General features: G+C 71.8%; 106 protein-coding genes and 6 pseudogenes (2 of these 112 only partly in view). 50 read left to right on the forward strand and 62 right to left on the reverse strand.

What is annotated here, in order from left to right:
- Together ACWCQS_RS13075 and ACWCQS_RS13080 are read left to right on the forward strand one after the other, a co-directional pair.
- Positions 1–143, forward strand: partial view of a DUF1876 domain-containing protein gene (locus ACWCQS_RS13075; protein ID WP_451004501.1) — the final stretch only. Its footprint begins 148 nt before the window's first position; 143 of the gene's 291 nt are visible here — the last part of the coding sequence; the start codon falls outside the window, past its left edge; its stop codon occupies positions 141–143.
- A 107-nt stretch (positions 144–250) separates the two neighbouring features.
- On the forward strand, positions 251–1,171 hold the full coding sequence (locus ACWCQS_RS13080) for a DUF1918 domain-containing protein (protein ID WP_451004502.1): 921 nt from the start codon (positions 251–253) through the stop codon (positions 1,169–1,171).
- Positions 1,172–1,242: 71 nt separating this feature from the next.
- Here ACWCQS_RS13080 and ACWCQS_RS13085 read toward each other — a convergent pair whose 3' ends face one another.
- A complete protein-coding gene (locus ACWCQS_RS13085) occupies positions 1,243–1,920 on the reverse strand; it encodes an ArsR/SmtB family transcription factor (protein ID WP_451004503.1) in 678 nt (225 codons plus the stop codon).
- 76 nt (positions 1,921–1,996) lie between these two features.
- Between ACWCQS_RS13085 and ACWCQS_RS13090 the strand changes: the two genes are divergently transcribed.
- Positions 1,997–3,367: a rhodanese-like domain-containing protein gene (locus tag ACWCQS_RS13090; protein WP_451004504.1), complete on the forward strand. Its 1,371-nt coding sequence runs from the start codon at positions 1,997–1,999 to the stop codon at positions 3,365–3,367.
- Positions 3,364–4,626, forward strand: coding sequence for an MFS transporter (locus ACWCQS_RS13095; RefSeq protein WP_451004505.1), 1,263 nt, complete (start codon positions 3,364–3,366; stop codon positions 4,624–4,626). Before ACWCQS_RS13090 ends, ACWCQS_RS13095 begins: the two co-directional genes overlap by 4 nt.
- Positions 4,627–4,650: 24 nt before the next feature.
- On the opposite strand, the gene ACWCQS_RS13100 is transcribed toward ACWCQS_RS13095, so the two are convergent.
- From ACWCQS_RS13100 to ACWCQS_RS13120, 5 genes are all read right to left on the reverse strand, one after another.
- The gene (locus ACWCQS_RS13100) at positions 4,651–6,048 is read right to left on the reverse strand and encodes an FAD-binding oxidoreductase (RefSeq protein WP_451004506.1); all 1,398 of its coding nucleotides are present in this window, start codon (positions 6,046–6,048) and stop codon (positions 4,651–4,653) included.
- A gap of 144 nt (positions 6,049–6,192) precedes the next feature.
- On the reverse strand, positions 6,193–8,940 hold the full coding sequence (locus ACWCQS_RS13105; protein WP_451004507.1) for an alkaline phosphatase family protein: 2,748 nt from the start codon (positions 8,938–8,940) through the stop codon (positions 6,193–6,195).
- Between the two features lie 6 nt (positions 8,941–8,946).
- Positions 8,947–10,311, reverse strand: a complete 1,365-nt coding sequence (locus ACWCQS_RS13110) for an ABC transporter permease (RefSeq protein ID WP_451004508.1) — start codon at positions 10,309–10,311, stop codon at positions 8,947–8,949.
- Positions 10,308–11,333, reverse strand: coding sequence for an ABC transporter ATP-binding protein (locus tag ACWCQS_RS13115; protein WP_451004509.1), 1,026 nt, complete (start codon positions 11,331–11,333; stop codon positions 10,308–10,310). The genes ACWCQS_RS13110 and ACWCQS_RS13115 overlap by 4 nt, the downstream gene beginning before the upstream one ends.
- A 176-nt stretch (positions 11,334–11,509) precedes the next feature.
- Positions 11,510–12,490 (reverse strand): asparaginase, encoded by a 981-nt coding sequence (locus ACWCQS_RS13120; RefSeq protein WP_451004510.1) that lies wholly within the window; start codon positions 12,488–12,490, stop codon positions 11,510–11,512.
- Positions 12,491–13,273: 783 nt separating this feature from the next.
- On the opposite strand from ACWCQS_RS13120, the pseudogene ACWCQS_RS13125 reads away from it, so the two are divergent.
- The 4 genes and pseudogenes from ACWCQS_RS13125 to ACWCQS_RS13140 all read left to right on the forward strand — a co-directional run bounded on the left by ACWCQS_RS13125 (position 13,274) and on the right by ACWCQS_RS13140 (position 15,907).
- Positions 13,274–13,893 (forward strand): annotated as a pseudogene (locus ACWCQS_RS13125) (DUF7019 family protein).
- A 3-nt stretch (positions 13,894–13,896) separates the two neighbouring features.
- Positions 13,897–14,163: a hypothetical protein gene (locus ACWCQS_RS13130; protein ID WP_451004511.1), complete on the forward strand. Its 267-nt coding sequence runs from the start codon at positions 13,897–13,899 to the stop codon at positions 14,161–14,163.
- A gap of 109 nt (positions 14,164–14,272) precedes the next feature.
- Positions 14,273–14,752, forward strand: coding sequence for an HIT family protein (locus ACWCQS_RS13135; RefSeq protein ID WP_451004512.1), 480 nt, complete (start codon positions 14,273–14,275; stop codon positions 14,750–14,752).
- Between the two features lie 246 nt (positions 14,753–14,998).
- Positions 14,999–15,907 (forward strand): hypothetical protein, encoded by a 909-nt coding sequence (locus tag ACWCQS_RS13140; protein ID WP_451004513.1) that lies wholly within the window; start codon positions 14,999–15,001, stop codon positions 15,905–15,907.
- Between the two features lie 48 nt (positions 15,908–15,955).
- Here ACWCQS_RS13140 and ACWCQS_RS13145 read toward each other — a convergent pair whose 3' ends face one another.
- Positions 15,956–16,519 carry a hypothetical protein gene (locus ACWCQS_RS13145; RefSeq protein WP_451004514.1) on the reverse strand — a complete coding sequence of 188 codons (564 nt, stop codon included), beginning with the start codon at positions 16,517–16,519 and terminating at the stop codon, positions 15,956–15,958.
- Between the two features lie 106 nt (positions 16,520–16,625).
- On the opposite strand from ACWCQS_RS13145, the gene ACWCQS_RS13150 reads away from it, so the two are divergent.
- Positions 16,626–17,279: a M15 family metallopeptidase gene (locus tag ACWCQS_RS13150; RefSeq protein WP_451004515.1), complete on the forward strand. Its 654-nt coding sequence runs from the start codon at positions 16,626–16,628 to the stop codon at positions 17,277–17,279.
- Positions 17,280–17,380: 101 nt separating this feature from the next.
- Positions 17,381–18,364, forward strand: coding sequence for an alpha/beta hydrolase (locus ACWCQS_RS13155; protein ID WP_451004726.1), 984 nt, complete (start codon positions 17,381–17,383; stop codon positions 18,362–18,364).
- Here the strand turns inward: ACWCQS_RS13155 and ACWCQS_RS13160 are convergent.
- The 5 genes and pseudogenes from ACWCQS_RS13160 to ACWCQS_RS13180 all read right to left on the reverse strand — a co-directional run bounded on the left by ACWCQS_RS13160 (position 18,348) and on the right by ACWCQS_RS13180 (position 23,372).
- Positions 18,348–18,799 (reverse strand): annotated as a pseudogene (locus ACWCQS_RS13160) (hypothetical protein). The gene ACWCQS_RS13155 and the pseudogene ACWCQS_RS13160 sit on opposite strands and share 17 nt — an antisense overlap.
- Before the next feature lie 74 nt (positions 18,800–18,873).
- On the reverse strand, positions 18,874–21,048 hold the full coding sequence (locus ACWCQS_RS13165) for an FUSC family protein (RefSeq protein WP_451004516.1): 2,175 nt from the start codon (positions 21,046–21,048) through the stop codon (positions 18,874–18,876).
- Positions 21,049–21,121: 73 nt separating this feature from the next.
- Positions 21,122–21,979 carry a 5-oxoprolinase subunit C family protein gene (locus ACWCQS_RS13170; protein ID WP_451004517.1) on the reverse strand — a complete coding sequence of 286 codons (858 nt, stop codon included), beginning with the start codon at positions 21,977–21,979 and terminating at the stop codon, positions 21,122–21,124.
- Positions 21,976–22,623 (reverse strand): 5-oxoprolinase subunit B family protein, encoded by a 648-nt coding sequence (locus ACWCQS_RS13175; protein ID WP_451004518.1) that lies wholly within the window; start codon positions 22,621–22,623, stop codon positions 21,976–21,978. The genes ACWCQS_RS13170 and ACWCQS_RS13175 overlap by 4 nt, the downstream gene beginning before the upstream one ends.
- Complete coding sequence (locus tag ACWCQS_RS13180; protein ID WP_451004519.1) at positions 22,620–23,372, reverse strand: LamB/YcsF family protein; 753 nt, start codon at positions 23,370–23,372, stop codon at positions 22,620–22,622. Before ACWCQS_RS13180 ends, ACWCQS_RS13175 begins: the two co-directional genes overlap by 4 nt.
- Positions 23,373–23,456: 84 nt before the next feature.
- On the opposite strand from ACWCQS_RS13180, the gene ACWCQS_RS13185 reads away from it, so the two are divergent.
- Positions 23,457–23,630 (forward strand): hypothetical protein, encoded by a 174-nt coding sequence (locus ACWCQS_RS13185; protein WP_451004520.1) that lies wholly within the window; start codon positions 23,457–23,459, stop codon positions 23,628–23,630.
- Here ACWCQS_RS13185 and ACWCQS_RS13190 read toward each other — a convergent pair.
- The 4 genes from ACWCQS_RS13190 to ACWCQS_RS13205 all read right to left on the reverse strand — a co-directional run bounded on the left by ACWCQS_RS13190 (position 23,627) and on the right by ACWCQS_RS13205 (position 26,978).
- Positions 23,627–24,175, reverse strand: a complete 549-nt coding sequence (locus ACWCQS_RS13190; RefSeq protein ID WP_451004521.1) for an HD domain-containing protein — start codon at positions 24,173–24,175, stop codon at positions 23,627–23,629. The two genes, ACWCQS_RS13185 and ACWCQS_RS13190, sit on opposite strands and share 4 nt — an antisense overlap.
- Positions 24,176–24,282: 107 nt before the next feature.
- Entirely contained in the window at positions 24,283–24,621 is a 339-nt protein-coding gene (locus tag ACWCQS_RS13195; protein ID WP_451004522.1) for a GNAT family N-acetyltransferase, read from the reverse strand.
- Between the two features lie 261 nt (positions 24,622–24,882).
- Positions 24,883–25,608 carry a hypothetical protein gene (locus ACWCQS_RS13200; RefSeq protein WP_451004523.1) on the reverse strand — a complete coding sequence of 242 codons (726 nt, stop codon included), beginning with the start codon at positions 25,606–25,608 and terminating at the stop codon, positions 24,883–24,885.
- Between the two features lie 389 nt (positions 25,609–25,997).
- A complete protein-coding gene (locus ACWCQS_RS13205; RefSeq protein ID WP_451004524.1) occupies positions 25,998–26,978 on the reverse strand; it encodes a pirin family protein in 981 nt (326 codons plus the stop codon).
- Positions 26,979–27,321: 343 nt separating this feature from the next.
- On the opposite strand from ACWCQS_RS13205, the gene ACWCQS_RS13210 reads away from it, so the two are divergent.
- Both ACWCQS_RS13210 and ACWCQS_RS13215 read left to right on the forward strand, forming a co-directional pair.
- A complete protein-coding gene (locus ACWCQS_RS13210; protein WP_451004525.1) occupies positions 27,322–28,566 on the forward strand; it encodes an MFS transporter in 1,245 nt (414 codons plus the stop codon).
- 60 nt (positions 28,567–28,626) lie between these two features.
- On the forward strand, positions 28,627–29,550 hold the full coding sequence (locus ACWCQS_RS13215; RefSeq protein ID WP_451004526.1) for a LysR family transcriptional regulator: 924 nt from the start codon (positions 28,627–28,629) through the stop codon (positions 29,548–29,550).
- Here ACWCQS_RS13215 and ACWCQS_RS13220 read toward each other — a convergent pair.
- Positions 29,543–30,538, reverse strand: coding sequence for an NADPH:quinone reductase (locus ACWCQS_RS13220; protein ID WP_451004527.1), 996 nt, complete (start codon positions 30,536–30,538; stop codon positions 29,543–29,545). The genes ACWCQS_RS13215 and ACWCQS_RS13220 overlap by 8 nt on opposite strands.
- Before the next feature lie 115 nt (positions 30,539–30,653).
- Entirely contained in the window at positions 30,654–31,844 is a 1,191-nt protein-coding gene (locus tag ACWCQS_RS13225) for an acyl-CoA dehydrogenase family protein (RefSeq protein ID WP_451004528.1), read from the reverse strand.
- Between the two features lie 247 nt (positions 31,845–32,091).
- Between ACWCQS_RS13225 and ACWCQS_RS13230 the strand changes: the two genes are divergently transcribed.
- A complete protein-coding gene (locus ACWCQS_RS13230) occupies positions 32,092–32,478 on the forward strand; it encodes a DUF2267 domain-containing protein (protein ID WP_451004529.1) in 387 nt (128 codons plus the stop codon).
- A 38-nt stretch (positions 32,479–32,516) separates the two neighbouring features.
- Here ACWCQS_RS13230 and ACWCQS_RS13235 read toward each other — a convergent pair whose 3' ends face one another.
- The gene (locus ACWCQS_RS13235) at positions 32,517–33,173 is read right to left on the reverse strand and encodes a dienelactone hydrolase family protein (protein WP_451004727.1); all 657 of its coding nucleotides are present in this window, start codon (positions 33,171–33,173) and stop codon (positions 32,517–32,519) included.
- Between the two features lie 733 nt (positions 33,174–33,906).
- Entirely contained in the window at positions 33,907–34,032 is a 126-nt protein-coding gene (locus tag ACWCQS_RS13240; protein ID WP_451004530.1) for a hypothetical protein, read from the reverse strand.
- Positions 34,033–34,127: 95 nt separating this feature from the next.
- Between ACWCQS_RS13240 and ACWCQS_RS13245 the strand changes: the two genes are divergently transcribed.
- The 3 genes from ACWCQS_RS13245 to ACWCQS_RS13255 all read left to right on the forward strand — a co-directional run bounded on the left by ACWCQS_RS13245 (position 34,128) and on the right by ACWCQS_RS13255 (position 38,027).
- Entirely contained in the window at positions 34,128–34,589 is a 462-nt protein-coding gene (locus tag ACWCQS_RS13245; RefSeq protein ID WP_451004531.1) for a MarR family winged helix-turn-helix transcriptional regulator, read from the forward strand.
- Between the two features lie 53 nt (positions 34,590–34,642).
- Positions 34,643–36,364, forward strand: a complete 1,722-nt coding sequence (locus tag ACWCQS_RS13250; RefSeq protein ID WP_451004532.1) for an MFS transporter — start codon at positions 34,643–34,645, stop codon at positions 36,362–36,364.
- Between the two features lie 481 nt (positions 36,365–36,845).
- On the forward strand, positions 36,846–38,027 hold the full coding sequence (locus tag ACWCQS_RS13255; protein ID WP_451004728.1) for a hypothetical protein: 1,182 nt from the start codon (positions 36,846–36,848) through the stop codon (positions 38,025–38,027).
- Here ACWCQS_RS13255 and ACWCQS_RS13260 read toward each other — a convergent pair.
- From ACWCQS_RS13260 to gap, 11 genes are all read right to left on the reverse strand, one after another.
- A complete protein-coding gene (locus tag ACWCQS_RS13260; protein ID WP_451004533.1) occupies positions 37,947–38,423 on the reverse strand; it encodes a hypothetical protein in 477 nt (158 codons plus the stop codon). The two genes, ACWCQS_RS13255 and ACWCQS_RS13260, sit on opposite strands and share 81 nt — an antisense overlap.
- Positions 38,424–38,477: 54 nt before the next feature.
- A complete protein-coding gene (gene ptlI, locus ACWCQS_RS13265; protein ID WP_451004534.1) occupies positions 38,478–39,872 on the reverse strand; it encodes a pentalenene oxygenase in 1,395 nt (464 codons plus the stop codon).
- A gap of 43 nt (positions 39,873–39,915) precedes the next feature.
- Positions 39,916–40,929, reverse strand: coding sequence for a pentalenene synthase (ptlA, locus tag ACWCQS_RS13270; RefSeq protein ID WP_451004535.1), 1,014 nt, complete (start codon positions 40,927–40,929; stop codon positions 39,916–39,918).
- A 125-nt stretch (positions 40,930–41,054) separates the two neighbouring features.
- Entirely contained in the window at positions 41,055–42,068 is a 1,014-nt protein-coding gene (locus ACWCQS_RS13275; RefSeq protein WP_451004536.1) for a polyprenyl synthetase family protein, read from the reverse strand.
- Entirely contained in the window at positions 42,065–42,964 is a 900-nt protein-coding gene (gene ptlD / locus ACWCQS_RS13280) for a neopentalenolactone/pentalenolactone F synthase (protein ID WP_451004537.1), read from the reverse strand. The genes ACWCQS_RS13275 and ptlD overlap by 4 nt, the downstream gene beginning before the upstream one ends.
- A 35-nt stretch (positions 42,965–42,999) precedes the next feature.
- A complete protein-coding gene (gene ptlE / locus ACWCQS_RS13285; RefSeq protein WP_451004729.1) occupies positions 43,000–44,775 on the reverse strand; it encodes a neopentalenolactone/pentalenolactone D synthase in 1,776 nt (591 codons plus the stop codon).
- The gene (ptlF, locus tag ACWCQS_RS13290) at positions 44,772–45,569 is read right to left on the reverse strand and encodes a 1-deoxy-11-beta-hydroxypentalenate dehydrogenase (protein WP_451004538.1); all 798 of its coding nucleotides are present in this window, start codon (positions 45,567–45,569) and stop codon (positions 44,772–44,774) included. The genes ptlE and ptlF overlap by 4 nt, the downstream gene beginning before the upstream one ends.
- Positions 45,570–45,696: 127 nt before the next feature.
- Positions 45,697–47,151 (reverse strand): MFS transporter, encoded by a 1,455-nt coding sequence (locus ACWCQS_RS13295; RefSeq protein ID WP_451004539.1) that lies wholly within the window; start codon positions 47,149–47,151, stop codon positions 45,697–45,699.
- Positions 47,152–47,209: 58 nt separating this feature from the next.
- A complete protein-coding gene (gene ptlH, locus ACWCQS_RS13300; RefSeq protein ID WP_451004540.1) occupies positions 47,210–48,061 on the reverse strand; it encodes a 1-deoxypentalenic acid 11-beta-hydroxylase in 852 nt (283 codons plus the stop codon).
- A 68-nt stretch (positions 48,062–48,129) separates the two neighbouring features.
- Positions 48,130–49,326: a pentalenolactone synthase gene (penM, locus tag ACWCQS_RS13305; protein ID WP_451004541.1), complete on the reverse strand. Its 1,197-nt coding sequence runs from the start codon at positions 49,324–49,326 to the stop codon at positions 48,130–48,132.
- 175 nt (positions 49,327–49,501) lie between these two features.
- Positions 49,502–50,506 carry a type I glyceraldehyde-3-phosphate dehydrogenase gene (gap, locus tag ACWCQS_RS13310; RefSeq protein WP_451004542.1) on the reverse strand — a complete coding sequence of 335 codons (1,005 nt, stop codon included), beginning with the start codon at positions 50,504–50,506 and terminating at the stop codon, positions 49,502–49,504.
- Positions 50,507–50,644: 138 nt separating this feature from the next.
- On the opposite strand from gap, the gene ACWCQS_RS13315 reads away from it, so the two are divergent.
- Positions 50,645–51,106 (forward strand): MarR family winged helix-turn-helix transcriptional regulator, encoded by a 462-nt coding sequence (locus tag ACWCQS_RS13315; protein ID WP_451004543.1) that lies wholly within the window; start codon positions 50,645–50,647, stop codon positions 51,104–51,106.
- 9 nt (positions 51,107–51,115) lie between these two features.
- On the opposite strand, the pseudogene ACWCQS_RS13320 reads toward ACWCQS_RS13315, so the two are convergent.
- The 5 genes and pseudogenes from ACWCQS_RS13320 to ACWCQS_RS13340 form a co-directional block, all read right to left on the reverse strand.
- Positions 51,116–51,345: pseudogene (locus ACWCQS_RS13320) on the reverse strand (PPOX class F420-dependent oxidoreductase); the annotation flags it as partial.
- Between the two features lie 5 nt (positions 51,346–51,350).
- Positions 51,351–51,653 (reverse strand): annotated as a pseudogene (locus tag ACWCQS_RS13325) (hydrolase); the annotation flags it as partial.
- Positions 51,654–51,817: 164 nt separating this feature from the next.
- Complete coding sequence (locus ACWCQS_RS13330) at positions 51,818–54,010, reverse strand: MMPL family transporter (protein WP_451004544.1); 2,193 nt, start codon at positions 54,008–54,010, stop codon at positions 51,818–51,820.
- Positions 54,011–54,273: 263 nt separating this feature from the next.
- Positions 54,274–54,927 carry a maleylpyruvate isomerase N-terminal domain-containing protein gene (locus ACWCQS_RS13335; RefSeq protein ID WP_451004545.1) on the reverse strand — a complete coding sequence of 218 codons (654 nt, stop codon included), beginning with the start codon at positions 54,925–54,927 and terminating at the stop codon, positions 54,274–54,276.
- 75 nt (positions 54,928–55,002) lie between these two features.
- The gene (locus ACWCQS_RS13340; RefSeq protein WP_451004546.1) at positions 55,003–55,368 is read right to left on the reverse strand and encodes a 5-carboxymethyl-2-hydroxymuconate Delta-isomerase; all 366 of its coding nucleotides are present in this window, start codon (positions 55,366–55,368) and stop codon (positions 55,003–55,005) included.
- Positions 55,369–55,631: 263 nt separating this feature from the next.
- Here ACWCQS_RS13340 and ACWCQS_RS13345 point away from each other — a divergent pair, with 263 nt between their 5' ends.
- The 4 genes from ACWCQS_RS13345 to ACWCQS_RS13360 all read left to right on the forward strand — a co-directional run bounded on the left by ACWCQS_RS13345 (position 55,632) and on the right by ACWCQS_RS13360 (position 59,031).
- Positions 55,632–56,066 (forward strand): septal ring lytic transglycosylase RlpA family protein, encoded by a 435-nt coding sequence (locus tag ACWCQS_RS13345; protein ID WP_451004547.1) that lies wholly within the window; start codon positions 55,632–55,634, stop codon positions 56,064–56,066.
- 94 nt (positions 56,067–56,160) lie between these two features.
- Complete coding sequence (locus tag ACWCQS_RS13350; protein ID WP_451004548.1) at positions 56,161–57,309, forward strand: glycoside hydrolase family 19 protein; 1,149 nt, start codon at positions 56,161–56,163, stop codon at positions 57,307–57,309.
- Between the two features lie 156 nt (positions 57,310–57,465).
- Positions 57,466–58,248 (forward strand): hypothetical protein, encoded by a 783-nt coding sequence (locus ACWCQS_RS13355; RefSeq protein WP_451004549.1) that lies wholly within the window; start codon positions 57,466–57,468, stop codon positions 58,246–58,248.
- Between the two features lie 225 nt (positions 58,249–58,473).
- The gene (locus ACWCQS_RS13360; protein WP_451004550.1) at positions 58,474–59,031 is read left to right on the forward strand and encodes a hypothetical protein; all 558 of its coding nucleotides are present in this window, start codon (positions 58,474–58,476) and stop codon (positions 59,029–59,031) included.
- Here ACWCQS_RS13360 and ACWCQS_RS13365 read toward each other — a convergent pair.
- Positions 58,944–59,795 carry a helix-turn-helix transcriptional regulator gene (locus ACWCQS_RS13365; RefSeq protein ID WP_451004551.1) on the reverse strand — a complete coding sequence of 284 codons (852 nt, stop codon included), beginning with the start codon at positions 59,793–59,795 and terminating at the stop codon, positions 58,944–58,946. The genes ACWCQS_RS13360 and ACWCQS_RS13365 overlap by 88 nt on opposite strands.
- 54 nt (positions 59,796–59,849) lie before the next feature.
- On the opposite strand from ACWCQS_RS13365, the gene ACWCQS_RS13370 reads away from it, so the two are divergent.
- Positions 59,850–60,671, forward strand: coding sequence for an SDR family NAD(P)-dependent oxidoreductase (locus tag ACWCQS_RS13370; RefSeq protein WP_451004552.1), 822 nt, complete (start codon positions 59,850–59,852; stop codon positions 60,669–60,671).
- Between the two features lie 13 nt (positions 60,672–60,684).
- Here ACWCQS_RS13370 and ACWCQS_RS13375 read toward each other — a convergent pair whose 3' ends face one another.
- Positions 60,685–61,557 (reverse strand): SGNH/GDSL hydrolase family protein, encoded by an 873-nt coding sequence (locus ACWCQS_RS13375; protein ID WP_451004553.1) that lies wholly within the window; start codon positions 61,555–61,557, stop codon positions 60,685–60,687.
- A gap of 361 nt (positions 61,558–61,918) precedes the next feature.
- Here ACWCQS_RS13375 and ACWCQS_RS13380 point away from each other — a divergent pair, with 361 nt between their 5' ends.
- Positions 61,919–62,914: an NAD-dependent epimerase/dehydratase family protein gene (locus ACWCQS_RS13380; protein WP_451004554.1), complete on the forward strand. Its 996-nt coding sequence runs from the start codon at positions 61,919–61,921 to the stop codon at positions 62,912–62,914.
- 656 nt (positions 62,915–63,570) lie between these two features.
- Here ACWCQS_RS13380 and ACWCQS_RS13385 read toward each other — a convergent pair.
- Together ACWCQS_RS13385 and ACWCQS_RS13390 are read right to left on the reverse strand one after the other, a co-directional pair.
- A complete protein-coding gene (locus tag ACWCQS_RS13385; RefSeq protein WP_451004555.1) occupies positions 63,571–64,680 on the reverse strand; it encodes a sensor histidine kinase in 1,110 nt (369 codons plus the stop codon).
- A gap of 2 nt (positions 64,681–64,682) precedes the next feature.
- Positions 64,683–65,426 (reverse strand): response regulator transcription factor, encoded by a 744-nt coding sequence (locus ACWCQS_RS13390; protein WP_451004556.1) that lies wholly within the window; start codon positions 65,424–65,426, stop codon positions 64,683–64,685.
- A gap of 111 nt (positions 65,427–65,537) precedes the next feature.
- Here ACWCQS_RS13390 and ACWCQS_RS13395 point away from each other — a divergent pair, with 111 nt between their 5' ends.
- Genes ACWCQS_RS13395 through ACWCQS_RS13405 form a run of 3 tightly spaced genes read left to right on the forward strand, consistent with a single transcriptional unit; the run spans position 65,538 to position 67,593 of the window.
- A complete protein-coding gene (locus tag ACWCQS_RS13395; RefSeq protein WP_451004557.1) occupies positions 65,538–66,230 on the forward strand; it encodes a glycosyltransferase family 2 protein in 693 nt (230 codons plus the stop codon).
- Positions 66,227–66,841 (forward strand): TIGR04282 family arsenosugar biosynthesis glycosyltransferase, encoded by a 615-nt coding sequence (locus tag ACWCQS_RS13400; RefSeq protein WP_451004558.1) that lies wholly within the window; start codon positions 66,227–66,229, stop codon positions 66,839–66,841. Before ACWCQS_RS13395 ends, ACWCQS_RS13400 begins: the two co-directional genes overlap by 4 nt.
- Entirely contained in the window at positions 66,841–67,593 is a 753-nt protein-coding gene (locus ACWCQS_RS13405) for a class I SAM-dependent methyltransferase (protein ID WP_451004559.1), read from the forward strand. Before ACWCQS_RS13400 ends, ACWCQS_RS13405 begins: the two co-directional genes overlap by 1 nt.
- A gap of 313 nt (positions 67,594–67,906) precedes the next feature.
- On the opposite strand, the gene ACWCQS_RS13410 is transcribed toward ACWCQS_RS13405, so the two are convergent.
- Positions 67,907–69,139 carry a molybdopterin-dependent oxidoreductase gene (locus ACWCQS_RS13410; protein WP_451004560.1) on the reverse strand — a complete coding sequence of 411 codons (1,233 nt, stop codon included), beginning with the start codon at positions 69,137–69,139 and terminating at the stop codon, positions 67,907–67,909.
- A 113-nt stretch (positions 69,140–69,252) separates the two neighbouring features.
- Between ACWCQS_RS13410 and ACWCQS_RS13415 the strand changes: the two genes are divergently transcribed.
- Both ACWCQS_RS13415 and ACWCQS_RS13420 read left to right on the forward strand, forming a co-directional pair.
- Positions 69,253–70,587, forward strand: a complete 1,335-nt coding sequence (locus tag ACWCQS_RS13415) for a hypothetical protein (protein WP_451004561.1) — start codon at positions 69,253–69,255, stop codon at positions 70,585–70,587.
- Positions 70,588–71,130: 543 nt separating this feature from the next.
- A pseudogene (locus tag ACWCQS_RS13420) lies at positions 71,131–71,413 on the forward strand (TolB family protein); the annotation flags it as partial.
- A 62-nt stretch (positions 71,414–71,475) separates the two neighbouring features.
- Here ACWCQS_RS13420 and ACWCQS_RS13425 read toward each other — a convergent pair.
- Positions 71,476–71,919, reverse strand: coding sequence for a DNA-binding protein (locus tag ACWCQS_RS13425; RefSeq protein ID WP_451004562.1), 444 nt, complete (start codon positions 71,917–71,919; stop codon positions 71,476–71,478).
- 79 nt (positions 71,920–71,998) lie between these two features.
- Positions 71,999–73,492, reverse strand: a complete 1,494-nt coding sequence (locus ACWCQS_RS13430; RefSeq protein ID WP_451004563.1) for a long-chain-fatty-acid--CoA ligase — start codon at positions 73,490–73,492, stop codon at positions 71,999–72,001.
- 160 nt (positions 73,493–73,652) lie between these two features.
- Here ACWCQS_RS13430 and ACWCQS_RS13435 point away from each other — a divergent pair, with 160 nt between their 5' ends.
- Complete coding sequence (locus ACWCQS_RS13435; RefSeq protein WP_451004564.1) at positions 73,653–74,819, forward strand: PucR family transcriptional regulator; 1,167 nt, start codon at positions 73,653–73,655, stop codon at positions 74,817–74,819.
- 310 nt (positions 74,820–75,129) lie between these two features.
- Here the strand turns inward: ACWCQS_RS13435 and ACWCQS_RS13440 are convergent, their stop codons facing one another.
- On the reverse strand, positions 75,130–75,873 hold the full coding sequence (locus ACWCQS_RS13440) for a class I SAM-dependent methyltransferase (RefSeq protein ID WP_451004565.1): 744 nt from the start codon (positions 75,871–75,873) through the stop codon (positions 75,130–75,132).
- Positions 75,874–76,079: 206 nt separating this feature from the next.
- On the reverse strand, positions 76,080–76,745 hold the full coding sequence (locus tag ACWCQS_RS13445) for a ScbR family autoregulator-binding transcription factor (RefSeq protein ID WP_451004566.1): 666 nt from the start codon (positions 76,743–76,745) through the stop codon (positions 76,080–76,082).
- Between the two features lie 160 nt (positions 76,746–76,905).
- Between ACWCQS_RS13445 and ACWCQS_RS13450 the strand changes: the two genes are divergently transcribed.
- From ACWCQS_RS13450 to ACWCQS_RS13465, 4 genes are all read left to right on the forward strand, one after another.
- Complete coding sequence (locus tag ACWCQS_RS13450; RefSeq protein WP_451004567.1) at positions 76,906–77,880, forward strand: TIGR01777 family oxidoreductase; 975 nt, start codon at positions 76,906–76,908, stop codon at positions 77,878–77,880.
- A 72-nt stretch (positions 77,881–77,952) separates the two neighbouring features.
- Positions 77,953–78,867, forward strand: a complete 915-nt coding sequence (locus ACWCQS_RS13455; protein ID WP_451004568.1) for a TIGR01777 family oxidoreductase — start codon at positions 77,953–77,955, stop codon at positions 78,865–78,867.
- Positions 78,868–79,017: 150 nt separating this feature from the next.
- Positions 79,018–79,887, forward strand: a complete 870-nt coding sequence (locus ACWCQS_RS13460; protein WP_451004569.1) for a class II glutamine amidotransferase — start codon at positions 79,018–79,020, stop codon at positions 79,885–79,887.
- An 80-nt stretch (positions 79,888–79,967) separates the two neighbouring features.
- Positions 79,968–80,201 carry a hypothetical protein gene (locus ACWCQS_RS13465; RefSeq protein ID WP_451004570.1) on the forward strand — a complete coding sequence of 78 codons (234 nt, stop codon included), beginning with the start codon at positions 79,968–79,970 and terminating at the stop codon, positions 80,199–80,201.
- Positions 80,202–80,220: 19 nt separating this feature from the next.
- Here the strand turns inward: ACWCQS_RS13465 and tatA are convergent, their stop codons facing one another.
- The 4 genes from tatA to ACWCQS_RS13485 all read right to left on the reverse strand — a co-directional run bounded on the left by tatA (position 80,221) and on the right by ACWCQS_RS13485 (position 84,089).
- The gene (tatA, locus tag ACWCQS_RS13470) at positions 80,221–80,427 is read right to left on the reverse strand and encodes a Sec-independent protein translocase subunit TatA (RefSeq protein WP_451004571.1); all 207 of its coding nucleotides are present in this window, start codon (positions 80,425–80,427) and stop codon (positions 80,221–80,223) included.
- A 71-nt stretch (positions 80,428–80,498) separates the two neighbouring features.
- Entirely contained in the window at positions 80,499–82,205 is a 1,707-nt protein-coding gene (locus ACWCQS_RS13475) for an LCP family protein (protein ID WP_451004572.1), read from the reverse strand.
- Positions 82,206–82,526: 321 nt separating this feature from the next.
- Positions 82,527–82,889 (reverse strand): ArsR/SmtB family transcription factor, encoded by a 363-nt coding sequence (locus tag ACWCQS_RS13480; protein WP_451004573.1) that lies wholly within the window; start codon positions 82,887–82,889, stop codon positions 82,527–82,529.
- 75 nt (positions 82,890–82,964) lie between these two features.
- Positions 82,965–84,089 (reverse strand): TerD family protein, encoded by a 1,125-nt coding sequence (locus ACWCQS_RS13485; protein WP_451004574.1) that lies wholly within the window; start codon positions 84,087–84,089, stop codon positions 82,965–82,967.
- A 255-nt stretch (positions 84,090–84,344) separates the two neighbouring features.
- Between ACWCQS_RS13485 and ACWCQS_RS13490 the strand changes: the two genes are divergently transcribed.
- Positions 84,345–84,611 carry a GlsB/YeaQ/YmgE family stress response membrane protein gene (locus ACWCQS_RS13490; protein WP_388629641.1) on the forward strand — a complete coding sequence of 89 codons (267 nt, stop codon included), beginning with the start codon at positions 84,345–84,347 and terminating at the stop codon, positions 84,609–84,611.
- 67 nt (positions 84,612–84,678) lie between these two features.
- Positions 84,679–85,065: a BlaI/MecI/CopY family transcriptional regulator gene (locus tag ACWCQS_RS13495; RefSeq protein ID WP_451004730.1), complete on the forward strand. Its 387-nt coding sequence runs from the start codon at positions 84,679–84,681 to the stop codon at positions 85,063–85,065.
- 129 nt (positions 85,066–85,194) lie between these two features.
- Here ACWCQS_RS13495 and ACWCQS_RS13500 read toward each other — a convergent pair whose 3' ends face one another.
- Both ACWCQS_RS13500 and ACWCQS_RS13505 read right to left on the reverse strand, forming a co-directional pair.
- A complete protein-coding gene (locus tag ACWCQS_RS13500) occupies positions 85,195–86,067 on the reverse strand; it encodes a trypsin-like serine protease (protein WP_451004575.1) in 873 nt (290 codons plus the stop codon).
- Positions 86,068–86,164: 97 nt separating this feature from the next.
- The gene (locus ACWCQS_RS13505) at positions 86,165–86,926 is read right to left on the reverse strand and encodes a helix-turn-helix domain-containing protein (RefSeq protein WP_451004576.1); all 762 of its coding nucleotides are present in this window, start codon (positions 86,924–86,926) and stop codon (positions 86,165–86,167) included.
- An 86-nt stretch (positions 86,927–87,012) separates the two neighbouring features.
- Between ACWCQS_RS13505 and ACWCQS_RS13510 the strand changes: the two genes are divergently transcribed.
- Positions 87,013–87,993: an LLM class flavin-dependent oxidoreductase gene (locus ACWCQS_RS13510; RefSeq protein ID WP_451004577.1), complete on the forward strand. Its 981-nt coding sequence runs from the start codon at positions 87,013–87,015 to the stop codon at positions 87,991–87,993.
- 179 nt (positions 87,994–88,172) lie between these two features.
- Positions 88,173–88,505 carry a hypothetical protein gene (locus ACWCQS_RS13515; protein ID WP_451004578.1) on the forward strand — a complete coding sequence of 111 codons (333 nt, stop codon included), beginning with the start codon at positions 88,173–88,175 and terminating at the stop codon, positions 88,503–88,505.
- A 562-nt stretch (positions 88,506–89,067) separates the two neighbouring features.
- On the opposite strand, the gene ACWCQS_RS13520 is transcribed toward ACWCQS_RS13515, so the two are convergent.
- A complete protein-coding gene (locus ACWCQS_RS13520) occupies positions 89,068–89,670 on the reverse strand; it encodes an Rv1733c family protein (protein ID WP_451004579.1) in 603 nt (200 codons plus the stop codon).
- A gap of 392 nt (positions 89,671–90,062) precedes the next feature.
- Here ACWCQS_RS13520 and ACWCQS_RS13525 point away from each other — a divergent pair, with 392 nt between their 5' ends.
- The gene (locus tag ACWCQS_RS13525; RefSeq protein WP_451004580.1) at positions 90,063–90,575 is read left to right on the forward strand and encodes a pyridoxamine 5'-phosphate oxidase family protein; all 513 of its coding nucleotides are present in this window, start codon (positions 90,063–90,065) and stop codon (positions 90,573–90,575) included.
- Here the strand turns inward: ACWCQS_RS13525 and ACWCQS_RS13530 are convergent.
- Positions 90,562–91,296 carry a TIGR03943 family putative permease subunit gene (locus ACWCQS_RS13530; protein WP_451004581.1) on the reverse strand — a complete coding sequence of 245 codons (735 nt, stop codon included), beginning with the start codon at positions 91,294–91,296 and terminating at the stop codon, positions 90,562–90,564. The genes ACWCQS_RS13525 and ACWCQS_RS13530 overlap by 14 nt on opposite strands.
- Positions 91,293–92,333 carry a permease gene (locus tag ACWCQS_RS13535; protein WP_451004582.1) on the reverse strand — a complete coding sequence of 347 codons (1,041 nt, stop codon included), beginning with the start codon at positions 92,331–92,333 and terminating at the stop codon, positions 91,293–91,295. Before ACWCQS_RS13535 ends, ACWCQS_RS13530 begins: the two co-directional genes overlap by 4 nt.
- 191 nt (positions 92,334–92,524) lie before the next feature.
- Between ACWCQS_RS13535 and ACWCQS_RS13540 the strand changes: the two genes are divergently transcribed.
- Entirely contained in the window at positions 92,525–93,352 is an 828-nt protein-coding gene (locus ACWCQS_RS13540) for a serine hydrolase (RefSeq protein ID WP_451004583.1), read from the forward strand.
- A 4-nt stretch (positions 93,353–93,356) separates the two neighbouring features.
- On the opposite strand, the gene ACWCQS_RS13545 is transcribed toward ACWCQS_RS13540, so the two are convergent.
- Entirely contained in the window at positions 93,357–94,295 is a 939-nt protein-coding gene (locus ACWCQS_RS13545; protein WP_451004584.1) for a nitrilase-related carbon-nitrogen hydrolase, read from the reverse strand.
- Between the two features lie 144 nt (positions 94,296–94,439).
- On the opposite strand from ACWCQS_RS13545, the gene ACWCQS_RS13550 reads away from it, so the two are divergent.
- Positions 94,440–94,670 carry a response regulator transcription factor gene (locus ACWCQS_RS13550; RefSeq protein WP_388629609.1) on the forward strand — a complete coding sequence of 77 codons (231 nt, stop codon included), beginning with the start codon at positions 94,440–94,442 and terminating at the stop codon, positions 94,668–94,670.
- Between the two features lie 31 nt (positions 94,671–94,701).
- On the opposite strand, the gene ACWCQS_RS13555 is transcribed toward ACWCQS_RS13550, so the two are convergent.
- Positions 94,702–96,507, reverse strand: coding sequence for an alkaline phosphatase family protein (locus ACWCQS_RS13555; protein ID WP_451004585.1), 1,806 nt, complete (start codon positions 96,505–96,507; stop codon positions 94,702–94,704).
- A gap of 246 nt (positions 96,508–96,753) precedes the next feature.
- Between ACWCQS_RS13555 and ACWCQS_RS13560 the strand changes: the two genes are divergently transcribed.
- Complete coding sequence (locus ACWCQS_RS13560; RefSeq protein ID WP_451004586.1) at positions 96,754–97,167, forward strand: SRPBCC family protein; 414 nt, start codon at positions 96,754–96,756, stop codon at positions 97,165–97,167.
- A 143-nt stretch (positions 97,168–97,310) separates the two neighbouring features.
- On the opposite strand, the pseudogene ACWCQS_RS13565 reads toward ACWCQS_RS13560, so the two are convergent.
- A pseudogene (locus tag ACWCQS_RS13565) lies at positions 97,311–98,190 on the reverse strand (sugar phosphate isomerase/epimerase family protein); the annotation flags it as partial.
- A gap of 196 nt (positions 98,191–98,386) precedes the next feature.
- Here ACWCQS_RS13565 and ACWCQS_RS13570 point away from each other — a divergent pair.
- The 8 genes from ACWCQS_RS13570 (at position 98,387) to hypA (ending at position 104,968) form a co-directional block, all read left to right on the forward strand.
- Positions 98,387–99,931: a hypothetical protein gene (locus ACWCQS_RS13570; protein WP_451004587.1), complete on the forward strand. Its 1,545-nt coding sequence runs from the start codon at positions 98,387–98,389 to the stop codon at positions 99,929–99,931.
- Between the two features lie 144 nt (positions 99,932–100,075).
- Entirely contained in the window at positions 100,076–101,164 is a 1,089-nt protein-coding gene (locus tag ACWCQS_RS13575; RefSeq protein ID WP_451004588.1) for an NADH-quinone oxidoreductase subunit B family protein, read from the forward strand.
- Positions 101,165–101,227: 63 nt separating this feature from the next.
- A complete protein-coding gene (locus tag ACWCQS_RS13580; protein ID WP_451004589.1) occupies positions 101,228–103,021 on the forward strand; it encodes a nickel-dependent hydrogenase large subunit in 1,794 nt (597 codons plus the stop codon).
- Complete coding sequence (locus ACWCQS_RS13585; RefSeq protein ID WP_451004590.1) at positions 103,014–103,574, forward strand: NifU family protein; 561 nt, start codon at positions 103,014–103,016, stop codon at positions 103,572–103,574. The genes ACWCQS_RS13580 and ACWCQS_RS13585 overlap by 8 nt, the downstream gene beginning before the upstream one ends.
- Positions 103,571–104,167 (forward strand): DUF5947 family protein, encoded by a 597-nt coding sequence (locus tag ACWCQS_RS13590; RefSeq protein WP_451004591.1) that lies wholly within the window; start codon positions 103,571–103,573, stop codon positions 104,165–104,167. The genes ACWCQS_RS13585 and ACWCQS_RS13590 overlap by 4 nt, the downstream gene beginning before the upstream one ends.
- A gap of 21 nt (positions 104,168–104,188) precedes the next feature.
- A complete protein-coding gene (locus tag ACWCQS_RS13595) occupies positions 104,189–104,395 on the forward strand; it encodes a hypothetical protein (RefSeq protein WP_388629586.1) in 207 nt (68 codons plus the stop codon).
- A 59-nt stretch (positions 104,396–104,454) separates the two neighbouring features.
- Positions 104,455–104,604, forward strand: a complete 150-nt coding sequence (locus ACWCQS_RS13600; protein ID WP_451004592.1) for a hypothetical protein — start codon at positions 104,455–104,457, stop codon at positions 104,602–104,604.
- A 7-nt stretch (positions 104,605–104,611) separates the two neighbouring features.
- A complete protein-coding gene (hypA, locus tag ACWCQS_RS13605; RefSeq protein WP_451004593.1) occupies positions 104,612–104,968 on the forward strand; it encodes a hydrogenase maturation nickel metallochaperone HypA in 357 nt (118 codons plus the stop codon).
- 41 nt (positions 104,969–105,009) lie between these two features.
- On the opposite strand, the gene hypE is transcribed toward hypA, so the two are convergent.
- The 5 genes in view from hypE to hypB are tightly spaced (at most 3 nt apart) and all read right to left on the reverse strand, a layout consistent with a single transcriptional unit that may run on beyond the window.
- A complete protein-coding gene (gene hypE, locus ACWCQS_RS13610) occupies positions 105,010–106,083 on the reverse strand; it encodes a hydrogenase expression/formation protein HypE (RefSeq protein ID WP_451004594.1) in 1,074 nt (357 codons plus the stop codon).
- On the reverse strand, positions 106,076–107,191 hold the full coding sequence (gene hypD, locus ACWCQS_RS13615; RefSeq protein ID WP_451004595.1) for a hydrogenase formation protein HypD: 1,116 nt from the start codon (positions 107,189–107,191) through the stop codon (positions 106,076–106,078). Before hypD ends, hypE begins: the two co-directional genes overlap by 8 nt.
- Positions 107,188–107,478, reverse strand: a complete 291-nt coding sequence (locus ACWCQS_RS13620) for a HypC/HybG/HupF family hydrogenase formation chaperone (protein WP_450986896.1) — start codon at positions 107,476–107,478, stop codon at positions 107,188–107,190. The genes hypD and ACWCQS_RS13620 overlap by 4 nt, the downstream gene beginning before the upstream one ends.
- A 3-nt stretch (positions 107,479–107,481) precedes the next feature.
- The gene (gene hypF / locus ACWCQS_RS13625; RefSeq protein WP_451004596.1) at positions 107,482–109,827 is read right to left on the reverse strand and encodes a carbamoyltransferase HypF; all 2,346 of its coding nucleotides are present in this window, start codon (positions 109,825–109,827) and stop codon (positions 107,482–107,484) included.
- Positions 109,824–110,293: the 3' portion of a hydrogenase nickel incorporation protein HypB gene (gene hypB / locus ACWCQS_RS13630; RefSeq protein ID WP_451004597.1), read on the reverse strand. 253 nt of this gene lie beyond the right edge of the window; only the last 470 of its 723 coding nucleotides appear in the window; the start codon falls outside the window, past its right edge — the gene reads right to left on this strand; the stop codon is at positions 109,824–109,826. Before hypB ends, hypF begins: the two co-directional genes overlap by 4 nt.

The following is a 110,293-nucleotide window of genomic DNA, read 5'->3' on the forward strand; positions in this document are numbered from 1 at the left end:
CGGAGATCGGCGACGAACTGGCGGCAGGCCGGGCCATGATCGACCTCGCCCATCAGCTGCTGAGCACCGCCGAACGGGACATGCGGGGAGTGCAGGCGCCCGGGCAGAGTGTCCGCCGCCGGCCCTCTGCACGGCCCGTGTGAGTACGTGGCAGCACATCCCCGCCGATCTCCCGCTCGCGCCCCGGTGCGGTGATGTGTCCCGCGTGGCAGGTTGGAAACAGCACGACTCTGTGGAGAGGGCAGCGATCATGCGAGCTCACCTCGGCGACCAGCTCATCGTGGAGAGTCCGGCGACCGGTGCCGGCAAGCGCGACGGCGAGATCGTCGGACTCCACCATGAGGACGGAACACCGCCCTACGACGTGCGCTGGTCGGACACCGACGAAGTGACCCTTGTGTTCCCCGGACCCGACGCACACGTCCGTCCTCTGCACCACGAGCACACCGTGGTCACCCACGAGCCACGACAGGACCCGGGTGACGTGGCCACCGTGTCCCCCGCCGCCTCACCGCGCTGGGCGGCCGACCCCGGCGACATCGGCCGACGCGTGGCCGCCGAACGCAGGAGGCAGGGCCTCAGCCGCGAGGAGACCGCCGGCCGCGCCCGGATGTCGCCCGACTATCTGGCGTACCTCGAGGAACGGCCCGCCGACCCGACCCTGGCGACACTCATCAGACTGGCCGACGCACTGGGCACCACGGTCGCCACCCTGCGCGGCGGAGGCATCGACCTCCCACCCGGCCAGGGCCACGCACTGCTCCGTCCCGAGCTGCGCGACCTCGCCCCGGAGGAATGCCGCACACTGCTCTCCACACACGGCGTGGGACGCGTCTCGGTGTCGACGCCCGACGGCCGCCCGGCAGTCGTCCCGGTCAACTACGACGTGGTCGACGACGCCATCGTCTTCCGGACCGTGCCTGATTCCGTGGCCGCGGCGGCCGCGGAACGGGAGGTCGCCTTCGAGGTCGATCACCTGGACGAGGCCCTGAGCCAGGGCTGGAGCGTCCTCGCCGTCGGCCCGGCGAGCGTCGTGACGGACCCGGACACCGTACGGCGGCTCACCCGGCAGGCCCACACCACGCCGTGGGCGGGTGGTCACCGCGAGATGTGGGTGTCGATCCGGCCGGTAACCCTCACGGGCCGACGGATCGGCCCGGCCGAGGGGTAGACGGGTTCATCGGCGGCTCGCGGTGGCGGAGGTGGGGGCAGGACGGCCAGGATGCGACGGCGGTGCCCCGCTCACATCGGCTCCACCGCGTCCACGGGCAGCTCGGCCAGCCGCCATTCGAGCATGCCGTCGTTGAGGCGGATGGCGCGTCGCCCGCGGTCGGTCAGGAGGCGGACCGCGTCGTAGGCGAGGACGCAGTACTCGCCACGGCAGTAGACGACGATCTCGGTGTCCTCGGTCAACTCGTGGATTCGGTCGGCCAGTTCGTGGACCGGGATGGAGATCGCGCCGGGGATGTGCCCGGCCCGGTACTCCTCCACCGGCCGCACATCGAGCACCGTCACGCCCCCTGCCGCGACGCGGTCCTGGAGTTCCTCGCGGCTGACCTCCACGGCGCCGTCGTCGCCGAGGTAGGCGTCGCGGGCGGCCGGCACGGCGGCCTGGTGGCTCTCGGCGACCTTGCGCAGCAGCGCGAACAGCCGGGCCACGTCGTCGCCGGCGAGCCGGTAGTGGATGCGCACGCCGTCCCGGCGGGTGGCGACGAATCCGGCCTGCTTGAGCGTCTGGAGATGCGCTGACGCGGTCGTCAGGTTCAGCCCAGCCGCCTTGGCGAGGGCGTCGACGGTCCGCTCGCCCTGGGCGAGCAGATCGAGCAGTTCCAGGCGTTTCCCGCTGGCCAGCGCCTTGCCGCTGGCCGCGAACGCGTCGTACAGCTCCGTCTTCGAGCCGGTTGCCGTGGTCTCCGCCATGCACATCCTCCATACATCCATGGAATATCGTAGATGATACGGGGCGACAGGAGTACCGGATGTTGAAGGGACGGCCATGGGGTTCGCAGAGGACCATCTGATTCCGCTGGTGGACGAAGGACTGGGCAACAGCGCCTACCTCGTCGACCTGGGTGAGGGCCGTGCCCTGGCCGTCGACGCGAGCCGCGATCTGCGCGCCCTGCACGCCGCCGCCGGCCGGCGCGGGCTGCGCGTCGCGTTCGCGGCCGACACCCATCTGCACGCCGACTTCCTCTCCGGTGCCGTGCAGCTCGGCCACGACCACGGCGCCACCGTGCTGGCCTCCGCCGCCGGCCGCCGGGCCTTCCCGCACCAGGGCCTCGCGGACGGCGACGAGGTCGACCTGGGCGGGCTGACACTGCTGGCCCTGGCCACCCCCGGGCACACCGACGAGCACCTGTCCTTCCTGCTGCTGGACGGCGGCCGCCCGCTCGGGGTGTTCACCGGCGGCTCGCTGATCGTGAACTCCGCCGCGCGCACCGACCTGCTCGGCGCCGAACGCACCGAGGAACTGGCCCGTGCGCAGTACCGCTCGCTGCGTCGGCTGACCCTGCTGCCCGACGAGACCGCGGTATGGCCCACCCACGGCGCCGGGTCGTTCTGCTCGGCCCCGCCCGGCGCCGAGCGCACCACCACCATCGGCGCGGAGAAGCAGGCCAACCCGCTGCTCGCCGCACCCGACGAGGACGCCTTCGTGTCCCGGCTGCTCGCGGGCCTCGGCAGCTACCCCGCCTACTTCGACCGGCTCGCCGAGCTCAACCGGCGCGGCCCCGCCGTCCTGACCGCCGCACCGACGCTGCCCGGCCTGGACCCCGAGCAGGTGCGCACGCTGCTCGCCGGCGGCGGCCATGTGGTCGACGTCCGTCCCGCAGCCCAGTACGCCGCCGCACACATACCGGGGTCGATCTCCATCCCGCTGCGCGCCCAGTTCGCCACCTGGCTGGGCTGGCTGCTGCCCGGCGAGGATCCCATCGCCTTCGTCACCGGGGAGGGCCAGGATCTGCCGGAGCTCGTCTGGCAGGCGTACAAGATCGGTTACGAGCGGCTCGCCGGGCGTCTCTCGGGAGGCATGACCGCCTGGCAGGCGGCCGGCCTCCCCACCTCGGCCACCGCGTTCGTCACCCCCGACCAGGCACCGGCCGCCCCGTACCTCGACGTCCGGCAGACCGCCGAGTACACCGCCGGACACGTCCCCGGCGCCGTCCACCTCGAACTCGGCGCCCTCGCCGCCCACACCGCGGAGGTCCCCGGGGGCGCGGTGGTGGCCTGCGGGCACGGGGAGCGCGCCATGACCGCCGCCAGTGTCCTGGAGCGCGCCGGGCACACCGACCTGACCGTGCTGAACGGCAGCCCTGGCGACTACGCCGCCGCCCACGGCCACCGGCTCACCGCGGGCGCCGCCCGGTGAGCGCGACCACCGAGTCCGCGGCCGGGCCTGTTCGGCTGGGACTTCGCGAGAACTGGCTGCAGTTCACGCTGCTCGTCATCGTGAACGTCTGCGTCGGCGGCCTCGTCGGGCTGGAACGCACGACCGTCCCGCTGATCGGCGCCCGCACCTTCGGCCTGACCAATGACCTGGCCGTCTTCTCCTTCATCATCGCCTTCGGCCTGACGAAGGCCCTGACCAACCTCGCCGCGGGCGCGCTGACCGCCCGCTTCCGACGCAAGCAGCTCCTGGTGACCGGCTGGCTCATCGGCATCCCCGTGCCGTTCGCCCTCGCCTGGGCGCCGTCCTGGGGCTGGATCGTCGCCGCGAACGTACTGCTCGGCCTCAACCAGGGCCTGACCTGGTCGATGACGGTCAACATGAAGATCGATCTGGTCGGACCCGCCCGGCGAGGACTGGCCACCGGCCTGAACGAGGCGGCCGGGTACACCGCCGTGGGCACCACCGCCCTGGTCACCGGCTATCTCGCCACGGCGTACGGCCTGCGCCCGGTGCCGGAACTCATCGGTGTGGTCTTCGTCGCCGCCGGGCTCGGCCTCGCCCTGATCGTGCGGGACACCGCCGCGCACGTCGCTCTCGAACTCTCCCGGCACACCAAGCCCCTGGCCTCCGGCGAGCGCACCGCCCTGGCCGCCACCTTCGCCCGGACCTCCTGGCACCAGCGATCCCTGCGCGGCGCCAGCCAGGCCGGCCTGGTCAACAACCTCAACGACGGCCTGACCTGGGGCGTCTTCCCCCTGCTCTTCACCGACCACGGTCTCGGTCTCGCCGCCGTCGGGCTCATCAAGGGCCTGTACCCCATCCTCTGGGGCCTCGGTCAGATCCCCACCGGCCACCTCTCCGACCGGATCGGCCGCAAACCGCTCATCGTCGCGGGCATGCTGACCCAGGCCGTCGGATTCGTCCTCGCCCTCGTCCTGTTGGACACCCCGCTCCTGGCGGGCGTCCTCTCCGCCGTCGCCCTCGGACTCGGCACCGCCATGGTCTACCCCGCCCTGATCGCCTCCGTCTCCGACCATGCGCACCCCGCCTGGCGGACGGGCGCGCTGGGCACCTACCGCTTCTGGCGCGACATCGGCTACGCCCTGGGCGCCCTCGTCGCGGGCGTCCTCGCCGACACTCTCGGTCTGAACGCCACCGTCGTCGCCGCCGCCGCGCTCACCGCCGGCTCCGGCCTGCTGGCCGCCCGCTGGATCAGCGAACACGACGGCGGCCGCTGACGCGGCTCACGGGGTGCGCGCGGGTCAGTCCGGCGCCGGGGGGATGTTCTGGTTGGCGCGGAACAGGTTGTCCGGGTCGTAGGCGCGCTTGACCGCGGCCAGGCGGTCGTAGTGGCCGCGGTAGGTGGTGCGGACCCGCTCCTGGCTCTCCCCGGGGCCGATGAAGTTGACGTAGGAACCGCCCATGGAGTGCGGGTGCAGATCGGTCCAGTAGTCGACGCACCACTGCCGGATCATCTCGGCGTTGGCGGGGTCCGGGTCGATGCCGGCGACGATGCCGGACCAGACGGCGTCCCGGTAGGCCCAGGCCGTGCCGTCCGCGTCGGGCTGGTGCGCTGTGCCGTCCACCGGGTACAGGTGCGTGGTCGACAGACCGGTCGGGATGTTCTGGCCGTACTTGTGGTGGACGTCGATCGCGGCGTCGGAGATGGTCTGGAAGAAGTCACCGCGCCAGTACCACTGCAGTCCCTCGGGAAGCAGCCCGTCGAACATGGTCTGCAAGGCGGGATAGGGCATCGGGGTGGCGAAGTGGAAGGCCGGCGGCGCCGGGTCGTTCACGACGGCGAACACCTCCGCCAGGCGCTCGTCGGAGAGGTCTCCCGTATAGCACCAGATCACAGCGCACATCTTCTGCCCGTGGATCGACTCGGGGAAGGGCGGCCCGGGCGGCACGACGAGCAGGGCGAAGAACCCGTAGAGCTCGTCGGGCGCGGCAGGCAGGAACTCCCGGTACCAGCGCAGCACTTCGGGCGTGCGGTCGACCGGCCACACCGTCACGGCGGCCCCGATCGTGGACGCCGGGTGCAGCCCGAAGGTGAACGACGTCACCACGCCGAAGTTGCCGCCGCCACCGCGCAGCGCCCAGAACAGGTCCGGGTGGCTGTCCGCCGACGCGGTGACATAGCTGCCGTCGGCGAGGACGACATCGGCCGACAACAGGCTGTCGATCGTCAGGCCGTACCTGCGGGTGAGATAACCGTGGCCGCCGCCCAGGGTGAGACCGCTGACGCCGGTGGTCGACACGATCCCGGCCGGCACGGCGCGCCCGACGGCGTGTGTCGCATGGTCCAGGTCACCGAGCAGGCTGCCTCCGCCCACCTGAGCGGTGTCCGTCTCCGGGTCCACCCTGACCCAGCGCATCGGCGTCAGGTCGAGGACGAGTCCGTCGTCGACCAGGCACAGACCCGGGCCGCTGTGGCCGCCGCCGCGCACGGCGAGCTCGACTCCGGTGTCCCGGGCGTAGAAGATCACCGACTGCACGTCCGCCACGTCCACGCACTGGGCGAAGGCGGCCGGCCTCCGGTCGATCATGGCGTTGTAGATGCTGCGGGCCGCGTCGTATCCGGGGTCCTGCGGTGTGATCAGGGATCCCCGCAGTGCCTCGCGCAGACCGCCGACAGTCGTTTCGTCGATGGTGTTCATGACGGAGTGCCTTCTGAGAGGTACGAGTCCTGCCCATTGCCAGGCTATGCCCGAATGGGATCTCCGCACCTCACGAGCGCCGGAACGCCGAGGACCCCCGGCAGGCGTGTGGCCGGCCAGGGGTCCGCGACGGGTCAGCCTGTATCAGCCGTCGGACTCCGACGACGGGATGTAGGCACCTGGCACGTCGTTCGGTGCGTAGATCTTCTTCTCACCGGGGTACGGCGTGCTCCAGTTGTGCGTCTGGTACCACGTGAAGTGGTTCATCTGGGCCGGGTTGGCGAAGTCGGCCGTCGCGTGGGAGCCGGTCAGGTGCTGCTTCGACTTCCAGCTGTCCCACTCGGCGGCGAGTTGCCGCATGCCCGCCGGGACCTCGGCCGCCGGGACGGCCGCCGCCTTCGGGTCCTGCGTCGCCGGGGTGTCGACGCCGCAGGAGGGCGGGGTCTTCAGGCCGTCGGTCAGCGAGGTCCGGTTGGGCAGCGCCTTGAACGGCGTGTAGTCCGGGCGCTGGGTGAACGCCCCGCGCATCGGGCTGGCCGCACTGTCCTTCTGGTTCATCGGGTGGATCCCGAGGATCTGCTCGATGGTGCGGACCATCGTGATCTGCGAGTAGTAGTGGTTGTCGACGGTGCCGTGCTGGGCCCAGGGGCTGATGATCTGGATCGGCGCACGGTGGCCGTCGACGTGGTCGAGACCGGCCTGGGAGTCGTCCTCGACGACGAAGATGGCCGAGTCCTTCCAGTACTTGCTGTGGGAGATCTCGTCGACCATCTTGCCGACCGCGAGGTCGTTGTCCGCCACCTCGGCCGCCGGGCTCGCCGGACCACCGGTGTGGTCGTTGGAGAGCCAGAACATGTTCAGGTTGGCCGGACCGTTCTTCTCGAAGTCCTGCTTCCAGATCTGGTACTTGTAGACGTCCGGGACGTCGAGGTCGAACATCGGGAAGCCGGGCACCGAGACGGAGTTGAGCGAGGGGATCGCCGAACCCGTCTGGATGGGGTACGCGGTGGGCCGGCCGGTCGCGTCCATGTTCTTGGCGTCGCAGTACAGGTTCTGCCAGGTCGCGCCGGACGGCTTGTTCTCGATCGACTGGAACTCGCCGAAGTCCCGCACGGTCTTCCCGGCCGCCTGCGCACCGGTCCAGATGAAGCCGGACTTCTGGTGGCCGAGCGCGTCGTTCTCGGTGTCGTAGCTGCGCTGGTACTCACCGGCCGAGGACTCGGTGTACTCCGGGTCGTCGGCCTGCATCAGCCAGTTGTGACCCTCGGCCGAGTTCGTGCCGACGTCGTACGTGTTGTCGTACAGGCCGAACTGCTTGGCCAGCGCGTGCTGGTTCGGCGTCACGTTCTCGCCGAACTGCGTCACCGACGGGTCGCCGTTGCCCTGCGGCATGTCACCGAAGACCTGGTCGTAGGTCCGGTTCTCCTTGACGATCAGGAACACGTGCTTGATCGTCGAGGGGTCGCCGAGCCGCTGCGGGACCGGCACCGGACGCGCCTTGCTCCCGCCCCTGGCCATCGAGACCGAGCCGGGGGTCCAGCCGTTCTGCTGGAAGACCTTGGCCGTCTCGGACCTGATGACGCTGTCGTCCGGCAGAGTGAACCGCTGCACGCTGGACGTCGTGTCGTGGGTGCCGTGCCCGGCGGGGTTGTTCGGGCGGCGGGCGTCGATACCACGGGTGTTGGAGACCAGCACCTGGTTGCCGACGGTCGTGATCTCCGCGGGGAAGTAGTCCGTCGGGAGCAGACCGATGTAACTCACCGGCTCCAGCGGGCTCTTGTACCGGTAGACGGCGACCGCGTTGGCTCGGCCGAGGGTCACCAGCAGCCGGCCGTCGTCGGTGAGCGTCACCGCGTTGGGCTCGTAGCCCACCGACGCCTCCGGCCACGGCCGGGTGTCGATGGTCTGCACGACCTTGTTCTTGTCGGTGTCGATGACCGACACGTTGTTGCTGGCCGTGTTGGTGACGAACAGCGCCTTGCCCTTGGCGTACAGGGCGGTCGGGTGCAGACCGACGTCGATGCTCGACGCGTCCGCGGCCGGGTTCGCCAGGTCGATGACGCTGACGGTGCCGGTGGTGGTGGCTCCGGTCTTCGGGTTGGCCGGCACCTGGGTGCCGTACGAGTTCATGGTGGTGTCGCCGGCCCTGGCCGGACGGCCGCCCTCGTTGCTGACGTAGAGCTTGCTGCCGACCTGGACCATGTCGCGCGGGGCGTTGCCCACGTTCCAGCTCTGCTTGATGGCGCCGGTCGCCGCGTCGATGGCGACCACCCGGTTCTGGCCGTTGACCGCGGAGTACACGGTGGAGCCGTCGGCGGAGAACACCGCCGCGCCGACCAGGGCGTGCTTGGATCCGTCCGCCGGGATCTTGATGGTGGTCGGGTTGTCGACGGTGCCGTCCGGGTTGACCGCGAACTTGGTGTAGCCGTCGGTCTGGCCCAGCCACAGCTGCTTGCCGTCGGGCGAGTACGTGGGGCCTTCCTGGCCCACGGAGTTGCTGCTGAGGCGCGGGGTCGACGTGGCGGCGGTGCCGACGACCTGCTGCACCTCCCAGTTCTTCACGTCGACGATGGCCAGCGCGCTGCCACCGTCGGTGACCGCGGCCGCTATGTGGGTGCCGTCCGGGCTGGGCGAGGACGACATGATCTTGCCGTTGTTGATGACGAGGCGTTCGCCGTACGGAGCGAGGTACTGGTCGCTGGAGACGACCTGGCCTCGGTCGGTCGTCTGGCCGACCTGGTCGGTGCCGAACTGGTGGGTCTGGGCGTATCCGACGCCGGCGGTGACGGCGAGGACGACCGCTGTGGCGCCCGCCGTGAGGGCGCTCCGGCGCCCGATTCGTCTACCGCGAAACTCCGTCTCCACAGGCCTGCGATGACGTGTTACCTGCATGGAGAGTCATCCTTTCGAGGTGCTGAGAAGTTCGACGTTGCCGTCGAACTGCCAAAGGGGGTTCGGTGCGTCGCCGGTCTGGGTCCGCACCAGGAAGTAGCCGTTCACTTCCTTCGGTCCGTCGCCGTCGGCGACGAACCGCCCGTCTGAGGTGACGTCGAGTTGGTAGACGGCCGTCCCGGTGGCCTCGACGCCAGGCAGGTGCCAGGACACGACGCAGCGCCAGTCGTTGCCGGGGCCCTCGGCGGCGACCCTGACGCTGCCCTTGTCACACGTCGCAGCGGCCTTCAGCTGCGCTTCGGTGACGTGCGGGCGGTTGAGTTGCTCGGTCTGCATGCGATAGAGGTGGGCGAACTCCGTGGCGAGGGAGCGCTGCACCTTGTCCTGCGAGATCCCGGAGCCCGTGGCCCCGGTCGCCGAGGCGACGACGGCGACGGTCGCGCCGGCCAGTGCGACGAGCGGCAGGAGACCGACGGTGACCGCGCGGCGCCCCGGGCCGTCGGCGGTGAGATTCGTGAAGTCCCGCCGCAGGAACAGCAGATACGCCAACGTTGTCGCCAGCAGGGCCCACACCAGGCTGACCACGATGCCGATCAGGAGCGGGCCGAGCTGTGCCGGGCTGGTGAACAGGCCGTTCCAGGCGATGAAGGCGTAGCCGGGCAGGGCGAGGCGTACGGCGACCGGGAGCGGCAGCATCTGCGCGACCTGCATCGCGAGCGCGACGACAGCGGGCAGCAGCAGGCCCATCGGGGACCGCCCCAGCGCGACGGACCCGAGGAGTCCGATCGCGGCGAGGGCCAGGGTCGGGGCGAGTACGCACACCCAGGCGAGGGCGACCTTGCCCGCGGCGTCCGACGGCGTCAACTGGTGGCCGTCGAGACCGACCAGCGGCCGGTTGCCGACGGTCACCAGACCGCCGGCCGCACTGGAGCAGGCCAGCCCGGCCACCAGCAGCAGGATGACGGTGAGGCTGGCCAGCGCCTTGGCCGCGAAGATGCGCCGGGGCGAGCGGACCGCCACGAGCAGGTGGCGCCAGGTGCCGAGCCGGTCCTCGGAGGCGAACACGTCACCGGCGACCACCGAGGTCAGCAGCGGCAGCGCCCAGGTGCCCGCGAAACCGAGCATCACCAGCGGTCCGGCCCACCCCGTGGCGAGCATCCAGCGGCCGAAGAGGGTGTCGGAGGGCAGTGTGCTCTGCTGGCTCACCGCCGCGACGAAGAGCGCCGGGGCGACCCAGCAGGCGAGCACCAGCAGGCGGATCCGCCATTGCGAGACGAGCTTGACCAGTTCGAAGCGGTAGCCGCGGGCCACCGAGACACGGCCGGCACCGGTGGACCGGTCGGGGGCGGGAGCGGTCACGGTGGCGGTCATCGGCCGGCCTCCTGCTGCTGGGCGTCGGTGTCCTGCGGCTGGGCGCCGGCTTCCTGTTGCTGCTCGGCGGCGGGCCCCGTCCCTTCCCTGGCGGCCTCCTGATGCTCGGTCAGGGCCAGGAAGGCGGCCTCCAGCGGGGACACCACGGGGGCGAGCTCCCGCAAGGCGGTGCCCGACTGGACGAGCCGCACCACGAGTTCGTCGAGGGCCGGCACCAGGGCGCGTACGACGAGCACCTCGTCGCTGCCGGGGCGTCCGTCGTCGACGAGGTGGATCCCGGGCGTGCCGGCAGCGAGCCGACGGGCGGTCCGCGGGTCGGAGGCGATCAGCCGGTAGTCGAGTTCACGGGTCTCGGCGGCCAGTTTGCGCAACGGGCCGGAGAAGACGACGCGTCCGGTGGCGAGGATGGTGACCTCGGAGCACAGTGCCTCCAGGTCGTCCATGCGGTGGCTCGACAGCACGACGCTGGTTCCCTCCGCCGCGAGCCGGGCGAGGACGCCGTGGACGGGCTTCTTTCCGGCCGGGTCGAGGCCGTTGGACGGCTCGTCGAGCACGAGCAGCCGGGGCTTGGTGAGCAGGGCGGCGGCGAGCCCGAGCCGTTGCCGCATGCCCAGGGAGAAGCCCCGGATCCGGTCGTCGGAGACGTCGGTGAGTCCGACTTGGGCGATTACGTCGTCGATGCCCGCCGTGCGGGGGTCCTGGCCGCGCAGGGCCACGAGCGCGGCGAGGTTCTGCCTGGCGGTGAGCGACGGATAGAGGCCAGGGCCGTCCACGAACCCGGCGACACCGTCGGGAGCGGCGAACGTCCTGCCCACCGGCGTACCGAGGATCTCCAGACGGCCACTGTCGGCCACGGCCAGCCCGAGCAGGAGCCCGAGGAGCGTCGTCTTGCCGGCGCCGTTCGGGCCGACCAGCCCGTGGATCTGTCCCTGCGCCACATCGAGGTCGATGCCGTCGAGCGCGACGACATCACCGAAGCACTTGGTGATCCCGCGAGCCCGGATCGCGAGCAGTGAGTCCATGAGCCCCTTCTTTCGAAAGCCTCATGGACCCTAGGGAGAGCACACCGTCCGCACAGGAATCGCCAGTCAAACGCTCAAGGAACGTAAGACAACAGCCGTCCGCCGCGTCCACAGCCGGAAGGCCGCACCAGCCTCCTTGCCGCCCAGCGCGGCTGACATGCCGTCAGTGACACGTGTCAGAACACCGCTCGCACCTCCCCCACCTCCCGCCCCCGACCCAGCACCGGCGTACGACCGACGCGGTCCACGACGGGCGCCGTGACGCCCATCAGGCGCAGCGCACGGGCCAGGACGGGGCCGAGGGCACGCACTCCACCGTCCTCGATCTTGAGGGCCAGGGCGCGGCCGTCGGGCAGGGCGAGGGCCTGCGCGGCTTCCGCGCCCACCTTCGACAGGACGCCCGGTATCTCCTTCATGAGCCAGGTGTCGTGGCGGTGGGTGCCGGCGACGTACTCGGGGTGGGCGCGCATGGCGTCGGCGACCTGCCGTTCGGGGGCGCCGGGTGCGGCGAGGACGAAGGAGCGGAAGGCACGGGCGAGGCCGGTCAGGCCGATCGCCATCAGCGGCGCCCCGCAGCCGTCCACACCGACGGCGGCCACCGGTTCACCGGCCGCCTCCTCCACGACCGTACGGATGACGCGCTGCAGCGGATGGTCCGGGTCGAGGTAGGACTCCAGCGGCCAGTCCCGCAGCGCGGCGGCGGCCAGCATCGCCGTGTGTTTGCCGGAGCAGTTCATGGCCACGCGGTCGCGCCGGCCGCCGGCCGCCAGATAGGCCTCCTGCTCCTGCTGGTCCAGCGGCAGGGCGGGCGGGCACTGAAGGTGCTCCGGGGTCAGCCCGTGCTCGTCGAGCATCGCTCGCACCAGGTCGCGGTGGAACGGCTCGCCGGAGTGGCTCGCGGCAGCCAGGGCCAGCCGTTCTCCCTGGATGCGGAGGCCGGCCCGCAGCATGCCCGCCGCCTGCATCGGCTTGTTGGCGGAACGCGGGAAGACGGGGGACGTCACATCGCCGATCGCCCACTCCACCGAGCCGTCCGCGGCGAGGAGCACCACGCTGCCCCGGTGCCGCCCTTCGACGAATCCGGAGCGTACGACCTCGGCGAGGACCGGGGTGCTCGGCGCGCTCGCGATGGGGGTGGTCATGGCGGACTGGGACATCGGCGGTCACCTTCCGGATGGGAATCGGTCCGACCCTCCCGGCCGTCCCCGGAATCGCCGGACACGTCGGCCGGATGAGCGGGTCGCTCCGCACCGTACCCGCGGCCGAGTTGTGCGCCACAGTAGGCCTCACGTCCCTGCTCTGTTCACTTCTATGGACCATGCACATGGGGGCGCACACCAAGACCGCTGCCGTGCCCGGACTCACTCAACGCCCCTGCCGCATTGCTCACCTTGGAAGCCCGTCCATGAGCATCTCCCGGCGCACCGTGCTCGCCGTGGCAGCCGGTACCACCGCAACCTCCGTCTCCCCCGCCGACGACGCGGAGGCGTCCGGGGACCAGAGCCCGGCATCGTCTGCGGGAACGCTTCACGTGGCAGCCGACTACGGGATGAAAAACTGCACGCCGTCGCGCCCGGGGGGTGACCGGCTTTCCCGTCGGCACGAGGTTCGAGAAGTGGACCTGATCCCCGCACGACACCACCACCCACAACCTCGGCCTCGTCTTCTATCCGTCCTCGGTCACCGCCTGGCGGCTGACCGGCGACGGCAGTTGGCGCGCGGGCGCGATCGAGGCAGCCGAGTCGCCCATCCAGCGCTACAACCCGCGCGGCCGCCTCATCCGACAGCCACGACCTGTCACCCCGCAAGCCGGACGCCCTCCTGGCCGGCGGCGCGATCCCCTGGACCCGGGACAAGATAATGGGCGTGCTGGGCAAGGCTGTTGAGGGCGGGAGCACCCGGCGCGCCATTACCTGTATGTGAGCCACAGCAAGGTCGACATGCTGCTTGCGCAGCTCGAACCGGGGCCCCAGCACGAGCACACCACCGAAGTGAGCGTCAACCTGAGGGTCGTGGGCGGCCGGCGCGTCAGCGAGGAGACTGCGGGAGAGGAGCGCGGCGCGCGGCTCGAGCGGCTCGTGCGCTTCCTGGCGGACGCCGACGAACTCGGCACAGTCGACGAACCGGGACGGTTCGTCCAGGGGGTGCTGCCGCTGCGGTGGGGGCCGTTCCCGGCGGATCCCAGCTGGTCTGGTTCGGCGGCTCGACCGCCCGCACGGTGCTGGGCCTCGGCGGGTCCACCCGCCACGTGCTGGGCACCCCGTCGCCCCAGTCGGAGACCGTGCTGCCCAGGTCGCTGACCCCCTCGATGCTCGCCGCCCTGGCCGAGGACCCACAGATCCAGTCGCTGGTCCAGGCGATCGGCGCCGACGAGAACCAGCCCTGCCGGACCGGCGTCCCGCCCGCCGCACAGGCCGTGCACCGCGCCAACCAGCTGATGCCCGGCCCGGCGCAACGGGTGGAGTTCGTCGCCAAACGCCTGCTGTACACGCCTGGTTCACCGGATGCGGGCCCCGGGGTCCTGCTCGGCACCCCCCTGTACGTCGCGCTGGCGGAGTAGGCCGTGTGGGCCCCGGGGGAGGTCGTGCTCGGTGTCCACGAGGTGCGGAACGTGATCCGCACCGGCGGCATGGGCCTGGTGTACCGGGTCCGGCACCGCGGATGGGGCATCGACCTGGCCGTCAAGGGTGAGCTGACGCCCAGGCAGCAGAAGGTGTCGCTGACCTGCATCGCCGGTGACTGGCTTGCCACCCAGGCTCCGGCGGGCTCTGGTGAGAGCCGTAGACCCCCCTCCCCTACGCCGACTACTACTTGCTCGAAGGCATCCTGAGCGTGCTGGAGCCGCAGGACTTCGACCGGGCCGTCGACCTGTCGGCGCGCTCTGAAACAACTGCTCAGGCCATACCCCTGCTTGTACGGGCAGGTCATAACCTGGGGCCATGAGTGATGATTGGCGCACGGACCGGATCGGGGCTGCTCTGCGGGGCGAGAACCCGACGGTGCTACGGCGGCTCCGGGCGGGGTTCGCGGTGATCGGCGACGTGCAGTTCCTGCCGGGCTACTCGGTGCTGCTGGTGGACGAGCCAGGTGTTCAGCGGCTGTCCGACCTGCCCCGGGACAAGCGGCTGGCGTTCCTGTCCGACATGGACCGGCTCGGAGAGGCCGTGGAACGGGCCTGTCGACGGTTGGATCCCGCCTTCCGCAGGGTGAACCTGGAGATCCTCGGCAACACGGACCCGTTTCTGCACGCCCACGTCTGGCCCCGGTTCGCGTGGGAGTCACCCGAGGTGGTGGGCAAGCCCGTATGGCTGTATCCGCCGGACCGGTGGCGGGACGAGCGGTTCGGGCTCGGTCCGCAGCACGACGCACTGCGGGATGCGATCGGGAGTGAGCTGGACTCGCTGGCGTCCATGCCCTGAGCCTGTGCTCCGATGGCGAGCGGCAGGTGCTCGGCATCGACGTCCAGCTCGTGGATGCTACGTGCGGGACGTGCGCGTGGATCAGCGCGCCGCTGCACCGCAGGCAGCCAGCACTCCGTGCGGTTGTCGCCGCGGTATGGGTGTTACGTCCCTGTGACACCGAACTGACAGTTCCAAGATCAGGCCCTGCCAAGCTCGGCTTCACCGCACGACCTGACCAGTCCATGTTCCTGGGGGAATCGACTCATGACCTCACGCACCCGCACCATGGCGGCCGCCATCGCCGTGGCCGCAGCCGTCACCGGCACCGCGCTGCTGGGCGTCTCCGGCGCCGCGTCGGCCGCGACCAGCGCCTCGCACGGCACCCTGACCGTCAGCAACGGCACCAAGTACGTGCTGATCGGCGGCCACAAGGTGAACTTCGGGGTGCCCGTCCGGGACCTCGCCTGGTCCCCGGACGGCAAGCAGGCCGCCTTCGTGGACGGCTCCGGCAACCTGGACATCGCCAACCCGGACGGCAGCGGGCGTGTCGTCGTCGCCAAGAACCCCGGCAACCAGAACTGGTCCCACCCGACCTGGCAGGTGACCGCGAAGGACACCCAGAACGGCATCCCCGCCAAGGACAACCTCATCTTCGCGGCGAGCGCCAACGGTGTGTCCCGGCTGAAGTACATCTCCGCCAAGGCCGTCCACGGCACGCCCAGGACGCTGTCCCTGAACGGCGACCCGGGTCCGGGCGGTGCGCTGCCGCAGACCGGCAACGTCTGGCCGAACGCGGCCGGTCACTACGGCAGTTCGGTCTACGCCAACGACCACACCGGTGCCGTCTACATCCGTGACGACTACCTGCGCCAGCAGGGCGGCAAGCTCACCCAGGGCTCCCAGCCGGCGCTGTCCCCGAACGAGGAGGAGGTCGTCTTCGTGCGCTCGGTCGCCGGCCACGACCACGTGCTCGTGGAGGACTTCATGCACGGCAACCACATCAAGGACCTCACCCCGCACGCCACGACCGACTACACCGAGCCGGCCTGGTCCCCCGACGGCAAGACCCTCGCGGTGCGCACCCCGTCCGGCACGGTGACCCTGCCGGCCGACGGCTCGGGTCGTCCGGCCAAGGTCACCTCGACGGTCGGGCTGGCGGCGTACCGCCCCTGACGTCGTACGAGTGAACGGGCCGGGCGCGCCCGGGGCGCGGAGTGCGGGTCACTTCGCGGTCCGGGCGAGCTCGGCCCGCAGTTCGTCCAGGTGCGCGTCGGCGGTGTCGTGCGGCAGGAACTCGACGACGTCGAGGAACCGGAAGAGCACCCGGCTGCCGGTGACGGCGTACTCGTACTCGCCGAAGCCCACCACCGCACCCATCGTGCCCCGGACGGCGCCCCGCACCACATGCGAGGTCATGTCGTCCGGCTCCGTCGCCGACATGCCGCGCCGGGCGTTGGGCCGGGCCAGATAGGGGCACACCATCGAGGCGTACAGCATGCAGGCACGGTGGCCCGGTCCTTCGAGGGTCGGCGCGAGATTGCGATAGGGCCGTCCGGCGGCCAGCGCCTCCCCGATCGCCGCGCTCTCCCCGGCCCCCACCACACGCCACACGGGTCCCCGCGGCATGGCCTGGTTGCACACCGAGCACAGACGCTTCCGCGCGCATGCGGCGCTGCGTTCGTAGTCGGTCAGCGCGAACTGCGGCTCCTCCCCTTCCCAGGGGGTGATCGCCGGGACCGGATACCCACGGGCGTCACGGGGCCGTGCCTCGACCGACGCCGGCATGGGGACACTCTCGAATCGCACAGGCCATGACTACCAGGACCCATGGCTTTTGGCCAAGGCGGCACAGGTGGCCACCTGTTGTGGGCCGATCGGCGAGGATCGGCGCATGAACAGGATCGTGCTGATGTCGGATCCGAGGGTCGCGGCGGTCCCCGTGATCGACTGCGGGGAACCGCTCGTCGACGTCCGGCTGCGGGATTCCCTCGCCGTGGACGCGCGCAGGGCCGAACCGTCAGGGGCGTTCGCACATCTGCGAGAAGGCGTCCTGATGCGCCTTCTCAGGGCCCGGCAACTCCTCCCGGACGGGCTGCGTCTGCTGTTCGTCGAGGGGTACCGGCCGCCCGCGCTGCAGCGCGAGTACTTCGAGCGGTACGCCGGCACGCTGCGGGCCGCTCATCCTGACTGGTCGCCGGCGCGGGTGCGCGAGGCCGCGAGCCGGTATGTGTCGCCGCCGGAGATCGCTCCGCACAGCGCCGGCGCCGCGGTGGACCTCACGCTCGTCGACGCCCAGGGCCGGGAACTCGACATGGGGACACGGGTGAACGCCGACCCGGAGGAGAGCGACGGCGCTTGTTACACGGATGCCGCCACGATCGGCCCCGAGGCGCGGGCCAACCGGCGGGTGCTCGGCGCAGCGCTGAATGCCGTCGGCCTGGTCAACTACCCGACCGAATGGTGGCATTGGTCCTACGGCGACCGCTACTGGGCTCTCGCCACCGAAGCCGGCAGTGCGCTGTACGGGCCACGGGAACTCGGATGAGCCCTGATCCGGCCCGCCCCGATGACCGGTGCACGGCGGGTGAGCGAGTGGACCGCACGGACCTCGCTGACGACCTGCCCTCCGGGCCCGGCCTTGTCCCGCTGGCTTGGGACGCGCCCCCGCTCGACCCCGAACTGGCGGTCGCGCTCGCGGGTTCGGGGCGTGATGTGAGGGAGCCGGTCACCCCGGAGAACCTCGTGGCCCGGCAGGAGCGGGATGCTGCGGCGCGCCCCAGGCCGACCCTCGGGGACCTCCGGGCCGGCGGCCGCTTCGAGGCGGCGGAGCTGCGGGTGCCCGGGCCGCCGGGCGGGCCGGACGTCACCCTCGTCAGCGCACGGCCCGCCGGGATCACCGGGCCGCTGCCCCTGCTGTACTACATGCACGGCGGCGGAATGGTCACGGGCAATGCGTGGTCCGTGCTGCCGCGGCTCCTTCGCGAGTGGGCCGCCACCCTGGAGCTGGCGGTCGTCTCCGTCGAGTACCGGCTGGCTCCCGCGGCGCGGTATCCCGCGGCGGTGGAGGACTGTTACGCGGGGCTGGTCTGGGCGACCGCGCACGCGGCGGAGCTGGGCATCGACGTCTGCCGTGTCGTCGTCGGGGGGAAGAGCGCCGGTGGCGGACTCGCCGCGGCGCTCGCCCTGCTCGCCCGTGACCGGGGCGGGCCCGGCGCGATCGGGCAACTGCTCCTCTGTCCCATGCTCGACGACCGCAGCAACACCTTCTCCAGCCGTCAGATGGCCGGCATCGACACCTGGGACCGGATCTCCAACGCGACCGCCTGGCAGGCGGTGCTGGGCGACCGGTACGGCGCCGCGGACCTGCCGCCGTACGCGGCTCCCGCCCGCGCGACCGATCTGTCCGCACTGCCCCCGGCCTATGTCGAGGTCGGGTCGGCGGAAACCCTGCGGGACGAGGCCGTGGCCTACGCGCACGCGCTCTGGCGGGCCGGAGGCCAGGCGGAACTTCACGTCTGGCCCGGCGCCTGCCACGGCTTCGACACCTTTGCACCACGGGCGGCGCTCAGCCAGGACGCCCGCGAGGCCCGTACCCGCTGGCTGCGGCGCATCCTCAGGCAGCCGCGATGACCCCGTAGGTGACCAGGCCGTAGGCGAGGTGCGGGAGCGCGTCCGAGGTCCAGTCGGCGGGCGACCAAGTGCGTGGGTCGCTGATGTCCAGGCCGGCTATGGGCGCGTCGGCCAGCGTCATCGCCAGGGCTCCGGTCAGCACGGCGCCCAGCCAGGCGTGCGGCCGTAGCCCGGCGCGGTGGAGCAGTGACACGAGGGGCCCGTCCCGACTCCCACGGCGATGCCCGACAGCGCCCCCAGACCGGAGAGCCGGTTGTCCCGTCCCTCCCCGTCGGGGACGGGGCGTCCCGCCCGGGTGGTGATCTTCTCCACGACGGCCTCGGGGGCGCTGCTCGAAGGCCGGCCGCGCAGCGCCATGTCCAGGCAGCTGACGGCGTTCAACGCGGTGGTGCCGGCGGCCCCGGCGGCACAGCCACGCGCGACGGTTCGGAACATGTCGCTCCGGGTCCCCCGCCGTGACGTGGGCCAAACGGCGCCGCCCTCGGCCGCGGCCGGATCCGGCGGCACGGTCACGGCGTGGGCGGGCCTTGTCCTGGCTCCGGGCTGCCGCGCGCGAGCCGGGTCAGATCGGTCATCAGCGAGTCCAGCCACGACACGGTCGCGTAGTACCGGCGGGGTGCGCCGGGCGGCTCGGCGACGGGCCCGACAAGCCCCGGATCGACCAGCGGAATCGGCCCGGTCGGGGTGTCCGCTCCGGGGTCCAGGGCCGCCGAGATCAGCAGCATCCGCCCGGCCACCCGGTCCCCCAGCCCGCTGAGGGAATCGGCCGCCACGGGGCCGAGGCCGGTGAGCGGCGGCGTCAACAGGCGTTCGGAGCCCCACAGGGTGTGGTGCCCGGCCATCAGCGCGGCCTGCCAGTCCACGGTGCGGGGAGCGGGCCTGCGCGGCGCGCCGCCGAACGGTGTCGGCTCGCTCTGGAACTGCGCGAACGCGGACTCGGCGAGGATGACCGCGCGCTGCAACGACCGGTGCCCGAACACCCCGGACGGCGCGGCCACCGCGCCGCCGCCCGCCACCGAGGCGCCGGTCGCCACCACGATCTCGGCCGCCCTGCGCAGGAGTTCCGCCGACGCGTAGCGCAGCTCGTCATGGGCACCGCGCGGCCAGGCCAGCAGTCCGAAGACGGCACCGATCGCGCTGCCGACCAGCACGTCCAGCATCCTGACCTCCGCCAGCTGCCAGGTCGGCGGGGCCAGCTGGGCGAAGACCAGGGCCACGAGCACGGTGAACAGGCCCTGTGCCCAGCCGACGCCCTTGACCGGCCCCACCGTGAAGGCGAACAGCATCCACACCGGCAGTACGACGGCGTAGACGGCGGTGTCCGTGCCGGCCAGGCTCAGTGCCCCGACGGTGACGAGAGCTCCGGCCAGGGTGCCCGCGAGCGCCAGGCGGATGGTGTGCCAGGTCTCGTCCATGGTGGTCCGGGTCAGGGTGAGCGTCGCCAGCATCGCCCAGAATCCATGGGGCAGCGTGTCCACGCCGGCCACGAGCCGGGCCGCGGTCAGCGCCAGGGCGATACGGACCGCGTTCTGGAAGAACACCGACCGGCGACCGGCGTGGCCGCAGAGCCGGTGCCACCACAGGAGCGGCGCCCGCGTGCCGGCGTACCAGAAGCGGCCTCGCGAGATCTCCACCGCGGCATGCCTTCCGCGTACGGCGAGATCGGCCGCCGTGGCCATGGCGAGCGCGGCGTCGGCGATCTCCAGCACGGCGGCGTGCCGGCGCAGTACGGCGGGCGGGAAGTCCGGCGCGCGAGCGGTTCCGGGGGCCGGGCCCGCGGACACGGCCGACAGGTGCGCGCGTGCCCTGACCAGGTCCTCGTAGGGCACAACCGGCGACGGCCCGGTCCCCAGGCAGTCCGCCGTCGCCGTGGCCAGCCGGGCGACGGCCCGCAGTACGGCGGTCACCTCGGGGCCGGGCTGTCCGCCGGGCGGGACGGGCAGTTGTGCCAGGCGGCTGAGGAGGGTACGCGTGGCGAGGCCGGTGTGGGCGAGGGCGCGGTCGCGCAGGCCTGGCCCGGCCGGGCGTTCCGCCTCCGGCACGGTCAGGGACCGCAGGCTCCGACTGGCCTCCCCGGCCGCGCGGATCTCGGGGCCGGTCAGGGCGTACGGCGGTGCGGCGAGGAGGGTCGCGCCGTGTCCGGCGGTCCGTACGGCGTGGGCGGCCCGTTCCCGGTACGGCGGCGGGCTGGGCTCGGGGAAGATCAGTGCTTCGGCGACGATGAAGAGGACCAGTCCGGTGCTGGTCCCGATCAGTCGCTCGCCCAGCGTGCCGGGGGCGTACGGAGGGAACGACGGGAGGATGTAGAGGAGTTGCAGGCCCGGCGCCGCCCCGGCCGGCCGAGGACCGCCCACGGCGGCGAAGGCGAGCCCGAAGCCGACCGCCAGCATGCCGACGACGGCGCTCCAGGTCCGTACGGACAGATACGTGCCGACGACGACCAGCAGCCAGCACACCGGGAGCAGGCGGAGCACGGTCGCGGCCCGCTGTCGGCCGGTGCCCGGGATCTTGGCGAGTCCGCCGAGTGCCACGGCGGCGAACAGGGCGTAGGTGGCCGCCACAGGACGGTCGAGGCCGTAGCGGAAGAGGTAGAAACCGGCCGCGGCGACCAGCGTCACGCGTACCGCCCGGCGGCCCGAGTCGGCGTAGTCCGCCGGGCTCCGGCGGGCTGGGACACCACCCACCCCTACAGAATCACCCACCTCCGAAGGCCCGGCACCCCGCCGGCCGACGCGGCGGAGAGCGGCAACGGGCGGGTCATCCCAGGGTGAAGCGGATCGGCGTACCGGCGGTGGCCTGCGCGGCAGCCGCGAGGGCGGCCTCGGCGACAACGCCGATCACCGGATAGCCGCCCGTGGTCGGGTGATCGTGCAGGAAGACCACCGGGCGCCCGTCCGGGGGCACCTGCACGGCGCCGAGGACCATGCCCTCGCTCGGCAGCTCGCCGGTCGACACGCGCTCCAGCGCCGGCCCTTCGGTACGCAGGCCGATCCGGTTGCTGTGCTGCGACACGCGGTACGTCGACGAGGTGAGGGTGCGCAGTGCGCCGGGGGTGAACCAGTCGGCGCGGGGGCCGAGCCGCAGCGGCAGGGTCAGTGCGGTGGGCGGCGCCGGCCAGGGAGCGCTGTCGGGAGACACCGGCTGCCGGGCGGGAGCGCCCAGCGGGAGGACGTCCCCGTCGCGCACCGGCGCCGGGCCGAGCCCGGAGAGCAGGTCCGTCGAACGGCTGCCGAGGACCGGCTCGACGGCGATGCCGCCGGCGACGGCGATGTACGAGCGCACGCCCGCCGTCACCCCGCCGGCGTTCAGTACGGCGCCCGCGGGCAGCCGTACGGGCACGCCCCAGGGCGCCGGCCTGCCGTCCACGGTCACCGGGCACGGTGCGCCGCCCACCACGACGGTCACGCCGCGGTCGGGGCGCAGGGCGCAGCCGGTCAACGTGGTCTCCAGGACGGCGGCACCGGGGGCGTTGCCGAGCAGCAGATTGGCCAGTCTCAGGGCGGCGGCGTCGAGGGCGCCGGAGCGCGGCACACCCAGGTGGGCATGACCACGACGGCCGCCGTCCTGGACCGTGGTGAGGGCGCCGGAGCGCACTACGGTGAGCTTGACGGTCATGGCGTGCCTCCCTCCGCCACGAACCGGACGCGCGTTCCCGGCGTGAGCAGGGCCGGTTCCTCCCGGCCGAGGTCCCACAGCGGGGTCGGGTCCGGCATGGTCCCAATCAGCTGCCAGCCGCCGGGGGTGGCACGCGGGTACACCGCGCTGTAGGGGCCGGCGAGCGCGACCGCACCGGCCGGGACCCGGGTGCGGGGTGTGTCACGGCGCGGCACGTGCAGTTCCGCCGGCAGGCCGGTGAGGTAGCCGAAGCCGGGGGCGAAGCCGCAGAAGGCGACGCGAAAGGTGCAGGAGGAATGCCGGGCGGCGACCTCGTGCACGGCGACGCCCCACAGGGCGGCCACCTGGGCCAGGTCGGGTCCGTCGTAGCGGACGGGGATCTCCACGACTCCCCGGTCGTCGGCGGCCCGGGCCGGCAGGTCCCAGTGGGAGATGTGGCGCGCCAGTTCCTCCGGGTGTGTGACACCGTCCAGGAGCACGGTCCGCGCGCCCGGCACGATTTCCGCGACGGGCGGCAGGGTGCCCGCCGCGCGCCGCCGCAGGAGTTCGGCGTGGAAGGCCCCGGCGTGCTCGGCGTCCGGCAGCTCGACGAGGACCGCGTGCCGCCCGGCGAGGCGCATCTGCAGAGACCGGCTCTCCGTCATACGAACGCCCCGACCTCGATCCCGGCCGCCTCCAGAGCCGTGCGCACCCGCGCCGCGATCCGGGCGGCGCCCGGGGTGTCGCCGTGGACGCACAGGGAGCGGGCGGTCACCACGACCGTCGTACCGTCCACGGCCTCGACCGCGCCGTCCATGGCGAACGCCAGCGCGCGCCGGACCACCGTCTCCTCGTCGGTCACCAGGGCGTTCGTCTCGCGCCGCGACACGAGCGTGCCCGCAGGGGTGTAAGCGCGGTCCGCGAAGGCCTCCGGTACGGCGGTGAGGCCCGCCTGCTCGGCCGCGGCCAGCAACTCGGACCCCGGCAGGCCGAGCACCGACAGAGCGCCGCCCGCGAGTTTCACCCCCTCGACCACGGCCGCGGCCTGCTCGGCGTCGTGCACGGTGCGGTTGTAGAGCGCGCCGTGCGGCTTGACGTAGGTCACCTCGGCCCCGGCGGCCTGGGCGAAGACCCGCAGTGCCCCGATCTGGTAGGCCGTCTCGGCCGCCAGCTCGTCGGCCGGTACGTCCATGGCCCGGCGTCCGAAGCCGGCCAGATCGCGGTAGGACACCTGCGCGCCGATCCGGACGCCGCGTTCGGCGGCGAGGTCACAGACGCGGCGCATCACCGCGGGGTCGCCCGCGTGGAAGCTGCAGGCGACGTTGGCGCTGGTCACGACGGAGAGCAGGGCGTCGTCGTCGGTGAGGGTCCAGCGGCCGAAGCCTTCACCGAGGTCTGCGTTGAGGTCGATCACGTCCCGAAACGTAATCGATTGTTGAACAATCCCACAAGGGAGCCGGCGCCTTTGCGCCAGCGGGCTCCGGCGTTCCCAGCCCCTTTGCCGGAGGTCCCGGCCAGCTCCGACGGGGCCGACCCGAAGATCGGCCATCTGCCGGGTCTCACCCTCAGCAGTGCCGCCGCGCTGCGTTCCAGCGCCGTCACACCGGCCACCTTCGCGGCACTGGCCCTCGACGCGGGCTCCACTGCCGCCCCGGCGGGCGTGTCCTGCTAACGGCGGGCGGCGACTCGTTCCACGACCGTTCGCCACGACGCGAGCGGAGCCACCGCCAGGCCCACGACCTTGCCCGCGTCGTCGGCACGGCGCAGTGCGATCGCGGCCGGGAAGTCGGGGTCCGCCGCGAAGGCCGCCGCCTCCGCCGGGGTCATGGGACCGCCCTGGCAGCCGAGTGTGCGGGCGCTCTCCGGCGACAGCGCCAACTGCGGGTCGGCAGCCACGAGGTAGCGTTTGGCCGGGATGTGCGCGGCGACCAGGCGGGCGACCCGCGGCCCCAGCAGCCCCTCGACCGCGGCCGCGGCATGCCTGCCGTGGCCCGCTTCGTCGGCGGGCACGAGGTAGTGGCCGATGTCGTGGACGAGCCCGGCCACCTGCAGCTCCTCGTCGTCCGGGTGGCTCACGGCGAGCAGGGCGGCGACCTGGAGGCCGTGGTCCAGGATGTCCACCGGGTCGCCCGACCGGTCCGGGGTGTCCCAGACGTCCGCACAGTCGGCCAGCAGGGCCATCAGCTCGTCCACGGACGGCAGGGGGTCGTACGTCATGCGCCCAAGCTGCCGCGCCGAGGCGTACGGCAGGTGTCGGCGGGGTGTACGGCCGAAATGGTGCCCTGTCGTGAGGCCGGCCGCCGAGATCGACGGCCGGCCGGGGGTCAGCCCAGTTCGGTGTCCAGCCAGTGCAGGACATCGGGCGTCACGGGGTCCGTGATGTCGGCGAACTCCTCGTGCGTGTTCAGGAACTTGGCCACGTACGGGCAGACGGGCACGATCCGCTTGGCGGCCCCGCGTACGTCGGTGAGTGCCTCCTGGACCAGCCGGGAAGCCAGGCCCTGTCCGGCGAACGCCTCGTCGACCTCGGTGTGGAAGAAGACGCGCTGTTCACCGCGGTCACGGTAGGCGGTCAGTCCGGCGCGCTTGCCGTCGACCAGGATTTCGTACCGGTGCTTGGCCTCATTGTGCTCGACGGTCGGAGCGGCGGAGGGCTGGCTCATGAGATGCCTTTCATCGAACCTCATCATCATTACCGCAGGTCAGCAGCTTGTGGCGCGGCTGCCGGTCAGCAGACCGTGAGCGTGAGTCGCCGCGGTTGATCGTCGTGGCCCAGGATACGTCCGCCAGGTGGGACGGGGTCGTGTGATGCCGTTCGAGGAGTAGGCCACCGAGTGGAAGGCCGTCAGTTCTTGCCGGAGAGACGCCCGATCTGGTTCTTCTTGGTGTTCAGCGCGCTCGCCGGGTCGCAGGTCCACTGGTGGTCAGCGCGCCGGCCGTGGTGGAGACGTTGCTGACGTGTTGCAGATGTACTCGTTCGCGGTGCTCAGGTTGGTGTCGTCCAGGCACTGCCCGCTGTTCTCGCTGGCCGCGACGGTCGAGGTCGTCGTGTTGGACGGCGGCAGCAAGGTGACGGTGTAACCGTCCTTGGCGTTGAGCAGGTTCGCCTCGTCGTCGTGCAGTGCGGTGCCGGAGGCCCAGCTGCCCCGCAGACCGTCGGCGCCGGCTCGCTCCAGACGGCCGTTGGACCAGGCGCCGCCGCCCAGGGACTGCATGGAAGGCGTGACGTACTCGTTGATCTGGTATGGGCGGGTGTTGGTCAACCCGGGCGCCGACAGCGTGGCGTTGGCGCGGCCGACGTCGGTGGAGGGGTCGCCCGGCTCGTCTTGCCAGCTGTAGATGTCGGTGGCGACGTCGTTGGTCTTGACGTCGTTGAGGAGCTGAGTGACGAAGTTGTCGAACTGCGTCCAGTCACCGTTGTCGCCCGGCCAGCCCTGGCTGTGGTCCCGTCCGCGCCCCACAGGTCGTGCGGGAGCAGCACGAACGAAGAAGTGGTCCTGCGGCAGCGAGCCGTCCGGCGTCATGCCGTAGATCATGCTGGACGCGTGGTACGTCGGGGCGCCGCCGGCGGTGGCGAAGTCGACGGTGACGCTGGTGTCCGCGGCCTGGGAAGGGGTGGCGGGCATCAGGGTCGAGGCGACGGCGGCCATGAGGACGGCGACGGACGGGCGGCCATGAGGACGGCGACGGACGAGAGGGCTCGGCGGACGGTGCGGGTGGCGGTTCTGGGGATGGGCGGCGTCAGCCGGCCGCGCCGACCGCCCCGCCCAGGCCAGCCGCCCACCACACCTTCGACCAGGGCGACCTCACCTCCGGAAACGTTGCCAACAGCTCCGGGACCCGAACCGCCTGGCGGGCTACCCGTAAGTCAGCTGATTGACTTCCGATGGCCCCGGACGGCCGAAAACGCTCCGGCATGCGGGGCACCCCAGTAACACATCGGGCGTCGCAGTGGGGCGTACCTGCACAGGGCGGACGCAGCAGGCCCTTCGCCGGCACGCCCGCCCCCGCTCCGCTTGATTCACTGCATTTCAGCAGGTCAACTGGGGTTCCGTCGCGGTTTCAACGGGACCTTGGGAAGCTCGGGCGCGGGCAGCGGGTCACCGTCGTACCCCTTCACCGAACCGAACCGGTCCCCCGACATCCACTCATCACGGGCCTCTACGATCTCTTCATGTGACCGGCAGATGAAGTTCCACCACATGACGATCTCCTCCCCGAAGGGCGTTCCGCCGAGCAGCACCGTCCGCGCGATGTCGTCCGACTCGTTCATCAGCGTCAACGCGGCGGCGCCCGGCGGGACATAGCCCAGCTCCGAGGGTCCGACCAGGGTGTCCGCCAGGCGCACCTGTCCCTGGTCGACCAGGAGGCCGTGCTCGAAGGCCGGGTCCACGGCGAGTGTGAGGGTCGCGCGGGGCCGAAGGACGATCTCGGCGCCGAGCAGCGGCGTGAAGGTCGGCACCGGGGAGACCCGGCCGGCGAGGGAACCCAGGAAGACCCTGATCTCGGCCTCGTCGGTCAGCACCGGCTCGGGTGCGTAGTGCTGGAAGTCCCGTTCGGTGCGGCGGTGTTCCTCCGGCAGCGCCACCCACAACTGCACGCCGTGCAGGATGGTGGTCCGCGGGGTGGAGACCTCCGAGTGACTGATGCCGTACCCGCCCGTCATGAGGTTCAGTTCGCCGGGCCGTACGAGCGCATGGTTGCCCATGCTGTCCCGGTGCTCGATCTCCCCGGTGAACAGCCAGCTCACCGTCTGCAGCCCGGTGTGGGGGTGCGGGGCGACGTCCATGCCGCCCGTCACCGAGACGTCGTCGGGGCCGTAGTGGTCGGCGAAGCACCACGCGCCGATCAGGGTCCGGGCACGCTGGGGCAGTGTCCGGCGTACCGTCATCGCCCGGGGACCGCCGAGGGGCACATCGCGCGGGGTCAGTACGTCGACCCCGGCCGCCTCGCTGGATCGCTCGGCTTCCACCGGGCCACCGCACCGCAGTTCCATGGGCTTCGTTTCGACGTTGCTCACCGTGGACCGCATCCTGGAAGGGTAGTTCTATATTCAACTATCATGCCATGATCCCAGGCGGTCGACACGGGATCTCCATGCATGCCGACTGCCGGCTCGACCGGACGCTCGTAATGCTGACCAAATTACGCGTTCTGTTCGAAATCGGCTGATGCGGCCTTGGCGTACGGGATCGGTCATCTCCAACAGAGATGACCGACATCGCGAATCATCGCGATCAAAGGGGAAGCAGAGGGAGCGGCCCAGCGCTTGTGGTGGTGAGAGCAGCGAAGAAGCCGCTCGATCGTCGCCAGGCATCCCGCCGAGCCGGCCTCACCGGCTCCCGCCCCCGAAGAAGGTCAACGTGCCCCAGCCCCTCGAACTCCGGATCTCGCGTCAGAGTGCGGCCGGCGCCGAGCCCGCACACGGTGTGCCGGGCCGGCTGATCGCGCTGCTGGCCGTCGCCGCCGGCATGACGGTCGCCAACCTGTACTACGCCCAGCCCCTGCTCTCCTCGCTGCGCGAGGTCTTCCACACCAGTACGGCGGCGGCCGGCTGGCTGATCACGCTCACCCAGGTCGGTTATGTGATCGGCATGCTGTTCCTGGTCCCGCTCGGCGACCGGCTGGAGAAGCGGAGCCTGATCACGGCCCTGCTGACGGTCACCACGGCCGCCCTGGTCACGGCCGGGCTGTCCCCGAACTTCCCCGTGCTGCTGATCGCGTCCCTGGTCAGCGGCGCCACCTCGGTCGTCGCCCAGATCCTGGTCCCGTTCGCCGCGAGCCTCGCACCCGACCACGCCCGCGGCCGGATCGTGGGCCGGGTGATGAGCGGCCTGCTCACCGGGATCCTGCTCTCACGCACCATCAGCAGCCTGGTCTCGGACATCGCCGGCTGGCGCGTGGTCTACCTGGGCTCCGCCGTCCTGATGGCCGTCCTCGCCCTCGCCCTGCGCTCCGCGCTGCCCCGGCACGCCCCCACCACGAGCATCCCGTACGTCCGTGTGCTGCACTCCACCCTCCAGCTGGTCCGCACCCACCCCGCGCTGCTGCGCCGTGGCCTGTACCAGGCGGCGATGTTCGGCGCCTTCAGTGCCTTCTGGACCACCGTCTCCTACGTCCTGACCGGCCCCGGGTTCCACTACTCCCCCATCGGCGTCGGTGTCTTCGCCCTGGTCGGGGCCGCCGGCGCGGCCGTGGCTCCGCTTGCCGGACGGTGGGCCGACCGCAAGCTGACCCGGCCCATGACGGGCGCCGCGTTCGTCCTCGCCGCGCTGGCCTTCGGTGTCGCCGGGTTCGGCCGGCACCACATCGTCCTGATGGCCCTCGCCGCCATCCTGCTCGACATGGCCGTCCAGGCCACCCTGATCCTCGGCCAGCACACCATCTACCAGCTCGACCCCCACGCCCGGGCCCGCCTCAACAGCGCGTTCATCGCCACGTTCTTCCTCGGCGGCGCCCTCGGCTCCCAGCTCGGCTCGCTGACCTACCACTCCGGCGGCTGGACGGCGGTGACGGCCCTCGGCGCCGCGCTCCCCGTCCTGGGGCTCCTGTACTGGCTCACCGAGCTCCGGCGGGGAGGCCGGAATCGTGCCCGGAACGCCGCGTAAGGGCTCCGGCGAAGGCCCCGGCCCGGCGAACGGCGTCGGTTGACCGGCCGCGCGCATACGATGCAGCGAAGATCCGAGCCCGTCGTACGGGCACTGCCTCACCGGGAGCGGATGATGGACCTGCGGCAGATGGAAGCCGTCGTCGCGGTGGCGGACGCGGGCGGGTTCACGGCCGCGGCGAGGCGGTTGCATGTGGTGCAGTCCGCCGTCTCCGGCACGGTCCGCGCCCTCGAACGCGAGCTGGGCACCCCGCTGTTCACCCGTAACACCCACCGGGTGGCGCTCACCCCGGCCGGGGAGGCCTTCGTACCCGCGGCACGAGCGGCCCTGCGCGCCGCCGAGGTGGCGCGCGAGGCGGTCGACGCGGCCAAGGGCGAACTGCGCGGGCGGGTGACCGTCGGCATCATGCAGGGCGTCTGGGCGGGACTGCACCACGCGCTGGCCGCGCTGCGGTCGGAGCACCCAGGGGTGGTGGTCCGGCTGCGGCAGGCGGCGGTGACCGACATCCGGCAGGCCCTGCGCGAGGGCACGGTGGACCTGGCGGTGGTGGCGCTGGACCGCCAGCAGCAGCGGGGGCTCGTGACGCGGTTGCTGTCACGCGAGGAGATGGTCCTGGTCGTCTCCCCGCGAAGGAACCTCGCCGCGAGCGCTCCGGAGGGCACCGTCGAACCGGACACGGTGGCGCAGCTGCCCCTGGTGGACTTCACCCCGGGCTGGGCGATCCGCCATGCCGTCGACCGCGCCTTCCGCGCCGCCGGCGTCGACCGCACCACGACCTTCGAGGTGAACGACATCGTCGCCGCGTCCGAACTGGTCCGCAACGACCTGGGCGTCTGCATCATGCCCGAGTCCATCGCCGACCGCTTCCCCGACCTGACGACGTATCGGTTCACCCGCCATGCGCCGAGCTGGAAGGTGATGGTGGTACGGCCGCACGGTGAGCCGCCCGCGGCGGTCGCGGCGCTGCTGCGGCACATCACCTGACGCCGGAGCCGAGGTCCGTGCGCAGGACGGCGCGCCGCCCGTGCAGCTCGCCCTTCTCCATCCGGGCGTGCACATCGGCGGCCGCGGCGAGGGGGAAGACCTCGATGCTGCGCGGGCGCAGCGCGCCCCGGCCGAGGAGGTCGTTGATGTACACGGCGGCTTCGGCGAGTTCGTCGGGTGTCGCGTGGGAGATCACGAACCCCACGATGGAGCGGTCGTTCATGTACAGCGCCCCGGCGGGCAGCACGGGGCGGGTCCGGGCGCCGGCCAGCAGTACCACGCGGCCCCTGCGGGCGAGGAGGTCGACCGTGGTCTCCAGGTCGTTGACCCCGGCCGTGTCCAGGTACAGGTCGAGCCCCGACGGCGCAGCGCCGCGGATCTTCTCGGTCAGTTCCGGATCCCGGTAGTCGAACACCTCGGCCGCGCCCAGCTCCGCGCAGTACCGCGCGTCCCGCGCGGCGGCCGTGGCGAGGACGCGGGCGCCGGCCCGCACCGCCATCGTCACCAAAGCACTGCCGACATGGCCCGCGGCGCCGCCGACCAGCACGGTCTCGCCCACGCGGAGCCGCCCGTGGACGAACAGCGCCAGATAGGCGGTCGCCGCCGGATGGAACGCCGCCACCGCCGCGTACGGATCGACACCGTCGGGCAGGTGGTAAAGCCGGTCGGCCGCCACCACCGCCTGCTCCGCTGCCGCGCCCTGCCGTCCTCCGTGCCCGAGGCTGTTGCACCACACCCGGTCACCTGCACGGAAGCCGGTGACTCCGGGGCCTGCCTCGGCGACCGTGCCGACCAGATCACGGCCCACGACGAAGGGGAAGTCGACCTGCGTGGGGAAGAGCCCCGACCGCACGAACGAGTCCACCGGGTTGACCGCGGTGGCCAGGACGTCCACCAGTACGTCGGTGGGGCCGGGCCGGGGCGCGGCGATCTCGCCGTACCGGATGACGTCGGCGGGACCCAGTTCCTCGATGTACGCAGCACGCATGGCACCACATGGTCCCACTGCCCCGCTGGAAACCCCGGGTGCGCCGGGCCGTCACCAGCGCACCGCGGTGAAGTCGAGGGGCCGGGGCCGCAGTTCGCGGGTCCACGCGGTCGTGTCAACGCCTCGGCTCGGCGCTCTCCACGCCGAGTGCCCAGGCCCCGTAGGCCGTCCCGGTGGTCTCGAAGGAGAAGATCATATGGGAGGCGGCGGTGTTGACGTCGCGCCAGAACCGCTGGACCGGGTCGGACTCGAAATGGCCCGTCGTCCCGGTGCCGCGGAAGAGCCGTTCGACGGCCGACACCGACAACTCGACCGCCAGCGCGAGGTCCCGCGGTCCACGGACCGCCGTCTCGCCCTCCTTGGTCTCCTCGATGCCGTCGGCGACCCGAGCAGCCCGCTGGACGAGGAGCTCCGCGGCGTCCACCTCCGCGGCCGAGCGCGCCAGGTCGATCTGCACCGAGGGCTTGTCGCGCAGCGGGGCGCCCCGCCGGTCGACCCGGCGCAGGTTCTGCTCGGCCGCGGCCCGCACCGCGCCCCGCGCGGCGCCCACCACGGGTACGGCGAGCGGCAGCCCGTTCACCGCGTTCACGGGGACCGTGTGGCAGCGGGCTGCCGAGGCCGTCGCCCGCCCCGCGTTGATGTCCAGCCTCGACAGGGTCAGGTGCTCGGGCACGAACACGTCGTCCAGGACCATGGTGTCGCTGCCGGTCCCGCGCATGCCCAGCGTGAACCAGGTGTCCTTCACGGTGATGTCCGCCTGCGGCACCGCGAAGAACCGCACTTCGCCACGCCCGTCGGGGCCCACCTTGCCGGGCACGGCGGAGCAGGCGAAGACCCAGTCGGCGAAGCGCACCCCGCTGATGTACTTCCACTCACCGCTGAGCCGCCAACCGCCGGAGACGGGCTCCGCCTTGCCGGCCGGCATGAGGGCGCCCGCCATGAGGGCGTCCGGCCCGTCGCCCCAGAGCACCGCCTGTCCTTCGACGGGCAGGTACGCGCCGTACCGGGCCGAGTAGGCGGACAGCGAGGCTACCCAGGCGGCCGACGCGCAGCCCTCGCCGACCAGGGCCACCGCCGAGGTCATGTCCACGAAACGGCCTTCCGTGCCGCCGAAGGCCGAGGGGACGAAGTGCCGGGCGAACCCGGCCTCCCGCACCGCCTCGACCACCTCGGGCGCAAGGCGCCGGGCGGCCTCCATCTGGTCGCTGCACCCCGCCGCGATCTGCGCCACGCGCGGAGCACCGGCGACGACCGGAGCCACGCTCGGCCTCTCGGCAAGGATCGTCGCTGTGCTGTCGCTGAGCATATGTTCGCCACCTCCGTTGGGATGGCCGCAGTCTCTCCGGCCGAGGCCGCGACAGGCCGCACCCGAGCCGGGACCGGCCCGAAATCACCCGACCGGCTTCGCTCCGCCCCCCGGTGAGCGGGAACGACCCGTGCCCTCCGCGCTGGGCGCGCCGACTCCCGCGTCGGAAACCACCCGAAAACCTACAATGACGAGACGGGAAGGGTGCGCTCGCCGTGATGGCCTGCGACGACCTTGGGAGGCCGCCGTGCAATTGGAAGAATTCCTGGCCCAGGTCCGCGACCGGGGCGAGTACCGCAGCCGCGAGGAGACCGAGCACGTCTGTGAGGCGGTCCTGTGGGTGCTCGCGACCCGGATAGCCCCGGAAGAGGCGGACGAACTGGCGGCCCGGTTGCCCGCCCCACTCGACGAGGCCCTGCATCTGGACCGAGGGCGTCCCGAGACGTTCGACTGTGACGAGTTCCTCCGGCGGGTGTCCATGCAGACCGGCGCCCGGCCCCGTACGGCCGAGTGGGACGCGGACGCCGTACTGTCCACGGTGGCCGACGCCGTGCCCGACCGGCAGATCGACCACCTCCTGTCCGGCCTGCCGGGCCGCTACGCCGAGTTCTTCGGAAGGCCGGATCCGAGCTGACACACCTTCCGTGCCGACGGGAAATGCGCCTTCCCTGGTCAGCCGGCCTTCCCGGTCAGCCGCTCGTCGCACCACTGCCTGGCCACCTCGGCGACCTGTTCCAGCGCTCCGGGTTCTCCGAACAAGTGCGTCGCACCCGGAACGATGTGCACGGCGTGCGGGACCCGCAAGTACTGGGCCGCTTCCTCGTTCAGCTCCTGGACCTGCTGGTCCTGGCCGCCGACGATGAGCAGCACCGGGGCCTGCACCTGTCCCAGGGCGTCACCCGCCAGATCGGGCCGGCCGCCTCGCGAGACCACGGTCAGCACCCGGTCGGGGCGCTCGGCCGCGGCCACCAGCGCGGCGGCGGCGCCCGTGCTGGCGCCGAACAGGACGACCGGGAGGCCACGGGTGTCGGGCTGCGTGTCCATCCAGTCGATCGCGGCCACGAGCCGTCGGCCGAGGAGCGGGATGTCGAAGCGGTGCTCGCCGGTCAGCGCGTCGTGCCGCTCCTCCCGTTCGCTGAGCAGGTCCATCAGCAGCGTGCCGAACCCGGCGGTGCGCAGTTCGGCGGCCACCATCCGGTTGCGCGGACTGTGCCGGGAACTGCCGCTGCCATGGGCGAAGAGCACCACGGCCCGCGCCGCCGTGGGGACCACAAGGTCACCGGAGAGTGTGGCGTCGCTGGTGGGCACCAGAACCATGTCGGAGATCATCGGCATCACTTCTTCCACGCCTGCCGACCCAGCGGATTGGTGTACCCCGCGTACCCACCATATCCGCGCGAAAGGCCCCATGCCGGGTCGGCCGACCCCCTCTGCTGTCAGGGGGTTTAGGTACCTTCCGCGCATTCGGCACTTCACGGCATCGGTCCTGGTGAGGCGATGAGCGGCGGGTGGTCGTCCCTGGACGAACGGACCCGTCGGGAGATCGACACGGAGGTGCTGCACGACCGTCCGATCATGGCGCTCAAGGCCGCCTGGGACGCGCTGCGCCCGCTCGGGTCCGCCTTGCGCGAGGCGGAGGAGGTCGTCCACGCCCGCTACGACGTCCTCGGCGACCGCGTGCGACGCAGGCAGCCCGATCCGCCGGACGTCCCCTCGCTCTCGGCCCGCGCTGCCGCGCACCCGGGCCGGGTGGCCGCGATCGAGGCGGTCCGGGACGGCGACACGGTCCATGACTGGTTCGTGTGCCTGGTCGCGGTCCTGGAGGATCCGGACGGGGAAGGACATCTGGCGACCGTCCACCGGCGCACCGACGGGCCCCGGCCGGCCACCGCCACCACCGAGGCGGGGAAGGCCCTGGCCGACCATCTCGGGGTGCCGCTCCATTTCGCTTCCCCTGACGTCCCCGACGACGAGGCCCCGCGCTGGCGACAGGTCCAGCGGCCCGGGGTCTGCGGTGTCACCGATGTGCCGTACGTCTCTCGCGAGTCTCGGACCTGGCCCCTCACGCATCCAGCCCTCCTCGCTGCACCAGCCGGCTCGGGATCACGTTCCGCTGGATCTCGTCGCTGCACACGACGGTGCGCACGGCCTGGAGGTCGGAGCCACCGCCGGGTTCGGTCAGCGCCATCGCGGCACGACGCCGCCGGAGTCCGGAGGTGCCGGAACGGACGGGACCGACGGACCACACTTGATGCGTCGTACACGTATATGCATAATGCCCTTATGCATAAGCAGGTTATGGACCAGGTCGGCCCAGCGGACGCATCGGCCGAGCATCTGATGCTCGCCGTGGAGGACATCGTCCGGTACGTGCGCCGGAGCGCCACGGCCGGCGGCCTGAGCACCGCGGCCTCCTCCGCGCTCGGCCGGCTGGGGCGGGAAGGACCCCAGCGGCTGACCGAACTGGCCCGCGCCGAGAACGCCACCCAGCCCAACATGACCCAGCTCGTCACCCGCCTGGAACGCGCAGGGCTGGTACGCCGCACCGCCGACCGCACCGACGGCCGCGGGGTGCTGGTGGAGGCGACCGACACCGGCCTGGAGGTGTTCCGGCAACGGCGGGCCGAGCGCGCCGACGCCCTGGCGGAGCTCATGGAGGATCTGACCGGGCCGGAGCGGCACGCCGTGGCGCTCGCGCTGCCCGCGCTGGCCCGGGTGATCCAGGACCGCCAGGCACGTCCCTGAACCTGCCCGTCCCCCTCACAACCTCCCTGGAGAGAACCGGAGATGAAGCCGTCATGAGCGCACCGCAAGGAAAGACCGCCAGCCCGTTCCGGCAACCCAAGGCCGTCTGGGCTGTGGCGTTCGCCTGCGTGATCTCGTTCATGGGCATCGGCCTGGTCGACCCGATCCTGCCCGCCCTCGCCAAGAGCCTGCACGCCTCGCCCAGCCAGGTCTCGCTCCTGTTCAGCAGCTATCTGATCGTCACCGCGGTGGCGATGCTGGTCGTCGGCTGGTTCTCCAGCCGGTTCGGCGCCAAGCGCACCCTGGTCATCGGCCTCGCCGTCATCGTGGTCTTCGCCGCGCTGGCCGGCTCCTCGGCCTCCATCAACGGCATCGTCGGCTTCCGCGCCGGCTGGGGCCTGGGCAACGCCCTCTTCATCGCCACCTCGCTCGCGGTCATCGTCGCCTCGGCGAGCGGCGGATTCGGCGGCGCGATCATCCTCTACGAGACCGCACTCGGCCTCGGCATCGCCGTAGGGCCGCTGCTGGGCGGCGAGTTGGGCGCCATCAGCTGGCGCGGCCCGTTCTTCGGCGTCGCCGTCCTCATGGCGATAGCCCTCGTCGCGACCCTCGCCTTCGTACCGTCCCTGCCCAAGCCGGCCCGGCCCACCTCCCCCGTCGCGCCGCTCAGGGCGCTGCGCCACCGCGGCCTGCTGACGATGGGCATCATGGCCCTGCTCTACAACTGGGGCTTCTTCACCATGCTCGGCTATGCCCCCTATCCGATGAAGCTGAGCGCGCACCAGCTGGGTCTGGTCTTCACTGGCTGGGGACTGCTGGTGGCCCTGTTCAGCGTCTTCGTCGCGCCGCGCCTGCAGGCCCGCTTCGGCACCGCGCCGGTTCTCTACGCCAACCTCGTCGGCCTGGCCGTCGTGATGGCCGTCATCGCCACCGGCGTGCGGACACCGGCCGTGGTCATCGTCGCGGTCATCGTCAGCGGTGCCTTCATCGGCATCAACAACACCCTCACCACGCAGGCCGTCATGCTCGTCTCCCCCGTGGAGCGCCCGGTGGCCTCCTCCGCGTACGGCTTCCTGCGCTTCATCGGCGGCGGTCTGGCGCCGTACGTCGCCGGCAAGCTCGCCGACGCCACCGACCTGAGCGTGCCCTTCTACCTCGGCGCCGCCACGTTCGTCCTGGCCGTGCCCGTGCTGGCCAGCGGGCACGGCCTGCTGCGCCGGGCCGAGGCGGACACCGGTGAGAGCGAACCGATGGCGCCCTCGCTGACGCCCGTCGGCACCCCGGCCGCCATGGACACCCCGCCGGTCATCGTCGCCGTGGGCGCGCACGACCGGGCCGCCACCATCGTGGACGCGGCGGCCCGCCTCGCGCGGGACACCGGCAGCCCGCTGGAGGTCGTCCACGTCCAGCAGACGGCGGTGGTCGAGGAGCAGGCCGTCGAGACCGAGACCACCGAGCAGGCACGGGCGGCCGTGGTCGCGCACCTGGACCGTCTCGCGGGGCATGGCGTCGCCGCCAGCGGTCAGATCCTCCACAGCGTCGGCGATCACGCGGCCGCCGGCCGTGCGCTGGCCCAGCACGCGGCACGCGTGGGCGCCCGCGCTGTCGCGGTGGGCCGCTCGCCGCGTGGTCCGCTCGCCCAGTTCGCCGACGGCAGTCTCACCACGGCGCTCACACACAGCGCCCCGTGCACGGTCGTCCTGGTCGACGCCGACGACAGCCGTCGGCACCTGACGCCGGCGACCCTGGCGGAACTGCGCGCGAGCGCGGCCTGAGGTCCACTGCCGCCCCGCGCCGGACCCTTCCGGGCCCGGCGCGGGCGACCGCAGCACGCGGGGTATCCGCCCACGGGGAGCGGTTCAGCCGGCTTCCACCGGTGCGGTGAGTTCGTCCGGTTCCCGTGCTCCGGCCACGGCCCGCTCGATGACCGGTACGGCCGCCCCGCCCAGGTCCTCGACGGCGCCGCTGAACGGACGGTCCGATCGCCTGCAGAGCGAAACCGGCGGCCCAACCGGAGCGCAGCACGGCCGGCAGCGGCCCGATGGGCAGCTCCGGGCTCCGGGCCGGCCGCAGCACGTCGAGGCCGAACCCGGAACGGAGGACGCCGAACGGCTGGCGCTGCTGATGGTGCTGGGAACCCAGGAGAATCCAGCCCGCGCCATGAGCCCGGGACGGGCAGGATGCCGGAGGGACTCCCCTCCGGGTGTGTTCCGGATTGCGCTCGGGTTTGCGGCCGCTCATGGTCGGAGGGTGAGCATGTCACCCGCGCTGCGGCCGCCCGACAGCCCTCGTGAGACCGGTCGCGGTCGGGTGGAGGGTGCCCCGGGCGTTCTCCGGGCCCTTACCGTCTTCGCGTCCGTCCGGCTCGTCGGGGTCGTCCTGCTGATCGTGGTCGACGCGGTGGCCGGCCGCCCGTTCGGGAAGAGCCTGGTCCATGCGTGGGACTCGGTCTGGTATCTGCACATCGCCGAGCACGGCTACGGGACCCAGCTGCGCATCACCAGCACGGGCGCGGTCCAGACCGACTGGGCGTTCTTTCCGCTGTATCCGGGGCTCATCCGGGCCCTGCGCGGCTTACTCCCCCTGACCGCCGGGCAGGCCGGACTGCTCATCGCCTGGAGTTCCGCCTTGCTCGCCGTGTACGGCATCTACATGATCGGCCATCACCTCTACGGGCGGGCGGTCGCCACCGCTGTCGTCGCCCTGTGGGCCGTACTGCCGCCGTCGGTCACCCTCACCCTCGCCTACACCGAACCGCTGTTCACCGCATGTGCCGCCTGGTCGCTGTACGCCGTGCTGCGCCACCGCTGGCTCGCCGCGGGCTCGCTGGCGCTGCTGGCGGGCCTCGCACGGCCGAACGGGATCGCGGTCGCCGCGGCCGTCGCCGCCGCGGCCGCGCACGAGCTCGTACGGCAGCGTGGGCGCGCCTCCCCGGGGCTCCTTCTCGGCACGGTCCTGGGCCCACTGGGCTGGGCGGGTTATGTGCTGTGGGTGGGACGGCAGACCGGTGACCTGTGGCACGGCTACCTGCACGTGCAGAGTGCCTGGAACTCCCGTCTGGACCTCTCGGTCGGGCCCCTGCGGTTTCTGGAGTCGATGCCGTTGCAGGGCAGCTTGGTGGCCTATCCGGTGTCCGTGGTCCTCGTCGTGGCCGGCATAGCGTCGTTCTGCGTGCTGTGTCTGGAGCGCGCCCCGCTGCCACTGGTGGTCTTCGCGGGCGTGCTGCTGCTCTTGGTGGTCGCGGTGTCCGGCCCCTTCTCCTCCAAGCCGCGCTTCCTCCTTCCGGCGTTCCCCCTGCTCATCCCGCCGGCTCGCGCCCTGGTGCGGGCGTGGCGCGGGGGCCGGTCCTCCCGGGCCCTACTGGTGGGCGGCGGCCTCACGGCCGTGTCCCTGCTCTACGGCGTCTACCTGGCTGCGCTCGCCACCCAGCCGCTGTGAGGAGCCGCCCGAGCCGACGCTGCGCGCGGGCGAGCAGGCCGCGGCCGCGATCACCCATGCCACGGCGCGCGAAGCGGTGCTCACCTGGCCGTCCCTGCCAGAGGACGGCCGGTCGGCGAGAGCCCGCCGTGCGGGACGACGGCCCGGTCGGCGCTGCCCGGGCCCTGCGCACCGAGCTGCCCTCCGGGTGGATGTACAGGGACCGCCGGCCTTGGACACCAGCGGGCAGGTGGTGTCGATGACTTCGAGCTGCCGGCCGGTGGCGGCGGAGCACACGCCGCGGGAGACGCCGTACGCGGAGAACGCGCGGATCGCGCCGTGCGGGACCTCCTCCTCGCTGTCGACGATGACCGTGCCGCGCTTTTGCAGCTCCGGGACGATGCAGTGGTTGTGCACGATCTACGCCCGCGCAGAAGCCGCGCGGCTGGGCCAGGACGGCATTCCCTTCGCTCACATCGCGTCATCCCCGGCCGGTGCGGGGACGGCTGAGGCCGTCCGGCGTGGGGTGCGTGCGTCCAGCCTCAGGCGCAGTCGGCGCGGGTGGTAGACGGTGGCCAGCGGGACCGGGCGAATGTCCATGCCGGGCTCGCAGGTGACCCGCCAGCGGCCGAGGATGGTGGCGAGCCCCAGGGTGGCCTCGGTGCGTGCGTAGAGGTCGCCGATGCACTTGCGGGCGCCGGTGCCGAACGGCACGTAGGCGTGGCGGGCGGCCGGCGAGATGCGGTCCGGGAGCCAGCGGTCGGGGTCGAACTTCTTGGAATCGTCGAAGGCGTCCTCGTACTGGGCGACCGCGGCGGGGCTGAAGACGACGGTGGAGCCGGTGGGCAGCTGACGGCCCGCGAGTTCGGTCGGGGATGTGGTGAGCCGGGTGAACAGCCAGGCCGGCGGGTGCAGTCGCAGCGTCTCGGAGATGATCCGGTCGGCCAGGGAGAGGCTCGGCAGGTCGTCCCACTGCGGGGCGCGGCCGTCGAGGACGGTGTCGATCTCGTCGTAGAGCGCGGCCTCGATCTCCGGGTGCTGGGAGAGGAGGTAGAAGACCCAGGTGAGGGTGCCGGCGACGGTCTCGGTGCCGGCCGCCATCACGGTGATGACCTGGTCGTGGATCTCCTTGTCGCCGAGCCGGCCGCCGTCTTCGTCGCGGGAGGCGATCAGGGCGGCGAGCAGGTCGTCGCGCTCGGTGTCAGAGCTGCGGTAGTCGTCGATGAGCTGCTGGGTGGTCTCGTGCAGGAAGTCCAGGTTGCTCCTGTACCGGCGCTGGGACGGCAGGGGCAGCCGGCGGATCGAGGCCGGCAGGAACATCTGCCGGAACAGGCCGTTGAGCACCACGTCGAAGGAACGTTCCACCTTCGCCGCCATCTCGGGGCTGACGGGTGTGGAGTACAGGGTGCGGCCGACCGTGCGCAGGGCCATGCCGTACATCTCCTGGAAGGCGTCGACGACCATGCCGTCCTGCCAGCGCGACGCCGTGTCCTCGATCTCGGCGTGCATGGCCTCGGCGTACCGCTTGAGCTGACCGCGGGTGAAGGCCGACTGCATCAGCCTGCGCTGGCGGCGGTGGTCGGCGAACGGGCAGGTGACCAGGCCGTTGCCGGCGATGTCACGGGCGCGGTCGTAGAAGACGCCGCCCTTGTCGAAGATGCGGTCGTTGGTCAGGACGTGCCGCAGCAGTTCGGGGTGGGTCGGGACATAGGCCTTGGTGGGGCCGATCCTGATCTCGACCAGGTCGCCGTGGGCCGACAGCGAGGTCATGAAGTTCACGGGGTGACGCATCATCTGGAGGGCGTGTCCCACGACGGGGAGCGCCCCGGGCGCCGCACCCGCCGAGAAGGTGGTCTGCTCGGTCATTCGATCCCAACTTCCTGTCTACTGATCCCGGTGTGCGGTGCTGCTAGCGGGCGGTGCTGCCGAGTTCCTCCAGGTAGCCCTGGGCACCGGCGGCGAGCGCGAACTCGGCGTCGTAGCGACCCGAGGAGCGGTGCCAGTCGTAGGAACCGCGGATCACGGTGCGCACGGCGTCGTCGCGGTAGCGCTCCAGGGCCTCGCGCTCGGCCTCGTCGAGCCGGTAGATGTCGCCGACCTGCGGCAGGCAGGACTCCAGCAGGAGGTACTGCTCCAGGCGGACGCGCACCTCGCTCTGGATATGGGCGACGCTGCGGTCCTTGGACCAGCCGTGCTCCCGGCGCAGGATCATGACCATGTTGTTCTGCTCGCCGCGGGCCTCTTCCTTCTCCAGCGAGGCGATGTCGTTGAGCAGCAGATTGACGTCGACGGCGATCTGGAGCATCGCGGAGAGCACGGCGCTGTCGAAGACCCGGTGCGGCACCTCGAAGCGGCCGGCGCGCTCGGCGAGGTCGACCGTCGGCTGCACCCCGATGGTCTGCCGGCGCACGGCCAGGTACTGGGCGGCGGAGTTGTACGGCGTGTCCCAGAAGCGGCTCTCCGCCTCGTCGACGTAGCCGTCGAAGTAGCTGCGCCAGTGCCGGGCGCTGCGCGCGCACCAGGCGGGTGTCATGCCCTCGCAGGTGCGCCGCCAGATGTCGGCGAAGCCGTGGGCGATGGGGGGCGCGGTGTCGGGGAGGGGGCCGTCCAGCGCCGCCGCGACCGCGTCGGTGAGCTGTTTGGTCTCCTCCGGGTTCTCGCCGCGCGGCCCGTCGAAGAGGTCGTCGAAGAGGAAGAACCACGACATCAGGTCCACGCCCAGGTCCAGGTCGGCGCCGGTGGCGTGGGGGTAGAAGCGGGAGGCCAGGTCGGCGTAGCCACCGCGCAGATGGCGCTCGGCCGCCGCCTCGGACTTGATCAGCCCGAGCGACCGCGGCCAGGCGAGCTGCTCGGCGTCGGCCCGCGCGTGATCCGGGCTCTGCCGGCCCGGCAGGGGTATGTGGAAGTCGACGTCCTGGGGCATGAGGGAATCCTTGGGAGTGGGATGCGGAGAAGCAGCGGGCATGGTGGTGCCCTGGCGGGAGTGCTGCGCTGATCGGAGAGTCATGAGTCGGAAAGGGGCGTACGGGTACGGGGGTCGGCCCGGTCTCAGACCTCGCGGTCGACGACGAACCGCCCGAGCGCGAGGAGTTCGTCCCGCGCGCCGGCGTCCAGCTCGACACCGCGCAGCGCGTCCTCGGCCAGCACCATCCGCCGGGCGGCCTCGGCCAGCGCCCAGTCCCGGCCGCCGGCAGCCTCGATCAGGCCGGCCACGCGCCGCAGTTCCTCCTCGTCGGGTTCGCCGGCGGTGGAGAGCCAGGCGGCCAGCTCTTCGCTGAACGGGCCGTCCTGGTTCAGTGCGTGGCTCACCGGCAGGGACTTCTTGCGGGAGCGCAGATCGGAGTGGACCGGCTTGCCGGTGACGGCCGGGTCGCCCCAGATGCCGAGAACGTCGTCGACGAGCTGGAAGGCGACGCCGACGTGGTCGCCGTAGAGCGCCAGCGCGTCCACCGTCGCCTCCGGTGCCCCGGCGAGGACGGCGCCGATCGCGGCGCTCGCCGACAGCAGCGCGCCGGTCTTGCCCGCGGCCATGTCGACGCACTCCTCGACCGTGACGTGCGAGCGCTGTTCGAAGGACAGGTCCTGGACCTGGCCGCGGATCAGATGCCGGGTGGTGCGCGCCAGCAGCCGGGCGGCGGGCGCCGCCGTGGGCAGCCCGGTGTCCAGCAGCACCTCCTGGGCGAGCGCCAGCATCGCGTCACCGGTCAGGATGGCGCTGGAGGGACCCCACAGCTTCCACACCGTGCGCCGGTGGCGGCGCTCCTCGTCGCCGTCCATCAGATCGTCGTGCACCAGGGAGAAGTTGTGCACGAGTTCCACCGCGACGGCGCCGGGCAGGGCGACCTCCGGCGGTGCGCCGACCGCCTCGGCCGACAGCAGCGCGAGCGCCGGCCGTACGGCCTTGCCGGCGTCGGCGCTGGTGGGCGCGCCGCCGGCGGTGATCCAGCCGAAGTGGTAGGCCGCCTGGTGACGTGAGCGGTGGTCGAGCCGGTCGACGGCGGCGCGCAGCGCGGGTGTGATCGTGACCCGGCTGTGGCTGAGGCAGGCGGGGGCGGTGCTCATGCGGCGACCTCCGCGCGCCAGGGGTCGGTCGGGTCGTCGAAGATGCTGACGACCTGGCGCATGATGCGCCGTTCGGCCGGGTCGAAGGCCTGCTTGGCGTGGACGGTGCCGAGCTGGTCCCACATGACGATGTCCCCGGGCTGCCAGGTGTGGGCGTAGGTGTACTGGGGCTTGCCCGCGTGCGACAGCAGTTCGTCGAGCAGCTTGCGGCTGTCGTCGGGGGCGAGGTCCACGATCCGCTTGGTGTTCAGGGTGCTGATGTAGACCGACTGGCGGCCGGTGCGCGGATTGCGGGCGATGAGGGGGTGGATGGTGGAGGTGCCGTCCTCGGGCTGGATCTGCGCGGTGCTCTCGCCGAGGGACACCTCGCCCTGGAGCTCCTCCTCGATGGTCTCCTCGTACCCGGTGCGCAGGGCGTGGCGGACCCGGTAGGAGTGCAGACGTCTGCGCTCCTCGGGCGACAGCGACTCGTACAGGGCGTACATGTCGGTGAAGAGGGTCTCGCCGCCGCCGGAGGACGGCACTTCCACGGCCTCCAGGAAACCGACCTGGGACACGCGGGGGCGGAAGGAGTAGTCGGTGTGCCAGCCCATCCACTCGGCGTCGCCGACGCCGATCTTGCGGCCGTCCTCCACCAGGTTGGAGACGATCAGGATCTCGTTGTGGTCGGGGTGGGCGCCGCTGGTCAGACCGGTCTTCGGGATGTGGCCGAAGCGGCGGCCGAAAGCCAGGAACTCCTCGTGGGAGGGGGTCTCGTGGCCGCGGAAGACGAGGACGAGATGCGCGTCGAGCGCCGCCCAGATCTCCTCCAGCTGGGTCTTGTCCATGTCGCCGGTGACCTGGGCGCCATGCACGACGGCGCCGAGAGCGGCGCCGGGTATCGGCGTTACGTCCATGGGCGTTGCCGCCTTTCGCAAAGGGGACGGGGTGCTCAGCGCAGTTCGAGGCCGGCGAGGTCGCCCGCCTCGCGCCAGCGCCTGAGGAGGTTCACGAACTCCACCGAGCCGCCGCCGTAGCTGGAGTTGAGCAGGGGCAGTCCGCTCGGGTCGCCCTCGTTGTTGTAGAGGCCGGGCGTGCAGTTCTCGAGGAAGTCGATGTCGTTGCTGGCGAGCCGGAGGATCTCCTCGACCCATTCCTTCTCGCCGGCCTCGGAGGCCTCCACGACCCGGTGACCGCGCTCCTCGACGCAACTGACGATGTGCGCGAGGTGCCGGGTCTGCTCGCCCAGCATGTAGGCGATGTTGACGTGCCGGCCGGCCTGGACCTTGGACAGGATGAAGCAGTTGGGGAAGCCGTTCACCTGGAGTCCGTGCAGGGTGTGCGCCCCGTCCGCCCATTTCTCCGACAGCTTCACACCGTCGCGGCCGACGATGTCGTACCCGGCGCGGTCGGTGTACGGGACGGCGAACTCGTGCTCGTAGCCGGTGGCGAAGACCAGGCAGTCGACCGGGTACTCCCGGCCGTTCGCGACCACCCCGGCCGGGGTGAGCCGCTCCACGCCCTGTCCCTGGGTGTCGACCAGGATCACATTGGACCGGTTGAACGTCTGGAGGTAGCCGTCGTGGAAGCAGGGCCGCTTGCAGTACACGCGGTAGTACGGCTTGAGGGCGGCGGCGGTCTCAGGGTCGGTGACAACGCTGTCGATGCGGGCGCGCAGCTCCTCCATCTTGAGGAAGTCCGCCCGCTCGGCCGCGAGCGCCCGCTCCTTCGGCTCGCCCCCGGTGTCGCCGGTGGGCAGGATCGCGGCGGCCAGCTTGGCCGTGGTCTGGGTCCAGCGGTCCTGGACCAGATCCTCGTCCTGCGGGATGCCGGAGGTCAGCGCGTGGAAGTTCTCCATGCGGCGCTGCTGCCAGCCCGGTTCGAGGCCGTCCGCCCAGTCGGGCGGGGTGGGCCGGTTGCCGCGGACGTCTACCGCGGCCGGGGTGCGCTGGAAGATGACGAGCTGCTCGGCCCACTCGGCGAGGTGCGGGGCGAGCTGTACGGTCGTGGAGCCGGTGCCGATGACGCCGACCTTCTTGTCCTTCAGCTTGGTCAGGCCGCCGGTGCTGTCGCCGCCGGTGTAGTCGAAGTCCCAGCGGCTGGTGTGGAAGGAGTGCCCGGTGAACGTCTCCAGGCCCGGCAGTGCGGGGAGTTTGGGGCGGTGCATCAGACCGATCGACATGGCCACGTACCGGGCCCGGATCAGATCGCCGCGGTCGGTGCTCACCAGCCACTTCCCGGCGGCCTCGTCCCAGCGCAGCTCGGTGACGGTGGTCTGGAAGAGAGCGTCGCGGTAGAGGTCGTACCTGCGGGCGATCTTCTGGAGGTGGGCGAAGATCTCGGGCCCGGTGGAGTACTTCTCGGTGGGTATCGTGCCGATCTCTTCGAGCAGCGGCATGTAGATGTAGCTCTCGACGTCGCACCGGACGCCGGGGAAGCGGTTCCAGTACCAGGTGCCGCCGACGTCGCCGGCCTCGTCGATCAGCCGGATGCGCTCCAGGCCGGTCTCCTTGCGCAGATGGGCGCCGGTCAGCAGGCCGCCGATGCCGGCGCCGACGACGGCGACGTCCACCTCGTCGGTGAGCGGCTCGCGCTCCTGCCGCTCGGTGTAGGGGTCTCGCGCGTAGCGGCTGAAGTCACCGCGCGCGAACTGGTAGGTGCGACCGACGCTGCGCTTGTCGCGTTCCTGCCGGTATTTCTCCCTCACCGCTTCCAGGTCGATGGTCATTTCGTCGCTATGCTCGTCGCTTTCGGCGCGGGCCACGGCTCCTCCTCGGGGGAAGGGGACGGAAGGGAAACATGACGCCATACGTCGTCGAACTGATCGCGCAGCCGCAGCGGGGCGTCGCAGTTGCTGAAGAGATAGAAGCGGTCGGAGCCGAGGGCCTCCCACACGAGTTGGGCGACGTCCTCGGCGCTCACCGAGGTGTCGCCGCCCGCGCCGCGCGGGGCCGTCAGGCCTTGGACCATGGGGGTGTCGACCCGGCCGGGACACAGCACCGACACCAGGACCCCGGTGCCCCGCAGATCGGCGCGCAGACTGCGGGCGACCGCGAGGTCGGCGTGCTTGGAGGCGGCGTAGGCGGCGCTGCCCGCGCCGACGACGAAGGCGGACATCGAGGCGGTGTGGATCAGATGGGCGGGCCGGCCGCGCTGCAGCAGCCGGGGGACGAAGGCGCGGGCCACCAGGACGTGCGCCCAGTGGTTCACCTCGAAGACCTGCCGCATCCGCTCCAGCGGCACCTCCCACAGGGGCTGTCCCACGGGGCCGAGCACCCCGGCGTTGTTGCACACCACGTCGATGTCGCCGAGCAGGTCGAACGCCGTGTTCGCGAGCCGTTCGACGGCATCCGGGTCGGTCAGGTCGGCGGTCACGGCGGTGACCTGAGCACCCTGTGCGGTGAGTTCGGCGGCCCGGCGGCGCAGTGCGTCGCCTTCGACGTCCGCCATGACCACGCCGGCGCCGGCCCGGGCGAAGCGGGCGCTGAGGGCGAGGCCGATGCCGCTGGCCGCGCCGGTCACCACGGCTGCCCTTGTCTGTAAGTGCACTTGGCTGTCTCCGCTTCTGCGCGCGGGTACGCCGAGGGACGGCGCGCCGTTGCCCACGAGAAGGTCTGGATCAGATCGCGCCGTTCGAGGGGCGCGGGTGTCAGCGGGGATCGGGGAGCTTCAGGCTGATCACGAGCACGGTCACCGAGAAGCACCCCAACAGGGCGAGAACGAGCACGGCCGCCGACGCCGTCGACAGCCAACCGGTGAGGGAGACATAGAGGGTTCCGCCGACGGTCGCGCCCAGCGCGGTCGCCATCTGCTGGCTGGTCACCAGCACACCGCTGCCCATGCCGGCCTGCGCGGGGGGTACGTCGGCGAGGATCATCCGGAACAGCGTCGGGCCGGTCAGTGCCGCGCCTACGCCGAAGAAGCCGATCCCGACGAGCACGAGCGCCAGGGAGGGATGCGGCCAGCCCAGCCAGATCACCAGCGCCAGCAACAGCAGGCCCGTGCCCTGGACGAGGGCGCCCAGGGTGACGATCCGGCTGCCCAGGGCCGCCGCGATCCTCGGGGTGAACAGCGTCACCACGAAGAACGCCGCGGCGAACGGCGTCAGCACCCCGCCGGAGGCGAGCCCGTCGAAGCCGAAGTGGCCCTGCGCGATCAGCGCGTAGACGAACAGGAAGGCGCCGAAGCCGGCCGAGAACGGCACCACCGCCGCCAGCCCTCTGCGCATCCCCGGATGGGACAGCACCGACGGGGACAGCAGCGGTGCCCCGCCCCGCGCCTCCAGTCCGCGCTCGGCCCGCACCAGCGCCAGCGCCCCCACCGCGGCGACCGCGAGCAGCGACCACAACCACAGCGGCCAGCCCAGGTCGGGGCCCGCCACGACCACGGCCAGGACACAGACCATGGTGACACCGAACAGCACGGTGCCCAGCGGATCGAAGCCCGGCTTCGTGTCGGCCCTGGTCGCGGGGACGCGCCGGACGGCCAGCAGCGCGGCCACTCCGATCGGCACATTGATCGCAAAGACCGACCGCCAGCCGATCCCGGCGACGTCCAGCGAGACCAGCAGCCCGCCCAGGATCTGCCCGGTGACCATGCCGAGAGCCGCGGTCGCGCCGTACATGCCGATCGCACGGGCGCGCGCCTGGCCCTCGGTGGCCGCCTGGATGGTCGCCAGCACCTGCGGTACGAGCATGGCGGCGGCGGCACCCTGCAGCAGCCGGGCCGCGACGAGGAACTCGATGGTCGGGGCGAGTCCGCACAGCGCCGAGGTGACGGTGAACGCCGCGAGCCCGTAGGCGTACAGGCGCCGTCTGCCGAAGGCGTCACCCAGCCGTCCGCCCAGGACCAGGCCGAGCGCGTAGGTGAGGCCATAGCCGGACACCACCAGCTCCAGTGCGGCGGCACCGCCGTGGAGGTCGTCACTGATCGAGGTCAGCGCCACATTGACGATGGAGGCGTCCACGATGGACAGGGCGTATCCGGTGAGCACCACCACGAGGGCGATGCCACTGAGCCCGGCGGCGGCCGGTTCCGTGCCGGCCGAGGGCTCCGGTGTTGCGTTGGGCCCCTTCAGAGGGGGGAGGCCCTCGCGTTTCGTCATGCGCTGCCTACCAGGCGTTCGTGGGGGGACGGTTGAGGCGGGTGCGGGGGTGACAACGTCACTCGATGGTGGTGGGAGTGCCGGTGATCTTCGACAGGATTCCCTTGGAGGGGTCCTTCGCGGACTCCGTCCAGGGGGTCAGGGCGTTGAATCCGCGGTGCGAGGAGGCGGGCTGGATGCGGGTGTCCATCGACATCCGCATGCCGGCCGGGTTCACCGAGACGTTCGGGATGGACTTGTGACACATGAAGGCGTGGAAGATGATCACGTCGCCCGGTTCCATGGGCGAGAACAGCAGTTGCTCGTCCGAGCCGAACTCCTCCGCCGGGATTCCGCGCACGGCGTGGCCGAAGCGGCGGAAGTTCTCGGTGACGACGTGCTCGCGCGGACCCTTCTTGTGGCTGCCGTCGGCGACCGCGACGCCGCCTATGTCGTGGGTCGTCGGGAGCAGCGGTATCCAGACGGTGCGGAAGTCCTTGTTCGGGCCGATGTAGAAGCCGTCCTGGTGCAGCGGCGTCAGGAAGCTCGGCTCCGCGGAGCCCGCGGCGGAGGGGTAGTAGCGGATCGTCGTCGACTTGAAGACGAAGACGGGCTCGCCGAAGACCTTCTCCCAGACCTTGAGGGACGAGGGGTGGTTCCACAGGTCGTCGTACTTGACGTAGTCGTGCATCGCCACCTCGTCGACCGCCTCGAAGGACTCGATGGTGAGGGTGTCGAGCGTGGTGCCGGGGGCGGCGTGGCCGAGTGCGATCAGGCCCTCCAGCATCTGCTCGGCGGCGGTCCGCACGAGTTCACGGTCCAGAACGCCGCGCAGATGGACGTAGCCGTGCTCGTCGTAGAACCGGTCGAGGGCCTCACGGTCGTCGAGAAGAGGCGTGCAGTCGGCGTAGTCGTTGAAAGTGTCCGTCATGGTTCCTTGTCCTCGTGACGACTGTGCGTGGGGGAAGGAGCGTCAGACATTCGCTCGTGCAACGCCACTCAGAAGGTGACGGGGAGTTCGTCGAACCCGCCGGTGATCCGGTGCTCCTGCCAGCGCAGCGACTCCTCGGGTACCGCGAGCCGCAGGTTGGGCAGTCTGCGGAACAGTCGCTCGAACACCGCGGTGAGTTCGATCCGGGCCAGCACGCGGCCGATGCAGTGCCGGGTGCCGTGCCCGAATGCCATATGCGACTTGGGCTTGTCCCGGGTCAGATCGAGCACGTGGCTGTCGGGGAACGCCCGGTCGTCGATGTTGGCCGCGCCGATGGCCAGCATCACCGCGTCCCCGGTCCGGATCACTGTCTCGCCGACGGTGATGTCGCTGTGCGCGTAGCGGGGTATCAGCGCGTTGGATCCCTTGCCGCCAACGGCCAGGCGCAGGATCTCCTCGACCGCGGCCGGCGCGAGTCCGGGATTCTCGGCCAGCAGAGCACGCTGGGCCGGATTGCGCAGCATCAGCAGGACGCCCATGTCGATGCGCACGATGGTGGTCTCGTAGCCGAACAGCAGTACAGCGCAACCCAATTGGGCGATGTACTCAGTGGACAGCGTGCCGTCCTTCTCGGCGATCAACTCGGACAGGATGTCGTCGCCCGGCTCGGTTCGCTTGCGCACCACCAGTTCCGTCATGTAGTCGACAACCTGTTGAAAGGTGTTCATCGAGTGCCGGCTGTCGCTCTGGTCGAATGTGCCTCTGGCCCACTGCCCGATCCGCTCCCGGTCGGCCAACGGCACGCCGAGCAGATCACAGACCACCATGGTCGGCAACGGAAACGACAGCGCGCGGTGCAGGTCGACCGGCGCGGTGCTGGTGGCCAACTGGTCGAGCAACTCGTCCACGTGGTGCTCGATCCGGGTCTTCATCAGGCGCATCCGGCGCGTGGAGAACCTGGGCACAAGCAACTCGCGCATCCGCGGATGCTCGGTGGCCTCGGTGTGGTAGTCGTCCCCGGCCATCAGCGCCATCATGGTGATCCTGGCCGTGTTCTTGGCCGCCGGCTCCGGCTTGGGATCACTGAGACCGAGTCGGCGGTCGGAGAGCAGTGCTTTCACCTCGTCGTAGCGGGTGACCAGCCAGGCCTCTTCGCCGACGGTCCGCACCCTGGTGATCGGCCCCTCCTGCTGCAGTGCGCGCATCCGGGGTGCGACGCCGAGTATGGACGGGTTGTCGAACGGTAACGCCGGAAGTTCGTTCATGTGGTCTGTCCTCGTGGCGTGCAGGGGATTCGCCGGGCATCCGGGCACGCCGACGGCATCGGTGGCGTCGGGTGCGCTGCGCGCCGGTTCACGGGCGCGCAGCAGCGACGGCCGCCGCTTCGGCGGACGACCGTTGCTGACGTGCGGGTGGTGCAGACGCCGGGTCGGCGAGGAACTACAAAGACGACCCGATGACCAGTGCCAGATCGATGAGGCGGTTCGAGTAGCCCCACTCGTTGTCGTACCAGCCGACGACCTTGACCTGCGGGCCGGACACCCGGGTGAGCCCGGCGTCGAAGACACAGGAGGCCGGGTCGCCCACGATGTCGGTGCTGACCAACGGCGCGTCCACATAGGACAGCAAGCCCTTGTACGGTCCCGAGGCCGCCGCCGCGTACGCCTCCTTCACCTCGTCCACAGTGGTGCCGCGGCGGGTGGTGACCGTGAGGTCGGTGACCGAGCCGGTGGGGACGGGCACCCGCAGGGCGAAGGCGTCCAGCCGGCCGGCGAGTTCCGGCAGGACGAGGCCGATGGCCTTGGCGGCGCCGCTGGAGGTGGGCACGATGTTCAGGGCCGCGGCCCGGGCCCGGCGCAGGTCCTTGTGCGGGGCGTCCTGCAGGTTCTGGTCCTGCGTGTAGGCGTGGACCGTGGTCATCATGCCGGTGTCGATGCCGATGGAGTCGTGCAGCACCTTGGCCAGTACGGCGAGACAGTTGGTGGTGCAGGAGGCATTGGAGATGATGGTGTGGCGCTCGGGATCGTAGTCACCGTCGTTGACGCCCATCACCAGCGTGATGTCCTCGCCGCTGGCCGGAGCGGCGATGATGACCTTCTTCGCTCCGCCTTCGACGTGTGAGCGCGCCTTCGCGGCGTCGGTGAAGATGCCGGTGGACTCGATCACGACGTCCACGCCCAGGTCGCCCCAGGGCAGGGCGCCGGGGTCGCGCTCGGCGAGGACCTTGATCGTCCGGTCGCCCACGCGGATCGCGCCCGGCTCGGCGGTGATCTCCTCGGGGAAGCGGCCCAGAATCGAGTCATAAGCGAGCAGGTGGGCCATCGTGGGCACGTCGCCCAGGTCGTTGACGGCGACGATCTCCAGCTCCGAAGTCCGCGCGGCCGCCGCACGGAAGACGTTGCGACCGATGCGCCCGAAGCCGTTGATGCCGATTCGCACAGTCATTGGTGTGTTCCTCACCTAGCGCTCTACAAATCCATTGACGCGCCGTTGCGCCGAGGTGCAATGCAAACCGTGCGCCTGGACGGGACGCCGGCACGCAATCGATCAGGAGCTTATATAAGTCTGCGATACATTTCCAGGGTGACTTCTACTCAGCGTGCCGACAGCAACACGGACTTGGATGTCGGTGACCTCACCAGGGCGATCGAGAACTTCAACCGCTACTACATCCGGCTTCCCGCGGTGCAGAAGCTGTCGTTCACGACACTGTCCGTGCTGGACACACTGGCCTGCAGCGGTCCGAAGCGGCTGACCGAACTCACCAAGACCGAGCAGATGAGCCAGCCCGGGCTCACTCAGCTGGTCACCCGGCTCGAGCGCGACGGTCTCGTGGAACGCCGCCCCGACCCGACGGACGGACGCGCCGTCCTCGTCCACATCACCGACAGGGGCCGAAAGATCGGCCAGGTCCGGCGGGAGGACCGGGGCCGTCACCTGAACCCGCTGATCGCCCAGCTGACGCCCGCGGAACGACAGGCGATCGCCGCGGCTCTGCCCGCCCTGACCCGCCTGGCGGAACTCGGGGCCGAAGCCGGACGGTAGGGACCAGCCATTCAGGGCCGCCCCGTACAGCCGGTCCGCCCGCAGCCGGATCACGACCCTGCGCCCGGCCGGCTGCCGGGCGAGGAAGGCGTCTTCGTCCTCGGGCCTGGCGGCGGGAGCCTCGCGAGGAGCTCCCGCCCGACCGCGTCACCGGGCACATGCAGCGCCGCCCGCGGATCGTGCCGCAGGTGCTTCGCCTTCACGCGGTCTGCCGTCGTGGACAGCCGCACCCATCGGGCCGCCGTCAGTTCGTGTACACCTCGGCCCGGTCCACGCTCACGAACGCGGCCTGCGACTGGGCGTCGTGTTCGCCGGTGACCCCGGATCCGCAGTGTGTGCCGGCCATACGGAAGCCGGGGCTCACGTACTGGAGGGTCTCGCCGGTGCGGATCGCGCCGTAGTAGTCGACGCGTTGCTCCGCCGCGCCGTCGACGCTCATGGCCGCGACGCCGTTGCCGGTGTCGCGGACGGACAGCAGGGCGATGCGGGTGCCGGTGAAGGTGAAGGTGGCGGTGTTGCCGGCCTGGTCGCTCCAGTGGTCGTCGCCCACGGCTTGTCATAGCCGGAGGCGACCGTACCGGGTTCACGCTCCAGGGCCGGTTCGCCGGTCGGATGAGGATGTCGGCCGTACATCGCTGCTCATGCGGACGGGGAGTCCGGTCGGGCCCTCATGGGGCCTGGCCGGGCTCCCCGTCACGCCACCCGCTGCCGCTAGTTGCGGCGCCCCGCGGGGTCGTGGGCGATGGAGCCCCGGTCGGCGCCGGGCGCCGGCCCGGAGCCGCTGACACCGGTGCCGGCGTCGGCCGTCGCGGCCTCGGCCCGGTCGCCATGCCCCGGCCACCACGCGGCATGGCCGATCAGCGCGGTGAGGCTCGGGGTGAAGAACATCGCCATGACGAAGGCGGCGACGGCGATGCCGAAGGAGACGGCGAAACCCATCTCCGTGAGCAGCGAGTTGCCCGCCAGCATCATCGTGGCGAAGGTCGCCGCCAGGATGAAGCCGGCCGCGGCGACCGTCGGCCCGGCGTGCCGCAGCGCCATGCCGGCCGCCTCACGCGGCTCGCGGCCCTCGCGGGCCTCCTCGCGCAGCCGCGCGATCATGAGGATGTTGTAGTCGGTACCGATGGCGACCACGAACAGATACATGATCACCGGGAGCATGAACATCAGACCCGAGTGGCCCTGCCCCTTCTGGAAGATCCACACGGTGGCGCCGAGGGTGGCGCCGAAGCCGAGGCCCACCGATGCCATCAGGTACCAGGGGGCGACGACACTGCGCAGCAGCAGACCCAGGATCACCATGATGAGGAGGGCGGCCACCGGGAAGACCGTCTTGTAGTCATGGTTCACCGCGGTGTTGATGTCCTTGTAGATCGAGGACATGCCGCCGACGATCGCCTCGGTGCCGTCAGGGGCGTCGGCGTGTGCCACGTCCCGCACCCGGCCCACGGTGTCGATCGCCTTGTCCGTCGACGCCTCGTACTTGAGCGTGACGGTGAAGTCCGCGGTGCTGCCGTCCTTGTTCACCTGCGTCATACGGGCGCTCGCGACCCCGTCCACGGCGCCGAGCTTGCGCGCGTACGCGTCGAAGGCGCTCTTGTCCAGCGGCTTGCCGTCGGTGCTGGACAGGTAGACGTCGGTGGGGGCCGCGGCGCCCGCCGAGTACGCCTTCTGCATCTGGTCCTGGACGACCATGGACTCCTTGGTCTTCGGCATGGAGCCCGACGCCAGGTCGAACGTGGCGTGGTAGCCGAGGATACCGAGCGACAGCGCGACCAGGATGAGACCGGACACCCCGGCGGTCAGCGCGGGGCGGCGCTGCACACCGCGGCCGAGGGCGGCGAACCGGGCGTTCTCCGGCTCCTTCTGCCAGGACTTGGAGGGCCAGAAGACCTTCGGTCCGATCAGCGAGACCACGGCGGGGATGAGGGTCAGGCCCGCCACGAGGGTGGCGGCCACCGCGATGGCGAGCGCCGGGCCCATCTGCTTGAGGAAGCCCAGGGTGGACAGCACCAGGGCGAGGAACGCGATGATGACGGCGCCGGCCGCCGAGGCGATGGCCTCACCGACCCGGCCGACCGCGTTGACCATGGCCTGCTTCGGTTCGTCTCCGGCGCGCAGGCGTTCGCGGTACCGGAACATCAGGAAGAGGAAGTAGTCCGTACCCACGCCGAAGAGCACGACGATCAGGATGGACGAGATGGAGCTGTTGGCCTGCAGGTCGAACAGCTTGGTGGCGTACGCGATCAGGCCGTTGGCGATGGCCGAGACCAGGCCGATCAGCACCAGGGGCAGCACGGCCAGGATCGGCGCCCGGAAGATGATCAGCAGGGTCACCAGGATGATCACGAAGGTGCCGATACCGATCAGCGCCTGGCCACGCTTGGACGAGTCCTGCTGGTCGAGCGCCTGCGCGGCGGAACCGCCGAGCTTGACGTCGAGATGCGTGCCCTTGGCCAGCTGCTTGACGTCGTCACGCAACACCTTGGCCGCGTCCGCCTGTTTGGGCTGGCCGGCGTTCTTGCTGTCCATCTGCACCAGGGTCAGGTCATACCTGCCGTCCTTGGACGGCTGGCCGGGGACGACCTTCTGCACCTGGTCGATGTGCTTGTTGCCCAGTTCGGTGGTGATCCGGGCGACGTCCTGCCTGTCGGCGGCGGTCAGTGTGCCGCCGTCCGTGCGCTGGTACAGCGCGATCGCGGACGGGGTGAAGGCGCTGGGGAACGCCTTCTGCTGGAGATCCGCGGCTTTGATGGACTCGTAACTCTTGGGCAGGAAGCTGCTCTCGTCACTGTTCGAGGGCAGACTTGGAGCGGTGGCGACGATCGCCACCGCGGCGATCAGCCATGCCACGATCGTCCACACGGGATGTCGGACGACAGTGTTGCCAATACGTCGGAACATGCGGAAGGTCCTCCTGGACAGGAAGATCACCGCAGCCCGGGGAGCGGTCCCTGGCATCGGCGACCCCGATCGGCACGTATGGAACGGGCCGGTCGAACGGTTGTCTTGCGGACATATGGTAGTGACCGAACGCGAAGATCATCTCGTCATCCGGTCTTGGTTTCCGGCCATGTCCGAGTGCACTGGGGACGTTTGAGCACTCGTCCGGAGACCGACGACCGGGCCGGTCGGGCCGGTCGGGCCGGTCGGGCCGGTCGGGCCGGTCAGCCGAGAACGAACGGCAGCCTGGCGGCGAAGTCGCCCAGCGCGGCCTGCTCCTCCTCGGTCGGCGTACGTCGTCCGGTGCCGATCAGCAACGCGTCCTTGTCGGAGAACGAGGCGGGGAACGGAGCCCCGGCGATCTTCTCCAGCGAGGCGCGCGCCGCCGCGAGCGTCTCGGCGGGCGGCTCGGCGGCCGACGGCAGATGGGCGATCAGGTCGAGGTGGTGCAGGGTCCACTCGACCACGTAAGCGGACAGGTAGTCCCCGACGGTGAGCACCTCGTCGCGGGTGCCGACACGGACGGCGGGATCGGCGAGCCCGGCGGCGCGGCCCGCCGCGGAACCGACGTCCGCCAAGTGGAACTTCAGCAACCGCGGCTCGCCGTAGGCGGCGGCCAGCCGAGGGATCAGCGCGTCGAGCGGATCCTCGCCGGTCGGGGGTTCGACCAGGTTCCAGTAGGTGACCGCGTCCACGGTCGGTTCCGTGTCGGCGGGTGTCACCAGGGTGATCAGGACGTCCTGGGCGTCGATGACGAGGTGGCACACCAGGTCCCGTACCAGCCAGCCGGTACAGCCGGACGGCCGCTCGAAGTCCTCGTCCGGGAGTTCCGCGACGGCTGTGCGCAGTGCCGTCCAAGAGCGTGAGAAGAGATCCACTGGCCGCACGCTAGTGCGGGGCCGACACGGCGGACAACCGAATTCGGTGCGCGGTGTCCGGCCCCGGCCGGCGGCTCAGCGCACCGATGGCGAAAGCCGGTAGGAGGCGGCGAGGTCGCGCACCTCCACCGAGAGGAACAGCCGTTTCCCGTCACCGTCGTCCACCGGCAGATGCTTGGCGAGCAGGGCCAGTACACCCTCGGACAGTCGTGCCTTCCGCGCCTCGGGGCGGCCGGGCATGAGGCCGACTTCCACGTGCACGAAAACGGCCCCCGCGCTCGCCGTGTCCCCGACGTACGTCTCCGCCGGCCTGAGCAGCGTCTTGCACACCCCCGACGTACCGGATGCCTCCACCACGAACGGATGCAACTCCTTCACAAGGGCGCAAGTGTCGAAGGCTCCGGCCAGGTGGGAGGAGTAGTCGATGGTGAGGTAGGGCATGGCGGGCCTTTCACACGTTCCCCGTAGCTTCACCAGGCAACTTAACGGACGGCACATCTGCTCGACACCGAGGGTCGTCACCCACGGCAGCAAGCCGCAACTCCCTTTCTTCATGGCTTACTTCAGACCTTGACCCTCAATGGTCTGTACCTCTAGCTTCACAGCTCAGCCACGCATCGCGCGCCGTGCTCACCGTTGGCCGTCCCTTCCGGAGGTGCACGCTGCCCGATGCCCACCCCCCACCCGAAAGGCCGCCTTCCTCCATGGCCAGGTCCGTTTCCGTCGCCGTTCTCACAGCCGCGCTGGGCCTCTCCGCATGCCTGCTCACCTCTTCCCCGGCCCAGGCAGGCGCGGACGCGCCGGCGGCGCAGGCATCCGACACCTGCTGGGCGACCCACTACGGTCCGCAGCCGCCCGGCGCCCTCACGGCCAGCGGCGAACTGTTCGACAACAACGCCGACACCGCGGCGACCTCACTCAGCCGTCAACCCCAACTGCCCTTCGGCACGCGGGTCCAGGTGACGAACACCGCCAACGGCAGGTCGCTGGTGGTCCGCATCAACGACCGGGGCACGTTCGCCTGGACTCCGCAGGTGCCCAAGTGCCTGGACCTGACCGACGGCGCCTTCGGCCGGCTCGGCGGAAGCCTCGATCCCGACGCCGGTCACATCGTCGTCACGGAGACCGTGCTCGGCTGACGGCCCCGTACCCACACCACCGTCCGGCAGCACGGCACATCCGCCGGAACCGGCACCGAACCCCATCCCCCGACCAGGACTGGAGCACCTGTCGATGCACCTCCGCCTCGCCGAACTCCCGTACAGACCCATACGCCTGGGGCGTCTCGGACGCTCTCTGGCCGGCGGCGTCGTCGCCGCCCTTCTCGCCGCGCTGTTCATCGCCACGCCCGCCCGGGCCGCGGACGGCCAGATCACCGGGCTGGCCGGCAAGTGCGTGGACGTGGCGGGAGCCAACAGCGCCAACGGCACCGCCGTACAGCTCTATGACTGCAACGGAACCAGCGCCCAGAACTGGTCGAACCCGGGTGACGGCACGCTGCGGGCGCTTGGCAAGTGCCTGGACGTCGTCGACCGGAGCACCGCCGACGGCGCGGCGGTCCAGTTGTGGGACTGCTCCGGCGGCGCCAATCAGCAGTGGGTGGTCACCTCGGCCCACGACATCGTCAACCCGGCCGCGAACAAGTGCCTTGACGTACGGGACAACAACAGCGCCAACGGCACGCGGCTGCAGATCTGGACCTGTACGGGTGGGGCGAACCAGAAGTGGAACGCTCCGGCCGGCGGCGGAACCGGCACTCCCTCCGGATTCGTCGTCTCCGAAGCCCAGTTCAACCAGATGTTCCCGAACCGGAACAGCTTCTACACCTACAGCGGCCTCGTCCAGGCCCTGAGCGCCTACCCCGGCTTCGCGAACACCGGCAGCGACACGGTCAGGAAGCAGGAGGCCGCCGCCTTCCTCGCCAACGTCAGCCATGAGACCGGCGGGCTGGTGTACGTCGTCGAGCAGAACACCGCCAACTACCCCACCTACTGCGACTGGAGCCAGCCGTACGGCTGCCCCGCCGGACAGGCCGCCTACTACGGGCGCGGCCCGCTCCAGCTCAGCTGGAACTTCAACTACAAGGCCGCCGGTGACGCACTCGGCATCGACCTGCTGAACAACCCCTGGCAGGTGGAGAACAACGCGGCCGTCGCCTGGAAGACCGGCCTGTGGTACTGGAACACCCAGTCGGGACCGGGCACGATGACCCCGCACAACGCCATGGTCAACGGCGCCGGATTCGGCCAGACCATCCGGTCCATCAACGGCTCCCTGGAGTGCGACGGCAAGAACCCGGCCCAGGTGCAGAGCCGCGTCGACGCCTACCAGCGTTTCACCCAGATCCTCGGCGTCCCGCCGGGGAACAACCTGTACTGCTGATCACGTCTCCCAGCCTGGGGGCACATGCCCCCAGGCGCTGGGCGCCCGACAAGATCAAGACGCGTTTCATCACAGGTTCACCGGCGTGTACGGCTTCGGACCGAGCATCCCAAGGGTTCGGCATCCCAGCTCGTTGACGACGGAAGGCCCGGCCTCATGGAACGACGTGCACTCGCCGCCTACCTTGCAGCCGCTCTCGCCGCACCGGCGGTCCTCGACATGCCTCCGGCCGAGGCCGCCGAGGAGGCTGGTTCCGGCGCGGCCACGGGGCTCACCGAGCAGATGCGGACGGTGCTGGGCCGGGAGATCGACGACCGGCACACTGCTCGCGCGCTGGTGCCGGAACTGTACGACGTCGGTTTCGAGTGGCACCCGGAGACGGCGCAGCTGGACCGGTTCGACTTCATCGTCGGCTACTCCTTCGGCAAGCGGCCCGCGCAGTCGGGTTACCCGGAGAAGACGCTCCCCGAACCCGGCCCCGTCAACGAGGAGTTGGCGGACACGATCGCCCGGATCCGCGAGCGGCGGAACGTGCCCGTCTACGCGCAGTGGGAGATCGCCCGGTTCCTGCGGTCCGCGCACGGCGTGGACGACGTGACGTCGATCGAGCCCGTCGTCGCGGAGGACGGCACGATCACCTACCTGAGCACGGACGGGGTCGCCGGACAGGTGCTGGAGTACCGCAAGAAGGCGTCCGGCGGCATCGGCACCGCCTGTGTGGTCGGGTTCCGCGATCACCACAAGCGGTGTGTTCAGACCACGCGGGACCGGGGGATGACCGCGTACGCGCCGCGCGGCTTCACCATGCCGCACACCTACGACCCGCACTCGGGACAGCCGTGGACGCGGCGCCGGGATCTGTACCTGGTGCACGACATGGCGGCCCAGTGGCAGGTGCTGCGAGCCAAGCTCGTCGCGCAGGCCTACCCCAACGGATGAGACGGGCCGGCGGGCGTGGGCAGAGCGCCCGAGGGCGGTTCGGCCGAACTCCCCGGACGCCAGTGCGGTAGCCCTCGACCGGACGGCCGGGGTCAGGGTGGGCAGGGGCGCGGTCCGGGCCGGGTGGGCCTGTTCGGGTGCAGCCGCCAGGCGCGCAGCCGACGAGCGCAAGCGCCGCGCACATGATCAGCGCGGCGGCGGTCGATCCTGGACTTCGTCACCCGCGTGCGGCAGGAGGTCCTGCGGCGGCCGGCCGCCGAACCACCCCGCACCGCCGTCCACCACAGCCTGCTCGCCGCAACGGGCGGCCTCGACGGCGGGCTCACCATCCTCGTCGTGGGCGCGCCGCCACACGCGCCGACCGGCCGGACGCGCCGTACCCATGTCCTGACCGAGTTCGAGGACGGAATCAGCTCGGCGCCGGCCGAACGCTTCGCCGAGGCCGACCCGGAAGAGCCGGCCCGCCGGTGTGCCCTGCGCACCTCGGTGCTGGCCAGGGCCGCGGTCGGTGCTGTGCGTGCCGCGCTGCTCGTCCACACCCGGGGCGACGAGGAGACCACCGACCCGCGCCGGCTGGAGGATTGCGCACCGCTGCATGGACGAGGGTTCGCGGCGCTGCGGACGCAGGGCGGCGCATGGCGAAGAGCGGCGCGCAGCACGGCCCGGCGGAGCCTGCACCGTTCGGTGGGTTCGGCTCAGCGGGCGGTGTCCATGCGCTGGGTGCCGATGACCGACAGCAGGTGCAGCGCCTCCTCGGACGGGGTGTCGGGGACCGCGGTGTAGATCACGACCTGCTGGTCACGGTCGGTGAGGTCGAGGGCGTCGCAGTTGACGGTGACCGACCCGACCAGCGGATGCCGGAACGTCTTGCGGAGCGTGCGTTCCCCGTCCACGTCGTGGGAGTCCCACAGCCGGGCGAACTCCTCGCTTCCGGCGCGCAGTTCGCGGATCAGCCCGGTCACCTCGGGATCGTCGGGGTAGCGGGCGGCAGCCGTGCGCAGCCGGCGTGCCGCGTGCCGGGCGAACGCGTCCGCGTCGGACACGCCGTACAGCCGCTGTCCCCCGGAGCGCGGCCCGAGGAAGACGCGCCGCGCGAGGTTGCGCTCGCGGCGCGGCAGGGCCGAGAAGTCCTCCATCAGGGCGGCGGCCAACTCGTTCCAGGCGAGCACCTCCAGCGTGGCCGAGGTGACGAAGGCGGCGGACTGCGGCAGCCGGTGGATCAGGTCGAGGATGCTCTGCCGCACCTCGCGCGGGGGGCCGGGCGCGGGATCCGGCGGGGCGCCGGCCAGGAGGTGGAGATGCTCGCGCTCGGCGTCCGACAGCCGCAGGGCGCGGGCCAGTCCGGTCAGTACCTCACGGGACGGGCGCGGGCCGCGGGCCTGCTCCAGCCGGGTGTAGTACTCGGTCGAGATGAACGCCAGATGCGCCACCTCCTCACGGCGCAGCCCCGGTGTGCGGCGGCGCGGCCCGGCGGCCAGGCCCACGTCGGCCGGACTGATCCGCTCACGCCTGCTGCGCAGGAATCCCGCCAGTTCTGCTCTGTCCACACCCTCAGTGTGCGCGGGTGCCGCGCGACCGATCCAGGTACTCCCGGTGCCTGGATGGGTCCGGGACCGGGGCGCAGGCTCGCTGCCGTGGACAACGCAACCAAGGACACCCCTGGCCAAGGCCTGCTGGCCGGCAAGGTCGCCTTCATCACCGGTGCCGGGCGCGGAATCGGCGCCGCCGCGGCGCGGCTCTTCGCCCGGGAAGGGGCCCGGGTCCTGCTCGCGGCCCGCACCGAGGCCCAGCTGAAGGCGGTCACCGAGGAAGTGCGGGCGACGGGCGGCACCGCGGACCACATCGTCTGCGACCTGGCCGACACGGCGAGCGTGCGGGCCGCCGTGGACCGTACCGTCGACCTCTACGGCCGCCTCGACATCGCCTTCAACAACGGCGCCACGATCCAGCCGCCCGGCCCCATGGACCAGCTGCCGGAGGCCGAGTTCGACCATGTGTACACGGTGAACCTCAAGAGCGTCTGGCTGGCCATGGTCGCCGAGGTCGCCGCCATCCGGGCAACCGCCGGAACGGGCGCCATCGTCAACAACTCCTCCATCGGCAGTATGCGGGGCAACCCCGAACTGCCCGCGTACGGTGCGATGAAGCGGGCGGTGAACAGCCTCACCGAGTCGGCCGCCGTGACGTACGGTCCCGAAGGCATCCGTGTCAACGCGATCGCGCCCGGCAACACCCTGACGGAGATGATCCGGGCCTGGGAAGCGGAGGCTCCCGGACTTCAGGACCGGCTCACGGCGCTCACCCCGCTGCGCCGCGCCGCCGTCCCCGAGGAGATCGCCGAGGCCGCCGCCTGGCTGCTGAGCGACCGATCCTCCTTCGTGACCGGCACGGTGCTGCGGGTCGACGGCGGCGCACGCGCCTGAGCGGCCGCGGGAGTCAGCCGAGACCGAGAACGCTCATGGCGCGCTCGGCCATGCGCTGCTCGCCGAGCGCGTTGGGGTGGACCGGGACGAGGTTCTGCCCGAACAGGAGCGGCTCGATCCACCGGGTGCCGACGGCCTGACACGCGTCATGGCCCTCGGACGCCTGGGAGAAGTCCACGTACGTGGCCCCGGTCTCCTCGGCGGCGCGCTGCACGACGGCGTTGAGGTGGGCCTGCAGCGCGTGCAGGTACGGCACGTCGCCGGACGCGATCGGCATTCTGGCGAAGCAGGACGGGTCGGCCTCGGCCGGCGTGATCCACGGGTAGCCGAGCACCGCCACACGGGCGTCCGGTGCCTTGGCCCGCACGGCACGCAACGCGGTCTTCAGCGCGGGGTAGGTCTTCGCGTCGATCGCGTCGTCGAAGGAGGTGCCGTACGTGTCCTTGCAGGGACTGCCCTGGCCTGCGCTGAGGAGCCCCGCGGTGCCGCAGGCGAGCATGGCGTCGATGAAGGTGCCGTTGTCGTTGCCGCCGATCGTCAGGGTCACCAGATCGGTGTCCGCGGTGACCGCGTCCGCCTGCGGGGCGACCCCGAGGTACTGGGACTCGGTGAAGTCCTTGGTCCGGGCGGCGCCACAGGTGACGTCCGTCAGCCGGGCGGCCGTACGGGCGGCGATGACGTGGGGGTAGTCGGCCGTGGAGCGCAGGCAGATCAGATTGCTCGCGTCGACCGGCAGGACCCCGGAGCCGGCGCTGTAACTGTCGCCCAGAGCGGCGTAGTTCAGGGGTGTCGTGGCGTCGGCGGGTACGGCGGTGAGGCCGAGGGCGAGCGCGCCGGCGAGTGCGGACGTCGCGACGATGGCACGGCGCAGGGCAGGCTTGGGCATGGGCGGGCGCTCCCTCTTCTCGGGTGGGGACACGGAGCGAGCGGGCATGGCAGTGCCCGCGTGGGTGCTGGTGCGCGAGAATGCGGCGGCTCGGAGCAAGGAGAGGTACCGGCGTGGGGTGCCGGATCGCGGGATTACCGCTGAGTTCTACCGATAGGTAATGTGCGGGCATCCACCTGCGGAGTCAACGTTGTTGACACAGATTCTTGAAACCGCCACGAACGGACGTGAACCGCGGCGCCGGGGCCTCCGTGAGCGCGTCCGACGTCACCCCGCGACTCACCACGCCCACCCCTTACGGAGTCATGACGTGCCGGTCGCGTCGCCCGGTCCCGGTGCCGTCCGCGTCTAGCGTGGCCGTATGCGTGTACTGGTCACCGGCGGTGCCGGGTTCATCGGGTCCCATGTAGTCGAGGCGCTGCGGGCGGGCGGGCACGAGCCGCTCGTGTACGACGTCCGGGAGGATCCCGGCGCGGACGTGCGCAACCCGGCGTCCATGGCCCGAGCGCTGGCCGGGGTGGACGCCGTCTGCCACCAGGCGGCGATGGTCGGGCTCGGCAACGGTGTCGTCGACGCGGCGGAGTACGTCTCGCGCAACGATCTCGGCACGGCCGTGCTGGTCGCGGCCATGGCGGAGGCGGGGGTGCGGCGCCTGGTGCTGGCGGGGTCGATGGTGGTGTACGGGGAGGGGCGTTACGAGTGCCCTCGGCACGGGGTCGTACGGCCCGGTCCACGGGCCGTGGCCGATCTGGACGCGGGCCGCTTCGAGCCCCCCTGCCCGCGGTGCGGCGCGGAGTTGAGCCCCGGGCTGGTCGGTGAGGACGCTCCGGCCGATCCCCGGAACGTGTACGCGGCGACCAAGCTGGCCCAGGAGCACCTGGCCGCGGCCTGGGCCCGCAGCACGGGTGGGTCGGCGGTGTCGTTGCGGTACCACAACGTGTACGGGCCGCGGATGCCGCGGGACACCCCGTACGCCGGGGTCGCGTCCTTCTTCCGCTCGGCGCTGGCCCGCGGCGAGGCACCGCGGGTGTTCGAGGACGGCCGGCAGCGACGGGACTTCGTGCACGTGCGGGACGTGGCCGCGGCCAATGTGGCGGCGCTGGAGGCGGAGGCGGCGCCGGGTGTCCTCGCGGCGTACAACACCGGGAGCGGTGAGCCTCGTACCGTCGGCGAGCTGGCACGGGCACTGGCCGCCGCGTGCGGCGGACCGGAGCCCGTGGTCACCGGGGAGTACCGGCTGGGGGACGTACGGCACATCACCGCCGACTCGTCGCGGCTGCGGGCCGACCTGGGGTGGAAGCCGCAGGTCGAATTCACGGCAGGCATGCGGGAGTTCGCGGAGGCCGGGCCGGTGTAGGGGCCCGTGGACGCGTGAGGGTCAAACGGGAATGCCCGGCGAGCGAGCCGACTCCGGCCCGGCGGCCGGCAAGTCCCCCCTTGGCGCGGCGCGGACCACGCGCCCGTCCGGGGTACGACGGCGGCCGGGGCTGCCGAGGATTCCCCCGGGGTGCGGCAGCCACCGGACCACCAAGGATGCGGCAGCCACCCGATCTCGTCGGCATCCCGCCGTCCCCAGACCGCCCAGGATGCGGCGTCCGCTCAGACTCCGCAGCACGCCACAGCCACCCGCACTCCCTCGGATGACGCAACCCCCACGCTCCCCGGGATGGCACAACCCAGCACGGCCCACAATGCGGCAGCCACTCAGGCTCCGTGCCACGCCAGCCACCGGCACTCCCCGGTATCCCACAGCCCCGAACCGCCCACAACGCGGCAGCCACTCAGACTCCGCAGCACGCCACAGCCACCGGCACTCCCCGAGGTACCACAGCCCCGGACCGCCCAGGATGCGGCGGCCGCTCGGACTCCGCAGCGACCCACACTCCCCCCGCATCCCACAGCCCCGCACGCCCACAACGCGGCAGCCACTCAGACTCCACAGCAGGCCGCAACCGCCCGCCCCCCGAATGCCGCAGCCCCCGAACTCTCCAGGATGCGGCACCCCCGGACGGCCTAAGGCGCCGCAGGCAGTGTCACCTCGAAGCGGCAGCCGCCTGGGATGTTGCGGACCGTGGCCTGGCCCTGGTGGGCCTCCACGATGCCGCGGACGATGGCCAGGCCCAGGCCGGCGCCCGCCGGCGGGGTGCGCGCGTCGCTGCCGCGCCAGCCGGTGTCGAAGACGCGCGGCAGGTCCTCCTCGGGGATGCCGCCGCAGCCGTCCGTGACGGAGAGCACCACGCCGTCGTCGGTGCGCTCGGCGGCGACCGCGACGGTGCCGTCGGGCGGGGTCCGGCGGATCGCGTTGACCAGGAGGTTGCCGAGGACTCTGGTCATCTCCTTGCCGTCCACCTCGACCGGTACCGGTTCCACGCGGTCGCCCACGAGGCGGACACCGTGTTCGCGGGCCAGCGGGTCGGCGCCGGCCAGTGCGTCTCCGACCAGGTCGTACAGGGAGATCCGGGAGGGGCTCAGCGGGAGGGTGCCCGCGTGGATACGGGAGAGTTCGAAGAGGTCGCCGACCATGCCGTTGAGCCGCTCGACCTCGGTGCGGATCTGCTTGAGGTAGCGGCCGGGGTCGGCGGCCACGCCGTCCTCCAGCGCCTCCGACATGGCGCGCAGTCCGGCGAGCGGGGTGCGCAGGTCGTGCGAGATCCAGGCGACCAGCTCGCGCCGGGACTTCTCCAACGCCCGCTCCCGTTCCCGGGATTCGGCGAGCCGTGCGCTGGTGGCGGCCAACTCGCGGCTGAGGGCGTCCAGTTCGGCGGTGGCCGGGCCGTGCGGGGCGGCGAAGGCACCCGCGTCGCCGAACGAGCGGGCGGCGTCCATGAGTTCACGGCTGCGGGCGACGACCCAGCGTCCCAGGAGCAGCGCGGTGGCCAGGGAGACCACGGCCGCCATCGCGACGACGGTGGTGACCACGGTCAGGTCGTGCGAGGACAGGAACATCGCCCAGGCGACGGCGAGCGTGCCGGCGAGCATCGCGCCGACGCCGACCGCCGCGACCACGGCGACGGAGGCGGTGAGCGAGCGGCGCCGGATCAGGCGCAGCACGCCCGCTCCCGCCACCCCCGCGGCGGCGGCACCGGCGAAGGCGTAGAGGGCGATGAGAAGAGTGGCGGGCATGGTCAGAGCACCGCCTCGCCGGGTTCGAAGCCGGGCTCGAAGCGGTAGCCGACGCCCCACACGGTCTGGATCAGGCGGGGCCTTGCCGGGTCGTCCTCGACCTTGCCGCGCAGCCGGCGGACATGGACGGTGACGGTCGACAGGTCGCCGAAGTCCCAGCCCCAGACCTCGCGCATCAGATCCTCACGGCTGTAGGCCCGGCCGGGGTGCCTCAGGAAGAAGGCGAGCAGGTCGAACTCGCGGAGGGTGAGGGCGAGTTCGGTGCCGTTCTTGGTCGCCCGGCGGGCGTCGGGATCGACGCTGAGTCCGGCCGCGGCGAGCCGGTGCCCGGTGCTGGCGGGCCGGCTGCGGCGCAGCACCGACTCCACGCGCAGGACCAGCTCGCGGGGGCTGAAGGGCTTGGTGACGTAGTCGTCGGCGCCGACCTCCAGGCCCAGGATGCGGTCGTCCTCGTCGCCGCGGGCGGTGAGCATGATGACCGGCACCGGGCCGCCGTCCCGCATCCGCCGGCACACCTCCAGGCCGTCCATGCCGGGCAGCATCAGATCGAGCACCACGAGGTCGGGCCGGTGCGCGGCGGCGCGGGTGAGGGCGGTCGGGCCGTCGTCGGCGCGGTCGACCAGATAGCCGGCGCGGTGCAGATATCCGGTGACGACCTCGGCGACGGTCGGATCGTCGTCCACGACCAGGATCCGGGCCGTCTCGCCTGCGGCTTCGGTCCCGTGGGGCTCGTACAGCGATTGCATGCCTCCAGCGTCGCACCGCGCGGCCACCGGTGTCCGGCCGCGGGCCGGGTGTCCGCGTTTCGTAAGGACCATGAGCCCGATTTGCCCGATTGGCGTTCGTAGGGTGAGACCGTGACGACCACTTCAGCGGACGTCGACGTGGTGCTGCCCTGCCTGGACGAGGCCGAGGCCCTGCCCTGGGTGCTCGACCGGATTCCGGCCGGCTGGCGCGCCCTCGTCGTCGACAACGGTTCCACCGACGGCTCCCCCGACATCGCCCGTGCGCTCGGCGCGACGGTGGTGCACGAGCCGCGGCGCGGTTTCGGCGCCGCCTGCCACGCCGGACTGACCGCGGCCACGGCCGAGATCGTGTGCTTCTGCGACTGCGACGCCTCCCTCGACCCCGCGCTGCTCGTTCCCTTCGTGCGGGAGATCCGGGACGGCGCGGCCGACCTGGTCCTCGGCCGGCGGCGTCCTGAGGGCCGGGGCGCCTGGCCGGCGCACGCCCGCGCGGGCAATCTCGCACTGGCCCGCATGCTGCGCCGCCGTACCGGGCTGCGCCTGCACGACCTGGGCCCGCTGCGCGCCGCCCGCCGTGAGCCGCTGCTCGCGCTCGGCCTCACCGACCGGCGCAGCGGCTATCCGCTGCAGATGGTCGTCCGCGCGGCCGACGCCGGCTGGCGCATCGCCGAACACGACGTGCCCTACCGGCCGCGCACCGGCGCCTCCAAGGTGACGGGCACGTGGCGCGGCACCTGGCAGGCGGTGCGGGACATGAGCCGCGTGCTGGCCGAGACCCCGGCCGACGGGGGGCTCGTACGGTGACCACGCTGCTCGTCATCGCCAAGGAACCGCTGCCGGGGCGGGTCAAGACCCGGCTCACCCCGCCGTTCACCCCGCAGCAGGCGGCCCGGCTGGCGGAGGCGGCGCTCGTGGACACCCTGCACGCCGTGGCTGCGGCGCCCGCGACCCGCAGGGTCCTGGTCCTCGACGGGGCGCCGGGACCGTGGCTGCCGGCCGGCTTCGAGGTGCTGCCGCAGTGCGCGGGCGGGCTGGACGAGCGGCTGGCGGACGCCTTCGCGCACTGCTCGGGACCGGCGCTGCTCATCGGCATGGACACCCCGCAGGTGACGCCGGAGCTGCTCACCGTGGACTTCGCGGGCTGCGACGCCTACCTCGGCCCGGCCGAGGACGGCGGCTTCTGGGCGCTGGGCCTGGCCGAGCCCGACCCCGCGCTGCTGCGGGGCGTGCCCATGTCGACGCCGGTGACCGGGGCCGCGCAGCGGGAGCGGCTGCTGGCTGCCGGACTGCGGGTGCGTGAGCTGCCGCGGCTGCGGGACGTCGACACCGCCGCCGACGCGCACGCCGTCGCCGCGCTCGCCCGGCACGGCCGGTTCGCCGCCCAGCTGGCCCACTGTACGCCGGTCACCCGGTGATGGGCGGCAATGTCGCCTGGGCGACTGCGGATCCCTACTCCGCCGCCCTGCGCACCGGCCGCGGCCCCCTGTTCCTGCGCCGCACCGACGGCTGGCTGCTGCCGCTGGAGGTGGAGCGCTGGTGCGGCCGAGCCGATCAGGTCGACAGGGAGGTCCTGGACCGCTGCGAGGGCGCCGTCCTGGACGTGGGCTGCGGCCCCGGCCGGCTGGTGGCGGAGCTCGCCGCCCGGGGCCGTACCGTGCTCGGCATCGACGTCAGCGAGGCCGCCGTCGACCACACCATCGAGTTCGGCGGGCAGGCGCTGCGGCGCTCTGTGTTCGAGCCGTTGCCCGGAGAGGGGCGCTGGGACACCGTGCTGCTCATGGACGGCAACATCGGCATCGGCGGGGAGCCTTCCGTCCTGCTGGAGCGGGTGGCCGCGCTGCTGCGCCCGGGCGGGCTGCTGATCGCCGAGACCGTGCCGGGACACGTCGACGAACGCGCCCGGGTCCAGGTGGTCGACACGGTCGGCGCCGCCCGGGCCACCGGTGCGCCGTTTCCCTGGGCGCGCCTCGGCACCCCGGCCCTGCTGCGGTACGCGCGCAGGGCCGGGTGGCGGTCCGTCGCTCAGTGGTCGGCGGGCGGCCGGTGCTTCGCCGCCCTGCGCACGCGCCATCCCAGCAGCAGCGCCGAGCCGCCGAAGAGTACGGCGGTGATCAGCAGCCAGCGGGTGAGGAAACCGTCCGGGGAGAGTCCGGTGGCCGACCGGTAGCGCCCGGCCGTCATGCCGCTGATCAGCGGGAACCAGACGAGCAGGAGCAGCCCGGACAGCAGGGCCGGGACGCGCACGTAAAGCGTCCAGCCGCGCCGTCCGGCCGCCCCCAGGCCGCCGGTGACCGCCCGGTCGGCCACCGTGTACAGCGGCAGCAGGACGAGGTCGTGCAGCAGGGCGGCGCCCACGATCCACAGCGCCACCTCGAACCAGTCGCCGGCGAGCAGCCGCACCCCGGCGTACGCGGCGAGGGCGAACGAGCAGGCGAGCAGCAGCAGTTGGAAGGGACTACCCAGGTGTACGCGGCGCGGCATCACAGGTCTCCGAAGGTCAGTCGGGCCACCCACTTGGTGTTGAGCACGCCGGGTGCCCCCGGGACGATGATCCGTGCCGGGTGACCGTGGTCGGGGGACAGTTCCTCACCGTTGACGAAGAGCGCGAGCAGCGAGCGTCCGTCGGCCACCTGGTTGGCGCGCAGGGCCGCACGCCGGAACGCTCCATGTCGCTGCAGGGACTCCACCAGCACGTCCGGCGGATCACCGTCGTACCCGACGAGCGCGGTGAGGTCGCGCAGCCGCACCCCGCGCCACCACTGGTCCGCGGTCGACCAGCCCTCCACGCAGGCGATGGGCAACGAGGCGCTGTGCTGCGGCAGTTGGAGCAGCTGGGCGCGGCTGAGCCGGACCGTGCCGGTGCGGCCGGTGACGACGAGCCGCCAGGCGTCCTCGTGGGTGTCGGCCGCGGTGATGCCGGCGTAGGCGGCGGTCTTGTTGATCTGAAAGCCGTTCGGGCCGCCGCCGGGATCGGCGGTGCCGTGCGGGGCGAGCAGGGCGGTACGGCGGAAGGGCCCACCCAGGCTCTGCCCGACCGTGGTCAGGAACAGCAGCAGGGAGCCCCCGCCGACCAGCCCCAGCGCGCCGCGCCGGGAGACGGTGGGCGCGTCGGGTCGCGGTGAGACCAGGTCGTTCCGCTCCTGCCGACGCTGCCGAACGGCCCGTACCGCCGTGGGCGTCTTCAGCGCGGCGTGTGCGAGGAACGCGGCGAAGAACACCCATGCTCCGTAGAAGTGCAGCGGGTAGAAGGAGCCCGGGAAGACATAGTCCAGCTGGACGTTGAGGACTCCGGTGGTGAACTCGAACAGCCCTCCCCCGACGAGCAGCAGCAGGGAGATCCGTTCCAGCGCGTGTGCGAGGGAGCGGGCCGGCGGCAGGGTGAAGAGCCTCGGCACCACCGACCACAGCTTGGCCAGCAGGACGGGGATCAGGGTGATGCCGAGGGTGACGTGGACGCCCTGGGTGAGTCGGTACAGCCATACCGGGTCGGTGGGCCAGGCGAAGAGGTAGAAGCCCAGGATGCCCTTGTCCGGAGTCATGTCGTTGACCCGCGACAGGCCTGGGTTGTAGGCGGCGTACGACACCAGGCCGGTCACGAACAGCACGGTGATGCCGACGAGCAGGATGAGGCCGAGCACCGAGGTGAACCAGGGGCCGCGCAGCGGGCTGCGCCAGAAGCCTGGGGACGTGGGAAGCCGGGAATGGTCGCGCATGTCCCGACCGTAGGCCGGGGGACCCCCGGAAATGGGTCCCTGACCGGTGACGAAACGCTGACGTCCGGTCCGAACGGCGGCCGGTCGCCGCTCCCCCGGCCTAGCGTTCCGGTGTGACCCGATCTCTCCGCCGTGACCTGTACGCCGCCGGTGCCGCCGCTCTCCTCGTGACGGCGGCCGTCGTCGTCGGCCGGCACATTCAGGACACCCGCCACACCCTGTTCGTGCACTGGCCGCCGCTGTTCGCGGACTGGGACCCGCATCTCGGCCCCGGCACCCCGGCCGCCCTGGCGGTGGCGGCGGCCACCGTGGCGTACGGCCCCGCCGTCGCGGCCCGGCTGCCCTGGCGCGGACTGCTCGCGGCGGCCTGGGCGGCCGCCCTGGTCTGGATCGTGTCCCTCGCCCTGGTCGACGGCTGGCAGCAGGGCATCGCGGTCCGGCTGACCACCCGCAACGAATACCTCCGGGTCATCGACCGCTTCCATGACATCCCGGCCACCCTGCGCGACTTCACCCACCACATCGTCAGCGGGACTCCGGACCCCTGGCCCGCCCATATCGCCGGTCATCCGCCGGCCGCCACGCTCACCTTCGTGCTGCTGGACCGGATCGGGCTGCGGGGCGGCGGCTGGGCCGGGATGTGGTGCATCACCGTGGGTGCGACGGGCTGCGTGGCCGTGCTGATCGCGCTCCGCGCGCTGGCCGACGAGACGCTCGCGCGGCGGGCCGCGCCGTTCCTGGTGCTGGCCCCGGCCGCGGTGTGGCAGGGCACCTCCGCCGACGGCTACTTCGCGGCCGTCGCCGCCTGGTCGCTGGGGCTGCTCGCGCTGGCCCTGACCCGCCGGTCCCACGGGTACGCGGCGGCCTCGGGCCTTCTGTTCGGCCTGACCTGCTACCTCTCCTACGGCCTCACACTGTTCGCTCTGATCGGCGCTGCGGTCGTCGCGCTCGCGCGCCGGGAACTCCGGGAACGCCCGGCCCTGCTGTTGTCCCTGCTCGCCGGACTGGCCGTGTTCCCGGTGGTGTTCACGCTCGCCGGTTTCGACTGGTGGCACGCCTACCACCTCCTCGTCACGCGCTACTACCAGGGCATCGGCGGCACCCGCCCCTACGGCTACTGGGTCTGGGCCAACCTCGCCTGCACCGTCCTCATCACCGGCCCGGCCACGGCGGCGGGGCTGCGCCGGACGACCACGACACTCCTCCCCGGGACCGGCGCCCGTCGCCCCGCGGACCTGCACCTGGCACTCCTCGTGACCGCCGCGCTGCTCGCCCTGCTGGTCGCCGACCTGTCCGGCATGAGCAAGGCGGAGACGGAACGCATCTGGCTGCCCTTCGCCCTCTGGCTCCTCCCCGCCTGCGCCCTCCTCCCCCGTCCCCGACCCTGGCTCGTCGCCCAGGCGACCCTGGCCCTGCTCCTCAACCACCTGCTGCTGACGGGCTGGTGAGGTTCCGGAGCCATCGGCGCGGCAGGGTGACCCCGCGTGACCGCCGTCCGGTCGGGGCGTTGCCCTGGGCGTGGGCCGCGGCCGGTGTGGCCGAAATGGCGCACTCGTGCGGGATGTACCGCTGCCACTTGGCTGAACGACGGACGGCAGGCAGGAAGGACCGGGGATGGACTTCGGCGGCGTGGGTCGGCGCGGGTTTCTCGCGACGGCGGCGGCAGGGCTGGTCACAGCGGCGGTCTCCACACGGGCGGCGACGGCGGTCGGGCTGCCGGGCGGGCCCGGTGCGCGGGCCGGCGACGGGGGGGCGGTTCCTCAACTGCACCCGGATGACCGGGGGTTCGATCACCGGCAGCCGGGCCGGCGGTGACCTGATCGCCGAGGTGCAGGGGGTGCTGTGGCGGGTGCCCCGGGACGGGGGGACGGCCGTACAGGTGACGGGCTGGGAGCTGGAGGCGACGCGCCCCGCGCTGTTCCCCGACGGGAGGACGCTGGCCGTGTGCGGCTATCGCGGCGGCGGCTTCCATCTGTGGTCGCTGCTGCACGGACCGGGACGGGCTGGTGGCCGTACGCCGTCACCACCTCGGCAGCGGCGCCGACGAGCCGGTGACCGGGGGCGGCCGGCTGTATCCCGCGCTGTCTCCGGACGGCTCCCTTCTGGCCTGCGAGGACGTCCCTGCTGCTGCGCACCCTGGCCACAGGTGCCGTGCAGGTGCTGACCCGGCCGTTGGCAACCGACGGGCCGCCCGGCGCGCCCACCTGGTCGCTGGGCGGCCGGTACGTGGCGTTCTGCGACCGCAACCGGCTCAACCAGCGGTTCCGCGAGGGATGCCTTACGCGCAGGGCGACTTGACGTCCTTCAGGCGCGGCGGCCGACGGCCGGTCCACGTGTCAGGCGTCCTCGTCGGCGGCGGTGGTGCGGTCGGCCAGTCGTTCGTATCGCTGTCTGGCGGCCTGCGGGGTGCCGAGTCCGAGGCCGAAGGCGATCTCGGGCCAGGTCATGCCCCGGCCGCGGGCCATCTGCAGGAGCGAGGCCTCCAGTTCGTCCAGCTCCGCTCGCACCAGCGGTACGAGGCTCAACGCGGCCGTGATGTCGGCACGGTCCACCTCCGGCTCGCCCTCGTCGAGCAGTGCCGCCCCGCTCAGCAGGAACGTCACGAGCCGTACGGCCTCGTGCGGCGCGAGGACCGACGGGTGGGTCTGCCGACGCCGTTGCCCGTCCGTCGCCGCGTGCCGCTCGGCGATGCGGAAGAGGCAGGCGTGGACCCGCTGGGCCCGCGCCTGCTCCGGCCGCGGAGGGTTGAAGGGGTCGGTGTGATCAGCGGTCGATGACATGCGACAAGGGTTGCGTTCAACACGACATGACGTCAACTGCTTATTGTGAACAGTCCGTTCATACCGCTGGCGGCTGAGCTCAGGGCGTCGGCGCGGTGATCTCCCGCTTGAGGATCTTGCCGCTCGGGCCCATCGGCAGCGCGTCCGTCAGCCAGACCCGGCGCGGGTACTTGTAGGCGGCGACCCGGTCCCGGACGAACCGCTGCAACTCCTCGGTGTCCGCCTGGGCTCCCGGGCGCAGGACGACCGCGGCGACCACCTCCTCGCCGAGCCGCTCGTCGGGCACCCCGAGGACCGCGGCGAGGGCGACGGCGGGATGCTCGTGCAGCACCTCCTCGATCTCGCGGGGGTAGACGTTGTAGCCGCCGCGGATGATCAGGTCCTTCTTCCGGTCGACGATGTACAGATAGCCGTCCTCGTCCTGGCGGGCCAGGTCGCCGGTGCGCAGCCAGCCGTCGGGGATGGCGGCGGCCGTCTCCTCGGGGCGGTGCCAGTACTCCTTCATCACGTTGGGTCCGCGCACGGCCAGTTCACCGACCTCCCCCGGTGCGACGTCCCGGCCGGAGTCGTCGAGCAGCCGGACCTCGACGTCGCGGACGGGGGTGCCGATCGATCCGGGCTTGCGCGGGCGGTCGGGGTGGTTGAAGGAGACGACCGGGCTGGTCTCGGACATGCCGAAGCCCTCCAGCACCATGCAGCCGTAGCGTCGCTCGAACCCGTGCAGGATCTCCACCGGCAGGGAGGCGCCGCCCGAGACGCACATGCGCAGGCTGGACACGTCGGCCGCGTCGGCGCCCGGGTGCTGGAGCAGCGCCGCGTACATGGTCGGGACGCCCTCGAAGACGGTCGCCCGGTCGCGGGCGATGGCGTCGAGCACGGTCTGCGGCTCGAAGCGGGGGACGAGGGTGAGGGACGCGCCGCTGCGGACGGCGACGTTCATGGTGCAGGTCTGCCCGAAGATGTGGAACAGCGGCAGGCAGCCGACGATCACGTCGTCGGAGGTCAGCCGCTGCACCTCGGTGACGTTGACCTCGGTGTTGTGGCGCAGCCCGGCGTGGGTGAGCGCGGCGCCCTTGGGACGGCCCGTGGTGCCCGAGGTGTAGAGCAGCACGGCGATGTCGTCGCCGGCGGCGGCCGTCACCTCGTACTCGGGCTCCAGGCTTGCCAGTTCGGCGGCGAAGGCGGCCGGTTCGACCGTCAGGTGCCGCACACCGGCGGCGGCCGCGCCCGCGGCGCCCTCGCCCGGCGCCTGGTGCCACTCGAAGAGCAGCACGGCGCCGGAGTCCCGCAGGTGGTACTCGGTCTCGCGCTCCTTCAGCAGCGGGTTCATCGGCACCACGATGCCGCCGGCGCGCAGGACGGCGTAGTACAGGACGACGAACTCGGGCACGTTCGGGAGCATCAGCGCGACCCGGTCGCCGGTGCGCAGGCCCTCGCTGCGCAGCAGTGCGGCGGCCTGGGCGCTGAGCCGGTCGAGCTCGGCGTAGCTGGTGGTCGCCGTGCCGAGCCGCAGCGCCGGGCGCTCGGGCAGCCGTCGCGCCGTGTCCACCAGGAATTCCGCCAGATTGGCCATGATGCCTCCTCGCACGCATGCTCCCGCCGCGCTCACGGGTCCCATCGCGAGCGCTCCCGGCATGGTCGCGTGCACGGTCAGGGGCGTCCATGGTGACGCCCACAGTTCGCCCGTGCCGGAGTTGTTCCCGGGACCAAAAAGAGCGTCGTACGCTGCGGGTATGGGTCTGTCGAATGTGGGGGCGGCGCTGCGCGGGCGCCTTCCGGAGCTGGGCGAGCGGATGGTCGAGCGCATTCGTGCGGAGGTCGAGTCGTACGCGGACGACTCGCTGATCCCCTTCGCGTCGCTCAAAGAGTCCTGCGAGGGCAACGCCGATCTGCTCCTCCGACGCTTCGCCTACGGCGCGGAACCCGATGTCGGAGCCGCTCAGCAGACCGGACGGCTGCGTGCCGAGCAGGGCGTGCCGCTGGCGGACACACTGCACGCCTACCGGGTCGGTTTCGAGCTGCTGTGGTCGGAGATGGTCGACGAGGCACGCAGGCATCCGGAGGTCACGGACGCGGAGTTGGTTGCCGGCTCCTCGGAGATCTGGGCGCTGTTCGGCCGGTATGCGGAGGCCGTGGCTGCCGCGTACCGTGAGGCCAGCGCCGAGCTGGCGCTGCAGCGGGAGGCCCGCCGGTCGGCCCTGGCCGAGGCGTTGTTCACGGGCGCCCTCGCGGATCGTACGACGCCGTGGGAGGCGGCCCGGCAGCTCGCTCTGCCGGAGCGCGGGCCGTACGCGGTGGTGGCCGCGTCGGTGCCGGATCCCGGCCAGGAACCGCTGCCCGGGATCGAGGCGGCCCTGCGCCGCTCGGGCGTGCCCTCGGTGTGGCGGCTGCTGCCGGACCAGCAGATCGGGCTGCTCTCGCTCGGACATCGGGACGCGGAGACGGTGAGCCTGCGCGCGCTGCGCCGCCGGCGCGCCCGGGTCGGCGTCAGCCCACGGTTCGACTCGCTGCGGGACACGCCGCAGGCGCTGCGGTTCGCCCGGCTGGCCCTGGCCGGACTGCCCGGCGAGGGTCCGGGGGTCACCCGGTTCGACGACAGCCCGCTGGCGATGCTGGTTGCCGCCGCCCCGGCGGAGGCGAGCCGGCTGGTCGAGGTCTCCCTGGGCCCGCTCCTCGAACTGCCGGAGGCGGAGCGGGCACGGCTGCTGCAGACCCTCGGTCACTGGTTCGCCTCGGGCGGGGTGGCCGCCGGGGCCGCGGAACGGCTCTTCGTCCACCCCAACACCGTGCGCTACCGACTGCGCCGCATCGAGGAGCTGACCGGGCGTCCGCTCACCGACCCGATGGCCCTCGCCGACCTGGGCGCCGCGTTGTACGCGCTGCGGCTGCTGCCTTCCTGACGCCGGGGCCGACCGGTGGGGTGCGGCGCTGGGGCCGACTAGGTCCTGTCGTCAAACTCCCGCCGTCCGCCCGGAGGGCGGGCCTCGCGCCCGCCGCGGAGCGGCTGATGTATGCAGTAGGTGCGTGCTCTGGGGATCCCCCCGGCCGAAGGCTGGGGGAGCGCCGGGCTCTGGCCCTCGTACTGGATGTACTTGGGCCCGGGCCCGGTGCGGCGAGTGGGGGTGCCCCCTTTGGGGGAGCGTGCATGGCGTCGTGGGGCTGGGGGCACCGCCCGGCCGAAGGCTGGGGGAGGGAGTTTGACGACAGGGCCTAGCGCGTCAGCGGCAGCCGGTACACCGAGACATGGGAACGCGAGTCGGCGGTGAACTCGCTGCCGGACCAGTCGGCATGCCTGGACTCCTGTTCAAAGCCAGCCAGTTGGGCCATGAGGTCGAGCTCGGACGGCCAGATGTAGCGGTGCGGGCTGCGGTACAGCCGGGCCTCCTCGGTCTCGTCGAAGCGGAAGTGGTGCGACACGACACGCTGGTTGAGGACGTCGTAGGTGTCCAGCCCGACATAGCCGGCGTCGGCGCGCCACACGGTGGCCTCCTTGCCCGGGGGAAGCGTGCGCAGCTCCGGCACCCACAGCTCGATCACGAACCGGCCACCGGGCGCGAGATGGCGGGCGGCGTTGCGGAAGCACTCAACCTGCTCGGCCTGCGTGAGCAGATTGGAGATCGTGTTGTAGACGAGGTAGACGAGGCTGTACGTCCCCGGGGCGAGGGTCGTCGCCATGTCACCCATGACCACGGGGATCGTGGCTTCGTCGACCTTGGTCCGCAGTTGCTCCACCATCGGCCCGGACAGCTCGATGCCGGTGACGGGAACCCCTCGCTCGGCCAGCGGGACGGCGACCCGGCCGGTCCCGATCGCGAACTCCAGCGCCGCTCCGCCGTCCGCGAGTTCGGCGAGGCGTTCCACCGTGGGTGCCAGAACCTCGGGAGCGAACATCCCGGTGCCGGGCGTGTCGTAGCGCCGGGCGACGGCTGCGTCCCAGATCTTCTCCTGCTCCATTGAACCAACGCTGACCTTCTGCAAAGGAGTTGTCCAACGAATTACGCACGGCCCCGTTCGTGGGATCCTCCGCAGGCTCCCGGGCAGCAACAGGATCATGGGCATGGACGTCATCCGCTCAACCTGCCGGCATGACAGGAAACCGACCCAGCGGTTTGATATGCGCCGCCGTGACTGGCGCTGCGGGGCGCAACGCATGGCCCCACTCAGCTGTTGACGCCCGCCAGAGTCGCCGCCGGCCGCTGCCGGACCTCCGCGATCACCCTGGCCCCCCGGTCCGGCGCGGTGTCGAGGCGGACGAGGACGGCCGGGGCGGCGATGGCGGGGAGCAGATGGTCGAAGAGGGCCGACATACGGTGGTCGAGGTCGGCCCAGTGCGCGACGGCCTGCGACACGAACTGCACCCCGATCCACGCACCGAGGAAGACCTGGGCGGTCTCGTCGGGCACCACGTGCGGGAGTACCTCACCGCGCTCCTTGGCCTCCGTCAGGAGCGAGCCGGTCAGCTCGGCCCAGGCCGGCCATGCGCTGCCGAAGACATCGCGGCCCTGCAGGTCGGCCGACAGCCGGACGCCCGCGAGCAGCATCGGCTCCCGGGGCAGCCGCTCCGCCAGGGTCATGCCCGCGTCCACCCACTCCTGCAACTTCAGTTCCCGGGGGACGTGGTACTCCGTGCTCATCTGCTCCTGCAGCACACCCTGGGCGAGTGCGGCCTTGGAGTCGAAGTGGAAGTACAGGGCGCCCTTGGTCACGCCGGCCCTGGTGAGGATCTCGGCGATGGTGGCCGCCGCGTAGCCGCGCTCGGCGAACACCGCGGCGGCGGCTTCCAGAACAGCACGTCGGGTCCGGACAGCTCGCTCCTGCTGAGCCATGGACCCTCCTCAAGCTGAAAATTAAACCAAACAGCTCGTACCTTACCGCAGCACATGTCAACAGAAAGGTGCTCTTGGGCAGTTGTCGACCCCGTCCGCCATTCTTTTGAACGCGTTCAAATCTACGGCTACGCTGGGAGTACCGAACCGAGGGGGCTCGATGAAGGTAGTTCTGCCTGGGGGAACCGGACAGATCGGCACGATTCTCGATCGTGCGCTGACGGCAGCCGGTCATGAGGTCACCGTGGTGACCCGGCGTCCGACGGATGAGCGGCAGGTCGGCTGGGACGGGACCACACTCGGCCGCTGGGCCGAGGTGGTCGACGGCAGTGACGTCGTCATCAACCTGGCCGGACGCAGCGTCTCCTGCCGCTACACCGCCGAGAACCTGCGGGCCATGATGGATTCGCGGGTGAACTCGGCGCGCGTGGTCGGGCAGGCGATCGCCGCCGCCGCGCAACCGCCGCGGGTGTGGCTGCAGATGAGTACGGCGACGATCTACGCCCATCGCTTCGACGCGCCGAACGACGAGGCGACCGGTGTGATCGGCGGCTCGGAGACCGGAGTTCCGGACTACTGGTCCTACAGCGTCGACATCGCCAGGAACTGGGAACGCGCCCAGGCCGAGGCACCGACGCCGGCGACGCGGAAGGTGGCACTGCGCTCGGCGATGGTGATGAGCCCGGACCGGGGCGGGGTCTTCGACGTGCTGCTCGGACTGGCCCGGCTGGGGCTGGGCGGGCCGGTCGCCGGCGGTGCGCAGTACGTCTCCTGGATCCACGACAAGGACTTCGTCCGGGCGGTGAAGTTCCTGATCGACCGGGACGACATGGAGGGACCGGTCAACCTGGCCTCCCCCGGCCCGCTCCCGCAGCAGGAGTTCATGCGGACGCTGCGTACGGCCCGGGGCGTCCCCGTGGGGCTGCCGGCGACCCGGTGGATGGCCGAGCTGGGGGCCTTCGCGCTGCGCTCGGACACGGAGTTGCTGCTCAAGAGCCGCCGGGTGGTCCCGGGCCGGCTGGCGGCGGCCGGGTTCGACTTCGCGTATCCCGAGTGGCAGCCGGCCGCCGTGGATCTGGTGGGCCGCGCCAGGTCGACACGGTCCCGAGCGGGCCGGCTTCGCCGGTTTACTTGAAACTACAAGCAACTGGTGTATCGTGCGCCATGATTCAAATTTGAAGCAGGAGCCTTCTCGGGAGGACGCCATATGCGCGTTGTGATCACCGGATCCACCGGACTCATCGGCTCCGCCCTCACCCGCTCCCTCCTCGCCGACGGCCACCAGGTGGTCCGCCTGGTCCGCGACCGGTCCACCGCCGCACCTGCCGACGGCAGCAAGTGCGCGCACTGGGATCCGGTCGCGGGCCGGGTCGAGCCCGGCGCGCTGGACGGTGCCGACGCCGTCGTACACCTCGCCGGTGCGGGCGTGGGCGACAAGCGGTGGACGGCCGCCTACAAGCGGGAGATCCGCGACAGCCGGGTGCGCGGCACCGACACCGTCGCGCGAGCCTGCGCCGCGTCCCCCGACCCGCCGCGCGTCCTGGTGTCCGCGTCCGCGACCGGCTACTACGGCGACACCGGCGAACGGACCGTCGAGGAGAGCGAGTCGGCCGGGAACGACTTCCTGGCCTCCGTCTGCGTCGACTGGGAGGCGGCCGCCGACCCGGCCCGGCAGGCCGGCATCCGCGTGGTGCACCCGCGCACCGGGTTGGTCGTCTCCGCCGAGGGCGGCGCGTTCGGCCGGCTCTTCCCGCTCTTCCGCTTCGGCCTGGGCGGCCGGCTCGGGTCCGGCGACCAGTACTGGCCGTTCATCTCCCGGATCGACCACATCGCGGCGCTCCGCTTCGCCCTCGACACCGAGGAGCTCTCCGGCCCCGTCAACTTCACGGCCCCCGAACCGCTCACGAACCGCCAGGTGACCCGGGCACTGAGCGGCGCCCTGCACCGTCCGGCGCTCGCCACCGTCCCGGCCTTCGTCCTGCGCGCGGCGCTCGGCGAGTTCGCCGCGAGCATCACATGCAGCGCACGCGTCGTACCGGCCGCCCTGCACAAGGCGGGTTTCGCCTTCGCTCATCCGACGATCGACGCGGCGCTCGACTCGGCACTGCGACCGACCGCTTGAGGAAGCCGTCGGCGGGACGAAGGCGCTGAGCGCGGGGCCGGATTCCTCCGTTGCGCGAGTGCGCGAACCTACGGCGCGCGGGACCATGGTCGTCCGGGCGGGGCGCCGGACGACGGGGCTCGGCGGAAGACGGGTGACGAGGAGGAATTCGTGTGCCGACTGTTCGGGCTCATCAGTTCCCCGCTGCGCACACATGCCACGTTCTGGCTGCTGGACGCCCCCGACAGTCTCAGCGTGCAGAGCCGCCGTGAGCCCGACGGCACCGGGCTCGGGTACTTCGAGGCGGACGGCACGCCGGAGGTGCACAAGGCGGCGATCGCCGCGTACGAGGACCGCGCCTTCGCCCGGGAGGCCCGGGAGGTCGAGTCGGCCACCTTCCTCGCGCACATCCGCTATGCCTCGACCGGCGGGCTGGAACTGCGCAACACACACCCCTTCGAGCAGGACGGGCGGCTGTTCGCGCACAACGGTGTGATCGAGGGTCTGGACGAGCTCGACCGCCATCTCGGCGAGGACCGCTCACTGGTGCACGGGGACACCGACTCCGAGCGCTTCTTCGCCCTGGTCACGCGGGAGACGGCGGCGCACGGCGGGGACGTGTCCGCCGGCCTCGCGTCCGCGGCCCGCTGGGTCGCCGGGAACCTGCCCCTGTACGCGCTCAACATCATTCTTGTCACCGCGCAGGAGCTCTGGGCCCTGCGCTATCCCGCGACCCACGAGCTGTACGTCCTGCGGCGCCCGGCAGGCGGTCACCACGGCTCGCGGCATCTCGACCACTCCGGCCGGCACGGTCATCTGCGGGTGCGCTCCGCGCATCTGGGTGATCGTCCGGCGGTCGTCGTGGCCAGCGAGCCCATGGACGAGAGCCCGCACTGGCAGCTCATGGCACCTGGCGAGTTGCTCCACATCGGCCCCGATCTCCGGGTGACGTCTCATGTCGCCGTGTCCGACGCTCCGGCCCACCCACTCACCCTGTCCGACCTGCGCCCCGAAGCGGCCGCCTCGCAACGACCTGCGTAGTCGGGCCATGAGATCCACCGGCGGCCGTCAGTGACCCGGCTCACGGGAGCGAGACTTGCGCAACCCTTAAACTTTCCGGTGTGGAGACTACCGAGGTGACGGGTTGGGAGACCGCCGTGCTCGACGGCGGGCCGGCGGACGGGCTGCGGATGAAGGTCTCCGACCGGCCGCGCGTGATCCAGGTGACGTACCCCTGCCAGGTCGAGGCCGCACCCCCCGGCGGCGTACGTGCCGAGGCGGTGTATCTGTACCGACGCGACTACACCGTCACCAGCGAGCCCCTGCGATACGGCTTCGACATCGCCAGCCCCTGACCCGCACGGTGGACGCGGCTCAGTCGGCCGGCCCGCTCTCGACCGTGGGAGCGCTGGACGGCCCGGCGGCGTCGTCCTGCTTCATGGCCTTGGCCTCGCTCTTGAGGATGCGCATGGACTTGCCCAGCCCGCGCGCGGCCTCGGGCAGCTTCTTCGAGCCGAACAGCACGATCACGACGATCGCCACGATCAGCAGGTGCCAGGGTTCCAGTCCGTTGCGGAACATCGTGCCCACCCCTCTCCGGCGTGCGGTCTTGCGCAACAGTACAACCGGGTCACCGGCTCGGTCGCCGTCGGTCAGGCGTCGGAGTCGGGCTTGCCGCGTGCCGCGGCGTAGGCCTGGGCCGGTGTCATGGGGACGCCGTTGAGGTTGACCGTCTTGTAGGGGCTGACCTTGGCACAGGTCTTGGCCTGGTCGGCGGTGGAGGCGTGGGCACCTCCGACGGCGGCCTTGGTGTCGGCCGGCGCCGGTGCGGACTTGCCGCCCGGGAAGGTGGTGCCGCTGGGCCAGTCGCTGCCGATGACCAGGGTCAGGCCGCTGCCGGTGCCCTGCTTCAGGTGCGAGGAGGACAGGCCGAGCGCCTTGGCGACCGTCTCGGCCTCCGCCTTCTGACCGGTGCCGTAGGTCAGCGTGCTGGTCGTCGCGGGGCTCGGTGCGTTGGCCGTGGTCGTGCCGGAGCTGAAGCCCTGGTCGGTCAGGGCCGTCGCGACGGCCGAGGCGCGCCCGGTGACCGTGGTGCCGTTCTCGACCGTGACGGCTATCTGCGCGGCGGGCACGGCCGAGGCGGTGGCCTTCGCGGTCGCCGAGGCCGCCGCGGACTTCTGGCCGGAGCCGGTGCTCAGCGACTGGTCGTTGGCGATGGTGGAGAACAGCGTCTTGGCACCGGCGCCCACGACCACCCGGTCCTTGTTGTTCGGGTCGGGGGCCGTCTGCATCGTCGTGAACGTCATCCGCTTGGTCGGCACCTTGTTCACGTCCGACGCGAGCGAGATCAGCTTCTTCACGCTGCCCAGGCCGTCGTCCACGGTCAGCGCCTTGGTGGCGGCGTCCGCGAGGCCGTAGACCGCGGTGGGGTCGGTGAGCGTGCCCGCGCTCTTGAACTTGCGGATCATCGCGCTGAGGAAGATGTGCTGCGAGATCGTACGGCCGAGATCGCTGCCGTCGCCGAAACCGTGCCGGGAGCGGACGAACTCCAGCGCCGCCTCGCCCTTGAGGGTGTGGTTGCCCTGGGACAGCTTCAGATGGGAGTAGGTGTCGTACACGTCGTCGCTGACGCAGACGGAGACGCCCCCGATCGCGTCGGACATCTTCACGACGCCGGAGAAGTCGAGCTTGACGAAGTGGTCGATCGGGATGCCGGTGAGCTGGTGGACCGTGGCCACCTGACAGGCGGGGCCGTACTGCAGGGCGCTGTTGATCTGGCCGTAGTAACCGGACGTGGACTGGCCCGTCTCACTGTCCTTGCAGGCCGGGACCTGGGTCATGGTGTCGCGCGGGATGCTCATCACCGTCGCGTTGGACCGGTCCGCTGAGATGTGCAGCACCATCTCCACGTCCGCATTGCTGCCGCTCTGCACCCCGGTCTTCGAGCAGCCGCCGCCGAGTTTGCAGTCGGCCGCGCTGGTGCGGCCGTCCGAGCCCATCACCAGGATGTTGATCGGGGTGCGGCCGAAGGCGTCGGCCTTCTCGCTACCGCCCTTGCCGTCGAGCGCGACGCTGTGGATGTTGCCGTTCAGATGCTCGTAGAACCACCAGCCCGCACCTGCGGTGACCACGATGACCGCCGACATGCCTATGCCGAGGATCTTCAGCGCCTTCCTGCCGCGGCCCACCGGCCGGGCCCGGCGCCCCCGCCCGCCGCCGCGCCCACGGGCAGCCGCCCGCGCCGCGGCCCGGCCGCCCGGCGGAGGCGACCCGTCGGGCTCGGCCGCTCGCTGTCCGGGCACCCGCGCGCCATGGCTGCGCGTGGCCTGCCCGGTGGGCCCGTCCCACGGGTCGCTCATCTCCCACTCCCATGAACGGTCGGGCCCGTCGGACCAGGCCGTGGGGTGTACGGCCCGCCCCGGGCGGCGATGTACGGGCGGGCGAAGCGCGCCGCTCCGCCCCTGCTTGCATGGTTGCGCAATCTAACAAACCTGCGGCCCGAACTGCACAGATACACACATGATTCACAGGTGAGGCATCTCATGAATCGCCGTGCGGACCGAGCTCGGTACGGGAGCCGGAGTCTACGCGCCTTACATAAGAGCGACATATAGACCTTGCACGAGAGAGCGCCACAGAGAAGGGGCCGGTCCTGGGGCCGGCGGGTTCGCGTGGTGCTCTCAGCCGCCGATCCTGCGCAGGCTGTGGGCCAGGGTGGCGGTGTGCGCGGAGCGCGCGGTCAGCTGACCCACCATCACCCGGACCAAGGTCACGACGTCGGGATCGTCGATGTAGTAGACCTGCCGCCGGCCCTCACGGCGGGCGCGGACGAGCCCGGCGAGCTTGAGCTTCGCCAGGTGCTGGCTGACCGCCGGAAGCGCTCCGCCCACCCGGTCGGCGAGATGCGTGACATCGCTCTCCCCCTGTGACAGGGCCCACATCAGATGCAGCCGGGCGGAGGAGGCGAGCAGGCCGAACGCCGCGGCGGCTTCGGCCAGCACCTCGACGGACGGGTCCCCGAAGCCAGCGGCGCTCTCCGTCACAGCCCTCTCCCGTCCCCGCCCTCGTCACAGCCGACGCACATGCGCGCACCCAGTGTAGGGGTCCGGTTCCGGAGGTCAGTCCTCGTAGAAGTTGTTCACCACGACCTCAGGCTCGTCGTCGTCGAACGCCTCGTTGAGCAGCGCGCCGCCGATGAGCCCTGCCGCACCGGCACCGATGAGCGCACCCGCACCGAAGCGCCGGCCGCCGCCCTGATGATGGTCGTGGTCCCCGTACGGCTCGCCGTACCCCTGCTGGGGGTAACCCTGCTGGGGGTAACCCTGCTGGGGGTAACCCTGTTGCGGATAGCCCTGCGGCACGGGCTGCGGATAGCCCTGCTGCGGCGGGGTGTAGAACGGCGGCACGGTGGTCTGCACGCGCTGCGCACAGGCGCCGCAGACCTGGACGGGCCGGGGGACGCCCCACTGCGGCGACCAGGTCACGGTCGTCGTGCCAGGGCCGTGGTTGGGGTCGAAGAAGCAGGTCACGCTGGAACTCCCAGTGGTGTGCGGTGATGTGGGGAATGCCGGGGCCGGCGGAGCGGCGACCGGCGGCTTCGATGGGGCGGCCGGCACATGCGTGCCGGTGTGCGTCTGCGGTGCGGCGACCGGGTCCGAGACCGGGCTCGGGGACGTCTCCTTGAGCACGGAGACGCCGTAGTCGGTGGCGATGCCGGCGAGTCCCGAGGCATAACCCTGCCCGACCGCGCGGAACTTCCACTCCGCGCCGTGCCGGTACAGCTCGCCGAAGACGAGTGCGGTCTCGGTCGACAGACCGCCTGACGCGAGGTCGTAGCGGGCCAGTTCGGTGCCGGTTTCCCGGTCGAGGACGCGGATGTGCGCGCGGTGCACCTGCCCGAAGGCCTGGCCGCGGCTCGCGCCCTCGTACAGCGACACCGTGAAGACGATCTTCTCGACCTCGTCCGGGACCCTGGTCAGATCGACCTGGATCCGCTGGTCGTCGCCGTCGACCGGGCTGCCGCCGCCCAGATGGCGGACCGAGCCGTCGGGACTGCTCAGGTTGTTGAAGAAGACGAAGTGCTCGTCGGACGGCACCTTGCCCGACGGTGCGCACAGCAGCGCGCCCGCATCCGGTTCGTACCCGGTGTTCGCCTGCCAGCCCAGCCCGACCGTCACAGCAGTCAGACCGGGGGCCTGCTTGCTCAGCGACACATTGCCGCCCTTGGTCAGGGACACACTCATCCACACCCTCCGAAGCCGCTCGTACTTCCGGCATCCATCATGATCGACGCCCCGGGACCACTCCGAGTTCCACGATTGCGCAATGTCTTCATCATGTAGCAGAACCTCGACGGGTCATCACCAGAGCCTCGCCGAAGGCCAACGCCCCTTGTCCGGCCCCCTCGACCGGCCCCTAGGCTTGCGCAAGCAGGCAAACCAAGTGTCGGTCTCCGGCGCACTCGGCGCGGATCCCGACCCGACGGGAGGAACAACTCCATGGGCATCATCGGCTGGATCATCCTGGGCCTGTTCGCCGGAGCCATCGCGAAGATCCTGCTGCCCGGCCGCGACCCGGGCGGCCTGATCGGCACCACCCTCATCGGCGTCGCGGGATCCTTCATCGGCGGCTGGCTCTCCGCCCGCTTCCTCGACCGGCCGGTGGAGAAGCACTTCTTCGACCTCTACACCTGGGGCGCGGCGATCGCCGGCTCCCTGGTGCTGCTCATCGGTTACCGCATCCTGTTCGGCAACTCACGGGACTGATCCTGCCTCTCGGGCCCACCTCTCGGCATGTTGCCGTCCCTGGACACGCCACGGGTGCTCGCGGGCGCTGCACGAGGCCGGGACGCCGCTGACCACGGGCCGGGTGCAGCGGCATCTGGCGGCCGGCCTCGCCCACCCGACGGTCATGACGGTCCTCGCGCGTCTGCCGGCCAAGGACGCCGTCACCCGCAGGCGTGAAGGCGGGTCGTTCGTCTGGATGCCCGCCGCCGACGAGGCCGGTCTCGCCGCGCTGCAGATGGGCAAGGTCCTGGACGGCGAACAGGACCGCCGGGCGGTGCCGGCGAGTTTGGTCGCCGCGCTGCGGGAGGGCGACGAACGGCCGCTGCGCGAGCTTCTGGACCAGACCGCCGACGACGCCTGGCGGTGGGCCAGGGCGAGGTCCGGGGGCGCGGCCGTGATGGTCGGGCCAGTGGGTTCCGGGAGGCGGAGATGACCGGGGCGGGCGCCGGAGCGTGCCGTCGGCCGCGGGTTCCCCCCGGCCGTACCGCCGGCGCCGTCGCCCCCTGTTTTCCACGCCCGCCCCTTTGCCGTCAACGGCCCTCCGGACGCGTGCCGTTCACCCTCAGGGCAGTTTCACGAATGGTGCGAGGAAGGCCCTGGCTTCGGGCGTGTCGAGGCGGTAGGTGACGTTGGTGGCGTAGCAGGGGGTGTCACCGGTGATGGTCGTGGCGGCGAGGATGTTCTTTCCGCCGATGACCGCGAAGTTGGGCCCGCCTGAGTCGCCGTAGCAGGCGCCGCCGTTGCCCTGGGGAGCCGTCATGGCGAGCCGGACCCAGGCCGCGTTGAGGGCGTCGAAGGTCACGGGTGCCTTCATGCGGACGCCTCCGCCGGGATGGGTCTGGCCGCCCGGACCGTTGGCGGCCTCCTGGGTGCCGTACCCGGCCACGAACCAGTCCGTGGAGTTCAGCCCCTGGGGGGCGAGCGCGCCCAGTTGGTTCTCGGTCGGCAGGGTCGCCGGGGTGAAGGACCAGCGGGAGGCGACCTTGGCGGCGGGCAGTTCGATCACCGCCATGTCGTGCGGATCGGAGGCGGGGCCCGGATAGTCGAGATTGGTGTGCGCGACGCCCGCTACGGCCACGGCGTTCGCCTGCGCCGCCGGGTCGCCCGGGTACTTCTTCGCGGCGGCGTCGAGTCCCGACTGGACGTCCTGGTCGAGCGACACATAGAACCGGACGCCGGCCGGCCAGTCGCTGGTGCAGTGTGCCGCGGTCAGGAAGGTGTTCGCGTCGATCATCGTGCCGGAACACACCCAGTCGACGCGGTCCGGGGTCGCCGGGTCGTTGTCGTCGTCCCAGGTGGCCACGAGCGCCCCGACCTCGGTGCGTTCGGGTGCGGGTGTGGCGTTGTAGGAGTTGATCGCGGAGGAGGGCAGCGCTACGGCGAGCACGGTGGCGCAGGCCGCTGCGGTGACGGCGGTGACGCGTAGGGCGGTCAAGAAGAACCCCTTCACTGGGTGTGTGGGACAGGCGTTCTCCTGTGGGAGGTACGAGCATTGAAGTGGGTAGGGCGGCCCGGGACAAGACCGCGGCGGGCTAGCCGGGCTCCTGGTCGTCCCGGTGTGCCGCGGCCGTGGCCAGGGCCTGCTGGGTCGCCGGGTCGGCCGGCAGGAACGCCTCCAGTTTGAGCTCGGCGAGGGTGATGTCGACGGCGGTGGCGAAGGTCGTCACGGTCGTCATCAGCCGCAGTTCGCCGTACGAGGAGCGCAGGTGCAGCGGGACCGCGAAGCCGAGGTGATCGCCTGACGGCTCCAACTCGGGTATGTACTCGCTGAGTTCGTCCCGCAGGTCGGGCAGGTGGCCGAGGCGGTCCAGGATGTGCCGGGACCACTCGGCTAGGTTGCCGATGCGCGGGGCGACCCCCCGCGGATGCAGTGCGAGGCGGTAGACGTTCCTGCCGGGGCCGACGAGTTCCGGGGCCGCGCCCTCGGTGAGCACCTCGAACGCCGCGTTCGCGGCGATCAGTTCACCGCCCCGGTCCACGACCAGCGCCGGATACGGCAGATGCCCGCGCAGGATGTGGTCGATCGCCGTACGCACCGGGGCCAGCCCGGGGCCGTCGAGGGAGGTCTCGGGGTAGGCCGGCGCGTACCCGGCGGCCAGCAGCAGCTCGTTGCGTTCACGCAGCGGCAGTTCCAGCGACTCGGCCAGGCGTACGACCATGGTGCGGCCGGGGACGGATCTGCCGGACTCAATGAAGCTCAGGTGGCGCTGGGTGGTGCCCGCCCGCAGGGCCAGGTCGAGTTGGCTGAGGCGACGGCTGGTACGGCGGGCGCGCAGGGCGCGGGGGAAGTCCACACGCCCGTTCTAGCGGCCGGCGAGGCGTCGCGGCCATTCCCTGAAGGGAATTGTCGTGCCACAGCCCGGACCGGAGCATCGTCGGCATGGACATCGGCGTACTCCTCCCGACCGGCACCGCACAGTGGGGGCCGGGCGACGACCCGCGTGAGCTGGTCGCCTTCGGCCGGCGGGCCGAACGCTCGGGCTTCTCCTCCCTCTTCGTCAACGACTCCCTGGTCAGCCCGCGCATCGAGGCACTGACCATGTTGGCCGCGCTCGCCCCGGCGACCGAGAGCGCGACCCTGGGCACGGCGGCCCTGCTGCCGTTCCTGCGCCGGCCGGTGCAGACCGCGCAGACCCTGGCCTCCCTGGACCTGCTGTCCGGCGGCCGGCTCACCGTGGCCGTCGGCGCGGGTTTCCCCGGCCGCTTCGGACGGCCCCTCTACGACCTGTCCGAGGTGCCGTGGGAGCGCCGCTTCGCCCGGCTGGACGAGACCGTCGCGCTGTGGCGGGCCCTGTGGAGCGGCGCGGACTCCTTCCATGGCGAGATCCTCCGGTTCGACGGCATCCCGCCGGCGACCGCGCCGTACCGTCCCGGCGGCCCGCCGGTCTGGCTCGGCGGCGGGACCCCGGCGGCGCAGGCGCGTACCGGCCGGCTGTACGACGGCTGGCTGCCGTACCCGCCCGACCCGGCCGACTACGCCTCCGGGCTGCTGAACGTGCGCGCGGCCGCGGTCGGCGCCGGGCGCCGGGCCCAGGACGTCACGCCGGCGCTCTTCGTCTCCGTGCGGGTCACCGCGGACGGCGAGGACTCCGACAGCGGCCGGCGCGGCCTGGACGCGTATGCGCGGGCCGTCTACGGCATGCCGCTGGCGGAACTGGAACGGATCCAGGCGGTCGTCACCGGCTCCGCGGAGGAGGTATGCGCCCGGCTCACCCGGTTCGTCGAGGCCGGCGCCCGGCACCTCGTCGTCCGCGTGGGCGCCATCGACCTGGCCTCCCAGCGCGACCAGCTCGAACGAGTCGCCGCCCTGATCCCGGCACTGAAGGCGTCGGCTGCGGCCGCCGCACCGGTGGTGGCCTGAGCGGCGCGGTCTTGCCCCCTTCGGGCGGCCCGCGGGGACAGCCGGGCCACCTTTCATCCCTACGAGTGAATCGGCGGATGGACGTCCGGACTCCTCCAGCCCTGTGCGGTGTGCTGAGCCAGGCAGCCCTGAGGCCGTCACAGGGCCCGGCCGTAGCCAGGACAGGGGGATCGGGACGTATGGGAGTCTTCGGTCTGTGCGCGTGGCTGCCGACCGCCGGGCTCGGCGGATACCTCGCCACGGTGTGGGTCCGGCACGGCGGACTGCGGCAGCGCACGCCCGGGGTGACGCGGCTGCCGCTGTGGCTCGTGCTCGGGCATGTGGCCCTCGCCGTGACCGGACTCGCGGCCTGGACCGCCTATGTGGTGGGCGGGGTGCGGAGTTCGGCCTGGGCGGCGTGCGCGGTCGTGCTGATCGTGGCCACGTTCGGCTTCATGATGCTGCTGCGCTGGCTGCCCGGTTCCGGGCGCCATCCCACGGGGACGCCACGGCCGAGCGGTACTTCCCGCTGACGGCTGTGGTCGCCCACGGGACGACCGCCGGCGCCACCGTGCTGCTGGTGCTCCTCGTCGTCCTGCACAAGGCCTGACCCGACGTACCGCAGGGGTCGTGGGCGGGAGCCCGGTCCCGGTGGGCCTGGCTCCTCGCTGCCCTCGGTCGTCAGCAGGCCGGTGTCCCAGTAGCCGTCGGGCCGGCGGGTGGTCCGAAAGATACCGGAGCGTGCGTAGGAGGCGTCGGGCACCGGGACGACGCTTTCGGGGGGACGGGCCGGGCCCGGGTTGACCGCGGAGGGCTCGCGGGCCTGGTGGGACGGCGGTTTCCGTGGTGTGCTGGTACTGGCGGGAAGGACCGAGAACAGACGCGGGGAAGCGGCCGGCAGCCGCGCACCGCGCAATCCGGATCCGCGAGAAGCGGATGGCCCTTCCCGCCCTGCCGTCCCGTCCCCTCGCACCGGTCGTCCGGCGGCTGCGCGCGGACGCCTCCTGGAGTCGTGGTCCGGATCCGGCTCCCGCCGTCCGCCCGTGGCGGGCAGCGACTCCCGGTGCTCGCGGCGCGGGGATCGGTGCCGAACGGTCAGCCCCGGCCGCCGCTGAGGTTCCCCCACCGGGGACCGATCTGCTTCCACTCCTCGTCCCACTCGGCCATGCGCCGCTTGATCAGCCGGCTGCGGACCACCCAGCCCGCGCCCCAGACCGCCGCGCCGGCCGACGGGGCGACGAGGACGCCGGTGAGGGCCGCCTGCAGATCGGCGGCGGCGCCGGTGACCGGCGCGGAGACCACATGGCCCGCGTGGTTGGTCCACACGGTCACCTGGGATCCGGTGGGGGCGCCGGGCGCGACCTTGGCCCGGTCGTTGTGCACGGTGCCGTGGGCGTCCGTCCAGCGGACGGTGGCCCACACCCGCCCGTCGTCGTAGCCGGTCCCGTAGGCCGGGGTCCGCGCCGCGCCGTCGGTGAGCACGGCGGACACCGCGTGCACCTGGACTTCGCGGGCGGCGAACGCCGCGCCGGCGCTCTGGGCCGCCACGAGACCGACGGCGGCTCCACCGAGGACGGCGATCACCCAGGTCGCGAGGACTATCCAGGCCTCGACGACGTCACTGTGCCGCCGGAGCGGATTGCGACGCCAGCGCCACAGCCGTGCCTGCGTGACCGCCGTGGGAGGTGTTCGGTTCATCGTCACCGCCTCCTCTCGCGCACCGGCGGCCTCGCCGCACCCACACCGCGTGCCCCTCGCGCGGGCGGCAAGCGGGCTCGGGGCGGTCTCCCGGACCCGGCCGTCGAGTGTCACCACACCATCGTGCACCTCAAATCCGGATGTCGGCGGGGCGAGGGCGGAAGCGCGCCTCCCGACGACTTCGCGCCACCCCCTGCCGACCGGCGGAATCGGGACGTCCGGCCCTGTCGCCGTGGGCCGAAGGACACTGGGTGGACGCCGTGGGCCGCGCGACAGTGGGGAGCAGGAGCGGCACCGATCCCCCGCGGTGCCGCTTCGCCCCCGGGATCGCCGCCGCGCGGCGGGGGCCGGCGAGACACGGGGAGAGTCACGCACCCGCGAAGAAGACTGGAATGATCCGTAAGCGCGAGCCGGCGCACCGGCGCATCGATCTCGAACCCGCGGAGGCGCTGCGACTGCTGGACAGTGTGTCCCTGGGGCGGATCGTCTTCACGCGGCAGGCACTGCCCACCGTCCGCCCGGTCAATCACGTCCTCGACGGCGGCGACATCGTGATCCGCACCCAAGAGGGCTCCGCCCTGACCGCACACACGCAGCAGGGCGGCGGCGAGGGTGTGGTGGTCGCCTACGAGGCCGACGCGATCGACCCGGACACGCATCTGGGCTGGAGCGTGGTGGTCACGGGCTACGCCCGGCTCGTCACGGATCCCGCGGACCTGGCCCGGGTCCGGACCCTGCTCACCCCCTGGACGACGGAGGAGGGCATGGACCACGCCGTGCGCATCCGTCCCTCCCTGGTGACGGGCGTGCTCCTCACCGACACGCCGGCGAGGTCCGCGAAGGGCTCCGCGCGGCCGGCGCCTCGCACTTCCGGTCGATCGGGTACGACGGCTAGGACGGCGTGAGCGGCAGATCGTCGGTGTAGGCGTTCACCGGCTGGGCCATGGGGCGGGCGTCCTTGGCGTCGAGGGCCGCCTGCGCGGTCCTGGTTCCGAGGGTGCCGTGGGGGTGCCAGGTGCCGGTCACCGCGAGCCAGGTGCTCGCGGGCGGGGCCTCGGTGCCGTACACGCGGATCTTGACGGTCTGGGAGTCCGCCGCGCAGCACGTGAAGACGATGCGGGTCAGGTACCAGCCGTCGCCGTCCTCGGCCGGGGTGACGAAGCCTGTGAGCTGGACGAGCCGGCTCTCGACGGCCCGGCTGGGGTCCTGTTGGACACGCTTGGTGAAGTCGGTGAGGGTCAGGGGCAGCGGTGAGGTGGCGGGCAGCGGAGCGAACCCTCTCTGTACCGCGACCGGCTCGGCGTTCGAGCGCGCGGCGGTGTACGCGCCCAGGGCGGGCGGTGCGTAGCAGAGCAGGCTGATCGCCGGGAGGAACAGCAGCCAGGCGATGCGCGGGGCGCCGGAGTGGTCGTGACCGGGTTCGTGGTCCTCGTGGGCGGTGTGCTCCTGTCCGCTCCGGGCGGCCGCCGCGGCCAGGCCGAGCAGCAGCAGGACCACGCCGGAAGCGATGAGCGGCGGCCGCAGACCGGCCTTGACGTAGCGCAGATAGGTGTCGGTGAACAGGGCCGTGTGCAGCAGGCCGAGGCCGGTCAGGGTCAGGAGCAGGATCTGGACCGGGCGTCTCACAGCAGCGCGCCTCCGATCAGGACGCTCGCGGCGACCGCCACGAGAGCGGTGGCCGTGGAGAACCGCCAGGCGAAGGCCCGCCCGAAGGTGCCCGCCTGAAGGGCGATCAGCTTCAGGTCGACCATCGGGCCGACCACCATGAACGCGAGCCGGGCGGCCGGGGAGAACCCGGTGAGCGAGGCGGCGACGAAGGCGTCGGCCTCCGAACAGACCGCCAGCAGTACGGCGAGCCCGGCCAGGAAGAACACCGAGAGCCAGGGCGAGCCGGAGAAGGCGTCCAGGACGGAGCGCGGCACCGCGACGTTGAAGGTGGCGGCGGCCATGGCGCCGAGGACGAGGAAGCCGCCGGCGTGCAGGAAGTCGTGCTGGAAGCCGAGCCGGAACTCGCGCAGGCGGCTGTGGCCCTGCCGGTGACCGGTGTGCCGGTGCCGCAGGACCGGCCGCAGCCACTTCTCTTTGCCCAGCCAGAGCCAGAGCCAGCCCATCACGGCCGCCGTGCCGAGGGAGGCGAGCAGCCGGGCGGCGACCATCGCGGGGTTGCCCGGGAAGGCGACGGCGGTGGCGGTCAGCACGACGGGGTTGATGGCGGGCGCGGAGAGCAGGAAGGCGAAGGCGGCGGCCGGGGTGACACCGCGCCGGATCAGGCTGTGGGCCACGGGGACGGAGGCGCACTCGCACCCGGGCAGCACCGCGCCCGCGGCACCGGCGACGGGCACGGCGAGGGCGGGCCGCTTCGGCAGGACCTTGGTGAACAGGCCGGCCGGCACAAAGGCGTTGATCGCGCCGGACAGGACGGTGCCGAGGAGCAGGAAGGGGAGTGCCTGGACGGTGATGGCGAGGCACACGGTGCGCCAGGCCTGGACGGCCGGCTGGTTCACCCACCGGGTGCCGGCGAGGACGAGCAGGGCGACGGCACCGAGCGCGATCACGAGGGCGGCACCGAGCGGCCACGGCCGGATGCGGCGTACGGACGGTGAACCGACGGGGACGGCCGTCACACCGTCGACCACACCAACCAGTTCATCCGCCTTTTCCATGATCACTCCGGATGTCGCTGTCCGGCCGACGATAGGCGAGGACCCGGCTGCGACCCCGCATCGACCCGCGCCCGAAAGGCGGATGCGTCCCATTGGCGGTGTCGGTGGCTCTTCTCACAATTCGCCGCGAACAAGCCCGAAGGTGACCGCCGCCACGTCGCCCGGCACACGATTTGTCTACGTTCGACGCCATGCCGTCTTACCCCTTCCTCACCTTCGCGCGCACGCGGGCCGGCGCCCTGCTGGCCTCGGCCGCGGCCCTCGTCTCCGTCGGCGTGCTGCACCCGGCACCGGCCGCGGCCGCTTCCGCCCCCGCGCAGGCCGCCTCCCCGCACGCCACGGCGGCCGTGCTCGACCTGGACGCCGCCGGCCGCACCCCCGTGGTGCACGGGGTGGACACCGCGTACGACACCGCCAGCATCGTCAAGGTCGACATCCTCGCGGCACTGCTGCTCCGGGCACAGGACGCCGGACGGCAGCTCACCGCCGCCGAGCGCGGCCACGCCGAGCCGATGATCGAGCGCAGCGACAACACGGCGGCCAACGCGCTCTGGCGCGAGATCGGCCAGGCCTCCGGGCTGGCGGCGGCGAACAAGCGACTGGGGCTGACCTCGACCACCGGCGGGCCGGGCGTCAAGTGGGGCCTGACCCGGACCACCGCGAGCGACCAGATACGGCTGTTGCGGGCCGTGTTCGACGGGGACGCAACGGGGAAGTCCGGCTCCACCGGGAAGTCGGCCCTGAACGCGCAGTCCCGGGCCTACGTCCGCAGCCTCATGGGCAAGGTCATCCCGGAGCAGACCTGGGGAGTCTCGGCCGCCGGCGGCTCCGGCAGGGCGCGGGCGCTGAAGAACGGCTGGCTGCAGCGCAACACCACGGGCCTGTGGGACGTGAACAGCGTCGGGCAGATCACCGTGCACGGACACCGCTGCCTCGTCGCGGTCCTGTCGAACGGCAGCGCCTCGATGAGCGACGGCATCTCCCTGGTCGAGCGGACGGCGCGCGCCGCCGTCGCCTAGCGCCTCAGCGGTCCTCCGGGCGCCGGGGCCGGACGACGGCGGTGACCGTGAGCGCGGCGAGCGCGGCCAGGCAGAGCCAGGCGAAGGTGTCGCCGATGCCGTCGTAGACCGTGGTGACGCCGTGCACGGGGACGTAGGCCACCATGGTCTGCCGGTCGGTCGCAAAGTAGTCCGAGGTGGCGAGGACATGCCCCTCGGCGTCGTAGGCGGCCGAGAACCCTTCCGCGTCCTGGCGGATCAGGCTGTACCCGTTCTCCACGGCGCGCAGGGCCGCCTTGTCGGTGTGCGGGGCGCCGTACTCCTTCCAGTCGTGCGAGGGGACGAGCATGATGTCGGCCCGGGTGCGCATCAGGGCCGGGAAGTCGGCGTCGTAGCAGATGACGCCCGCGAGCCGGCCGTACGGTGTGCGGACGACGGGGACATGGCCGTCCCCGGGCGTGAAGCGCTCGGAACCGGGAATGGGATGGGCCTTCTGATAGGTCCAGAGCACCTTGCCGCGGGGGTCGATGAGCAGGGCCTCGTCCCGCCCGTATGCGGGCGGGGTGGTGCTGTAGACGCGGACCCCGATCTCCAGGTAGACGCCCGAGTTGCGGGCCTGCCGCTGAGCCGCGGCGATGGCGGCGGCCTCGTCCGGCTCCCGGGTCCGGACGGCGTTCTCCGGCCAGATCACGATCTTCGCGCCGGCGGCGGCCTCGCGGCGGGTGGCCGCGAGCAGGTCGTCCTCGACCGCGGTCATCGCGGGCCGCACCGCGGCGGCGGGGGCGGCGGCTACGCCTCCGGGCCCGCTGCCGAACCGGGCGAGCGTGGCCTTGAGCGTGTCGGTGGCGCCACGAGCGGGGGTGACGCCGGCGACCCGGGTCCAGGCCGCGCTGTACGCCCACCGGGCCGGTCTCGCCTGACGCGGTACCGCCCCTTCCCCGTCGCGCGCGCCTTCACCTGCCACCTCAGAAGTGGTCCAAACCATTTCCCCTTCCCTGTGACGCGCCTGTGACAGTCGGCGGACACGGCCATGACGTCCGCCGAGCAATCTGGAGGAACAAGGGCAAATCACCCTAAACGGCCAGATGTCTCGCCGGAGGACAGTCCCATGATCGCCACTCTCGCCACGCCGCACACCGAAGCCCCCGCCCCCGCGCTGGCTCCGCGCGAGCGGGAGACGCTCCGGCACATCGCCGCCGGCCGCACCTATCTCCAGACCGCCCGCCACATGGGACTGTCCACCCATACCGTGGACGCCTATCTGCGCCGCATCCGGGCCAAGCTCAACATCACCAACACCGCCGAGCTGACCCGCGTCGCCATCTCCCTCGGCCTGTGAGCCGTCGTGGCGGGCCAGCCGGCGGTTGCGGTCAGCCGACGGTCAGGGAGAACGGTCCGGCGAGGACCGAGTAGCCGTCGTTGGCGAGGTAGTAGACGTCGTACTTCCCCGCCCCGTTCAGTTTCCCGGTCGAGAAGGTCAGGGCGCCGCTGGCGTTCGGCGCATAGGACCAGGCCAGCGAGGACTGCTGGCCCGGGGTGACGCCCGCCGGATAGATGCCGACCCAGTTCTTGGCGTTCACCTGGGCCGTCGACGGAACCGAGTAGCGGAAGGTGACGTTGCCGCCGGCGGAGACCGCGTTCAGGTCGCCGGTGAGCGTCGGCGTGCTCGCGGTGGACGGGGCGAACGCGGCGTTGAGCGGTGTCGCGTAGGTGTCGTTGGCCGTGAGACCGGGCAGGCCCAGGGCGGCTTCGATGGTGCGGCCGATGCCGTAGTGGTCGTAGTGGAGCGGGCTGCTGGTGCCGGCCGGGACGGTGCCCTGGGAGCCGACGACGGTGGTGACCACGTGGTTGTAGGCCTCGTTCTGGCTCTCGTCCCAGGTCAGGATCAGCAGCGAGCGCTGCTGGGTCCAGGCGGGGGAGGCGAGGACCGGGGCGAGGGTCTGCTTCAGCCAGCCGTCCTGGGTCTTCAGGCTGGTGGTGTTGCCGTTGCCGGAGGCCTCGCCGTCGTAGTAGTCGTCGGCGGCGATCCAGGAGAAGTTCGGGGTGCTGGCCGCGGACTTCAGGTCGGTGGTCAACTGGGTGGTGTCGAACAGGTGGGCCGCGCAGCGGGAGGCGTTGCCGCTGATGTCGGTGTAGTTGATGAACGGCGCGTCGTCCGGCTCGTAGTAACTGTCGTTGTTGTTCTTGGTGTTGCAGGGGGTGCCCATGCCCTGCTCGTACGCCTTCCAGGACTTGCCGGCCGCCTCCAGGGTGTCACCGAGGTTGCGCTCGGGAGAGTTGATGTTCGGGAAGTAGGTGGCGCCCTTGGTGTAGGTGTCGCCGCCGGCTATGGCGAGGTAGTTCTCGTCGCTCGGGTGGTAGACGCCGTGGTGGTCGGTGAGCGTGGCGCCCTGGGTCATGAGGCTGTGCATGTACGGCGTGTCCGCCGGGTCGTTCATGACCTCGGAGTAGTCCGTGTTCTCCATCATGACCATGAAGACGTGGTCATAGCCGGGGACCTTGGAGACGGGCGGGGCGAGCGGGGCGGGCGCGGCGACCGGCGTGTCCAGGGTGAGGGAGAGGTTGTCGAGGTAGCCGGTCTCGCTGCTCGTCGACAGGAACTGCACCTCGACCTGGATGGAGCGGGTGCCGGCCGGGACCGCGCCGGTGGTGCTGCGCGCGAGGAACTTGGTGGCGAGGCCCCGGTCGCTCGCGGAGACGGTGGGCAGCTTGGCGGCGGCGCCGACAGGGCGGCCGTTCGCGTCGTGGAAGTGCAGGCTCACCGCGACATAGCCGCTGTAGGTGGTCCAGCCGCCGAGCCAGCCGGAGAGGTCGTAGTGCACTCCCCCGCCGTCGACGGCCGAGGCGGCCGAGGAGACGTCGACGGTCTGCGTCATCGCTCCGTCGCCGAAGTTGCCGGGCCCGAAGAACGCCTTGCCCGGCGTCTGGCCGTCGCCGGGCAGCCCGAAGGAGGCGACGCTGTGGCACATGACGTCCGAGCCGCCGGCCTCGGTGGTCCAGCCGGGCACCGTGGTGGCGGCCGCCCAGTCGGAGGTGCAGGAGCCGCCGCTCTCGGCGTCGCCGTTGACGATCAGGTTGCCGCTGCTCCCGGCCGCCCCGGCGGGGGCGGGAGCGGCGACGATCAGTGCGCCGAGGAGGGCGAGAAGCCCGCCGAGGGATCTCCAGCGCAGTCGCATACGTGGTACCTCGTCCCGTTGGTGAGGATGCCGTGAGGGGCGCCCCCCGCACGGCCTGACTGTGCGCAACGAACGGGATATGAGTACTGGTCGTGGCTGTCGAGCGGAAGAACCACGGCCAAACTTGACCAGACAAGTTCACGGCGCGCGGAGCCCGGCGGCCATGCGTGGGGCAGCGGGCTTTTCGGTCGCTGCGAAAGGGGCACGTGGTCGGGGTACGAGTCCCCAGCGGAGGGCGGTGTCACCATGACCGAGTACGAATGGTCCCGGACGATGCCCGCACAGCCCGAGCAGGTCTTCGACCAGGCGTCCAACCTGGGCCAGCTCGACGCATGGCTCCCGGCCGCCTTGCACGTGGAGGCCGAGGAACCGCCCGCGGTCACGGTGCACGAAGACCGCTCCGGCCAGGACATGGCCGCCCTGCTGCGGGCTCGGCCCGACCAGATGCGCCTGGAGTGGGGCACCCGGGAGCAGGGCAGCTACACCGGCTGGCTGCAGGTCTCCGGTATCGGCAGCGGCGCCAGCGAGGTGACCGTGCACCTGTCGTTCTTCGACCCCGGTGACGATCCCGGCGAGCAGGCCGTGTTCGACGCGCTGGACGGCAGTCTGCGGCGCCTGGAGGCACAGGTGCGCATGCGCGTCGAGAACACGGCCGGCTGAGGCGCCGGACCCGGTGCGGGCAGGCCTGTTCACCTGCGAGAAGTGCCGGTGACCTGGGTGTTGGAGCGCCCGGAGAACGAATAGGCGTGCGCGGGGCCTCCCCGGACACTTCCGGGGAGGCCCCCGTGTCGCACGCGCGGCCAGCGGCGCAGGGCCGCCAGATTGCGGTAGCCGATGGCCGCGTGCTGCAGGGACTGCGCCGGGTCGGTGGCGCTCGGGGCGTTGTCCTGCTCGACCATCGGGTTGTGACAGGTGGGGTGGCCGCGCGGGAGAAGAACGTGGTGTAGTCGATCACGCCGGTACCGAACGGGACCATGTCGTAGCCCATTCCTTTGGTCGTGTTGACGACGCCGTCCTTGGCGAGGATGAGCGGGTAGCGCTTGTCGTGGCGGGTGACCAGGCCCGCCGGATCGAAGATGTCCGTCTGCGTGGAGCCGTCGTGGGCGGTGTAGGTGCGGAACTTGTACTGGGCGACGTGGGCCCAGAAGACGTCCATCTCCAGCCAGATCAGCTGCGGGTCCGTGATGGAGGTGATGGAGAGGAAGTACTCCAGCTTGCGGATGCCGGAGCTGCGGGTCGGCCGGCCCTGGGCGTCCAGCGGGCCGCCGTCGAGCAGGAAGTCGTAGGCCGCGTCGTGGTTGTGCGTGTACAGCTTGATGCCGGCGCGGCGGGCGAGGTCGCCGAGGGCGTGCCACTTGTCGGCGGCCGCGTCCCAGTCGGCCTGGCAGGGGCTGCTGGTGGGGTCTGCGCCGGTGCCCATGTGCGGCAGGCCGAGGATGTTCGCGATCTCCAGGTGCTTCTTGAAGGTGTCCAGGTCGCTGCCGGTCAGCGGCCAGGAGCCGGGGATGTAGCCGTGGTTGCCCTGGGCGTGCAGGCCGTTGTCGTCGAGCCAGCCGCGCACCAGTCTGGCCCCCGCCACGGACTCCAGGCTCGCTCCCCCGGGTGCGTTGGGGGGGGCTGGCCGTAGCCGGCGAACTCGACCTGACGGTAGCCGAAGCGGGCGAGTTGCCCGAAGCCGGCGCGCGGAAGACGGATCCGGGCGGCGTTCGAGGCAGCGGGGGTGGCGACCGCGGCGCGCGCAAGCCTGGTGTTTCGCGGGGCCCGCCCGCTCGCCGTCCCCTGGGCGGCGCAATGGCGGTGCGTCGGACGAGCGCGGAGCCGTGACGGGTGTGACGGTGGTGAAAGGAATGCGCGAGTGAACCGGTGACGAGGAGGCGGCATGTCGGACCGGGCCGGCGTGGGCGGCGTGGGGCTCGCTGCCCTGGTGGACGAGGGTGGCGTGGGTGCGTCCTGCGATGCCTTCGCGCAGGTCGGCGCGGTCGCGGACGCCGTGCTGTACGAGGGGTACCTGCTCTACCCGTACCGCCGGTCCTCACCGAAGAACCGGGTCCGCTGGCAGTTCGGCGTGCTGCTGCCCCGCGACTGGGTCGAGCGGGACGGGCCGGTCACGCCGGGGATCTCCGGCTCCGCGGACTCCTGGTATCAGCAGACCGAGTGCCTGCTGCGAACGCCGCGCGCCGACGCGGTCGTACGGGTGCGGGTGCGCTGTCTGCAGATGCAGGACAAGCAGGTCGAGGCGGCCGACCCGGACGGACGGTACCGCCCGGTCGAGTGGTTGCGCACGTCCGACGGTGCCACGCATCTGTCGTTCGAGGAGGCGGTGCCGCACGAGGCCGAGCTGGTGCTGCCGCTGCAGGAGTTGCTGCTCGGTGGTCGTACCGCCCTGGTGGGCGCGGCCGCCGGCACGGATGCCGAGGCGCTGCCCGACGGGGCCGGGCGGACGGTCCGGCGGCGCCGGGAGCTGCGGGCCGTGACGACGGTCGAGGCCGAGCCGCTCGCGCCGGAGCTGTACCGGCTGCGGGTGCGCACCGAGAACACCGGCGAGGTGACGGATCCACAGGCCCCGCGCACCGAGGCTCTGCGGCAGGCACTGCTCGCCACGCACACCCTCGTCGGCGGGGACGGCCTGGAGTTCGCCTCGCTGATCGATCCGCCCGCCGGTCTGGCGGAGCACGCGCGGGGCTGCCGGAACGCGTTCACGTTCCCCGTGCTCGCCGGCCAGCCCCAGCAGGGCACGACGGGCGCCGTCATGCTCTCCGCCCCCATCATCCTGCCCGACTGGCCCCAGGTGGCGCCGGAGAGCCCGGGCGATCTGCACGACGCGGCGGAGATCGACGAGATCCTCACCCTGCGCACGATGCTGCTGACCGACGAGGAGAAGGCCGAGGCCCGGGCCACCGATCCACGGGCGGCGCGGATCCTCGACCGGGTCGACACCATGCCCCGGGAGGTCTTCGCCCGACTGCACGGCGCCATCCGCTCCCTGACCCCGGCACAGACCCGGTCCGGCACCGAGCGGCCGGCCTGGTGGCAGGAGGACGGCGACGCCGGCCTCTCCCCGGCGACCGACACGGTGCTCGTGGACGGCGTACCCGTCGGCGGCGGCAGCCGGGTCCGGCTGCGTCCGCGCGCCCGGGGCGCCGACGCCCAGGACATGTTCCTGACGGGACGGACCGCGCAGGTCGGCGCCGTCTTCCACGACGTGGACGGCAGCGTGCACCTGGCCGTCACCGTGGAGGACGACCCCGCGGCCGAACTGCACGGCTGGTACGGCCGTTTCCACTACTTCCGGCCCGACGAGGTCGAACCGCTCGGTGACTCCGACGCACCGGGTCCGGTCACCTCACCCCGGCCGCAGACCCCGCGGCCCCCCGAGCGTCCGGCCGACCGGCCGGAGGAGGGACGGTCCGATGGATGCCCCTGAGACCCCGCGGCACGACCGCCCGAGGGTCGAGCGGTCGCTCCGCGACCGGGCGGCCGCACTTGGCCGCCCCCAGGCCCGGACCCCCATGGTCCCGGCCGTTCCCTACGACCGACTCCGAGACCGGCAGCCACGGAGGCCGCAGCGATGACCACACAGAGCGGTACCACCGATGTCCACGGCGAGCCCAGCGGGGCCGAGGCGCGGAAGGGATTCGACGAGATCACCATTCTCTGGATCTCGGAGGGCATGAGCTGCGACGGCGACACCGTGTCGCTGACCGCCGCCGGCCAGCCGTCCATCGAGGACGTCGTACTGGGCCTGATCCCGGGCCTGCCGAAGGTGAACCTCGTCAACAAGGTGCTCTCACCGAGCCTGGGCGGCGAGGACTTCCTCGCTCCCTACCGTGCCGCGGCACGGGGCGAGCTGGAGCCGTTCATCCTCGTCATCGAGGGTTCGATCCCGAACCAGAACATCATCAAGGGCGACGGCTACTGGACGTCGTTCGGCAACGACCCCGACACGGGTCAGCCGCAGACCCTGAACTGGTGGATCGACCAGCTCGCGCCCAGGGCCTGGGCGGTGGTGGCGGCCGGAACGTGTGCCACGTTCGGCGGTATCCACGCCATGGCCGGCAACCCGACCGGCTGCATGGGCCTCGCGGACTATCTGGGCTGGGAGTTCAAGGCGCGGTCGGGGCTCCCGGTGGTCAATGTGCCCGGCTGTCCCATCCAGCCGGAGAACTTCATGGAGACCCTCGTCTGGGTGCTCCAGCACGCGGCCGGTGCCGCTCCCCCGCCTCCGCTGGACCACATGCTGCGCCCGCAGTGGCTGTTCGGGAAGACCGTGCACGAGGGCTGCGACCGGGCCGCGTACTACGAGCAGGCCGACTTCGCGCGGGACTACAACTCCCCCAAGTGCCAGGTGAAGGTCGGCTGCTGGGGCCCGGTCGTCAACTGCAACGTGCCCAAGCGCGGCTGGATGGCCGGCATCGGCGGCTGCCCGAACGTCGGCGGCATCTGCATCGGCTGCACGATGCCCAGCTTCCCCGACGCCTTCATGCCGTTCATGGACGAACCCCCGGGCGGCACGCTGTCGACGATGCTCGTCAAGCCGTACGGAGCCGTCGTCCGCCGGCTGCGCGGCCTGACCAACGACGTGGTGAACCACGAGCCCAAGTGGCGCCACAACAAGCGCAAGCTGACCAGCGGCTACGACCCGCACTGGCGTGCCTGACGCCGTCCGTCCCCGTCCCGCCACCGAACCGCCCGACCCGAACAGCGAGGGGCAGTACCGCAGATGACCACCACCGAGTCCCGGCCCACAGAACGCAAACCCGCCCAGCTCGTCGACATGTCCTGGGATCCGATCACCCGGATCATCGGCAACCTGGGCATCTACACCAAGATCGACTTCGCCAACCGGGAAGTCGTCGAGTGCCACAGCACCTCGTCGCTCTTCCGCGGCTATTCCGTGTTCATGAAGGGCAAGGACCCGCGTGACGCCGGGTTCATCACCTCGCGGATCTGCGGCATCTGCGGCGACAACCACACCACCTGCTCCAACTACGCCCAGCAGATGGCCTACGGCGTCAAGCCGCCCAAGCTGGCCGAGCACATCACCAACCTGGGCGAGGCGGCGGAGTACATCTTCGACCACACGATCTTCCAGGACAACCTGGTCTTCGTGGACTTCTGCGAGGCGATGGTCAAGGCCACCAACCCCGGCGTCCTGGCCCGCGCCGAGCGCACCGACGCGCCCCGCGGGGACGTCCACGGCTACCGGACGATCGCCGACATCATGAAGGCCTTCAACCCCTTCGAGGGCGAGGTCTACAAGGAGGCGCTGAAGGTCAGCCGGATCACCCGGGAGATGTTCTGCCTGATGGAGGGCCGGCATGTGCACCCCTCCACGATGTACCCGGGCGGCGTCGGCACGATGCCGCAGCCGAACACCTTCACCGACTACCTCAGCCGCCTGATGCGCGTCATCGACTTCATCAAGAAGGCGGTGGCGATGAACGACGACGTCTTCGACTTCTTCTACGAGGCCCTGCCCGGCTACGAGGATGTCGGCAAGCGCCGCATCCTGCTGGGCTGCTGGGGCGCCTTCCAGAACCCGGACGTCGTCGACTACCGCTACGCGACGATGAACGAGTGGGGCCGGGCGATGTACGTCACCCCCGGTGTCATCGTGGACGGCAAGCTGGTCACCAACGACCTGATCGACATCAACCTCGGCCTGCGCATCATGCTGGGCAGCTCCTACTACGAGGACTGGGTGAACGAGCAGCCGTTCGTCACCCACGACCCGCTCGGCAACCCCGTCGACATGCGCCACCCGTGGAACCAGACCACGGTCCCGGTGCCGCAGAAGCGGGACTTCGGCGGCAACTACAGCTGGGTGATGAGCCCGCGCTGGCACCATCCGCAGACCGGCGAGTATCTCGCCCTGGACACGGGTGGCGGTCCGCTGGCCCGGCTGTGGTCCACCGCGCTCAGCGGCCTGGTCGACACGCCGTACGTCAAGGCGACCGGCGGCAGTGTCCGCATCACCCTGCCCAAGAGCGAGAGGCTGCCGGAGCAGACCCTGGAGTGGCGCATCCCGAAGTGGAGCAACACCCTCGAACGGGACCGCGCCCGGCCGTACTTCATCGCCTACGCCGCCGCCATGGCCCTGCAGTTCCTGGAGGAGGCCATGGGGATGCTCAGGAGCGGCGACACGAAGGTGTTCGAGAACTTCGAGGTGCCCGACGAGTCGATCGGCTGCGGCTTCCACGAGGCGGTGCGCGGGGTCCTGTCCCACCATCTGGTGATCCGGGACAAGAAGATCGCCAACTACCACCCCTACCCGCCGACCCCGTGGAACGCCAGCCCCCGGGACAGCTACGGCACCCCTGGCCCGTACGAGGACGCCGTCCAGGGCCAGCCGATCTTCGAGGAGAACGGGCCCGACGACTTCAAGGGCGTCGACATCATGCGCACCGTGCGCAGCTTCGACCCCTGCCTGCCGTGTGGTGTCCATATGTACATGGGCAAGGGCAAGACCCTGACCACCGTGCACTCGCCCACGTACGGAGCGAACCATGGCTGACACCGCCGTACGGCTCCCCGACCCGGCGGTGGAGGCGCGGCTCGCCCGTCTCGACGAGGTCCTGGCCGGGCTGGAATCCGCGCCCGGCCCGGCGCTGGAGGCGGTGCGGCTGCTGACCGAGGTCTACGGCGAGGCCCTCGCCCGGGTGCTGGACCACGCGGACGAGCCGCTGAGCGAGCGGCTCGCCGAGGACGAACTGCTGGCTCATCTCCTGGTCCTGCACGACATCCATCCGGAGTCCGCGGAGCGCCGGGCCGCCCGCGCGGTGGAGCGGCTGCGGCCGGCGGTGCGCGAGCGCGGCGGCGACCTGGAGTGGGCCGGCGTCGACGGGCAGGTGGCGCGGGTGCGGCTGGCCTCCGGCGGCGGGTGCGGTTCCGGGTGCGGCGGCGGCTCGTCGGACGTCGGCGAGGCGGTCCGGGCGGCGGTGCTGGCGGTCGCTCCCGAGCTGACCGAGGTGGAGACGGTGCCTGGGACTGCCCAGCGGAAGGCGGCGCCCGCGTTCGTACCGCTGAGCACGATCGAGCGACGGACCGTGCCCGAGGAGGCGCGGTGAGGATGGACGGCGCACTCGCCCGGGTCATCCGCTCCGCGGCCGACCGCGCGGCGACGGCCGAGGCCGAGGTCTGCGAGCTGTGCGCCGCCCGTCTGGCCGTCGACCATCCCCATCTGTACGACACGGGTGCCGCCGAGGTGCGGTGCGTGTGCGGCCCCTGCTCGGTGCTGTTCGCCGACGACGGGGCGGGCGAGGGCCGCTACCGGCTCGTGCCCCGGCGCCGGCTGCGGCTGCCACCGGTCGACACGGCGGTGCTGGGCGTCCCGGTGGGTCTGGTGTTCTTCGTACCTCGCTCCGACGGCACGGTCACCGCGCAGGGGCCGAGTCCGGCGGGGGCCATGCGGTGGGAGGTGGACGCCGCGGCCTGGAAGCGGCTGGCCGCCACGGTTCCGCAGCTCGCCGCCATGGCACCCGACGTGGAGGCGCTGCTGGTGAACACCGTGCGCGGCCTCGACGAGCACTGGATCGTGCCGGTCGACGACTGCTACCGGATGATCGCCCTGGTCCGCCGCGAGTGGCGGGGCCTCTCCGGTGGCGGCCGGGTCTGGCCGGCCGTAGAACAGTTCTTCAGGGAGCTGACCGAACGGTCCTGAGGACCCGGAAGGAGAACCGACATGGGCAGCATCCGAGTGGGCCGCGCCCAGGCGAAGCCCGACACCCCGAGCCATGTGCCCGGACTGCACCAGGGCAACAAGGGCCCGTACAAGCACCAGCCCGGACACCACACGGACGGCAGCTCCGACGCGCGCCGCTCCACCGGTATCCACTGGAAACGGCATGACGCCCTGGTGAAGGACATGCCGAACATCTCGCCGGGATGAGACAGCAGGACAAGACCGCCATGGAGGTTGGCATGAAAAGAAGGACCGCACGGACCGGGATGTCCGGACGTCAGCTGCTCGTCGCGCAGGCGGCCCTGATCGGTGGCCTGGCCATGACCCTGTTCGTCAAGGAACTCCCCGGAATCGTACGTGAGTTGCGCATCTACCGGATGACCGGTGGGCTGCGGGCCAACCGCCGGTATCCCTGAGCCGGCCGTGCACGAGCTGTCGATCGCGTCCGCGATCGTGGAGCAGGCCGGCGAACTCGCCCGGGCGGACGGCGCGGACGCCGTCTCGGCGGTGACCGTCCGCGTGGGCGAGCTGGCGGGCGTCGTGCCGGACGCGCTCCACTTCGCCTTCGAGGTGGCCCGGGAGGGTACGGCGCTGGCGACGGCCGAGCTGGTCGTCGAGCAGGTCACGGCGCACGCCTACTGCGCGCCGTGCGCCGAGGAGTTCGCGGTGGGCATGCCGCCGTTCTTCTGGTGCCCGCGCTGCGACCGGCCCTCGCAGGAGCTGCGCAGCGGCCGGGAGTTGGAGATCACGGGGGTCGAACCGGTCCCGGCCCCGCGCTGACGGCGGGGCCGGGGGGCCGGTCGCGCACCCGCGTCCGGCCGTCAGCAGATGCGGGGCAACTGCTCCCCGAGCGGCAGATCCACCACCCGGGTGCCGCCGAGACCGGTGGCGACGACTACCATGCCCGGGTGCTCCGCCACGCACTCGCCGATGCGGGCGGCGCCGGCGCCCTGCGGGTGTGCCCGCATCGCGGCCAGCACTGCCTCCGCGTGTTCCGGGGGCACGAAGGCGACCAGGCGGCCCTCGTTGGCGACGTACAGCGGGTCCAGGCCGAGGAAGCCACAGGCGTTCGCGACCTCGTCCGGGACCGGGATGGAGCGGTCCCGCAGCCGGACGCCGGTGCCGGAGGCGCGGGCGATCTCGTTCAGGGAGGCGCCGAGGCCGCCCCGGGTCGGGTCGCGCAGGACGTGGATGTCCCGCGTGACCGCCAGCATGGCCGCCACGAGGTCCGCCAGGGGCGCGGTGTCCGAGGCGATCTCCACGCCGAACTCCAGCCCCTCCCGCACGCTCATGATGGCCACGCCGTGCAGGCCGATCGGGCCGCTGACGATCACGGCGTCACCCGGCCGGGCGCGCTGCGGGCGGATGTCGACGCCGTCGGGGACGAGGCCGACGCCGGCGGTGGTGACGTAGACGCCGTCGCCGTGTCCGGACTCCACCACCTTGGTGTCGCCGGTGGCGACGGTGACGCCCGCGGCCTTCGCCGCCGCGCCGATGGCCCGCGCGACCCGGCCGACGACGTCCAGTTCCACGCCCTCCTCCAGCACGAAGGCCGTGGACAGATAGGCGGGCCGGGCGCCGCTCATCGCCAGGTCGTTGACCGTGCCGTTGACGGCGAGGTCGCCGAGGCTGCCGCCGGGGAAGAACAGCGGCCGTACGACGTAGGAGTCGGTGGAGAAGGCCAGCCGGGCGCCGCCCAGGTCGAGGACGGCCGAGTCGGTGAGGGCGGCCAGGGTGGGGTTGCCGTAGGCGGGGGCGAAGACCTGCTCGATCAGCTCGGCGGACAGGGCGCCGCCCCCGCCGTGCCCCATGACGACGACCGGCTGGTCATGCAGGGGTGCGGGGCAGGTCCAGTGCGCGGGGTCGACCGCCGCTTCGGTGGTCAGGTCAGCCAACGGGGCTCATCTCCTCCGGGGCGTTCATCCGGCGGTACAGGTAGTAGGCCGCGCAGGCGCCCTCGCTGGAGACCATGGTGGCGCCGAGGGGGGTGCGCGGGGTGCAGGCCTTCCCGAACGCCTCGCATTCGGTGGGCCTGATCAGCCCCTGCAGCACCTCGCCGGCGCGGCACACTGCGGGCTCCTCGGTGCGGATGCCGGTGACGTCGAAGCGGTGTTCGGCGTCGTAGGCACGGTAGGCGTCGGAAAGCCGCCAGCCGCTGGCGGGGATGCGTCCGATGCCGCGCCAGTTGCGGTCGGTGACCTCGAAGACCTCGTCCAGCATGCGCAGGGCCGCCGGGTTGCCCTGCTCGCGCACGGCGCGCGGGTAGGCGTTCTCCACCCGGTGCTCGCCGCGCTCCAGTTGGTGGACGGCGCGGCGGATGCCTTCGAGGATGTCCAGCGGCTCGAAGCCGGTGACGACGATCGGCACCCGGTGCTTGCCGGCCAGCTCCGGGTACTCCGCCGTGCCCATGACGCTGCACACGTGCCCGGCGGCGAGGAAGCCCTGCACCCGGCATTCCGGTGCGGTCATGATGGCCTCGATCGCGGGTGGGACCCGGACGTGGGAGACCAGCAGGCTGAAGTTGCCGATGCCCAGGCGGCGGGCCTGGTGGACGGCCATGGCGTTGGCCGGGGCGGTCGTCTCGAAGCCGATGGCGAAGAACACGACCTGGCGGTCCGGGTTCTTGCGGGCGAGGTCGAGCGCGTCCAGCGGTGAGTACACCACGCGTACGTCACCTCCCTCGCCCTTGACCCGGAACAGGTCCCGGTCGGTGCCGGGCACGCGCAGCATGTCGCCGAAGGAACAGAAGATCACCTCGGGGCGGGCGGCGATCTCCAGCGCCTTGTCGATGACGTCGAGCGGCGTGACGCACACCGGGCAGCCGGGGCCGTGGATCAACTCGACGTCGTCCGGGAGAAGTTGGTCGATGCCGTGACGGATGATGGAGTGGGTCTGCCCGCCGCAGACCTCCATCAGCGCCCAGGGCCGGGTCACCGTGGCGCGGATCTCGTCCAGCAGCCGGCGTGCCAGCTCGGGGTCGTTGAACTCTTCGATGTACTTCACCGGGCCTCACTCCCGCTCTCCTGCCGGGCCGCCTGCTCCCAGGCGTCCCCGAACTCCTCGTCCAGCAGCCCTAGTTGCTGGAACAGCTCCAGGGACGCCCGCGCCGACTCCTCGTCCAGGCGCTGCAGGGCGAAGCCGACGTGGACGATGACGTACTCCCCCACCCGGACATCGGGCAGGTACTCCAGGCACGCCTGTTTGCGCACTCCGCCGAAGTCGATCAGCCCGGTCAGGGGGTCGGCGCTCCGGTCGATGGACACGACCTTGCCGGGCACTGCCAGACACATGGGTCACTCCGTCTCGTGGTGGGTTGCTGTGCCCGCGACCATGAGCTGACCGAGCGCCAGCCCTCCGTCGTTCGGGGGGACTTCGCCGTGCCGGAGGACCGTGAATCCGTCCCCGGTCAGCAGCGCGGTGCACTCCTCCTCCAGCAGGGCGTTGGCGAAGACGCCCCCGGTGAGGGCGACAGTGGCCGGCCCGGACGCGGCGCGGGCACGGTGACAGATCTCGGCGACGGCCCGTGCGACACCCCGGTGGAAGCGGGCCGCGAGGACCGGTGCGGGGATGCCGCGCCGCCGGTCCTCCAGGAGTGCGCGCAGCATCGGTGCCGGATCGATCTCCCGCTGCCGGGCGAAGGCGAATGGGTACGCCACCGAGTCCGCGTCCCTGGCCTCGGTTGCCGCCGCCTCCAGCTCCATCGCGGCCTGTGCCTCGTACCCCGCCCGGTGGCACACCCCTGCCAGGGACGACACCGCGTCGAACAGCCGCCCCATGCTGGACGTCGGCACACAGGCCGCCCCGCTCTCCAACTGCCGCTCCAGCATGGCGAGTTCCACCTCCGAGCAGGCTGTGACGCTCGGCAGATCCGGGGCCCAGGGCAGCCCGGCCGCCCACAACCGGGCCAGCGCCAGTCGGCAGGGATTGGCCACACCGGCGTCTCCGCCGGGCAGGGGGGCGGGGGTGAGGTGCGCGAAGCGCCGGTAGCCGGTGTAGTCGGCGAGCAGGATCTCGCCGCCCCACACGGTCCCGTCGTCGCCGTACCCGGTGCCGTCGAAGGCGACTCCGATCACCGGCACGGTGCCGTCCAGCCCGTGCTCGGCCATCGCGGAGGCGATGTGGGCGTGATGGTGCTGGACCAGCCGCAGGGCGCCGTCCGCCAGTCGGGAGGCGCGGCGGCGGGCCCGGCGGGTCGAGTGGTAGCCGGGGTGCCGGTCGGCCGCGACCAGGGCCGGGGTGACACCGGTCAGGCGGGTCAGGTGCCGCTCGGCTCGCTCGGCCGCCTCCAGCGTGGCCAGCTCGCCCATGTCGCCGATGTGCGGCCCGAACCACGCGTGGTCGCCCTCGCCCAGGCACAGGACGTTCTTCAGGTCGCCGCCGACCGCGAGCGTGGGGCGGACCGGGACCGGGAGGCGCACCGGTCGCGGGACATGACCGCGGGAACGCCTGAGGACCTGTTCGGTGCCGTCGGCGCGCACCCGCAGCAGGGAGTCGTCGCACGGCGAGGCGATGGGCCGGTCGTGGGCGAGCCAGGCGTCGGCCAGTCCGGCGAGCCTGGTCAGGGCCTCGGCGTCGTCGGTGACGATGGGTTCGCCGGAGCGGTTGCCGCTGGTCATCACCAGCACCCGGGGACCGGGCGGATCGCCGGGCAGGCCGAACAGCAGGGTGTGGACCGGGGTGTAGGGCAGCATCACGCCCACGTACGGGCTGCCCGGGCAGACCTGGCCGGCGAGGCGGAGGCCGTCCGGCGCAGTGCGCCTGCGGAGCAGGACGATGGGGCGCCGGGCGCCGGTCAGCGCGGCCCGTTCGGCGGCGGTGGGGACCGCGATCCGCTCGGCGGTGGCGAGGTCGGCGCACATCACCGCGAAGGCCTTGCCGCCGCGTTCCTTGCGGTCGCGCAGGGCGGCCACGGCCCGCTCGTCGGTGGCGTCGCAGGCCAGGTGGTAGCCGCCGACGCCCTTGACGGCGACGATCCGCCCGGCGGCCAGCAGCGCCCGTGCCGTGGCGAGGGCGTGCGCGTCCCGGGCCGGGCGCAGGCCGCCGAGGGCCGGGATCAGGGTGAGCCGCGGTCCGCAGTCGGGGCAGGCGACGGGCTGGGCGTGGAAGCGCCGGTCGGCGGGATCGCCGTACTCGCGCGCGCAGGAGGGGCACATCGGAAAGCCGGCCATGGTCGTGGCCGCCCGGTCGTAGGGCATCCCGGTGGCGATGGTGAAGCGGGGGCCGCAGTGGGTGCAGGTGACGAACGGGTGCCGGTGCCGGCGGTCGGCCGGGTCGGCCAGCTCGCGCAGGCAGTCGGCGCAGGTCGCGGTGTCGGGCGGCAGCTGGGTGCGGCCGCCGGCCCGCTCGGTGGAGCGGATGGTGAACGGCCCGGTGTCGCCGGTCGCGGGCAGGTCCTCGCCGGCGATGCCGCTCACGGTGGCCAGGGGCGGCGGCTGTTCGGCCAGCACGGCGCAGAAGCGGTCGACCTCCTCCGCCGGGCCCTCGACCTCGACGATCACGCCGTCGCCGGTGTTGCCGACGAACCCGGCGAGGCCGAGGCCGGCGGCGAGGCGGTGCACGTACGGCCGGAAGCCGACCCCCTGCACGGTGCCGCACACCGTGAGCCGGCGGCGGACCAGGCCGGTCGCCGGGGCCGTCATACGGCGGGGGCGGGCGCGCTGTGCTGGTGGCCGTGCGGATGCGGCGCGAGGGGTGGCCGGTGGAGGGCGCCGTCCCGGGCGGCCAGGGCGCGGTCCAGGAGGGTGCCGACACCGACGCCGGTGCGGGCACAGGATCGTACGATCTCCACGCCCGGATTGACCCGGTGCACGTTCGCCCGGAAGGCGGTCTCGTCGAAGCCGGCCGGCTCGGCGAGGTCCGTCTTGGTGATCACGACCAGGTGGGCGGAGCCGAACGCGGTCGGGTACTTCAGCGGCTTGTCCTCGCCCTCGGTGACGGCCATCAGCACGACCCGCAGGGTCTCGCCGAGGTCGTACGCGGCCGGGCAGACGAGGTTGCCGACGTTCTCCACGAAGAGCACGGAGGTGTCCGCGGGCAGCCAGCCCGCCAGCCGCGCCCGCACCTGACGGGCCTCCAGGTGGCACAGCCCGTCGGTCAGCACCTGCT

The organism is Streptomyces sp. NPDC002076 (assembly GCF_053593835.1).

What these genes read in the sequence shown, in the direction of transcription:
- ACWCQS_RS13080 (WP_451004502.1), top strand. Translation starts at nt 251, where the DNA reads ATGCGAGCTCACCTCGGCGACCAGCTCATCGTGGAGAGTCCGGCGACC.
- ACWCQS_RS13085 (WP_451004503.1), bottom strand. Translation starts at nt 1,920, where the DNA reads ATGGCGGAGACCACGGCAACCGGCTCGAAGACGGAGCTGTACGACGCG.
- ACWCQS_RS13090 (WP_451004504.1), top strand. Translation starts at nt 1,997, where the DNA reads ATGGGGTTCGCAGAGGACCATCTGATTCCGCTGGTGGACGAAGGACTG.
- ACWCQS_RS13100 (WP_451004506.1), bottom strand. Translation starts at nt 6,048, where the DNA reads ATGAACACCATCGACGAAACGACTGTCGGCGGTCTGCGCGAGGCACTG.
- ACWCQS_RS13105 (WP_451004507.1), bottom strand. Translation starts at nt 8,940, where the DNA reads ATGCAGGTAACACGTCATCGCAGGCCTGTGGAGACGGAGTTTCGCGGT.
- ACWCQS_RS13110 (WP_451004508.1), bottom strand. Translation starts at nt 10,311, where the DNA reads ATGACCGCCACCGTGACCGCTCCCGCCCCCGACCGGTCCACCGGTGCC.
- ACWCQS_RS13115 (WP_451004509.1), bottom strand. Translation starts at nt 11,333, where the DNA reads ATGGACTCACTGCTCGCGATCCGGGCTCGCGGGATCACCAAGTGCTTC.
- ACWCQS_RS13120 (WP_451004510.1), bottom strand. Translation starts at nt 12,490, where the DNA reads ATGTCCCAGTCCGCCATGACCACCCCCATCGCGAGCGCGCCGAGCACC.
- ACWCQS_RS13135 (WP_451004512.1), top strand. Translation starts at nt 14,273, where the DNA reads ATGAGTGATGATTGGCGCACGGACCGGATCGGGGCTGCTCTGCGGGGC.
- ACWCQS_RS13140 (WP_451004513.1), top strand. Translation starts at nt 14,999, where the DNA reads ATGACCTCACGCACCCGCACCATGGCGGCCGCCATCGCCGTGGCCGCA.
- ACWCQS_RS13145 (WP_451004514.1), bottom strand. Translation starts at nt 16,519, where the DNA reads ATGCCGGCGTCGGTCGAGGCACGGCCCCGTGACGCCCGTGGGTATCCG.
- ACWCQS_RS13150 (WP_451004515.1), top strand. Translation starts at nt 16,626, where the DNA reads ATGAACAGGATCGTGCTGATGTCGGATCCGAGGGTCGCGGCGGTCCCC.
- ACWCQS_RS13170 (WP_451004517.1), bottom strand. Translation starts at nt 21,979, where the DNA reads ATGACCGTCAAGCTCACCGTAGTGCGCTCCGGCGCCCTCACCACGGTC.
- ACWCQS_RS13175 (WP_451004518.1), bottom strand. Translation starts at nt 22,623, where the DNA reads ATGACGGAGAGCCGGTCTCTGCAGATGCGCCTCGCCGGGCGGCACGCG.
- ACWCQS_RS13190 (WP_451004521.1), bottom strand. Translation starts at nt 24,175, where the DNA reads ATGACGTACGACCCCCTGCCGTCCGTGGACGAGCTGATGGCCCTGCTG.
- ACWCQS_RS13195 (WP_451004522.1), bottom strand. Translation starts at nt 24,621, where the DNA reads ATGAGCCAGCCCTCCGCCGCTCCGACCGTCGAGCACAATGAGGCCAAG.
- ACWCQS_RS13200 (WP_451004523.1), bottom strand. Translation starts at nt 25,608, where the DNA reads ATGGCCGCCGTCGCCTCGACCCTGATGCCCGCCACCCCTTCCCAGGCC.
- ACWCQS_RS13215 (WP_451004526.1), top strand. Translation starts at nt 28,627, where the DNA reads ATGCAGCGAAGATCCGAGCCCGTCGTACGGGCACTGCCTCACCGGGAG.
- ACWCQS_RS13220 (WP_451004527.1), bottom strand. Translation starts at nt 30,538, where the DNA reads ATGCGTGCTGCGTACATCGAGGAACTGGGTCCCGCCGACGTCATCCGG.
- ACWCQS_RS13225 (WP_451004528.1), bottom strand. Translation starts at nt 31,844, where the DNA reads ATGCTCAGCGACAGCACAGCGACGATCCTTGCCGAGAGGCCGAGCGTG.
- ACWCQS_RS13235 (WP_451004727.1), bottom strand. Translation starts at nt 33,173, where the DNA reads ATGATCTCCGACATGGTTCTGGTGCCCACCAGCGACGCCACACTCTCC.
- ACWCQS_RS13240 (WP_451004530.1), bottom strand. Translation starts at nt 34,032, where the DNA reads ATGGCGCTGACCGAACCCGGCGGTGGCTCCGACCTCCAGGCCGTGCGC.
- ACWCQS_RS13245 (WP_451004531.1), top strand. Translation starts at nt 34,128, where the DNA reads ATGCATAAGCAGGTTATGGACCAGGTCGGCCCAGCGGACGCATCGGCC.
- ACWCQS_RS13250 (WP_451004532.1), top strand. Translation starts at nt 34,643, where the DNA reads ATGAGCGCACCGCAAGGAAAGACCGCCAGCCCGTTCCGGCAACCCAAG.
- ACWCQS_RS13255 (WP_451004728.1), top strand. Translation starts at nt 36,846, where the DNA reads ATGTCACCCGCGCTGCGGCCGCCCGACAGCCCTCGTGAGACCGGTCGC.
- ptlI (WP_451004534.1), bottom strand. Translation starts at nt 39,872, where the DNA reads ATGACCGAGCAGACCACCTTCTCGGCGGGTGCGGCGCCCGGGGCGCTC.
- ptlA (WP_451004535.1), bottom strand. Translation starts at nt 40,929, where the DNA reads ATGCCCCAGGACGTCGACTTCCACATACCCCTGCCGGGCCGGCAGAGC.
- ACWCQS_RS13275 (WP_451004536.1), bottom strand. Translation starts at nt 42,068, where the DNA reads ATGAGCACCGCCCCCGCCTGCCTCAGCCACAGCCGGGTCACGATCACA.
- ptlD (WP_451004537.1), bottom strand. Translation starts at nt 42,964, where the DNA reads ATGGACGTAACGCCGATACCCGGCGCCGCTCTCGGCGCCGTCGTGCAT.
- ptlE (WP_451004729.1), bottom strand. Translation starts at nt 44,775, where the DNA reads ATGACCATCGACCTGGAAGCGGTGAGGGAGAAATACCGGCAGGAACGC.
- ACWCQS_RS13295 (WP_451004539.1), bottom strand. Translation starts at nt 47,151, where the DNA reads ATGACGAAACGCGAGGGCCTCCCCCCTCTGAAGGGGCCCAACGCAACA.
- ptlH (WP_451004540.1), bottom strand. Translation starts at nt 48,061, where the DNA reads ATGACGGACACTTTCAACGACTACGCCGACTGCACGCCTCTTCTCGAC.
- penM (WP_451004541.1), bottom strand. Translation starts at nt 49,326, where the DNA reads ATGAACGAACTTCCGGCGTTACCGTTCGACAACCCGTCCATACTCGGC.
- gap (WP_451004542.1), bottom strand. Translation starts at nt 50,506, where the DNA reads ATGACTGTGCGAATCGGCATCAACGGCTTCGGGCGCATCGGTCGCAAC.
- ACWCQS_RS13330 (WP_451004544.1), bottom strand. Translation starts at nt 54,010, where the DNA reads ATGTTCCGACGTATTGGCAACACTGTCGTCCGACATCCCGTGTGGACG.
- ACWCQS_RS13340 (WP_451004546.1), bottom strand. Translation starts at nt 55,368, where the DNA reads ATGCCCTACCTCACCATCGACTACTCCTCCCACCTGGCCGGAGCCTTC.
- ACWCQS_RS13345 (WP_451004547.1), top strand. Translation starts at nt 55,632, where the DNA reads ATGGCCAGGTCCGTTTCCGTCGCCGTTCTCACAGCCGCGCTGGGCCTC.
- ACWCQS_RS13350 (WP_451004548.1), top strand. Translation starts at nt 56,161, where the DNA reads ATGCACCTCCGCCTCGCCGAACTCCCGTACAGACCCATACGCCTGGGG.
- ACWCQS_RS13355 (WP_451004549.1), top strand. Translation starts at nt 57,466, where the DNA reads ATGGAACGACGTGCACTCGCCGCCTACCTTGCAGCCGCTCTCGCCGCA.
- ACWCQS_RS13370 (WP_451004552.1), top strand. Translation starts at nt 59,850, where the DNA reads ATGGGTCCGGGACCGGGGCGCAGGCTCGCTGCCGTGGACAACGCAACC.
- ACWCQS_RS13375 (WP_451004553.1), bottom strand. Translation starts at nt 61,557, where the DNA reads ATGCCCAAGCCTGCCCTGCGCCGTGCCATCGTCGCGACGTCCGCACTC.
- ACWCQS_RS13380 (WP_451004554.1), top strand. Translation starts at nt 61,919, where the DNA reads ATGCGTGTACTGGTCACCGGCGGTGCCGGGTTCATCGGGTCCCATGTA.
- ACWCQS_RS13385 (WP_451004555.1), bottom strand. Translation starts at nt 64,680, where the DNA reads ATGCCCGCCACTCTTCTCATCGCCCTCTACGCCTTCGCCGGTGCCGCC.
- ACWCQS_RS13390 (WP_451004556.1), bottom strand. Translation starts at nt 65,426, where the DNA reads ATGCAATCGCTGTACGAGCCCCACGGGACCGAAGCCGCAGGCGAGACG.
- ACWCQS_RS13405 (WP_451004559.1), top strand. Translation starts at nt 66,841, where the DNA reads ATGGGCGGCAATGTCGCCTGGGCGACTGCGGATCCCTACTCCGCCGCC.
- ACWCQS_RS13410 (WP_451004560.1), bottom strand. Translation starts at nt 69,139, where the DNA reads ATGCGCGACCATTCCCGGCTTCCCACGTCCCCAGGCTTCTGGCGCAGC.
- ACWCQS_RS13425 (WP_451004562.1), bottom strand. Translation starts at nt 71,919, where the DNA reads ATGTCATCGACCGCTGATCACACCGACCCCTTCAACCCTCCGCGGCCG.
- ACWCQS_RS13430 (WP_451004563.1), bottom strand. Translation starts at nt 73,492, where the DNA reads ATGGCCAATCTGGCGGAATTCCTGGTGGACACGGCGCGACGGCTGCCC.
- ACWCQS_RS13435 (WP_451004564.1), top strand. Translation starts at nt 73,653, where the DNA reads ATGGGTCTGTCGAATGTGGGGGCGGCGCTGCGCGGGCGCCTTCCGGAG.
- ACWCQS_RS13440 (WP_451004565.1), bottom strand. Translation starts at nt 75,873, where the DNA reads ATGGAGCAGGAGAAGATCTGGGACGCAGCCGTCGCCCGGCGCTACGAC.
- ACWCQS_RS13445 (WP_451004566.1), bottom strand. Translation starts at nt 76,745, where the DNA reads ATGGCTCAGCAGGAGCGAGCTGTCCGGACCCGACGTGCTGTTCTGGAA.
- ACWCQS_RS13450 (WP_451004567.1), top strand. Translation starts at nt 76,906, where the DNA reads ATGAAGGTAGTTCTGCCTGGGGGAACCGGACAGATCGGCACGATTCTC.
- ACWCQS_RS13455 (WP_451004568.1), top strand. Translation starts at nt 77,953, where the DNA reads ATGCGCGTTGTGATCACCGGATCCACCGGACTCATCGGCTCCGCCCTC.
- tatA (WP_451004571.1), bottom strand. Translation starts at nt 80,427, where the DNA reads ATGTTCCGCAACGGACTGGAACCCTGGCACCTGCTGATCGTGGCGATC.
- ACWCQS_RS13475 (WP_451004572.1), bottom strand. Translation starts at nt 82,205, where the DNA reads ATGAGCGACCCGTGGGACGGGCCCACCGGGCAGGCCACGCGCAGCCAT.
- ACWCQS_RS13485 (WP_451004574.1), bottom strand. Translation starts at nt 84,089, where the DNA reads ATGAGTGTGTCCCTGACCAAGGGCGGCAATGTGTCGCTGAGCAAGCAG.
- ACWCQS_RS13490 (WP_388629641.1), top strand. Translation starts at nt 84,345, where the DNA reads ATGGGCATCATCGGCTGGATCATCCTGGGCCTGTTCGCCGGAGCCATC.
- ACWCQS_RS13510 (WP_451004577.1), top strand. Translation starts at nt 87,013, where the DNA reads ATGGACATCGGCGTACTCCTCCCGACCGGCACCGCACAGTGGGGGCCG.
- ACWCQS_RS13515 (WP_451004578.1), top strand. Translation starts at nt 88,173, where the DNA reads ATGGGAGTCTTCGGTCTGTGCGCGTGGCTGCCGACCGCCGGGCTCGGC.
- ACWCQS_RS13520 (WP_451004579.1), bottom strand. Translation starts at nt 89,670, where the DNA reads ATGAACCGAACACCTCCCACGGCGGTCACGCAGGCACGGCTGTGGCGC.
- ACWCQS_RS13525 (WP_451004580.1), top strand. Translation starts at nt 90,063, where the DNA reads ATGATCCGTAAGCGCGAGCCGGCGCACCGGCGCATCGATCTCGAACCC.
- ACWCQS_RS13535 (WP_451004582.1), bottom strand. Translation starts at nt 92,333, where the DNA reads ATGGAAAAGGCGGATGAACTGGTTGGTGTGGTCGACGGTGTGACGGCC.
- ACWCQS_RS13540 (WP_451004583.1), top strand. Translation starts at nt 92,525, where the DNA reads ATGCCGTCTTACCCCTTCCTCACCTTCGCGCGCACGCGGGCCGGCGCC.
- ACWCQS_RS13550 (WP_388629609.1), top strand. Translation starts at nt 94,440, where the DNA reads ATGATCGCCACTCTCGCCACGCCGCACACCGAAGCCCCCGCCCCCGCG.
- ACWCQS_RS13555 (WP_451004585.1), bottom strand. Translation starts at nt 96,507, where the DNA reads ATGCGACTGCGCTGGAGATCCCTCGGCGGGCTTCTCGCCCTCCTCGGC.
- ACWCQS_RS13560 (WP_451004586.1), top strand. Translation starts at nt 96,754, where the DNA reads ATGACCGAGTACGAATGGTCCCGGACGATGCCCGCACAGCCCGAGCAG.
- ACWCQS_RS13570 (WP_451004587.1), top strand. Translation starts at nt 98,387, where the DNA reads ATGTCGGACCGGGCCGGCGTGGGCGGCGTGGGGCTCGCTGCCCTGGTG.
- ACWCQS_RS13575 (WP_451004588.1), top strand. Translation starts at nt 100,076, where the DNA reads ATGACCACACAGAGCGGTACCACCGATGTCCACGGCGAGCCCAGCGGG.
- ACWCQS_RS13580 (WP_451004589.1), top strand. Translation starts at nt 101,228, where the DNA reads ATGACCACCACCGAGTCCCGGCCCACAGAACGCAAACCCGCCCAGCTC.
- ACWCQS_RS13585 (WP_451004590.1), top strand. Translation starts at nt 103,014, where the DNA reads ATGGCTGACACCGCCGTACGGCTCCCCGACCCGGCGGTGGAGGCGCGG.
- ACWCQS_RS13595 (WP_388629586.1), top strand. Translation starts at nt 104,189, where the DNA reads ATGGGCAGCATCCGAGTGGGCCGCGCCCAGGCGAAGCCCGACACCCCG.
- ACWCQS_RS13600 (WP_451004592.1), top strand. Translation starts at nt 104,455, where the DNA reads ATGTCCGGACGTCAGCTGCTCGTCGCGCAGGCGGCCCTGATCGGTGGC.
- ACWCQS_RS13620 (WP_450986896.1), bottom strand. Translation starts at nt 107,478, where the DNA reads ATGTGTCTGGCAGTGCCCGGCAAGGTCGTGTCCATCGACCGGAGCGCC.
- hypF (WP_451004596.1), bottom strand. Translation starts at nt 109,827, where the DNA reads ATGACGGCCCCGGCGACCGGCCTGGTCCGCCGCCGGCTCACGGTGTGC.